The sequence below is a fragment of the Nocardiopsis sp. NPDC055879 genome (genome assembly GCF_053615935.1).
Window position 1 is genome coordinate 244,214 of record NZ_JBSHCT010000003.1, and the last position, 96,191, is coordinate 340,404.

A 96,191-nucleotide genomic window follows, 5' to 3' on the forward strand; every position below is an offset into this window, starting at 1 on the left:
AACGGTCACCCGGCCCCTCCATGTTGACGGGACACGGGCCTCACACGGGGGAGTCGGACCGGTGCAGGGAGGGAAGACGCCGGGAGATCAGCTCCTCGGCCTCGGCCACGATGCGGTCGACGACCTCTCCGACGGTCGGGATGTCCTCGATCAGGCCCTGGGCCAGACCCACGCTCCAGATCCCGGCCTCGACGTCACCGTCCTCGAACACCTTGCGCCCGCGGGCCCCGGAGACCAGGTCCCGGACGTCGGGGAAGGTGCCCCCATCGGCCAGGATCTCGACGACCTTCCGGCTGACCGAGTTGCTCGCCACCCGCGCCGTGTTGCGCAGGGAACGGAAGATCAGTTCGGTCTGCACCTCGCTGCCGGCGACGATCTGTTCCTTGACCCTCTGGTGCACCGGGGACTCGGCCGTGCACAGGAACCGGCTGCCCATGTTGACGCCGTCGGCGCCCAGGGCCAGGGCCGCGGTCAGCCCGGCACCGTCCACGAAACCGCCGGAGGCGATCATGGGGATCGACAACCTCCTCGCCGCGGCGGGGATGAGGACGAGCCCGGGGATGTCGTCCTCACCCGGGTGACCGGCGCACTCGAACCCGTCGACGCTCACCGCGTCGACGCCGATCCGCTCGGCCTTGATCGCGTGCCGCACGCTGGTGCACTTGTGCAGCACCTTGACCCCGGCCTCGCGGAATCGCGGCATGTGTTCGGCCGGGTTGAAACCGGCCGTCTCCACGATCTTGACGCCGCTCTCGATGATCGCCTGACGGTACTCGTCGTAGGGGGGAGGGTTGATGGAGGGGAGGATGGTGAGGTTGACGCCGAACGGCCTGTCGGTCATCTCCCGACAGCGCCGGATCTCCTGGGTCAGTGCCTCCGGGGTCGGTTGGGTCAGCGCGGTCAGGAACCCGAGCGCGCCGGATTCGGCCACGGCCGCGACGAGCCCGGCCCGTCCCACCCACTGCATGCCGCCCTGGGCGATCGGGTGCTCGATCCCGAAGGTCTCGGTGAATCGGGTTGTCAGCATCGGTGCGCCTCACAGCCCGTAGGTCTTGCCGATGATGTCCCGCTGGATCTCGCTCGTGCCCCCGTACACGGTGGAGACCACGGTCGAGCGCAGCAGCGACTCCATTCCGTACTCGGTGGCGTATCCGTAGCCGCCCAGCATCTGCATGCCCTCCAGGGTCACGTGCTTGGCCAGTTCGGTGCACTTGAGCTTGGCCATGGAGGCCTCGCGCGCGAAGACGCGGTCGGGTTCGGCGTCGATGGCGGCGGCGACGTCGTCCAGCAGGAGCCGGGCGCATTCGAGTTCGGTGGCCATGTCCGCGATGCGGTGTTTGAGCGCCTGGAAGGATCCGATCGGTCGACCGAACTGCTCGCGCCGACTCACGTAGTCCAGGGTGTCGTCGAAGGCCCGACGCGCGGTGCCGAGCATGAGGGCGGCCAGGATCATGCGCTCCAGGTTCAGTCCGGACATGAGCTGGGCCCAGGCCTGGCCCCGCGCGCCGACCACGGCCGAGTCCGGCACGAAGCAGTCGGTGAAGTAGAGGTCGTTGACCTCACGGCCGCCCATGGTGTCGATGCCGCTGATCTTCAGACCCTCGGTGTCGGTCGGCACCATGAACTGGGTCAGGCCCTGGTGCTTGGAGCCCTCGCCGGAGGTGCGGGCGACGAGCAGGATGTGGTCGGAGATGTGCGCGTTGGAGCACCAGGTCTTTTGACCGTTGACCACGTACCCGCCTTCGGTGCGCTCGGCCTTGCAGACCAGGGCGCCGACGTCGGAGCCGGCGCCGGGCTCCGACATGGAGATGGCCTCGACCCGGCCCCGCACGACGCCTTCGAGGACCTTGCGCTTCTGTTCCTCGGTGCCGAACTTCTCGTAGGTCGCGGCGGCGATGATGGTGGTGCCGAAACCGCTGATCGGGGCCCGGCCGTAGGCGGTCTCCTCAAGGAAGAGGCACAGGTCCGTCATACCGAGACCCGAGCCTCCGTACTCCTCGGGCAGGGAGATGCCCAACCAGCCCAGGTCGGCCATCTTGTCGTAGACGGCCTGGCTGTGCGGTTCCTGTCCGTGGTCGGTGAGCGCGTCGCGCTGGTCCTTGGTGCCGAATTCGTTCTGGCAGAACCGGTTGATCGACTCGACCAGGTCCTTTTGCTCGTCGGTCAGGACTCGTGGCATGCCGGGCCTTCCTTCTGCGTTGGATCCGAGAACTCCGATCATTGTCCTCAAGTTATTGTCGCTGTGTCAATAGTGCTGGAAGGTCATCCATGGAGGGCTGATCGGGTACGCTTCCAGCGTTCGTTACGGTTCAGATCAGTGAACTCCGGGTAGGGTCGGCCGGTGCTTCGGAGGCACTTTTGTGGCCGGTATTAGCACCCCGTCAACCCGGGGGAAGGGACGGAAGACCATGGGACCTCCCGTGCAACGGCGGCGGCTCGAACCGGATCAGAGGCGTTCGGAGATCCTCACCGTGGCCCGCAGGCTGTTCGGTGAGCGGACGTACTCGGCCGTCTCGGTCTCCGAGATCGCCCAGGAGGCGGGGGCCGCGCGGGGACTGGTCAACCACTACTTCGGTGGCAAACGACAGCTGTACCTCGAAGTCGTGCGGCAGATGCTGTTGGTGCCGCACTCGGTGGCGGAGAACCTGCCCCGGACCACGATCGAGGAACGGATCTCGATCTGCGTGGACCGCTGGTTGGACTTCGTCGAACGCAACGCGGAGATGTGGTTGTCGGCCATCGGCTCCGAGGCCATCGGGCAGGACCGCGACACCGAGGAGATCATGCTCGAAGCCGATGAGGTGGCCACCGACCACCTTCTCCAGGCCGCCATGATGACCGACGTGGTCGAGGGGCGGGAGAAGCTACGCGCGATGGTCCGCGCCTACGGGAGCATGCTCAAGGCCGCTTCCAGGGAGTGGTTGGTGCGGGACGCGCTCAGCCGTGCGGACCTGCACGTCATGCTGACCAAGACGATTCTCCACCTGTTGCGGAGCGTCTTTCCCGCCGTGCGCGAGGACGCGTCCGTTTGATGGGCCGACCGGCGGCCACGGCGGATCGACCGCGTGGCCGCCGGAATCGCGGGACCGGGTCAGCGCGTGGGCGCGCCCAGGTGTTCCGTGCTCATGCGAGGCGTCACCAGCCGGTCCGCCAGCTCGGTCAGGCGTTGTCCGGCCACCCGTGGCAGGAGGACCCCTTCGACCAGGTCGACGTGGTCTCGCCAGGTGTCGGGGACCGCGTCGTCGCCACCGGTCGCTCCGCACAGGGCTCCCACCATCGCGGGCAGGCTGTCGGACTGGCGTGGGAACAGGGCCGCGGTCTGTAGACCGGACGTGAGGTCACCTTCGACCAGGCGTGTGATGGCGAAGGCGAGCGGAAGGGTCTCGGGTGCCACGCCACCGTGGCTGTAACCGGGACGTCCGAAGGCGTCGATCAGGCTCGGGACCGTCGCGAACACGCCTTCCGCTCGGTCGGGAACGATGGCCGCGGCGCGTTCGATGCCGCGGCGCAGCCAGCTGTCGTCCGGAACGGTGCGCTCGGCCTCCGACAGGGCCGTGACGAGGTGCTCTCCGGCGGCCAGGGCGGCGATGGCGTGCGCCATCGCACCCGCCGCCCACACGCCGTCACGGTCGTGCGTGATGCGTGCGTACTCCGTTGCCGTCTCGGAGGCCTTCCGGGTGTCACCGGAGTGGAACAGACCGACGGACACCGCCGCCGGTACCGCCCCGTCGTCCCAGTAGACCGGGTTGTCGGTTCCCGTCACCGGCGGGACCCGGCCTTCGAGGGCGTGGAGGACCGCACCCCGCTCGGCGATCCCGCACCAGACGTCCTCGGTGTCCACGTAGTGCGTGCGCCACTCCTGGAACAGCGACCGCAGGTCGTGCGCACCGGCTTCCAACAGGACGAGCGCGGCGGTGGCGGCGGTCTCGGTGTCGTCGGTCCCGCACAGCGGGTTGAGCTCGGTGTGCCCCGGAACGAAGGGCAGGAGGGGGCGGGAGATCTGTTGACGGTCCAGGTCGACGTTCTTCTCCCACAGCACACCGCGACCCCAACCGGCGCGGGCGTGACGGTGGTACTCCGCGGGCAGGCCCAGGGCATCGCCCATCGCCAGGCCGAGCAGGGCGCCGCGAGCGTTCTCAGGTCGCATTCTCGTACTCCTCGTTCCCCTGGGAAACCTCGTACAGGGCGTCGGCCAGGTCCACCAGGTCGGTGCCGGCGGTCGCGGTCACACAGACTCCGGAGACCTGCCTGACCTTGGTCCGCCACTCTCGGGGGATGGCGGTCTCACCGTGCATTGCTCCGGCCATGGCCCCCGCCATGGCCGCGATCGTGTCCGAGTCCCGGCCGATGTTGACGGCGCTCACCACGCTGGGGACGAAGGCGCCCCGGGCCGCGGCGAAGAGCCCGAAGGCCAGGGCCACCGCCTCGGGGGCGCTGTCGGGCCAGGGGTAGTGGAAGAGCGGGATCCGACGGTAGAGTTCCCGCTCCGCTTCGGCCATGCTGGAAGCATGGGACGCCACGTCCAGGGCCTGCCGAAGGAGCCTGGCGGTCCAAGTGTCCTCGGCCACCGCGGCGAGGCCGGCGGCGATGACCTCGGTGTGGTCGTCGGTCACCAGAGCGCGCGCCACGGCCGCGGCGATGGCCTGTGCCCCGTAGATCCCGTCCGCGGCATGACTGACCTGGGCGTCCTCGCGGGCGAGTCGGGCCGCCTCCGCCGGATCACCGGCGCACAGGACACCGATGGGCGCCACCCTCATGGCCGCGCCATCGCTCCACGATTCGTGGTTGTCGTTGCCGCTCACAGGCGGGGCGACCCCGGCGCGGAGATTGGCGATGGCGCCCATCTCGCTGAAGCCGGCCCCGTGGAACCCCCCGTTCTGCGTCAGCACGGCCCGTGTCCATACGGCCGCGACGTCGTTCGAGGTCAACCGGCGACCGTGGGCGAGCAGCCCTTGGGCGCACAACACCGCGTACTCGGTGTCATCGGTTCCCGAGGCCTGGGTGTGGAGAAATCCCTCGACACGTCCGTGTGCGGCGTGGATGGCCTCCGGGGTCATGCCCTCGGTGGGCGCCCCCATGGCGTCGCCGACGGCCAACCCCAACAGTGCCCCTCGGCACCGGTCACGCGTGACCATCGGAGTCCTCTCACATCGTTTTGCATAAGCCGAACCAGGATGGCACGAGCTCAGAGCAGGAGCAAAAGGGAACATCGGTGGTTTGTTTGACAGCTTGGGGTGATTTCGACACCATGAGGCTCGGAAATTTGCAAGACGTTTTGCATGCGTCGAAGTGGGGACGATGAGCAAGGAACACCGCGTCGGCATCGCCGATGTCGCAGCCGCCGCCGCGGTGAGCGTCACGACCGTCTCCCACGTTCTGAGCGGTCGCAGGCCGGTGAGTGAACGCACCAAGGCCAAAGTGCTAAGGGTCATCGAGGAACTGGGGTACCGCCCCGACCCCTCGGCCCGGGGACTGCGCACCGGTCGTAGTCACGCGGTCGCCCTGGTCGTCTCCGACGTCACCAACCCGTTCTATCCGCTGATGGCGGCGGGGCTGCAGGAGGTTCTACAGCCCGAGGGGTTCCTGATCTCGGTCTGTGTGGCCCAGGGGACCACCCAGGACCTGGACTCGGTGATCGGTCACCTGCTGAACCGCAGGGTCGACGGTGTCGTCCTGGCGTCGTTGAACGCGCAGGACCGCCACTTCAACGACATCACCGCCGCAGGGACCGCGCTGGTGCGACTCAGCGGCGAACTGGACCCGCGCTTCGGTGACATCGTGCGCGCCGACGACACCGGTGGTATGGCCGATGTGGTCGCACACCTGCTGGAGCGCGGCTACCGCAGGATCGGGTTGGTCAACGGCGAACTCGACAGTGCGCCCGGGCGACTGCGCCTGGCCGGCTACCACCGGGCCCTTCGCGAGTTCGGCCTGGACGTGGACGAGGACCTCATCGTCACGGGGACCTTCACACGCACCGGGGGGGCGAGCGGTTCGCACGCGTTGTTGAACCTGGAGCCGAGGCCCGAGGCCCTGGTCTGCGGAAACGACCTGATGGCCGTCGGTGCCATGGACGCGATCCGCGAGAGGGGACTGACCGTCCCCGGCGACGTCGCCGTCACCGGCTACGACGACATCGAGGCCGCCTCACTGGTGACGCCGCGACTCACCACCGTGCACAACCCCGCCTTTGAGATAGGTCGGGCTTGTGCGCGTCTCCTCCTCGACCGCCTATCCGGCACCCCCAGTGAAGGCGTGCGCGAGGTCGTGCTCCCCCAAAAACTCATCGTCCGTGAATCGACCTGACGACCCCAAAAGGACCCCCGTGACCTACCAACTTCCCCGCCGTGACATGTTCAAGCTGGCGGGAGGAGCGTTCGCCGGCGCCTGGCTCCTGTCGGGCTGCGGAAACTCTGGGGGCGGTTCCTCTTCCGGTGTCGAGTACTGGGGTGCCTTCCCCACGCCCGAGACCGAGGAGTACTTCCGCTCCCAGTTCATCGATACCTTCAACGAGTCCAGCGGGCACTCGGTGAGCATGTCGACCAAGCAGCTCACCGACCTGGCCTCGCTCACCGACACCGCCGTCTCCTCCGGAAACGCCCCGGACATCATCTACTCGCCCGGCCCCTCCACCTCGGTCAACTACGCTCAGGGCCTCAAGACCCTCGAACTGGACGACTACGCGACCGAGTACGGGTGGGAGGACCGCCTGCTGCCCTGGGCCATGCAGCTGAGCCGGGTGGACGACCGCCTCCACTCCGTCCCCACCAGCTACGGCTCCATGGTCCTGTACTACAACCGGGCCGTCTTCGAGGACAACGGCTGGACGCCTCCCACGACCAAGGCCGAGTTCGAGGACCTCTGCGAGGACGCCGACTCCAAGGGCATGATCCCGGTCGGCGCGGGCAACAGCGGCTACCCCGCTCAGAGCGAGTGGTACCTGACCTGCCTGCTCAACGCCGGACTGGGACCGCGCTTCCTGTACGACGTGCTCACCGGTCACCGCGACTGGTCCGACCCGGTCGTGGTCGACCTCTTCAAGTCGATGAAGTCGCAGCTGGACAAGGGATGGTGGGGCGGCGGTGCCGACCGTTACTTCACCAACACCGACCCCGACATGTGCACCGGACTGGCCACCGGTGACGTGGCGATGTACATGAGCGGTACCTGGAGCTTCAGCTCCATGGGGAGTTTCTTCACCGACTCGGGCAACGACCCCGAGGACTGGGACTGGGCGCCGCTGCCCTCCCTGGCCGACGACGTCGACCCGGGTGTGTTCCCCCTCGCCATCGGAACCGCGCTGTCGATCGACTCCGCCAGTTCCGACCCCGACGCCGCGGCGGCGTTCCTGGACCACATCATGGGGGACACCACCCGTTCCCTGGAGTACCTGGCCGTGCAGGGGGAGAACCCGCCCCCGGTCGCCTACGAGGCCTCCGACTTCCCCGAGGACACCGACCCCAGGGTCCAGCGCCTGTACGAGGAGATCCCCGCGTCGACCAACATCGGCTACGCGAGCTGGACCTTCCTCCCGCCCGAGACCAACACCGCGCTGTACACCGAGTTCGACAAGGTCATCACCGGTGACCTGTCGCCCGAGGAGTACACGGAGATCCTGGACTCGACCTTCCACCAGGAACTCGGTTCGGGCGCCTCCCCCGCCCCGTTCACGCCCCAGTAGACAGGGAACGGAAACCACCCACCGGATGTCCACCACCACTCTCGTGGCCGGCGGGGGAACAGCCACATCGCGTCCCTCGCCGGCCCGCACCAACAGGCGTCGCCGCCTGACCGGGTTCCTGTTCCTGGCGCCTTTGTTGATCGTCAACGTCCTGGTGATCGCCGGACCGGCGTCGACCTCGGTGGCGTACTCGTTCACCGACTGGGACGGGATCAACACCCCGTCCTTCGTCGGGTGGGAGAACTACGCCGCGTTGGCCGGGGACGAAGCCTTCGTCAACGCGCTCGGCCACAACCTGTTGTGGACGTTGTTCTTCCTCACGGTGCCCATGAGCATGGGCCTGTTGGGCGCCTACCTGCTCAGCCGTATCCGCCGGGGGCGGCTCCTCTTCCAGACCCTGTTCTTCATTCCGTACGTGGTGGCCACGGTCGTCTCGGCGGCCGTCTGGCGGCAGATCCTCAGCCCGACGGCCGGGATCATCCCCGTCCTGGATTCCTTCGGGGTGCCGGGAATGAGCGACCTCAACCCGCTCGGTGACCCGGAACTGGCGCTGGGCGCCATCGCCCTCATCAACAACTGGCAGTGGTGGGGCTTCCTGGTCATGCTCTTCCTGGCCGCCATGCAGTCGGTCAACCCGGCCCTGTACGAGGCGGCCCGTCTGGACGGGGCGGGACGCTGGCGCGAGTTCTGGCACGTCACCCTGCCGGGCATCAGGCCGACCCTGGTCTTTCTGCTGCTGATGACCATCATCTGGTCGTTCCTGGTCTTCGACTACGTCTACATCCTCACCCAGGGCGGCCCCGCCGGTTCCACGGACATGCTGAGCACCCTGCTCTACCGAACGGCGTTCGGTGAGGGCCGCGCCGGTCACGCCTCCGCCGTAGGCGTCGTCATGGCCCTGATCAGTGCCACCACCATCGCCGGTTACCTCGTGCTCCGGCGCCGACTGCGCTGGGAGGTGTGATGACGTCCGTATCGGAACGGCGCGCGCCGCGAAGGCGACGCGTGACCTCCTCCCGGGGAGGTGGGCCGCTCGTCTACCTGGTTCTCGTACTACTGGCCCTGTACGCCATCGGCCCGATCCTGGTCCTGCTCTTCAGCTCGCTGAAGAACCCGGCCGAGATCAGCACCAACCCGATGGGGCCGCCCGCCGAGGCGATGTGGGACAACTTCCTCACCGCCTGGCAGAACGCGAACATGGCGGCGGGCCTGTCCAACAGCCTGGTCATCGTGCTCGCCACGGCGACCGGGGTGTGCCTGATCTCCGGAATGGCCGCCTACGCCATGGTCCGGTTGGACATCCCGGCCCCCGGCGCGCTCACGATGTACCTCCTGGTGGTGACGGCGCTGCCCATCCAGCTCTTCCTCGTTCCGCTGGTGAACTGGTGGACGCGGTTGGGCCTGTACGACACGCAGATCGGGCTCATCCTGATCTACTGGGCGATCTACAGCCCGTTCAGCACCCTGCTGCTCAGGTCGTACCTCATTGCCATCCCGCCCGACTACGAGGCGGCAGCCCGCATGGACGGGGCGGGGGAGGCGACGGTGTTCTTCCGCATCGTGCTGCCCCTCATCTGGCCCGGTGTGATCACCGCCGGCCTGGTCGCCGCGCTCCAGGCCTACAACGAGTTCCTCCTCGCGGTCACCTTCATCCAGGACAACGAGGCCCTCCCGGTGTCGATCTCGTTGTACTCCTTCCAGCAGGGCTTCACCGTCAACTACGCCCTGGTGAGCGCGGCCGGGATCATCATGATCCTGCCCGTACTGGTGTTGTTCCTGGTCCTGCAACGTCGTTTCGTGGAGGGCTACGCCTCCACCGGCATGGCGAACTGACCATCAGGGGCGGCCCTCGGGCCGTCCGATCCGCGGATCGAGAGGCGGCCACCGTCCTGGGCCGTCGTCTCGGCCGATTGGGGGATCCGGGGCCCGGATGGCGCACCATCCGGGCCCCGAACCCGTACACGATCGAGCACGGGACGGGGACCTCTTATACTCGGGCCGATGATGGGGCGGATGAGCGAGCGGACGGACCGGGTCAAGGCGCTGGCGCGGCGGAACGGGATGTGGTGGTGGAACCGTCGGTTGCGCATCGCCGACTGGTGTTTCGCCCTGTTCACGCTGCCCTTCAGCGGGGTGGCGATGCTGGTCGGGATCACCGGGGAACTGGGTCTGCTCTCCACACCGCTCACGGACTTCCTCTCCTCGTTCGCGGGAGAGCGCTGGTGGTTGCTGGGGCTGGGCGCGCTGTGCTTCGTGGTGCCCGGGGTCCTGGCCTCGCTGACGATGTTGTGGCGGCGCAGTGCCCCGAGGTGGCTACTGCTGGCCGGGCTGCTGATGTTGGCGCTGTACGGCAACCCGATCCCGCTGATGGTGGGTCTGTACTCCTACCCGGCCCACTTCGACGACCGCAGGGTTCTCGCCCTCTGGTTCACGCTGGGCTGTGTGGCCCACGGGGTCGTCTTCCACGCCACGGTGGCCCAATACGTGATGACCGGGGTCTTCGTCTTCGCCATGCCCACGGTCGCCGGTTTGTGGATCGGTACGCGGCGTGAGTTGGTGGAGCGGTTGCGTGAGCGTGCGGAGCGGTTGGAGCGTGAGCAGCACATGATGGCCGAGCAGGCGATCACGGCGGAGCGGACGCGGATCGCGCGGGAGATGCATGATGTGGTGGCGCATCGGGTGAGTTTGATGGTGTTGCACGCGGGTGGGTTGGAGGTGTCGTCCGTTGATGAGCGGACCGAGCGGGCGGCGGGGTTGATCCGTACCACGGGGCGTGAGGCGTTGACGGAGTTGCGTGGCATTTTGGGTGTGTTGCGTGAGGAGGAGGGGCAGGCGGCTCCCACGGCTCCGCAGCCGGTGTTGGCGGATGTGGCGGGGTTGGTGGCGCAGTGGCGTGGTGCGGGGATGGATGTGGAGTGCGAGCACGCGGGTGAGGGTGGTGAGTCGCCTTTGGCGGTGCAGCGTACGGCGTTTCGGGTGGTGCAGGAGGCGTTGACGAACGCGGCCAAGCACGCCACGGGTGCTCGGGTGCGGGTGTGGTTGCGCCACGGGGTGGATCGGTTGGAGGTGGAGGTGGCCAACGGTCCGGTTCCGGGTGTGGTGCACTCGTTGCCGCGTAGTGGGTACGGGTTGACGGGTCTGCGGGAGCGGGTGGCTCTGGCGGGTGGGGAGATCAGCGCGGGTCCCTGCCCCGACGGCGGATGGCGCCTGCGGGCCCTGCTGTCCACCGAGGAGGAAATGGAGGTCGAGGCTCACCACCAGCCGAAGACCGCCCAGACGATCAGCGGACCGACGGCGACGGACACCAGTCCGTACAGCAGCAGCTGACGGAACAGGGTCGGTCGTGTCTCCTCCGGGGCCGCGCCGAGGATCAGTCCGCCCGTGATGCCGAGCGGGTTGATGTCGACGATCACCGAGGACAACGCCACCGCCAGGATGGCGCCGATGGGGGAGGCCCCCGCTTCGACGACCGCGGGCAACAGGGGCATCGCCGTCACGAAGACCGCGATCGAGCTCGCGGCGAACGAGGTGATGCCGGCGATATAGCACAGCAGGAGCAGGGTCAGCATCGCCGAACCCTCGATCGTGAGCAGGTCGCTGATGCGCTCGAACGCGCCCAGGTCCTGCATCACACCGATGTAGGTCAGTAGACCACCGATCAGCAGCACGATGCCCCACGGCATGCGGGCCACGGCCGGCGCGGGCTCGATCCGCAGGATCAGGAGTTGAAGGCAGGCCGCGGTGACGCCCAGGTAGCCGATGTTCATGTCGAAACCCACCGATAGGACGAGAACGGCGGCCATGCCGCCGAGGGTGACCACGCGCACCGACAGGTCGGGCGCCTCGGCCCGGTCCGGCGCTCGCCCGGCGTCGGCCGGATCGCCGGTGGTCGACCCCGCCTGGCCGTCGGCCGGTACCAGGCTCCGGCTCGTGGGAAGTGCGCCGAGGAGGCGGGTCACGGTCAGTACCCCCACGCAGACGACGACGCCGGCGAGCAGGGAACCGGCCAGGAGGGTGAACGGTGCGTGATCGGGCATGCCGAGCCCCATCGAGACGCTCTGCTGGTGGGCCGTCACGCCGTACACGGCCAGGGGTGACAACAGGCCGCTGAGGATGCCCATGATGCCCAGGACGGCCATCGTCAACGGGGGGAGACCGTAGCGCGCCGACAACCCGAGGGCGATGGGCGCGACGATCGCGGTGGCCGCCGCGGGAAGTGTCCCGAAGGCCGCCAGGAGCGCCCCGGCGACGAACGGGACCAGGGCCACGAGCAGGGCTTTGCCCCTGACCAGCCGCAGCAGCCCGTCCAACATCCAGTCGAGTGTGCCGTTGATCTTGGCGACGGTGAACAGCGCGGTCACACCGACGATCAGGATGAAGAAGTCGGCGGGGAAGAACCCCGTGACCTCTTCGGAGGGGATCCCCGTGGCGGCGCCGATGAGGAACGCGGCGGCGAAGGCACCCAGCCCGAGGTTGAAACCGCGCAACGCGGTGGCGGCGAAGAGGAGGAGCAGGACGACGATGGAGAGGTCGGCGATGGTCACGGGGGAGGTCCCTTTCGCTCAGACGAGGCCGCGGTGGCGCAGGTCGTCGATCTCGTTCGCGGTCATACCGAGCAGGTCGCGCAGGACTTCGGTGGTGTGCTCGCCCAACCCCGGCGCCGGACGGCCGATGCGCCCCTCGAACCCGGAGAAGCGCCCGGCGGGCGCCTGGACCAGCCTGCCGCGCCCCTGGGCATCCCGGACCTCGACGATCGAGCCGCGCTCCCGGATGTGCGGGTCCGTGCACACCTGCTCGGCGGAGTTGACGGGTCCGGCGGCGATACCGGCCGCGTCCAGCCGGGCCAGGAGCTCGACGGCGTCGTGCTCGGCGACGAACGCGGCCACCCGCCCCTCGATCTCGTCCCGGTGTTCGACCCTGGCCGCCATCGTGGAGTGGACGGCCAGGTCCGGGGCCCGCATCAGCTCGACGAGCCGTTCCCACATGCGGTCGGTGGAGGCCGGCAGGGCGATCCAGCGCTCATCGCGGGTGCGGTACATGTCGTTGGGGCTGATGTGCGGGTTCCGGTTGCCTTGGCGCTGAACGCTGTGCCCGGTCACGCTGTAGTCCACGACGAAGTCCTCCATCATCCGGAGCAACGGCTCGTATAGCGGGATGTCGGCCAGCTGCGCCTCTCCCGTCTGGTCACGTTGGCGTAGGGCCAGCAGCGTGGCGAACGCGGCGTAGATCCCCGTGACACCGTCGGCCACCGGGTAGCCGGTGAAGGTCGGTGGACCGTCGGGGAACCCAGTTCGATGGGTCAGACCGGCGAACCCCTCGGCGACCCGGGCGAAACCGGGGCGGTCGGCGTACGGTCCCGTCCGCCCGAAGGCGCTGACGTGCACCATCACGAGGTCGCGGCGGTAGGCACGCAGGTCGTCGAAGTCGACACCGAACCGCCGCAGCGTCGCCGGACGGAAGTTGGTGACCACCACGTCGACCTCGCGAGCCAGACGCCCGACGATCTCGGCAGCTCCGGGGCGGTGCAGGTCCAGCGTGAGACTGCGCCTGCCGCGTCCGAGCAGGGTCCAGCCCGCCGAAGTGTCGCCGTCCAGCGGCGGGTAACGGCGGGCCGGGTCGCCGGTGCCGGGTTGTTCGACCTTGATCACCTCGGCTCCGAACTCGCCGAGCAGTGTCGCGGCCAGCGGACCGGCCAGGATGGTGGACAGGTCGAGCACGGTGATCCCGGCGAGCGGCTGGGAGGCCATGAGGGATTTCCTTCCACCTGGAGTGTGATCTGGTTCATGTGATGACGTGCGTCGATCATGACCCTCGGAGGTACCTGCGTGGAAGACGGGAGCACCTTCGACGGGTGATAGGGGAGTCCGTTATGGTGACGCGATGCGAGTCGAGCGTGCACGGTACTTTCTGGCGGCGGTCGAGACCGGTTCCCTGCGGGCGGCCGCCTCACGTTGTGGGGTCAGCCAGCCCACGCTCGGAGAGCAGGTCGCCCTCCTGGAGGAGGAACTCGACGTGGTGCTGCTGACCCGCAGCCACCAGGGCGTGCGCCCCACCGACGCCGGGCAGGCGATGATCGAACCCCTCACGCGTCTGGTGGCCGCCGAGGACGCCGCCCTGCGGGCCGCCGCGGAATCGGGTGGGTCCTACCAGGGGCGGGTGGCGATCGGGGCGATCTCCGTGGTCGCCGAGACCCTCATCGCGCCGGTGGTCGCTCGCCTGCGCGCCGAACACACCGACCTGCGCTTCGGTGTCACCGAGACCTCCTCTGGGGACATCGAGAGCCGTGTGCGGCACGGTGACCTGGACTTCGGGGTGATCTCGGCCCCGGCGGCACCGGCCGCCGCTGGACTTCGCCGCTCGCCGCTGTCGTGCGCGCCCCTGGGCGTCGTGGTGCGCACGGACCACCTGTTGGCCCGACGTGAGGAACTCGCCTGGCGCGACCTCGCCACGTGGCCCATCGTCACCATGCGCGCCGGGACCGTGATGTGGGATCGGTTGCACGACAACATCGCCGACCCCGACGTCGTCGTGCAGACGATGTCGGCCCGGTCGCTCAAGGTCATGGTGGGTCACGGGGCGGGCATCGGCCTGCTCGCGCGCTTCGACACCTCCGGTGATGTGCCCGGACTGCGCTGGATCCCGATCCGTGGCGCGGAGCCGGTGCGGATCTGTCTCGTGCAGCGCTCCCAGGGCCGGCCCTCACCGGCGGCGCTCATCGTCCGCGGTCTCGTGCGGGAGCGGGCCGCGGAGTTCACCGACGGCGAGGCCCTAGGACGTCGGTAGCGCGGTGGCGTGGACCCTGTTTCCACCGACCCGTGCTGTATAAACTCCGGTCGCGACCGAGAGTGACGACGGGGTGCCGAGGGACGGCGCCCGAGGAAGGGGCACGATGAGCGAGCACGCGAGTCCGAACGGCACGATCGACCTGAAAGCCCTGGCCGAGGACCTGCTGGGGAAGGCACGAGGGGCGCACGCCCACCGTGCCGCGACCACGGTGTACGGCGACCGGGACTCCCTGTTGCGCCAGACCGCGTTGGCCCTGCTCAAGGACACCGAACTGGCCGAGCACGAAAGCCCGCCGGAGGCGACGCTACAGGTGCTCACCGGCAGGATCCGGCTGAACGGACATGGACGCGAATGGGAGCTCACCGGCGGGGAGATCGTGCCGATCCCGCCCGAACGCCACTCCGTGACGGCCCTGGAGGACAGCGTCTTCCTGCTGAGCGTGCGCAGGGAGCCCGCGGGGGAGAAGTGACCCACGCACGAGGGGACCTTCCGATCCGGTGACGGGGACGGAGGGCCCCTCGTTCCCGGGGCCGGTGTGCTCGAAGCTGGTCGGACCACCCGCCCTCACCCACAGGAGTGTCCGCCATGCCCACCGGTTCCACCACCGGCGTACTACCCGCCGTCATCCAGGGCGGTATGGGGGTCGGGGTGTCCGGATGGCGGCTCGCCCGCGCCGTCGCGCGCACCGGCCAACTCGGCGTGGTCTCGGGGGTCGCCCTCGACGCCCAGCTCGCCCGCCGACTCCAACTCGGCGACCCGGCCGGGGACATGCGCCGAGCGCTGTCCCACTTCCCCGACCAGGGCATCGTCTCCCGGATCGTGGACCGGTACTTCGTGCCCGGTGGGATACCGGCCGGCCGCCCGTTCCGCCCGGTGCCCCGACTCGGCCTGCGCCCGAACCGGGCCCGTGACGAACTCACGGTCGCGGGCAACTTCGTCGAGGTGTGGCTGGCCAAGGAGGGCCACGACGGGCCAGTCGGCGTCAACTACATGGAGAAGATCCAACTCGCGACCCAACCCGCCGCCTACGGGGCGATGCTGGCGGGGGTCGACCACGTCCTGATGGGCGCGGGGATCCCCGGCGAGATCCCGGGGCTGCTCGACGCCCTGAGCACGCACTCGGCCACCGAACTCACGGTCGCGGTGGAGGGATCGCAGGAGCGGCACACCGTCGCCTTCGACCCGGCCGGCCTCGCCGGACCCGTGCCCCCAAGCCTGGCCCGACCGCGTTTCCTGGCGATCGTCGCCTCCACGGTGCTGGCTCAGTACCTGCACCGCTCCCCGGCCACCCGGCCCGACGGGTTCGTCCTGGAGACCCACCGGGCCGGCGGCCACAGCGCCCCGCCACGGCGCCGGAACGGGCTCAGCGAGGAGGGCGAGCCGGTGTACGGACCGCGCGACGCGATCGACGTCGCCAAGGTCGCCGCGCTCGGACTTCCCTTCTGGCTCGCGGGCGGTCAGGCGACACCGAGGGGACTGGCGGCGGCGAAGGACGAGGGCGCGGCAGGTGTGCAGGTCGGAACCGTCTTCGCGCTGGCCCGGGAATCGGGGCTGACCCCCGGTCTGCGGCAGGGGTTCCTGACCCGAGGGAAGGCCGGAACCCTTCAGGTGCGCAACGACCCCCTGGCCTCGCCCACCGGCTTCCCGTTCAAGGTGGCCCGGGTGCCGGACACCCTCTCTGACGAGGGGGAGTTCGCCCTGCGGCCCCGCCTGTGCGACCTCGGTTTCCTGCGTACCCCGTTCCGCAAGGACAACGGCACGATCGGCTACCGCTGCCCCGCCGAACCCGTCGACGCCTACGTCCGAAAGGGCGGGGCGAAGGAGGACACCGACGGGCGCCGCTGTCTGTGCAACGCCTTGACCGCCAACGTGGGCCTGCACCAGCACCGCCCCGGTGGCTACGTCGAACCACCGCTGCTCACCCTGGGACAGGACCTGGACTTCCTCCCCGAACTGCTGCGCCACGCCGGCCCGGACTTCTCCGCCGCCGACGTCGTCGACTACCTGCTGTCGAAGGAGGAGGGCCGCCCTCGAACACCCCTAGGATGAGCCGGACCAGACCCCCCGAAGAACGGTCCCCATGGCTTCCACACCCCCCATCGACACCTCACAGTCCCATTCCGCCCGGATCTGGAACTATTGGCTGGGCGGCAAGGACAACTACCCCGTCGACCGGGAGGCGGGCGACGGGATCGTCGCCGTCCTGCCCGAGATCGTCGACATCGCCGTCGCCACCAGGGCGGTCCTGGTCCGCATGGTCACCCACCTGGTGGAGGAGGCGAGCATCGACCAGTTCCTGGACATCGGGACCGGCCTGCCGACCGCGAACAACACCCACGAGGTCGCCCAGGCGGCGAACCCGGCCGCCCGGGTGGTCTACGTCGACAACGACCCGCTCGTGCTCGCGTACGCCCGCGCGCTGCTCGCCGGCACCCCGGAAGGGGCGACCGACTACGTCCACGCCGACCTGCGCGACCCGGCCGCGATCCTGGAGCAGGCGGCCCGGACCCTGGACCTGCAACGCCCGGTCGCGATCACGCTGTTCGGCGTACTGCCGTTCGTCGGCGAGGACACCGAGGCGAAGCGGATCATCGACCACCTCATGGAAGCGTTGCCCCCGGGCAGCCACCTGGCGATCGTGCACAGCACCAGCGCCGTGACCGGTGAGGGCATGGAGGAAGCGGTGCGCCGCTGGAACGAGGCGGGCTCGGCCGTCTACCACCTGCGCACCCCGGAGCGGATCACCGCCCTGTTCGACGGCCTGGAACTCGTCGAGCCCGGCGTGGTCTCGTGCCCCCTGTGGCACCCCGAACCCCCCGAAGTCGGACGGGCCCGAGAGATGGACGAGTTCTGCGGCCTCGCCCGCAAGCGGTAGGACCGAGAGAGCGCCCCGACGCGCGGCGAGGCGTGTCGGGGCGCTCACGAGGGCGGTATAGGCCCTATCCGGTGGGGCGGTGGTGGCGGATCCAGGCCGCCTGGCCGCCGTCCACCAGCAGGTCCGTCCCGGTGATGTACCGGGCGTCGGGCCCGGAGAGGAACGCGATGGCCTCGGCGATCTCACCGGGGGTGCCGCTGCGGCCGATGCCGCAGGCCCGCAACATCTCCATCATGTGGTCCCCCGTGGCGGACTCGGCCTCGGCCGCCGCCATGGGGGTGGCGATCACCCCCGGGCTGATGGTGTTCAGTCTCGCGCCCCGACGGTTCCACGCAAGGGCCGCCGCTTGGACACGAACCTGGTTGGCCCGTTTGGCGACGATGTAGGCGCTGACGCCGTCGTCGATGGACCTCACCGGGTCCAGGGACAGGAGCTCATCCGTGGGAACGGTGGCCAGGGCGTGCTCGTCCTCGGCGCTCAGCGAGGCGTGGTGACCCGCCATGCTGGCCACGCAGATCAGGGATGTTCCGCGCGAGGCCACGGTCTCGAACACGTCGATGACGTGCGCGGTGCCGACCAGGTCCACACGCAGGATCGCCTCCACCGTCGCGGTGGCCGCGGAGACACCGGCGGTGTGCACGACCGAGACGATCCCGCCCTCCCCCCGCGCCACGCGGGCGAGCTCTTCCACCGAGGACCGGTCGGAGACGTCCGTGAGGACGCCCAAGACGTCGTAACCCGTCTCCCGCAGGGAGGCCACGACCCGGTCCAGCCGGTCCTGTGAATGGTCGGCGAGCACCAACCGGCGACCGTTGCCCAGACGCCGCGCGACCGCCTCGCCCATGCCACCGATCCCGGTGACGATGACCACCTCGGGTTCGTCGGACAGCGCCATCTCAGGCCACCCCTCTCGTCGGTTCGGACGGGGTCGAGGGACTCTCGTCCCAGGCCGCGCCTCGTGCGATGGCTTGGCGCCACGACCGCAGGGTCCTGGGCGAAACCCCCGCGGCGATCACCCCGGACAGCCGGTCACCGGTGCGGTAGGCGACGATGAACCGGCGCTCGTCGAGGTTCCCCTCGACCAGGGCGGCCTCGTCGTGACCGCGTAGGTATCCGTACGCCTGGAGCCTCACGTCGTACTGGTCGGACCAGAAATAGGGCACCGGGGCGAACGGTCGCCCCTGGGAACCGCGGAGCAGGTTCCGGGCGGCGGCCATGCCCTGTTCGGCCGCGTGCGTGCGGTGTTCCACGCGCATGGAAACACCGAAGAGCGGGTTGTGCCAGCGGGCGACGTCGCCCGCCGCGTACACACCCGGTGTGGCCGAGCAGTACTCGTCGCACACCAGGCCGTCGTCCAAGCGCAGCCCGCTGTCCTCCAACCAGTCCGTGTTGGGCACCGAACCCACGCCGACCAGCACCTCGTCGGCCTCGATCACCTCGCCGCCCACCAGCCGCACCCCGTCGTCGGTCACCTCCGCCACGCCGGTCCCGGTGCGCAGCTCCACACCGTGCTCCAAGTGCAGCGTCGAGAGCATCCGTCCCACGTCCTCGCCCACGGCGTGGGCCAGGGGGACGGGCGCCGGTTCGACCAGGGTGACCCGGCAGCCGATACCCCGTGCCGAGGCGGCGGCCTCGGCACCGAGGAACCCCGCGCCGATCACCAGGAGGTGGCGTCCCGGTTCCAGCCGGGACCGCAGGTTCAGGGCGTCGTCGAGGGTGCGCAGGAGGTGGCCGCGCGCGGTGGGCAGCGCGCGCGGCCGGACCCCGGTGGCGACGATCAGCCCGTCGTAGGGGAGTGCCTCCCCGGAGGCGATCTTCACGGTGCGGGCGTGGGTGTCCAACCCGATCGCCTTGGTGCCGAGCCGCAGTTCCACGTTCAGGGCCGACAGGCCCTCGTCGGAACGGAGTGGGAGCCGATCCTCCCGCCACGTGCGCGACAGGATCTGCTTCGACAGGGGTGGCCTGTCGTAGGGCGCGTGGGGTTCGTCCCCGATGAGGGTGACGTCTCCTTCGAAGCCCTCCCGGCGCAGGGTCTCGGCGGCGGCCAGCCCCGCCGCCGAGGCCCCGACCACGACGACGCGGTTCATTCCCGTACCAGTCGCAGTGCCGCCGCCGGGCAGATCGCCACGGCCTCGCTCACCTGGTCGTACAGTTCCTCGGGCGGGTGGGGGTCGAGCACGACCGCGACCCCGTCCTCATCGCGTTGGTCGAAGACGTCGGGTGCTTCCACGACGCACTGCCCCGACGCCACGCACTTGGGTTCGTCCAGTTCCACTCGCATGGTGCTCTCGCTTTCTCGTTGTTCGGTGTGCTCGTGTGTCACCAGGTGACGGGCAGGGAGCGCAGGCCGTAGGCCACGCCCTCGAAGGCGAAGTCGACCTCCTCGAACGGCACCGCCAGGTTCAGGGTGGGGACACGCCGGAACAGGGTGCCGAACACGGCCTGGAGTTCGACCCGGGCCAGTGTCTGGCCCAGACACTGATGGGCCCCGTAACCGAAGGCATGGTGCTTGCGGGCCGGCCGGGAGAGGTCGAGGGTGTCGGGCTCCGGGAACGCCTCGGCGTCCCAGTCGGCGGTGGCCAGGTCGAAGATGACGCCGTCCCCGGCCGGAATGACCTGCCCGCCGACCTCGATGTCCTCCAGCGCGACCCGACGGATCCCCGTGTGCACGATCGTCAGGTACCGCAGCAGCTCCTCGACCGCGCCGGCCACGACCTTGGGGTCCTCGGTGGTGCGCAGCACCTCCAACTGTTCCGGGTTTCGCAGCAGCAGGAGCGTGCCCAGCGAGATCATGTTGGCGCTGGTCTCGTGTCCGGCGATGAGGATGGCCGATCCCATGATCACGGCCTCCTCGCGGGTCATCCGGCCCTCGTTGACGTGCCCGGCCATCTCCGAGAGCACGTCGTCCGCCGGGTCCGTCCTCTTTTCGTCCAACAGCTCGCCCAGGTATCCGGACAGCGCCGCGTTGGAGGCCCGCACCTCCTCGGGGGTGGAGGTGTGGCTGACCCCGACGGTGCTGTGGCGGTGGAAGAACTCGTGGTCGGCGTAGGGCACGCCCAGGAGCGCGGTGATGACCAGGGTCGGGACCGGAAGGCTGATCGCGGTGACCAGGTCGGCGGGCCTGGGGCCGGCCAACAGGTCGTCGATCAGTCCGTCGAGCAGCCGCTGGATGGTCGGGCGCAGCGCCTCGACACGCTTGACCGTGAAGGGCAGGTTGACCAGACGGCGCAGCCGGGTGTGCTCCGGGGCGTCGGTGTTGGTGATCAGCTCCGGCAGGTGCGGTGCGATCTCGGCCCGACCCCGGGTCATGTGGGGGTAGTTCGGCAGCTTCTCGTCGATGCTCAGCCTGGGATCGGTGAGCAGGGCTCGCTGGTCGGCGTGCCGGGTCACCAACCACGGGGTGCTCCCGTCCCAGATCCGAACCCTGGCCACCGGTTCCCGCTCGGTCAGCGCACGCAGCTGCGGAGCGGGGCTGAACGGACAACCCTCCTGCCTGGCCGCGGGGTACTCGGTCACCGATCGCGCGGATGCGTCGCCCCGCGGGGTGGCGGTGTCGGTCATACGTCTCCTCTGGTCGCTTTTCGATGAGGCAACCAAGGAGGCCTGACGTCGGGCGGACACGAACCTGACGGGAGGCTGACGTGAGGTGGATCACTGCCGGGCGCGAGCGCGCGGGGTGGGGCTCAGCGGTCCCGGCCTTCGAGCGCGTAGCCGAAGCCCCGGTGGGTGCGGATCAGGTTCGGCCCGTCCCCGTCCACCTTGCGGCGTAGCCGCGAGACGAGCCGTTCGATCGCGTTGTCCCCACGGAGTTCGCCCCAGAGGTGGTCGGCGATGTGCTCCTTGGACAGCACCCTGCCGGAGTTGACCATCAGGTAGCGCAGTAGTCGGTACTCGGCGGGGGTGAGGTCCAGTTCGCGCTCTCCTCGGTGGGCCCGACACGAGGTGTCGTCCAGGATCAGGTCGCCGTAACGGAGCAGGGGTTCGGAGCGGCCCGCGCTCCGCCCGCGGATCAGCAGCCACACCCGCGCGAGGAGTTCGGGGACCCGGACGGGATCGGCGATGTAGTCCTCCCCGCTCAGTCCGACCTCGGGCAGCACGGTGTCGAGGAACCTCTCGCTCACCATGAACAACACCGGTGGTCCACCGACGCCACGGCGTCGCCGCGGGATCTCCGGCAGGTCCGGAAGCGTCGTGTCCACGAGGACGAGGTCCAGGCCGCCACGCCCCATGCGATCGATGGCGGCGTCGCCGGTGTCGATGACGTCCACCCCGTATCCGGCCAGTTCGAGTGTCGGGCACAGGACGTCCACGACCTCAGGGTCGCGAGCGACCACAAGGATGTGCTCACCGTTGCCACGGCGCATGTACCGCCCCCGTGTGAGGAGATTCGGGAAGGAAGGATCACGCAAGACCATAGCGAGCGCCGAGTCCTCGTACGATCACTTACGGTCGCGGGAGCGCGGTCGGATGGTCATTCCGTGTCGTCCATCAGCGCGATCTGTTCGCTGACCGCACGGAACCCCTGTTCCAGGGCGCGCAGGTCCTCGACCCGGAGCCGGACGAGGATGTCGGAGCGGAAGGGGCGGGTCACCAGCAGGCGACGCACGACCGAGGTCCCCAGGGGGGTGGCGTGCACGCGGCGGACCCGGTGGTCGTCGGGGTCCAGGGTGCGCGCGGCCACGCCCTGGGAGACGAGCCGGTCGAGCATGGTGGACATCGACGCCATCGATACACCGAAGGAGGCGGCCAGGTCCCTTCCTGTCGCGCCCTTCCCCGAGGTGACCAGGAGCATCAGCACCCGAAGCTGCGGGATGGTCAGGCTCATCTTGATCAGGTACTGCAGGAGGTTGGCCAGTACGGCCTCCTCCATCTGCCCGTTCAGGCGCTCGATCTCGTGCAGGAGGTGCTCCCGCTCGTGTTCGTCCTGTTCAACACCCTCATGCGGCATGTCGCAATGATAGGGCGCCCGATGCGCGTGACGCTCGATACCAATAATGCTTAGCATCATGCTAACCTTCGTCGCGCACAGATTCTCCACACGTAGTGACGGTGAGTGACAAATCCCTGCGGCACATCCGCCATCGGCGACGTGTTCGCGCACCCACGGTGACACGTCGACCATCGAATGAGGACGGCCATGAGCGCACCCTCCGAAGCGACGCAGAGCCAGGAAACCCCTGACCAGGACGTCGATCTGGAATCCCTCCGCGAACGGTACGCACTGGAGCGGGAACGCCGGATCCGCCCCGACGGCACCGGCCAGTACCGGCCCACCACGGGCGAGTTCGGCTACTACGCCACCGACCCCTACACTCCCCGCGTCGAACGCGAACCCGTGAACGACACGGTGGAGGTGCTCGTGATCGGCGGCGGCTTCGGCGGGCTCACCACCGGGGCCCGGCTCCGGCAGGTCGGCGTCGAGTCGATCCGGATGATGGACGAGGCCGGTGACTTCGGCGGCACCTGGTACTGGAACCGTTACCCCGGTATCCACTGCGACATCGAGTCCTACTCCTACATGCCCTTGTTGGAGGAGGTCGGCTACGTCCCGAAGTGGCGTTACGCCCCCGGCGAGGAGATCCGCCGGCACGCCGTGGCCATCGCCGAGACCTTCGGCCTGTACCGGGACGCGCTGTTCCACACCCGCGCGACCTCGATGGACTGGAACGAGGACGAGGGCGTGTGGGAGGTGGCCACCGACCGGGGCGACCACATGCGCGCCCGCTACGTCATCACCTCCTCGGGCACCCTCAGCCGTCCCAAACTCCCCGGGATCCCGGGCATCGAGAACTTCCGGGGCCACACCTTCCACACCAGCCGCTGGGACTACGGCTACACCGCGGGAGACCCGGACGGTGGCCTCGTCGGCCTCGCCGACAAGAAGGTCGCGGTGGTGGGCACCGGGGCGACCGGGGTGCAGGTCATCCCGCACCTGGGCCGCGACGCGGAGCACCTGTACGTCTTCCAGCGCACCCCCTCCTCGGTGGACGTGCGCGACAACCGACCCACCGACGAGGAGTGGTCGGCCTCCCTGCGACCGGGCTGGCAGCGCGAGCGCATGGAGAACTTCCTGGCGGTCGTCTCCGGTGAACCGGTCGAGACCGACCTGACCAAGGACGGCTGGACCGCGACGGCCCGGCTCCAGCGCAAGATGATCTCCGGTGCGCTGGACACCGGCGTCTGCGCGCAAGAGCGCGAGCGCCTGGACGAGATCGCCGACGCCCGCACCATGAACCGGATTCGCGCCCGTGTGGACGAGGTCGTCCAGGACCCGGCCACGGCCGAGAGGCTCAAGCCCTGGTACCGGTACATGTGCAAGCGGCCCTGCTTCAGCGACCACTATCTCCAGACGTTCAACCGCCCCGACGTCACCCTCGTGGACACCGCCGACCACGGCGGCATCACCCGCATGACCGAGGACGCGATCGTGGTCGGCGAGACCGCCTACCCGGTCGACTGCGTCGTCTTCGCCACCGGGTTCGAGGTGGGTGTTTCGGGGGTGCTGTCCGGTGCCCTGCCGGTGCGCGGACGGAACGGCCAGGACCTCCTCGCCACGTGGAGTCGTGGCCCCAAGACCCTGCACGGCTTCTACAGTCCGGGGTTCCCGAACCTCTTCCACCTGGGGTCGTTGCAGAACGCCAACTCGGTCAACTTCGCGCACATCCTGCTGGAGCAGGCCGAGCACATCGCGGCCGTCATCGAAGGGGCGCGCAAGGTCGGGGCGGAGACGGTCGAACCCTCCTTGGAGGCGGCCGAGGAATGGGGGCGCGTGGTGAGGGAGAGCGCCCACGACAACTCCGATTTCCAGGCCGAGTGCACACCCGGTTACTACAACCGCGAGGGTGCCGGCACGGGCAGGAGCAACTCCTTCGGCCCGGGGCCGGTGGCCTTCCACCGGATCCTGCGCGAGTGGCGGAACACCCGCATGGACGAGGTCCTGGTCCCGGCGTCGCAGGTGAGCGACCGATGAGGGCGATCACGACCCGCGCGTTCGCCGCGCTCCTCCTGGTGGGAACGGTGGCAGGGTGCTCGGACCCGGAACCGGAGGCGACCGGACAGGAGACCGCGGGGGAGGGCGAACTCACGGCCGAACTCCTGACGCAGGTGACCTCGGTGCACGAGGAGACCGGCATGACACTCCTGGAAGGGCCCGTCTTCGCCCCCGACGGGGGCCTGCTCGTCGTCGACGTGCCCACGCCCGCGGGGGAACCCAAGGTGCTGCGGGTGGACACCGACACCGAGGAGGTGTCCACGGTCTTCACCGACGACACCGGCGCGTACACCTCCGCCCAGTTCGGCCCGCTCGACGACCGCCTGTACCTGACCGACTTCGCCGGGGGCGGGATCGTCTCCATGACCGCGGAGGGGGAGGACCTCGAGGTCTTCTTCTCCGGTGACGTCGATGGCGAACCGATGAACCCGGACGACCTCACCTTCGATGAGGCCGGGAACATGTACGTCAGTGACTCCGCCGGCTTCGACGCCCCCGCCTGGGAGGAACGGGGCAGGGTGGTCCGGATCGACGGGGAGACGGCCGAGGCGACCGTGCTGTCCGAGGACCTGCCCGCGCCCAACGGGATCGCCTTCACCCCGGACCACTCGGGCCTGTGGGTGGGGTTGTACGGGGCCAACCGGGTCGACCACTATGAGCTGAACGAGGACGGCACGCAGGTGCTGACCTCGCACGCGGCCATCCACTTCGACGGTGGTACCAGCCGGATCGATTCCATCGCGGTCGACGCCGACGGCAACCTCTACCAGGCCGTCCACGGCCAACCCCGGATCTTCGTGTACTCCTCGACCGGTGAGCATCTGGCCACGGTGAACGTGCCCGAGGAGGCGGCCTCCGGTCTGGACACGGCCACCAACGTGGCCATCGAACCCGGGACGACCGACGCCTACATGACGGTGAGCGGCGCGGACGGTGGGTTCGTCTACACCTTCGACGCGCTCGGCGAGGGTATCCGGCAGTCCAACGGCGGCTGATCCCCGCCCCTCGATCCGGTAACGCTCTTACGCTATTCCTGCGTTACCGGGTCGGGTCGGGCGTCAGTCCTGGGAGAGGGACTCGGCGCGGACCATGACGCAGTCGAACTCCAGCACGCGGCCGGTGCTCTCCTCACGGGTGACCGGGTACATGCCGGTCACCTCGAAACCGTCCGCCTCGTACACGGCGATGGCCTCGGCCATGCGGGGCATGCCCTCGTAGATCTGCATCAGGGCCACCTCGGACTGTAGACCCACGAATTCCCCGATCCGCTTGCCCGCGCCCGCGTAGGCCTCCAGGTCGAAGCCCTGGGTGTCCATCTTCAGGTAGGGACGCGGGTTGTCGATCCCGGCGAGTGCCTCGTCCATGAGGCCGTCCAGGCGGCGCAGGTCGATCTTCTGGGTGTGCGTCTTCTGAAAGCGCTTGTACCGGGTGTTGCCGAACTCGCTGGCGCCCAACAACGAACTCATCGACCCCGGCACGACGTTGATCTCGGCGGTGCCGTCCTCACGGCCCAAAGCCATCTCGTGAACCTGCCAGTCGGGGTCCTCGGCGGCCACGGCGCGCAGCTTCGCCACCATGTCGGGGACCGGTTCGAAGGAGACGATCCGACCCCGATAGCCGTGTGCGCGCAGGCTACGGCCGTACTGACCGATATTGGCGCCCACATCGAAGACGCAGTCGACCCGGTAGTGCCGCAGGACGGAGACCACGTGTCGGGTGCCCAGGTGGTTCTGTGCCCTCTTGTGCAGCGCGAGTTCGTCGGCGTCGCCCATGGACTCACGGGCGAGTAGTTCCGCGCCCGGTCCCAGGGGGGTTCGGGTCCAACCCTGGGGCGGAACGATGGGGCGGTGGCCGCTCTCACCTCGGGTGACCAGCCAGGAGCGTGGCCCGGCCGGGGTGACCCGGTAGTCGCCGCGGCGTTCGAGCACGGCGGCCCCCGGACCGAGGTCGTGCACGTTGACCCGGCGGCTCAACAGGTCGAGTAGTCGGCGGCGTAGCGTCGGCATGGTTTTCCCAGTGGTCACTGTGAGTGGTGGTCTCGGACATTACGCGTGGTCGAGGGTTCTGTCGAGCGGTTCGGGGATATTCGTTGCCGACAGTGTCTCCACCAAGGCCCGGGCGTAGTGGATCTTGCGGCCGGCGGTGGTTCCCAGGAAGCGACGCAGCTGTTGTTCGGGCGCGCGATCGCGTTGGGCGGGCTGGTTGCGGAAGGTGCGCAAGGTGCGCAGGTCGCCCTGGGCCGTCACGACCCGTTCCACCCCGGCGATCCCGTGCGCCCGGATCAGTTCGTCCTCCAGGTCGGCCACGCACACGTGGAAACCGTGCTCCGTCGGATCACCGCCCAGGCCGGCCTTCTCCAAAGCGCTTCGGAAGTGGCTCTCCTCGCCGACGTCGTAGAGCCCGGCCAAGCGCAGACCCGGCCCGGGTGGCCCCAACCGCTGTATGAACCGGCCGATGTTGGTGGCCCCGCCCATGGACAGGATGGTGGTGCCCCGCGCTGCCAGGTCCAGGCCGCGTCGCTCGGCGAGGGCGGCCAGGGCCGCCCGATCGCTGTCGCCCTCGACCAGGATCGCGGTCCGCGCTCGGTGGAGTGGTCCCATACCCGTCACCCTACGAAGGGTACGGCCGGCGTACTCGCTCAGGCCCGTTCGGTCGCCTCCGTGGGAAGGGCAGGGACAGGCCGACCTCGACCCCGCGCGGGTCAGGGCGGTGGGGACACGGTCTCCTTCGGATCGGTGCGACGCAGGCGATCGAAGACCAGATCGAAGGTGAAACCCGCGGCGAACCCCATCGGCACCACGAAGAACAGCAGCCGCCGCGCGTCCAGGTCCGCCAACAGCTCCGGCGCGGTCAGCAGCTGCGCCGCCACGTAGGTCAGGACGGTCACCACCCCCGCGCCCAATCCGCGCGCGCAGGCCCGCAGCACCGTGGGAGAGGCCCCGAACGAGTCGCGGATCAGCCCGCCGGAGACCGCCGCGCACATCGGTGCGCCGAGCAGCAGCGCCAGGGTGGCGGTCCCGGCCGGTCCGGGCCCGGGCACGAACACGATCGAGGCGAGCGCGGCCACCAGCAGCAGGATCGACGCGAGGAGCCCGCCCGACTCCGCCCACCGGTCCAGCCGTCGTGAACGCCGCTTCCGTCGCCGGCTCGCGGCCCGCCGCCCCACCTGCGCGCGCAGCACTCCCACGACGCGCTCCGCCGACCCGGTGGACCACGGCTCGCCGAGCACGTTCACGTCCGCTTCCAGGACGTGCTCCCCCGAACGGGGCAGGTCGGCCCACACCTGCCGGGCCCCGCCACCGAAGGCGGCCAAGGCGACGACCGGGATGTCCCGCGCCAACGCCAGGATCCCCGCCACCCTGGTCGTCCGTCCGCCGCCGACCAGGATCACCCCGTCCGTCTCCAACAGGGTCCGATAGAAGGGGACCTCCCACTCCTCACCGATGTCGCGCACCGTCGTGATCCGTACCGACACCCCCTCGGGCAGCTCCGGCGCGTACTCCTGGTGCCGTGCCTGGTGAGCCAGTACCCGGCCCCGCGGGGTGCCCGCCGCCGCGTATCCGCGCACCACGAGCGTCTCCGCGTAGTGGTCGCGGTCTGAGAACACCACCAGGTCGAAGGAGGCCAGGGCCAGCGCGCGCCCCAGCTCGTGGCAGGCCGCGCGTGCTCGGTCCAGGTCGCGCAGCGGCGGGTCGTACTCGCGCCGGGAGTCCAGGCTGCCGACCACGGCGATCCGGGGACGCCGGTCCGAGGAGGCGGCGGAATCGGGGGAGGGCGTGCTCAAGGTTCGAGGCTCCTTTCCGCTTCGGGGTCCGGACCGGGAACGGGGTCGGGGTCCAGGCTCGCCAAGGCGTCGGCCACGTGGTCGATCCCGGTGGTCTCGCGCACGGCCTGGGAGAGCCAGGCGATGGTGTCCTCGGAACGGTGTTGGTGCGAGAGGTGCTCCACGAGCCGGCTCACCCGATCGAACCTCGGTTCGGTGACCGGCCAATGGAGGGGGTTCTGGGCCCGGCCGCCGCGCAGCTCGCCGAGCCTGCTCAGGAAGGCCCGCCACAGGTGTTCCTCGTCCAGGCCGGGTACATGGGACAACACGTGCGCCACCCGGCGCCTCAACGGATCCCCCGGCTCGATTTCCTCAAGGACACACTCCTTCGTGCGGAGGCCGGGGTCGCCCCCCTTCTTCGCCCGCGCCCGCGCGTCCCACGCCGGGCGTACCGAGGCGGCCTCGTCCAACGGAAGGGGCGGCAGGGGAGTGGCCGCGGCCCGGGCCACCAACCCACCGACCCGAAAACACAGTGCCCGGTAGTCGTCCGGGGAGGTGTACATCAGGTCCAGCACACCTCGGTCGGCGTGCCCGACCGGCTCCACCCAGTCCAGTCGCTGTCGTCCTCGGACCGCGATCGGCAACGGGCCGATCAGCGGGGTCCACACCAACGGAAGCAGCGGCTGGGCCGCCTCCCCGTTCACCGAGCCGTTCGACCGGAAGCGGCGCAGACGTTCCTCGAACACACCCCACTCCCGCGCGCACCACTCACTGTCGAGTTGGGTCTCGCTCAACAGCACCACCATCGTGGCGGCGGTCGCGCAGTGCTTCAGCAGCTCCTCGCGCCATCTGCCGCCCTGTTCCAGGGAGGGGCCGCTGAGCCCCGTGGCGTGGTCGTCGGTGTGCAGCCGCACCGCCCGCTCCAGGTCGGCGTGGAAACGCAGCACCTCCGCCCGGTCCGCCTTACGGCCGCCGTAGCTGGTGAAGAAGGTGCCGGGACGTTCGGGGGCGCCCTTGCCCATGGCCTCGTGAGTACTCAGATCTCCGGTACCTCCAAATCGATGTGGGCACGTGCGCTGAACGGGTCACCGGTGTGCCGGGCGGAGCTGTTGAGGTAGTTGGCGAAGGCGATCTCGGAGTGCGGGTGCTGTGGGCCGAAGCGCTCGCGCAGGGTCTCCTGGGTTCGCACGTCCAGTGCGACCGCCTCGGTGATCTCACCGGTGGCCACCAGGGTGTTGGCCCGGTTGACGGCCGCGCCCAGGGTGAGGGGGTGCCGTGGCCCCACCTGGTCGTCCTGCGCCAGCCCTTCGTGGGCCAGCCGCGCCTGTTCGGCGGCGTGCTCGGCCTCGCCGGCCCGGCAGGCGTAGGCGGCCAGGTTGGATCGGGCCACGAGGGTGAACGGGTGCCGTTCGCCGAAGGTCCGTTCGTACCCGTCCACGCAGGACTCCGCCCGCCGCCAGGCCGGTTCGAAACGGTCGTCGGCGGCCAGGCAGGCGGCCAGTTCCAGACCCATCGCCAGACTCCGCGGGTGGTCCTCGCCGTACTCGTTCAGGTGCAGTTCCCTGGTCCGAAGGATCCGGCGCAACGCCTGATCGGATTCGCCGACCAGGCGTTCGGTGACCGCCAACTCCTTGCGGGCGTGCAGGGTGTGCGAGGACAACTCCCCGACGGTACGACGCAGCAGGTAGGCGGCCTGATGGATCTGGCGCTGGGCGATCACGTATTCGCCCATCCGGCGCCGGTAGGTCGCGGCGGCCGAGGACAGGATCCACGTGTGCGGATGTCCTTGGGGCAGCAGTTCCCGCGCGCCCCGGAACGCGTGGGCGGCGTTCTCCAGGGCGGGGCCGTACTCACCGGCCGCGGCCAGCGACAACGCCAGGTTGTGTTCGGCCAGCAGGGTGTGCTGGTGGTCGGGCCCGCGGTCGTCGAGGTAGGCGTCGTAGGTCTTGCGGTCGTGGAGCAGGGCCTCCTGGAAGCGGCCGAGGGCGCGCAGGTCCGAACCCATCCCGCGCCGGGTCAACAGGGTGAACGGATGCGCCTCGCCCAGCACCTCCAACTGCAGGGCGAGGGTCCTGCTGTTGAGCCGATCCGCCGCGCGGTGATCGCCACGCGACCGGTGGACGTTGGCCAACTGGGTGGCCAGCCGGAGCCGGAGCTGGTCGCTTTCGCCGAAGGAGTCGGTCCAGGTCTCCAACAACGGCGCGCCCAGGCGCAACGCGGCCCCGAACTCGCTGCGCCTGTAGTGGTAGCGCACCTGGTTGACCAACCACCGGCGCACGTCGTCGTGGGCGCTGCGGTCGGCGCCGGAGGGGACGATGTGCCAGCGCAGGTGTTCGTACCGGTGATCGTGCCGGGTGTCGTCGGCCTCCTCGTCGTGCGGCGCGTAGGCCGCCAACAGCAGACGGGCCGCCTCCCGGAACCGGTCGCGCTCGCCCTCGGGGACGCGGTCGCGGACCACCTCCTGCACGGCCGGGTGCACCGAGAACGTCTTCAGGTGCCGGTCGTGGTGGAGCAGCAGCACCCGGGTGAGCTGGTAGTGGATGTGGTTGAAGTTGATCAGTCCGCTGCGGTATCGGGGGTCGGCCTCGCCGTACTCGGCGGCGGCGTGCGGCGAACGCAGTAGGTCTTCGGGGATGCCGTCCGGGGACAGGTGCGAGACCAGTCGGATCAGGCACAGACTCGCCGGGTGGTAGCCCTCGATCTCGTCCAGGGCCAGCGAACCGCTCAACCGTTCCTCGAACGAGCCCTCGCCCCGGGTGACGGACGGTTCGCGCTCGTCGAGCAACCGCACGTACTCGGTCACCGCCCGGACCCCGTCGTCGCGCCGTTGGGCGGAGTTCAGCCACTCCAGGGCGCGGTGCAGCAGGGCGGGCAGGTGACCCAGGCGTCGGGAGAGGCCGAGCGCGGTGGAGGTGTCCACCTCCGGGTACCGGTCGTCGAAGAGCTCCACGACCTCCTTCTCGGTGAAGGGTCCCACTTGCAGGCAGCGCCGGTGCCCGTAGGTCTCCCAGTCCCGGTGGTAGGAGGTGACGATGACGTGCCCGTGGTCGTGCGGGATGAGCGCGTCCAGGTCGCCGGGCGGCCCGGCGTTGTCGTAGACCAGCAGCCAACGGTGCACCGGTCGGCCCCGGCGCAGTGCGTCCAGCACGTGCTCCGGGCCCTCGATCCGCCGGTCGGGGTCGCCCGGGTCGTCGGGGGCGCGCCGGTTCAGTTCGGGCGCCAGGTCGGTCAGGGAGGCCTCGACCTTCTCCGACCGGTCGGCGGAGATCCACCGGATGAGGTCGTAGTCGCTGCGGAAGCGTCGGACGAACTCGCGCACGATCTCCGACTTGCCACTGCCCTGCATGCCCACCAGCACCACCGGTGGTTTGTCCTCCATCCCCTGGCCGAGCAGGTCGCGGATCCGCTCCAGGTGCCCCTCGCGGCCGCTGAAGTTCGGGTTGCCACTGGGCGCGTTGTTGATCCGCTCGGGGTTGGGCTCGCCGGGGTAGCGCGGTCCGTGTTCGGGCCCCAGTGAACGGCGGCTGTCGAAGGCCGGATCGAACCGGGCCAGGAGTGCGCGGCGGGAGTCCCGTTCCTCGCGGATGCGCAGGTTGAGCCACTCCGCCTCGGGGAAGTCGTCGGGCGGGGCGCCCTCCCCGATGGTCACCCCGAGCACCCGGTGCGCGCCGTTGGCGCCGTGGTCCTGTTCTCGTTCCAGGAGCCGTGCCAGGACGTCCATGGCGGGGGATCCGCGCAGGTGGGCGGAGACCAGAACCGTGACGACGCTGTTGGCCGGCGCGTGCGGTGGCGCGTCCGGGTCGCTCCTGGGCCGGACCACCCGGATGCCGACCCACTCCAGTTGGGCGCCGACCCAGTCGACCCACACCCGGTCACGGGGGTCGGCCACCAGGACCACCGACGTGACCGTCCCGTGCCGGATCTGCTCGAAGACCAGCTGGACCTGTTCGGTCTGCTCCTGGGTCAGGTGGCGTCCTCGGGGGACGTCGCCGTCGGTGAGCAGGGAGGTCAGGCGCTCGTAGGAGTGGAACAGGGAGTTGGGCGTCCTGGTCCGTTCCAGGAAGGCAGCCAGGGTGCGACGTTCGGCGATGGCCGCCTTGTAGGGGATCTCGGCCCGCCCCCAGTACCGCCACGGGTCGTCCTCGGGTACCTCGACGTAGGGGGCGAACCGGGCGTAGGTGGAGTCCAGGTGGGCGGCCAACTCGGGCAGGTCCTGGTCGACCCTGGTCAGCACCGGGTGGACGGGAACGTGGGGTGCCTCGGCCCGTAGGTCGGCGGTGATCCCCACGGCCTTGGTGACGGCGTTCTGGTTCAGGGGAAGGCACAGCACGACCTGGTCGGCCAGGAGTGTGGCGCACTGGCGTCCGAAGAGGCCGTTGCCGGGGGCGGTGTCCACCAGCACGTAGTCGAAACCGCTGTGCAGCAGGCGGGTGCGCAGCGCGCGCAGGAAGTGTCGGGCCGACGGGCTGGTCGCGAAGCGCGCGTTGTGGATGTTCTGTAGCAGGATCCGTTGTTCGGGGTCGCGTCCGCCGGGACCCAGGTAACCGATCTCCCCCTCGGGGACCCCGGGGATCACCGTCCATCGGCTCAGGCGGTCGATGCGGTGGTGCAGCTCGGTGCCCTGGCGGCACACCTGGGCCGGGTCGGCGCCCGGAACCTGGGTCTGGGCCATGATCTCGGTGACCATGTCGACGATCCCGTGTTGGGGCTCGCCGCGCAGGGTGAACAGCGGCGCGAAGTACTCCCGCAGCTCCGGATCGCGCAGGTGAAAGTCCACGAGCAGGACGCTGCGTCCGGTACTGGCGATGTTCCAGGCGATATTGGCCAGGGACGTGGTGCAGCTGCTTCCGGACAGGGGGGAGTGGAACACGAGGATCCGACCACTGGAGTTCGTCTCCCCGTTTTCTTTACTGGTCAACGCGGCTCCGGGATTTCCCATATCCGTTTCTCGTCGGGCGGGCCAAGGGTGTTCGGTCACTTTCTCCTGGGTATTTCGGGCGGGGTAGGGGTGTTCCCATTTTCGCGACCGGAGAATCCAGTGTGTATCGGAACGAGATCTCGAAGAAGGGGAGGAAGAAAAGGATGGGAATCATGTGGCGTGTGGGATGTTTGTTGTCCCTATTTGTCCGGAGAAGAAAGGGAGAAGAAAAAAGTGGGCCCCCGGCGTCGTGCCAAGGGCCCACCCGTGTCCACTCACTCCCGGTCACTCCCGGAACGGGACGCGGTGCTCCGAGGCCCGATCCTCGGCGAAATCCACCAGCCGTTCCTGCCGGCGCGCCACCGCCGGCCGCTCCGGGTGCGCCACGTGGCGCAGTTCCCTGCCGCGCCCGCGTCGGTCGGCCAGGGCCATCGCGGCGGAACGGCGCATCCCCAGCTCCTCGCCCTCCTCGGCCAGGGCCCGACGGACCCGGGATCGGTAGGTGTGCCGCACGACGAAGTAGACGGTCACCGCCATCAGGAACACCAACAGGGACTTGAGCACGGTTCCGGTGACTCCTCCCAGGATCGGGGAGTCGAAGAGCCAGTGCACGCCCATCGCGGCCAAGAGCAGTAGGGCCGCCCGCGACCCGTGTCGTCGACCGGGTCGCCACGACGCCGCGACCATCAGGCCGACCGCGGTGCCCGCCACCGCCGACATGGCCCAGTGCGAACCCAGACCGGTGATCCCCACCCGCAGCAGGAGGGTCTGGAGCACCGCGGCGGGTCCGTCGATGCCGCCCGTCATGGGGATCACGTTCATCGTGTAGGTGAAGTCCTCCACCAGTTGGAAGCCCAGACCCACCAAGGCGCCGATCACGAAACCGTCCACGGGCCCGCGCAACACGCGCGGCGCCATGACGGCGATGAGGACGACCCCGGCGACCTTGATCAGTTCCTCGTTGACCGGGGCGCTCAACGCCGCGCCCCAGGCCTCACCGAACGACAGTCCGCCGAGGGTGTTCCAGATCGTCATCAGGTTGCTGTTGGCGATCAGCGCGAGTCCCACGGCGGCGGTCATGCCCCAGAGCAGGGCCAGGAGCGAGAAGGTCATCGACGGTGGCCGCACCGGACGGATACGGCGCAGCAACCAGAAACCGATGACGCCGACCACGGTGAGTGCCAGCGCCGACAGCACCGCCTCTCCGAAGAACACCAGTACGGCCCCGAGGAGGCCGTTGACCATGATCGCGAACCCGGCCAGGCACAACAGTCCGAACACGACCGCGGTGACCAGACGTGGGAGACTCCGGCGCCGAGAAGAATCCTCATGTGGGACGGGCAACCCTTCGACGCCCTCTCGACCTTGACCCGAATCGCGGGGAGGGGGCACGTGCGCGTCCTTCCTTTCCTTCCTTGACGGGATCTCGGGTTCGGGACGTGCGTGGCTCATGCCCCTCCTCCCGTTCGGTCGAACCTGATGGACTGGAGGAGCTTCTCCGCGTCGGCCAGATCGCCTCCGCTGCCCTCGCCGACGGCCACGGACTCCACGGCGAAGCCTCCGTTCGGGGAGGGGAAGAGGGTCGCGGTGCCGACGTCCTCGTTGCTGTGCAGGGTCCCGGTCAGGCCCTCGGCACCAGACTCGGCGGTCACCGGACGGGGATCGGTGAGGCTCGCGGAGGGGTCGCCCACCCGAACGACCTCGCGCATGCCCTCCCACAGCGCGGTCTCCGACGACCTCTCGGGCGGGGTGACCACGGTGACCCGTAGCCGTACCGGCCCATTGCCGAACTGGTACTGCTGCCCGGCGCTACTGGAACCCGGGTGCAGCTCCCACCCGTCGGCGAAGGTCAGTTTCGCCTGGTACCCGGAACCGGTGGCGATCACCATGCTGTGCCCGGACTTCACGGGCGTGGTGGCGGGCAGGACGGTGTTCACCGCGGCCCACCCGCCGACCAGGATCGCGATCGCGGCGACGGCGATCCCCAGGGGGAACCATCCGCCGCGCGGTCCGCGCGGCCTCGCGTGTCGAAGCGTCGCGCTCTCCTCCACCATCGTGCCCCCTCGCTGTGCGGTGTGTGTTCACCAGCGAAGCATCGAGCGGGGCCTCAACAGTGGAAGAAACCGGTGCTTGGCGTACGTTTGCGACGATTTCACCGAATCTCGGGCCGGGGAAGACCCGCACGTCGAGCCCGAGGGGAGTGGCCCGAGTGAGAATTCGTGGTGGCGACCCCGGGAACGCGCCGCACGCCCCCTTGGCATGTCGACGCGAACATGATGGGATGCCAACGCCCGAAAGCACCCCCGAAACCGAAGGCCAACGCGAGCCGATGTCGAAGAAGACCGACGCCCTCACCAGGGACCGTTCCTCCCTTGGTCACCGAATCCGTTACGCACTGCGCAACCCCGCCAAGGTGGGGCCGTACGTGCGTCGTTCCATGCGCGACCTGCGCCTGCGCCTGACCCACCGCGACCACGTCTCCTACTACCGCGCCGTCATGGCCTCCGACGCCGCCCGCGACCCCAAGGCCGCGGTCGGCAGTCGTAACGAGGAGCGGTGGCTGGCGCTGGGGCGGATGCAGTTCGAGTACCTGCTCGGACACGGGTTGGAGCCCGGCCACCGCATGCTCGACATCGGTTGTGGGAACCTGCGCGCCGGCTGGCGGTTCATCGGCCACCTGGACCCGGGCGGTTACTACGGAATCGACATCTCCCCGGACATCCTCATGTCCGCGAAGAAGGTCCTGGCCGAGCGCGGCCTGCAGCACAAGCTCCCGCACCTGACCATCACCCAGGACCTGACCTTCGACTTCCTGCCCTCCAAGCACTTCGACGTCGTCCACGCGCACAGCGTCTTCTCGCACTCGCCGCCGGAGGTCATCGACGAGGCCCTGGCCCACGTGGAACGGATCCTCGCGCCGGGCGGCTTCTTCGACTTCACCTTCGACCGCACCGAGGGCACCGAGCACCACGTGCTGCGCGAGGACTTCTACTACCGCACCGAGACCCTCGTCGCGTTGGCCGAGAAGCACGGGCTCCGCGCGCGTTTCATGGACGACTGGGAGAGGCTCCCGCACGGGCAGTCCAAGATCCGGGTGACCCGCCCCGACCTCCAGGAGTGAGCGGGGAGGGACATGGTCTTCGATGGCACTCGGTTCCATCATGATCACCACGGGTGAGAATCGGGTGCCCATTGTCGCGGTTCGGTCCCGAACCGGTCTTTAAACGACCTTGAGGTGTCCTGGTCGTCATCCGAAACCGGATTTCGCGAGTCAAAGGGATGAATCCCCCATATCCCCCGGTTCGACACTCTCAGTGACGAGCCACTCGCGAAAGGCCGTCCATGCTCGTGACAGCCCGCCTGAAGCGCGCTGCCGAACTCCTGATCCCCCACTCCGTCAGGGCCCGTCGAGAGGAGGAACGCCTCAGAGAACGGGCACGGGCCAAGGAGGAACGCCGTCTGGAGCGCGTCACCCGACGCCGCGCCGCCCTCCTGGACTCCGACCCGAACCTGCGCTCCTACACCGTCGAGGGCACCGAGCGCATCGGTCGCGTCGTGCGGGACTACACCGCCGCCGGAGCCGCCGACCGCAACCTGGACCTGGTCCTGCGCGCCCTGGAACACGCCGGGATCGACCACTTCGTCGTGCCCGGCCGTTCCCCACGACGCCACGTCCTGGGCGTACACCGCTCCCGGCGCAAGGACCTGCTGGAGGCCATGCGCGAACTCCACGACGACGGTCCTCTGTACGCCGTCGCGCCCGGCCCCGACGGTAAGGTCGCCAGAACCTCCGCCTACGTCGACGGCGCCCTGGACGCCGAGGTCAAGAGCGGCCTGGTGATCCGCTTCGCCGAACTCCTGCTGTCCGAACACGAGGATGAGTTCGGCGGGTTCGACCACGGCTGCGACGTCGAGTTCTGGCGCGACGCCACCAAGGTCCTGGCCGGGGAACGGGCCGAAGACGCCCTCGACCGGCTCCGCGTCAAGATCCCCGTGGGCGCGATGGACGGAGCGCTACTGGGCCCGCGCCCCAACCGGATCGCCGACGTATTGACCACCGACGCGCGAAGATCCGCCACGCTCACCGTCCGAGGGCGCGAACTGCCCACCTTGGAACCGTTCTCGCACCGACACCCCGAGGACGTCGGATTCCCGGTCGACGTCGTCTACACCTGGGTCGACGGCGCCGACCCCGTGCACGCCGCCAAGCGCGCCCGCCACAGCGGCGAGGTGGTCGACCTGGCCTCCCACGCCGCCAACTCCTCGCGCTACACCGACCACGAGGAACTGCGCTACTCGCTGCGCTCACTGCGCATGTACGCACCGTTCGTTCGCCACGTCTACCTGGTCACCGACGCGCAGGTGCCCTCCTGGCTCGACACCGACGCCCCGGGCCTCACCGTGGTCGACCACCGCGACATCTTCACCGTCCCCGACGCGCTGCCGGTGTTCAGCTCACGGGCCATCGAGACCCAACTGCACCACATCGAGGGCCTGTCGGAGCACTACCTCTACCTCAACGACGACGTCTTCTTCGCCAAGCAGGTCGGAGCCGAGTACTTCTTCCACTCCAACGGGATCGTCCGGCTGCCCTTCTCCGGACACCAGATCGGCGTGGGCGCCCCCATCCCCGAGGAGGTCGCCCCCAACTGGGCGGGCAAGAACGCCCGGGCACTGCTCATGGAGGACTTCGGCGCGACCATCGCCCAGAAGGTGCGCCACGCCCCCTTGCCACAGTCGCGTCGGATCCACCGGGAACTGGAGGAGCGTTACCGGGAGGACATCGAGCGCACGGCTCGCTCGCGCTTCCGGCACCCGAGCGACATCGCCCCGGCCACCACCCTGCACCAGTACTACGCCCTCTTCAGCGGGCAGGGGGTGCGCGGCAAGTACCGCACCCGCTACATCGACATCGGTACCGCGCAGGCGCGGGAGAACCTGGCGGAGCTGGGCCTGGACGCACCGTTCGACTTCCTGTGCCTGAACGACTTCGACACCCCGCCCGAACGCCAGGAGGAGGTGGCCGGGATGCTCCGCGACTACCTGGAGCGTCGCTTCCCGTTCCCGTCGCCGTTCGAGCGCGCCGACGTCCTCGTCGGTGAGGACGCCCCGTCGCGCACCGAGGCCGCGGCCTGATCGTTCCCGGGGCGCGGACGAGGGCCGCGCCCCGGGAATCGGGTTCGTTCCGTCCGTCACAGGGACGTGGACATCGGGCCGCCGTTCCACTCGACCGCGTCCTTCAGCGCCCGTCGCAGATCCATCGCCTCACCGGTCAGGTCGGCCTGGGCGCGGTGCAGATTCATCACGATGCGTTCGGCGTCGGCCCAGTCGGCGAACCCGCCCAGGTCGGCGGCGCGGGCGGCCTCCAACGGGGTGCGCCCCTCACGCACCGCGTCCTCGGCGGTGGCCAGCACGAACCGGTAGTAGTGCTCGTGCGCGGCCAGGACCTCGTCCAGGTCGCCGGCCTGGAACACCGGGCCGTGCCCGGGTACGACGTGTTCGGGGGAGAAGGAGCGCACCCACTCCAATGAGCGCAGCGCCCCGTCGAACGAACCCATGAACACCAGCGGGGTCAACCCGTGGAAGATGAGGTCCCCGGTGAACAGCACCCTCTCCTGTGGTAGCCAGGCCACCACGTCGCCGGGGGTGTGCGCGGTGTATCCGGGGTGGCGCAGGTCGACCCGGCGCCCGCCCGGGTGCAGGGTGAGTTCCCGGTCCAGGGTCACCGAGGGAACCCTGCGGGTGACGTCGCCCCAGTCGGGGACGGGGTTCCACACGGGCGGGAGGCTCTCGAACAGCGGGTCGTTCTCCAGGGCCTCGCGCATGGCGGCCTGCCCGATCAACACGGTCGAGTCGGGCAGCAGGCTGTTGCCGTAGGTGTGGTCGCCGTGCTGGTGGGTGTTGAGCGCCCAGCGCACGGGAGCGTCGTCGGTGGCGGTCGCGAGGGCGTCCAGGAAGCGGCGGGTGCGTGTGGCGGTGGCGCAGGTGTCGATCACCAACGTGCCCTCGGTCCCGGTGACGGCGCCGGCGTTGTTCACCCACCAGGTGCCGTCGGGTTGCACCCAGGCGTACACCCCGTCGACGACCTCGTGCAGTGCCCCGCTCTCCGGTCCGGTACCCGTCGCCTCGCCCACGTGCGTCCCTTCGTTGATGCCCGATCGTCGACCCGACAGCGTAACGCGCGGTCACGTTCCGTAGGCGGGGATCGCTTCAAGAACCTCGAACACACCGCCGTGGACCGCGCGAAGGATCTGGGCCGCCGACACCGGCCACGCCTGGACGGTCGACCACACCGGGGAACACCGGCGGGGGGGGGGGGGGGCCCCCCCCCCCCCCCCCCCGCCCCCCCCCCGGGGCCCCCCCCCCGGGGCCCCGGGGGGGGGGGGGGGCGCCGCGCCCCCCCCCCCCCCCGGCTGCTCGCCCTGTGGCGACGCACCGACACCGACGCCCTCAAGGTGGACGGGAACACGGAGGCCCTTCCACTACCGATCCAGGCCGCCGAGACCGAGTGAGCCTCAGCGACGCCGGTCTAGGAAACTCGCGACGGCGTCGCTGAAGAAGGCCGGATCGTCCAACCAGGGGAAGTGCCCACCACCGGGCTGCGTCACCGTGCGGGCGTCGTCGAACAACCGTGCCGCATCCACGGCGACGTGCGGCCGAGGCGCACCATCCAGCTCTCCGGCCAGGAGCAGGACCGGAACACCCCAGGACGCCACGACCGCGCGGCCCGCCTCCGGGCCGAAGGCGTCCGGTGGCGAGAACAGCCCGGCCGCGTGTTCGTTCGACTGCTCGACCCCGGTGGCCGCGTGTGCCCGGGCCCGTTCGTCCCAGCGCCCGTAGAAGAACGGCATGACCGCGTCCCAGTCCTCGCCGGAGGTGGAACCGTTCGCCAGGTTCGTGTAGCCCCGCAACGCCGCCTCGAACCAGGGTTCACCGGAACGAAGGGCGGCGGCCTCCTGGAGGTGCCCGTCGGTGAACTCGATCCCCAGGGAGCGCAGCCGAGCGGTCACCAGCACCAGGGAACGCACCCGGTCGGGGTGGGCGAGCGCGTACAGCAGCCCCAGATCCCCGGCCGCGGAGTGGGCGAGCACGTCCATCCGTTCCAGGCCCAGATGGACACGGAGCGCCTCCACGTCGGCGACCTGCCGATCACAGCGGTACCCGGAATCGTCCTCGGGGGCCTGTGAGTCACCGGTTCCGCGCAGGTCGAGCAGGACGAGCCGGCGATGGGCGGATAGTCCGCCCAGGTCACCGAGGTAGGCGGAGGCGCGCATGGGGCCGCCGGGCAGGCACAACAGCGGTTCGCCGTGTCCGTCGGATCGGTAGGACAGGCGCGCGCCGTCGGGAGCTTCGAAGGTGGGCATGATCGTCATCCTCGCGGCACGGACCCCCATGGGCAAGGGGTTTGTACCACCCGGACCAGGGGGCTGCTACGGTCCGCGGTATGCGAGACGAGCCCGCCGACCTCGACGAACATCGCCTCCTGCCCGCCCTGAACGCCTGGGGCGTGTCCGCCGTGGCGCTGACCCACGTGCCCCTGGGCTTCGGTGACCACCACTGGAGCGCCACCGACACCGCGGGGCGACGCTGGTTCCTCACCCTGGCCGACCTGGAGCACAAGACCTTCCTCGGTGAGGACCCGCACATGGTGCTCGACCGTTTGGAAGGGGCCATGGACACCGCGGCCCGACTGCACGACGACGCCGGGCTGGGTTTCGTGGTGGCACCACTGCGTTCGCTGTCCGGCGCCACCGTCCACACTGTCGGCGCGCGCTACGCCCTGAGCGTCTTCCCGCACGTGGAGGGCGCCTCCGGGGAATTCGGCCAGGTCCTGGAACCGGCCCGCCGCGACCGGGTCCTGGACACGCTCGCGGCGCTGCACCGGTGTCCGCCCCCGGGCACCGCGCGCACGCTCCCGGTCGCCCTGGAGGGCGCCGAACACCTGGCCGCCCTGGCCGAGGACCCTCGCGGGCTCGGCGACCACGGGCCCCTGTCGGGCGCCGTCGCCGACCTCCTCGACGAGTACGGCGCGGTCCTGCGCGCCCACCTGAGCGGGTTCGGGCACCGGGCCGCCTCGGTCGACCCGGCCCGGGCCGTCATCACCCACGGCGAACCACATCCGGGCAACCTGCTGTGGCGCGACGACCGGCCGCTGCTGGTCGACTGGGACACCGTCGGCGTCGCCGTGCCCGAGCGCGACCTATGGCCGGTCACCGACGACCCCGAGGCCCTGGCCCGCTACGCCGACGCCTCCGGGCACGTTCCCGACCCCGACCTGCTCGACCTGTACCGGTTGCGTTGGGACCTGCGGGACGTGGTGGAGTTCGTGGACCTGTTCGGCGCCGAGCACCGGAGCACCCCCGACACCGAACAGGCACTCGCGGAACTGGCAGGCGTACTCGCCCGCCTGGCCGCCTGAGAACCCTCAGCGTCCCTGCCCCGCGGGCACGAACACCCGCAGCGCCGCCGGACGCTTGCGGAACGACATCGTCGGCGAGCCCTCCATGACCTCGCCGTCCACCGCGATCAACCTCGGCCGGGAGGGGATGGCCAGGGTCAACGACTCGACCAGGCGTTCGCTGTAGCCCCGCCCCGACAACGGCCGCCCCAACAGGACGTCCATCAGGGCGCGCAACCGGGGGAACGGGTACCGGGCGCACAACACCCGCACGTCCAAACGTCCATCGTCCAGATGCTCGCGCAGCCCCGGCACCCGCGCGTGCGTCCGGTACCGGCAGTTGCCCACGAACGCCCACCACACCTTGGCCGGACGTCCGTCCACCAGGGCCGGGGTGGGCCGCACCTCCCGCAGGTCCCGCCACAGCGCCAACGCGAACGCCGGCCACTTGCCGATCCGCTGCTCCCACCGGTCCCGATGCTCCACCATGTGCGGATAGGACCCGAACGAGGAGGTGTTGAGGAAGACGTGCCCGTCGACCTCGCCCACGTCCACCCGCGCCAGACGGCGGTCGGCGAAGGCGCGCAACGAGATGTCCACCGAGGTCAGCCCCAGGGTGCGGGCGAAGTTGTTCAGGGTGCCGTCCGGTAGTACCAACAGGGGACGGTCGTGCGCCAGTGCGGCGGTCGCACCGGCGTTCACCGTGCCGTCGCCGCCCGCCACCGCCAGCACCTCGCAGTCGCGTGCGGCCTTGTCCATCACCTCCAGGATGTCGTCGTCGGCCGACATCGGCATGATCCGTGCTCGGGGCAGTTGCCGGGCCACCCGGGTGGTGGTGTCGGTCATGGAGAGACTGGGCAGGGCGCCTTCGGCCGAACGCGGATTGAGCACCAGCGTCACCCCGGCCCCTTCCGGGTCCACGTCGGCCTCGCCGGCGGGGACGGTGCTCGCGCCGTGCACGAGTTCGGGCCTGGGCGGGATGAGCGCCCGCGCGGCCAGGGCGGAGACGAACCCGACCGCCATCCCGCCGAGCACGTCGCCCGGGTAGTGCACGCCGCTGTGCACCCGTGAGAACCCCACCGCGCCGGCCAGCGCGATCACCAGCGCCGACAGGGGCCTGGGCGCGTCCGCGGCCACCCCACCGGCGAACCCGAACGCGGCGGCGGTGTGCCCGGAGGGGAAGGAGGAACTCAAGTAGGCCCGGTAGGGGAACCTCGCGGCGGGGATCGCCGAACTGTCCGGTCGGGGCCGCCGCGCCAGGTACTTGATCCCGGAGGCGGCGGCGTTGGCCAGGCCGGCCGCGGCGATGGCCCGCAGCGCGGTGCGCCGCAACCTGGGACCGCCGGTGACCGCGAGGGTGGCCGAGACCATCATCCAGGGGGCCATGTGGTCGGTGGCCTGAACGAACCGCGGCGTGTAGCCGTCCAGCCGTGGGGTGCCCACCCGGGTCACCCTGTCGTAGACGCTCTTGTCGATGCGTTGTAGGTGACGCAGGATTCGCATGCGCCCAGCCTGGTGGGAATCGGATGAGTTGTCCATTCCCTCGGCGGCGACGAAGGGCCCGGCGGGATCCGCCGCCGGACCGGTGACCGGAATCGGCCCTGTGGATCACGTTTCGGAGGGGTCCTGGGCGAGTAGGGTTCTGGGCGCGTTCCCCCAAGGAAAGGCGCCCATGACCACCAACGAGAGCCCCGAACAGACCCACGTCGTGGTCCTGCACTCCTCCGGTCCCCTCGACACCGACCTCGCACGGGCCTACCCCGAGCACCGGGTCACCGTCCTCACCGACGGCCTCCCGGTGGTGGTCGGGGAGGACGTCACCCCACCCGACACGGTGTCCATGCCGCGCGGCGAGTGGCACGACCAGCTCGCCCGATGGGCGCGGGGCGGACCGGTCGAGGTGGTGACCTTCGACGAGACCTGCGCGGCGGCCTGCGACGAGTTGCGTTCCGCCCTCGGACTCGGCCCGCGGCCCTCCGAGAAGGTCTGACGCCGAACCCCGAGTTCGCGCCGCCCACCGGGGCCGCGACCGTGCCCGCCCCGGACACCTTCGCCGGGCCCGGACGGGGCGTACCGGGAGAACACGCCGACTTCCTTCGCCCACCCGGACCCGACGCCCGGTGGGTGTTCGAGGCGCTGGGCGTGGACTCCCGGGGCCGTGTCCTCTCCCACCTCACCGCCGTCCACGCCCTCGTCCCCTGACCCACGCCTTGCCACGGGACCCATCCGCCCGGCCCTTGGCACCGAATACCTCGTGATGGTCGCACCACCCCACACGAGAGGGCGCATGAGCACACACCACAGACGGCGGGTCGCGGTGATCGGCGGCGGGATCTCCGGGCTCACCGCCGCCCACGTCCTGCACCGTCACGACGACGTCACGCTGTTCGAGGCCGACGACCGGCTCGGCGGACACGCCCACACCCACGACGTTCCCGGGCCCGACGGCGAACCACTGGGCGTGGACAGCGGCTTCATCGTCCACAACCGCCGCACCTACCCCCACCTGCTGCGCCTGTTCGACGAACTCGACGTCCCCACCCGCCCCACCGAGATGAGCCTGTCGGTGAGCTGCGCCGGTTGCGGACTGGAGTACGCGGGAGCCCGAGGACTCCGGGCCATGTGGCCCGACCGTTCCAGGGCGAGCGTCGACTACCTGCGCATGCTCGCCGACGTCCCCCGCTTCCACCGGGCCGCGAACCGCCTGCTCCGAACCGCCCGACGCCTGGACGAAGAGCGGGGCGCGGTCGGTCCCAGCCTCGGCGCCTTCGTCGAACGCCACCGCTTCACCCCCTACTTCACCGCCCACTTCCTGCTCCCGTTGGTCTCGGCGGTCTGGTCCTGCCCGGCGGGCACCGCCCTGGAGTACCCGGCCCGCCACCTGTTCACCTTCCTGGAACACCACGGCATGCTCGGGATCTGGGGGTCACCCCGCTGGCGCACGGTCGAGGGCGGCTCGCACACCTACGTCGAACGGGTGGCCAAGAACCTGCGCTCGGTCCGCACCGGCACCCCGGTGCGCGGGCTGGCCAGGAGCGAGGGCGGCGTACGGGTGCGCACCGACTCCGGAACGGCCGATTTCGACGCCGCCGTGGTCGCCACCCACGCGGACCAGGCCCTGGACCTGCTGGAGGAGCCCACGGACACCGAACGCGAGGTACTGGGCGCCTTCACCTACACGCGCAACCGCACCCTGCTGCACACCGACACCTCCGTACTACCCGACGACCGCGCCACCTGGGCGTCCTGGAACCACCGGTTGCCCGCCTGCGCCCCTGGCCGCGCCCCCGTTCGGGTCGGATACCACATGAACCGGCTTCAGGGGCTGCCGGAGGGGGACGACTACATCGTGACGCTCAACGACGACGCGGACGTGGACCCCGCGAAGGTGGTGGCCGCGATGGACTACGCCCACCCGGTCTTCACCCCCGAGTCGGTCGCGGCCCAGAGTCGTCTGCGCTCCCTGGACGGCCCCACCCTCGCCTACGCCGGCGCCCACTACGGCTGGGGCTTCCACGAGGACGGATGCCGGGCCGGCGCGGAAGCCGCCGCGGCCCTGGGCAGGGTCTGGTGAGGCGCACACCCGCCTTGTACGAGGCGACCGTCCGCCACGTGCGGTCGGCCCCGGTGCGGTACGCCTTCGCCCACCGCACCCTCTACTGGTTCGTCGACCTGGACCACCCGCCGCGACCGCCCCGGCTCCTGCGTCCGCTGGCCGGCTTCCACCCCGCCGACCACGGTTCCGGGCGGGCGGCCACGATCCGCGCCGATCTGGACTCCTACCTGCGCGACCGGGGCGTGGAACCGCCCGGCGGGCGCGTGTTCATGCTCGCCCACCCCCGCGTGTTCGGATACGTGTTCAATCCACTGACCGTGTACTGGTGCCATGACCCCCACGGTGTGTCGCGGGTGGTGGTCGCCGAGGTGCACAACACCTACGGCGACCGCCACCGCTACCTCCTGCGCCCCGACGAACGCGGCCGGGCCCGAGTGGACAAGGCCCTGTACGTGTCCCCGTTCAACGACGTCGACGGCCACTATCGGCTCTCCCTGCCCGAACCCGGCGAGCGGTTGGACCTGACCGTGACCCTGCACCGCGAGGGACATCCGCCCTTCACCGCCTCGGTACGCGGCCTGCGACGTCCCCTCACCCGGGCCACCCTGCTGTGGCTGAACCTGCGCTACCCGATGGCGCCACTGGTCGACGCGGCGCGTATCCGCCTCCACGGCATCCGGCTCTACCTGCGTGGCCTGCCCGTACGGGAGCGGCCCGTCCACCGCTCGGATCACGAACCGCGAGGAGCACGTCAATGACCACCGTCGAAGCCACCTCCCCGAACGCCGAACGCTGGCCCGACGTGGCCCGGGTGCCGCGCAGTGGGCTGCGCACCGCCGTGGCCCGCCTGGTGACGGCCCGGGCGGTCCCACTGGCCGGTATCCGTGTGCACACCGGCACCGTCGCATCGCCCGCCGATGGGAACACCCCCGTGCTGTGGCTGCGCGACCCCGAGGCCTTCCACGCCCGCCTGGCCCACGACGGCCTCATCGGGTTCGGTGAGTCGTACATGGCGGGGGAGTGGGACTCACCCGACCTCGTCGCCCTGCTCACCCGCCTGGCCGACCACTACGAACGACTCGTCCCCCGAGCCCTGCAACCACTGCGACACGTCACGCTGCCGCGCCGCCCCGACTCCGACCGCAACACGAGGGCGGGAGCGCGCCGCCACATCAGCCACCACTACGACCTGTCCAACGACCTGTTCGCGCTGTTCCTGGACCGCACCATGACCTACTCGTCGGCGCTGTTCACCGCCGACGACCCGCGCGATGCCCACGGACTGGCCCGAGCCCAGGAACGCAAGATCGACCGGCTCCTGGACTCCGCCCGGGTGGAGGAGGGCACCGAACTCCTGGAGATCGGCACCGGCTGGGGCGAACTGGCCGTTCGGGCCGCACGACGCGGCGCCCGCGTCACCTCCATCACCCTGTCCACCGAGCAACGCGACCTGGCCCGCGCCCGCGTCGCCGAAGCCGGGATGAGCGACCGCGTCGACGTGCGCCTGTGCGACTACCGCGACGCCACCGGTTCCTACGACGCCGTGGTCAGCTGCGAGATGATCGAGGCGGTGGGCGAGAAGTACTGGACCGCCTACGTCACCGCCCTGGACCGCCTCACCCGGCCCGGCGGCAGGGTGGCGCTCCAGTGCATCACCATGGAGCACGCCATGATGCGCGCCTCGCGCGGCTCCTACACCTGGATGCACAAGTACGTGTTCCCCGGCGGACTCATCCCCTCGATCACCGCCCTGCGCAGAGAGTTCTCCGCCCACACCCGACTGCGCGTCACCCACCGGCGCGCCTTCGGCCGGGACTACGCCGACACCCTGGCCGTGTGGCGCCGCACCTTCGTCGACGCGGCCGACCAGGTCCGCGAACTGGGCTTCGACCCCGTCTTCCACCGCATGTGGACCTTCTACCTGGCCTACTGCGAGGCCGGATTCCGGTCCGCGATCATCGACGTCGAACAGATCACCCTGGAGCGTCCCGCATGACCACCACCCGTGCCGCTACCGACGCCACCGCCCGACCCGGGGGAGACCCAGGCACACGAGGGGCGGCCCACCTGCTGGGCCCCCTGATCGCCGCCTTCTTCAACGGGGTACCACCGGTGCGGCTGCGCACCTGGGACGGCAGCGAGTACGGCCCCGCGAACGCGCCGCGCGTGACGGTACGCGACCGCGACGCCCTGCGCCACGTGCTGGCCCGCCCCGGAGAACTGGGCCTGGCCCGCGCCTACGTCACCGCAGGCCTGGAGGTCGAGGGCGACCTCACCGACGCCCTGCGCCGCGTATGGGCCTCGGTGCGCGAACACGGTACCTCGGTGCCGGGGCCGCTCGACTGGGCACGCGTGGCCCACGTCGCCCTGGTCCTGGGCCTGGTGGGACCACCACCCGCCGCGCCGTCCGTCGAGGCGTGCATGGGAGGGCGGCTCCACAGCCGCGAACGCGACGCCGCCGCCGTCGCCCACCACTACGACGCCGGCAACGACCTCTACGAACTCCTGCTCGACGAGACCATGGCCTACTCCTGCGCCTACTGGGACCCCGACCGGCCCGAGCAGACCCTGGCCCAGGCCCAACGCGCCAAACTCGAACTCATCTGCGCCGATCTCGGACTCCGCGCCGGCGACCGGCTGCTGGACGTGGGCTGCGGCTGGGGTTCGCTCACCCTGCACGCCGCCCGCGAGCACGGGACGCGGGTGCACGCGGTGACCCTGTCGGCCCGTCAACGCGACCACGTGGTCGAACGCGCCGCCGCGGAGGGGCTGGACCACCTGGTGGACGTGCGCCTGCTGCACTACCGCGACATCGCCGACGACACCTTCGACGAACCCGTCGGGCGCGGGTTCGACGCCGTGGCCACCGTGGAGATGGGCGAACACGTGGGCCGCGACGCCTACGGGCCCTTCACCCGCCGGCTCCACGACCTGCTGCGTCCGGGCGGCTCCCTGCTGGTACAGCAGATGTCCCGACGCGGATCCCACCCCGGTGGCGGCCCGTTCATCGAGCGCTACATCGCCCCCGACATGCACATGCGCCCGCTCGGTGAGACCGTCGCGCTCATCGAGGACGCCGGGTTGGAGGTGCGAGGCGTGCGGGCGCTGCGCGAGAACTACGTGCGTACCGCCCGCGCCTGGTCCGAGGAGCTGGAACGCCGATTCGACGAACTGGTGCGGATCGCCGGCCCGCAGACCGCGCGGGTGTGGCGGCTGTACCTGGCCGGGGGAGCGCTCGCCTTCGAGGAGGGGCGCATGGGCGTCGACCAGATCCTGGCCCACCGCCCCGAGGATCCCACGTGAGCGTGGGCGCCGCCCTGGCCCTCAACCTGGGGGTGACCGCGCTGGTCCTGGCCGCCGTCATGCTCACCACCTTCGCGATCGGGGTGCGGCTGGGCCGGCACAGCGTCGTCGACTCCGCCTGGGGCGCGGCCTTCGCGGCCACAGCGGTGACCACCGGGGTGGTGGTCACCGCCACCGGACACGGCGACCCGACCCGCGTCTGGCCGCTGGTCGCGCTGACCACCGTGTGGGGGCTGCGCCTGGCGGTGCACATCGGTCTGCGCGGCCGGGGCAAGGGCGAGGACCCGCGCTACGAGAGGTTCCTGTCCAACGCGCCCGGCGACCCGAACCTCTACGCGCTGCGCGTGGTCTACCTGCTCCAGGGAGCCTTGGTGTGGCTGATCTCCACGCCGATCCAGGTGGGCGCGTTCACCTCCCAGGCCTTCGGGTGGCCGGCCGCGCTCGGCGTGCTGTTGTGGCTGACCGGGTTCCTGTTCGAGTCCGTGGGAGACGCCCAGCTCTCCCGGTTCAAGGCCGACCCCGACAACAAGGGCCGGATCATGGACCGTGGCCTGTGGGCGTGGACCCGCCACCCCAACTACTTCGGCGACGCGTGCGTGTGGTGGGGCCTGTTCCTGGTCGCCGCGGGTTCGTGGTGGGTCCTGTTCACCCTGCCCGCCCCACTGGTGATGACCTACCTGCTCACCCGGGGATCGGGCCAACGGCTCATGGAGGAGCACATGGCCGGTCGTCCCGGCTGGGCCGAGTACACCGAACGCACCAGTGCCTTCTTCCCCCTACCGCCCAAGCGGGACCCCCACGCCTGAAGGGACGGGGCCGGGGCGTGCCGGGCCACGGGCACGCCCCGGACGGTGGCTCGGATCACCGGCTCAGGCCATGGACTCAGACCGACGGGACCTGACCACCGTCGACCCGGATGACCGAACCGTTCACGTACGCGGCCTGCCTGCTCGCCAGGAAGGCCGCCACCGCGCCGTACTCGGCCGGGTCGCCGTAACGGCCCGCGGGGATCGAGGCGCGGCCCTTCGCCTGGGCCTCCTCCACCGAAAGGCCCTCACGTTCGGCCCGGGCGCGGTCCAACGAGTCCACCCGTGGGGTGGCGATCCGGCCCGGCACGATGACGTTGGCGGTCACCCCGTCCGCGGCGACCTCCGTGGCCACCGTCTTGGACCAGGAGTGCAGTGAGGCCCGCAGCGTGTTGGACACGCCCAGGTTCGGGATGGGGGCGATCGGACCCGAGGAGGTGCTCGTGATGATCCGCCCCCAACCGCGTTCGCGCATCCCGCCCACGACCGCGTCGGTCAGTTCGATCACCGGCAGCACCATCGCCGCGTACATGTCCCGCCACAGGGCCGGCTCCTGACCCAGGGCCGGCGTGGGCGGTGGCCCACCGGTGTTGTTGACCAGGATGTCCACCGGACCCAGGTCGGCGGCGACCCGCTCGGCGACCTCTCGGGCGCGTCCGTGCTCGGCCAGGTCCCACTCGATGCCCACGGCTTCCACACCCGTGGCCCGGCAGGCGTCGACGGTGGCCCGGAGACGTTCGGAGTCACGGCCGGTCACGGCCACCTTAACCCCCTCCGCCGCCAGCGCGAGCGCCATGGCCCGGCCCAGCCCCGAACTGGCCGCGGTCACCAGCGCGACCCTGCCGGTGATTCCCAGATCCATCTCGTCTCCTCCACTGCGGTCCGGCGATGTTCTGGGAATCCTGGCAGATGCCGGAACCCCCGTGTCAGCTCGGGTTAGGGGTCACGACCGCTCGACCGTTGACCTCGCCCGCCTCCAGCTTCCGGTACGCCTCCAAGGCATCGTCCATGGAGAAGCGCTCCACGTCCGGGCGGATCTGCCCGGCCTTGTACATCTCCACCACCTCCCACAGCTCCGCGACCGAACCCCAGTAGGTGTTGGTCATGTGGGTCTCGTAGGGGTTGGTGAAGAACGAGAACTCGTGGGTGCCGCCCGCGATGCCCACGATGGTGCAACGACCGCCCTGCGCCATGGAGGCCGCGGCCGCGGACACCGTCGGGGCCGCACCCACGAAGTCGAAGGCCGCGTCCACACCGTGCCCACCGGTGAGCGCGCGGATCTTCTCCACCTGGTCCTCCCCGGCGCCGACGGTGATCGCGCCCTCCGCCTCGGCGCGGGCGCGCGCGTCCTCCTTGACGTCGGTGGCGATGACCGTGGCGCCGGTCAACGCCCGCAGGATCTGCACCCCGATCAGGCCGAGGCCGCCCAGCCCGATGGCCAGCGCGTACCGACCACCGCCGGCCAGGTACGGAAGCGCCTCCTTGATCGCGTGGTAGGGGGTCAGGCCCGCGTCGGCCAACGGGGCCGCGGCCACCGGGTCGGCGTCGCCCAGCGGGACCAGGTGCCGGGCGGGCACCGTCATGTACTCGGCCATGCCGCCGTCCCGGCCCAGCCCCACCGCCAGGTACGGCAGGGACGCGGCGTTCTCGCAGTAGGTCTCCACCCCCTGGGCGCACTGGCGACAGTGCCAACAACCGATCGGACCGTAGACCAGGTACGCGGCGCCCACCTGGATCCGCTCGCTCACGCCCGGGCCGAGCGCCTCGACCCATCCGGCGTTCTCGTGCCCCAGGACGAACGGCGGCTTCTGGGCGCCGGGCTGCCCTTTCTCGAACACCCGGTAGACGCTGATGTCGGAGTGACACGCCCCGGCGCCGGCCACCCGCAGGAGCACCTCTCCCGGCCCCGGCTCCGGTTTGGGCACCTCGGTGAGTGAAGGGAACTCCTTGTAGTTCTCGAACACCACTGCGCGCATGTGCGAACTCCCTCGAACAAGGTTCGGTGCCCTCTGTCGGACACCGGCGAACCGGGCCACGTGAGACGCCCTCTCGCCCACGCGAAAGTAACACCGGTGATCACGGTGCGTCACCCAAGGGGTACGCACGGAATCGTCCGCATTGTTTGACCCGCTCACGTCCACCGAGGCGATGAGTTCGGCCCACCACCCGGGTCCACACGGGTGAGACACCGACCTTCGATGAGACAGGGCCTTCGAGGAGGACCACATGTTCGACACCACCCGGGCCTTCGGCTCCTTCGCCGTCCCCGACCCCGACACCGCCCTGGAGTTCTACGGCACCACCCTGGGCCTGGACGTCCGGCCGGTACCGGGGATGGAAGGGCACGGCCTGCTCCAGATCGACCTGAGCAAGGACCACGGAGTGCTCGTCTACCCCAAACCCGACCACGCGCCCGCGGTGTTCACCGTCCTCAACCTTCCGGTCGACGACATCGACGTCGCCGTCGACGAACTCGTCCGCCGCGGGATCACCATGCTGCGCTACGAGGAGTTCCGGCACGACGCCAAGGGGATCGTCCGTGAGGGCGGCGGACCCCTGGTCGCCTGGTTCACCGATCCGGCGGGCAACGTCATCGGCCTCATCCAGGAGTGACACGTCCGCGATGAGTCCGCCGCCTCCGCCGAGTCGGATACGGGTGAACGAGCAGACCAACGACACCACAGGGAGAACCTCGTGAAGAACACCGTCCTCGACAGCATGCTCCTGGCCAGCACCGATCCCGACCGCCTGCGCGACTGGTACGCCGCCGTGCTCGACCCGGTCCAGAACGACACCATGGACGACTACCGGGTGCTCAGGTTCGGGAACTTCTACATGATGATCGACCGTCGCGACGACATCGGGCCCAGGGCCACCGACGCACCTCGGATGATCCTCAACTTCGACGTCGCCGACGCACGAGACGTCGTGGCCCGCATGGAGGAGCTGGGCACCCCGTGGGTCGCCCCGCTGGAAGACCGTGACGGGAGCCTGTTCGCCACCGCCCAGGACCCCGACGGCAACTACGTGCAGATCGTCCAGCTCAGCCCCGAACACCTGGCCGCCATGGAGGCCACGCCCCAGGAGGCCTGAGAACGGAGGAGGTCCACGCCACCGGTGGTCGGCGCCCGGCGGAGGGTGCCGGCCACCGGCCCATGGGCTCACCGGAAGAAATTCCGGCAAAGGAACGACCACGCCCGATCCGTTCTGTCTTAGGTGCGGCGTAGCGTGACGACCGTGGTTGAGCAAACGACGATCGACCAGGACTTCGCGCGGCTCATCGGCCCCTACCGCCGAGAGCTGTACGCGCACTGTTACCGCATGCTCGGTTCGGCGCACGACGCCGAGGACCTGGTCCAGGAAACCTGTCTACGCGCCTGGAAGGGGATCGACCGCTTCGAGGGGCGCTCCAGCCTGCGCACCTGGCTGCACCGCATCGCCACCACGGTGTGTCTGACCGCCCTGGACAAACGTGGGCGCAGGCCCCTGCCCACGGGCCTGGGCGGGCCGACCGAGCGCCCCGAGTCCCAGCTGGCCGACGGCTCGGAGGTCCCCTGGCTGGAACCGATGCCGGACCGCCTCGGGGTGGGCGTCGACGATCCTGGAACCGTGGTGGTCGACCGCGAGAGCGTCCGCCTCGCCCTGGTCGCCGCCCTGCAATACCTTCCCGCCAAACAGCGCGCCGTGCTGATCCTGCGCGAGGTACTGCGGTTCAGCGCCGCCGAGGTCGCCCAGATCCTGGACACCTCCGTCCCGGCGGTCAACAGCCTGTTGCAGCGGGCCCGTGCCCAGCTGGCCAAGGAACTTCCACAGGAGGATCGGGTTCCCGCGCCCAGGGCCGACCAGCGTGAGCTCTTGGAGCGGTACGTCACCGCGTTCGAGAGCTACGACATCGGCGCGCTCACCGAGCTGTTCACCGCCGAGGCGGCCTTCGAGATGCCACCGTTCGCCACCTGGGTACGCGGACCCGAGAACATCGTGCGGCTCGTCCACGCCCAGTGCCCGGCCCAGGCGCCCGGTGACCTGGCTCTGGTGCCCACCGCCGCCAACGGACAGCCCGCCTTCGCCATGTACCTGCGCGACGAGGACGGCGTATACCGGGCCTTCGGCATCCACGTGCTCGCCATGACGGGGGAGGGGATCGGACACTGCTCGGTCTTCTTCGACACCACCCTCTTCCCGCTCTTCGGCCTGGACCCGGTACTGCACCGCTGACCTGGACGCGGTCTTTCGGGTGGTGCGCCGAGCGCCGGGTTCGGCGGGCACCCGTGGCTGTACGATGACCGCGTCGACTTCGAACCGGCCCTCACCCGGGGGGCGAGCCCGCACACCGCCCAGAGCGCCCGCCCGTTCCCCTCCACGAACCCGTGAACCGAACCCGGCGGACGCCCGTCCCAGTAGTTCGGGCACCCGGGTGATTCAAGCCGGATCCGCCCCGATACCAGGCCTCGGTGGCCCCCTGGTCCGGCTAACGTGCTCAGGGGCCGACCGACCATGGCCCTACCACCTCATCACCCACCCGGATGGGAACCGCGTGAACAGCACCCCTGACCACCGAGACCTGCGCCTGATCGTCACCGGCGGCGGCACGGGCGGACACACCTACCCCGCGCTGACCGCGATCAACGCCCTGCGCAAGCGCCTGGAGACGACCGGCAACTCTCTCGAAGTGCTGTGGGTGGGCGCCGCGGGCAGCCTGGAGAAGAGGGTGGCGACCGCCAACGGGATCGCGTTCGAAGCGGTGGCCACCGGCAAGATCCGCCGGTCCAAGAACCCCCTCAAACTGGCTTCTCCCGCCAACATCAAGGACATGACCAACGTGCCCCGGGGCGTGGCCCAGGCCTGCAAGCTCGTGTCCGACTTCGAACCCGACGTCGTGCTGGCCACCGGTGGATACGTCGCCGTGCCCGTCGGCCTGGCCGCCCGCATGTGCCGCAAGCCCCTCGTCGTCCACGAACAGACTGTCCGTCTGGGGCTGGCCAACAAGGTCCTGGCCCGCGCCGGTGCCCAGATCGCGGTGTCCGCCGAGTCCTCCGTGGAGTTGCTGCCCGACTCCTCCCAGGGCGACGCCGTCGTCACCGGCAACCCCGTCCGCCCCGAGGTCCTCACCGGCCGGGCCGAACTCGGTGCCAAGGGCCTGGGCTTCGAGGGCTACGACGCCCAGTTGCCCACCATCTACGTCACCGGTGGCGCGCAGGGGTCGGCCCAGATCAACGACAACGTCCGGGCCATCCTGCCCTGGCTGCTCGCGCGGGCGAACGTGGTCCACCAGTGCGGAGCGGCCAACGTCGCGGGTCTCCGGGAGAGCGCTCAGCAGCTCCCGCCCGGTTTGGCCGAGCGCTACCACCTGACCGACTTCGTCGGCCCCGAGCTGCCCGACGTGCTCGCGATGGCGGACGTGGTGATCTCCCGCAGCGGTGCGGGGACCATCGCCGAACTCACCGCCCTGGGCAAGGCCGCGGTGTTCATCCCGCTGGCTTCCTCGGCCGGTAACGAGCAGGCCCACAACGCCCGCCACTTGCAGGAGTCCAACGCGGCGGTGGCGCTGCTGGGTGAGGTCACCCCCGAGAGCCTTCAGGGCGCGGTGGAGCCGTTGCTGAAGGACTCCGCCCGACGCGAGGAGATCGCCACCAACGCCCGCGCCCACGGGCGTCCGGACGCGGCGGAGCGTCTGGTGGACGTGTTGCTGACCGCCGCAGGTTAATTCGCTCGACAAGCATCAGGCCCCACCCGCAGACGAGAGGGTGGGGCCTGAGCGCTGTATTTGGGAAATGGTGTCTTAACGAAGGTCTGCCTTGGTGGTATCGAGGAAGGTCCGCCACTCGCCGGCACCGAAGAAGAGCGCACCGAGTTCACGGTGCTTGGTGTCGCGCATGGCTCTTTCCTGGCCCAGGTCGGCCACCTCGACACAATGGCTCTCGGTGGCGCTGTAGGAAGACTTGTGAAACTCCACGTCAGACTTCTTTCATAAGGTTTTTTAGTGCCTTTAGGGATTCGTTCTCGCTCAGGGCCGACCGCATCAAAGAGGTGAGTACCTGACGATAGTCATCGACTTCCTCTTTTTTCTCCAGGAACGTGCCCCCAGTGCGCCCTTCCAGATACACGAGCGAGGGGTCGGACTCGTCGGCGTAGTCCAGGATGACAAAGCCGGATCCCATGGAAGCGTGTAGCCCAGCGCTGAGCGGTAGCACTTGCAGGGTGACTCTGTTGACGCCTTCGCTCAGATCGATGAGGTGCGAGATCTGCTCTTTGGCTACCTCGGGGGAGTGAGACAGCCGCAGGAGTGCACTTTCATCCACGATGGCCAAGAGGTTGAGGTCGTCGCGAAGAAGTTTCTTGCGTTCTAGACGTGCTGCGATGACCTGATCGATGTCGTCTTCGGTGACCGCGCCACTCGCCCGTGCGGAAAGCGCAGCGTACCCGGCGGTTTGAAATAGTCCAGGGATGACGGACGGCTGGTAGACGCTAACGGTGGAGGCCTCCGCTTCGAATCCCAGATAGTCGGCGTCGAGGACACTGCTGTAGCTGTGCCACCAACCTTTCTCCCGAGCCTGGCGGCCTAATGCGAGGACGGCATCGACCTTTTTGGTGTCCTCGATTCGATACAGGCGCATGAGGTCTCTGAGCGCGCTGGGGTCGGTCCTGTGCCTGCCGTTCTCAAGATGATTGATTCGCCCAGCGGCCCAGCCAAGCTCTCGCGTGACCTGTGTGGTCGACAGCTCCGCAGCTTCTCGGAGTCTACGAAGCTCGCGAGCCAGGCGGCGGCGACGCACGGTCGGTGAAGGCCTCTTGCTCATGGGGGAGATGCTAGCGGTCGACGAAGCAGACATACTCATCAATATAGGAGATCTACTTGATCTTATCAATTGATAAGTCCATCCTGGTGTCAGCAGGGAAGAGGATGACGCAGCTCTTGGGGCTGCTCAGGTCCGCACACGAGCCCGAATGCTGTGGATGTGGGACGAACCGGAAGCGTCAGAGCCTGTCCTTGCCACCGGGAGAGCGCCAGCTCATGACCGGAACAGCTTCCCTACGGGTGGCTGACACGAAAGTGGGCTCTGGGGGCGATTGCGGCGCCTCCAGAGCCCAACGACAACACAGGACTCTCTCCATAAGGAGTTGTGCGTCATGCCCATTGTGCCGCGTTCCCGCGCGCCTTTCCACACCCCCACCCCGCCCTTCGCCGGGCGACGGTGGGCCGGTCGCGTCTACCCCGGTGACTTGGCTCAAGCCGCTTGGGTTCGAGAAGACCTGCGCGCCGACCTGCACCGCCTCGAAGGTCTCTGCTCGGACCAGTCCGAGACCATCGTTCTCTGCGCCAGCGAGATGTTCGCCAATGCTTGCGATCACTCCCGCTCCGGCCAACACGACGGTCGGGTGCTGCGCACCTTGTCCATGCCCACCGCACACACCCTGTGCGTGTCCACCATTGACGACGGTGCCCGCGAAGAAGCTCCCACCCTCCCGCGCATCCCGCACCAGCGCACCGCCACCGAATGGGAGGAGGCCGAACGCGGCCGTGGACTGTTGCTCATCGAACATCTGGCCACCCGCTGGGGGAGTCGACCGGTGGTGGACTTTCCGTTCTGCGCCGGGCTGGGCACCCTCGTATGGGCTGAATTCACCCTCACCACCACGGAGGCCGACCGGTGAGCGCCGACCCGATCTCCTCCGAGATGCGCGCGGTGCTGGAGGCACCCCGAGGCCGCCGATTCTCCCGCACCCACCCGGCACCGCCACGTCGCGAACAGCGCCGGGTGGCCCTCCTCGACGGATGGAGTGCTTGGGCGCCCCAACGTCCACACGAACCCACGCCCACACCCGGCCGGCCGCCGAAACCCCTGGTCCCGCACCCCCGACCGGCCCCTGACGACGGCCCGTGGGTGCCTCGCCCACGCCCAGAACGCCCGCCGCTCCCGCGTCGCCCCCGGCGTCCGCACAGCCACCGCAAGCCCCGCCGACGCCGCCGCATCGCCTGGCCCCTGTTCGGCTACACCCTGGCAGCCTTAGCCGGTGCCTTCGCCCACCACCTCACCGCCGGATTGCTGTAACGCCACGGCTGTCCCTCAAAGCTGGGGCTCCTCCGATACCGTTGACAACAGCGTGAGGAGCCCCGAAGGCTCGATTAGTCCCCTTTGTGAAGAAAAGGTCCTGGTGTCCAACTCTCAACAAGTTGCAGATTCGAGCATGTTCGCCGGGTAAAGATGCAGGTCAGCGAGACTGCTCCCCGCGCACGCGGGGATGGACCCTGTCGTTCACTTCGCTGCCGGAGTCGGCTTTTCTGCTCCCCGCGCACGCGGGGATGGACCCACCACCCGGGACGTCCACGACGGCGGGCGGGCCTGCTCCCCGCGCACGCGGGGATGGACCCTGGGAACGGGGCCTATGTGTGCCCTCGCTGGACTGCTCCCCGCGCACGCGGGGATGGACCCGACTCGGGCCATAGCAGCCCCGCGGTTTGCAGCTGCTCCCCGCGCACGCGGGGATGGACCCTTGCAGAGGTCTACCGTGCCGCCCCGGGGCAGCTGCTCCCCGCGCACGCGGGGATGGACCCCCCATCACGTGGCCGACCACCCCGGCCGAAGCCTGCTCCCCGCGCACGCGGGGATGGACCCCGCAGAAGGCCGCACTCGCACAGATCGGCATCGCTGCTCCCCGCGCACGCGGGGATGGACCCGCATCACCCATGCCGGACAACCCGACCGCCAACTGCTCCCCGCGCACGCGGGGATGGACCCGCCGGCCCCGCCGCGCGCGCCGTGTGAGGACCCTGCTCCCCGCGCACGCGGGGATGGACCCCCTGAGGGCTACAGGCAGGAAACCGAGGGCAACTGCTCCCCGCGCACGCGGGGATGGACCCCGGTGGGCCCTCCTGACCCGGTCCCCCGACCGCTGCTCCCCGCGCACGCGGGGATGGACCCACGTCCACACTGTCGCCGCTGCGTGCGACCTCCTGCTCCCCGCGCACGCGGGGATGGACCCATGAATGGCCGTGGCCCGGATCAGGCTCCGATCTGCTCCCCGCGCACGCGGGGATGGACCCTGAACGAGTTCTGGGTGACGTGCTGCGGCACTCTGCTCCCCGCGCACGCGGGGATGGACCCGGGATGAGCGGGGTGTGTCTCATTGGGGGGTGCTGCTCCCCGCGCACGCGGGGATGGACCCATTCCCACCCGGATCGACACCAAGAAGGTCGCCTGCTCCCCGCGCACGCGGGGATGGACCCTACCGGCTGCCCAAGCACAACACCTCGGGGCGCTGCTCCCCGCGCACGCGGGGATGGACCCACGTCGACGTTTCCGCCGTCGCCCTGGATTCGCTGCTCCCCGCGCACGCGGGGATGGACCTCCCCTTGGGGTCGACGCGGGGGTTAGGACCACGGCCCGAACTTTGCCAGGGACATCTACACCGTGTCGCGGTCGTAGTTCCAGGACTTGCCGGTTCCCCGGTATTCCTCCACCGGGATGGGGGAGGTCCCTTCAACCATCCGGTCCTTGTACGTCATACCGTGTAGGTGGTCCACCTCATGTGCCACGAGGCGGGCCAGAGCATTGGTAAACACCGCGATGGCGGTGGACCCGTCCGACCTCGTGTGCTCGACCTCGATACGGCGCGGACGGGGAACCAGCCCGCGTACGTCGAAGAAGCTCAGGCACCCCTCGTACTGGGAATCGGTGGCGCCGGACTCGCTGATGATCGTCGGGTTGAGTAGGACCATCGCTGAAGCATCGGGATCTGGAGGCAGGACGATGGCCGCCGCACGGTCGATGTCGATCTGCGGCGCCGCCAACCCCATGCCCTTACCGAAGTGATGATGGTCGCGTACCCGTTGGACGGCGCGATGCAGTTGGTCGACGACCTCTTCTGCTTCCTCTGCCTCCGCAGGCAGACGGAAAGGTCGAGAAACCCGCGTGAGTAGTTCCGCGCCCTCCTGCACGATCCCGGCCGCTCGCATACGATCGCTGGCCGTGCGGAGCAAGGGACGGGCCTCGACGCCCTGCTCAGGGCTGTTTCGCCACTGCCACTCCAACCGGTAGCGGGCGCCGATCGGAGGGTCGTTCGTGTGCCAGATGAACGAGACTTCGCCGTCTTCTTCTCGGCGCTGTATGGCCGATCGCAGTGGTACGGCGGCGGCCGTGCTGGAAGTCTCGGTGCCCCACACCCTGGGGTTCATCGAATCGGGGAAGCGCAGTTCCACACTGACCGCCCTGGTCGGTAGTCGGATGGCGCGCTGGAACCACCGTCCCCATTGGTCGGATCCGACGACGTAGGAGTATTCGAGTACGGCGGCCTGCCCCGGGTAGAGGGAGAACATCGAGTCCTGGTTCTCGAAGCTCAACCAGACCTCCTTGAAGGAATCCCGGTCGTGCTTGGGCACCCATGCCATGGGTTCGCCGTCGCATGAGGCGGTCAGGCGCAGCTGTTCCCACGTGAGCGGATGGTTGCGGTAGAGCTCATTCGACAGTTCTGGGCGGCCCGGGTAGCGGTCGACGCTGATACGCACCAAGTAGCGGGTGACCGGTTCGTTGCCGCCGTTGACCACACGTCGCCGCATGGAAGCGGTGTAGGTGCCCTCGTAATAGCGCAATTCCGCGTGATCGAGGTCGACGAACAACTCTCCGTTCCCGGCGGACGTGGGTTGTACGCCGGGGGCCATCTGCCAGGATCGCCAGAGCTCACCACCGGTGGACAGCTTCTGCTCGGCCAGGCGGGCGAACTCCTCACTCGGGGGATAGCGACCGGACTCGACGTGACTGACGTAGGAGGGGTCGAAACCCATCGCCTCGGCGAGGGCCTTCTTCGTCATGCGGCGCTGCTTGCGCCAGTGGGCGAGGGCCGTTCGGAAACCGTCGGGGGAAGGGGAGGTCATACAGCCGATTATCGCGCACACGCAGCGTGATCATCTGAATGAATCGTGACTGAATCCGTCTCATTCTGGCTTCACCCAGCGGCCCTCGGCTCTCCTTGAAACATCATCACCGCCGTGCCCCGTCCGGTTGTCGGGCCCAGCGCGTTTCCCCGATCGAGGAGGTGTCCATTGGCCGTGTTCGCCACCGAACACAAGTCCGCCCCCAACTACCTGGATGTCGCAGCGAACACCCATGGCGAAGAGAAGGCCTCCTTCGTGCTGCGCGCACTGGGACAAGTGGACTCCCGACGCCCCCACGTGGTGGAGGTCGGCCCCGGAGGCGGGGCAGCCGTGAACTTCCTGGCCGCCCGCCTGCGCGAGCGTCGTTGGGAAGGGCGCCCCGTGGACTTGACCCTGATCGAGGTTCCCGGCGTCGAATCACATGCTCTGTCGCACGCCATCAACGAGTTCAACGCAGTCGGCACATGCGAACTCACCCACGGCTTCGTCCAAGACCTGGAATTGCTCCTGCCACGCCCCGCCGATGTGGTCAGCGCCTCGGCACTGGTGCACGAGGTCTACTCCTACGGGGGTGGCTACAGCGGGCTGCACTCGCTCATCCGTGTGCTCGGCTCGGTGATCGAACCTTACGGATATTTCGTCTACAGGGACCTGTTCTCCGTTCGGGACCGGAGCCTGCACGAACGGGTCACACACGTCTACGACGAGCCTTCCTGGCTGCACTTCCTACGTATGTTCACCCCGCATTACCTGGAGCACGGAAAGCACCCCTACCACCACGTTCAGGACCAGTCCGTGGCTCGGCAGGATTCGAGGATCGTGGAGATCGCGGACCTGGATGTGAATACCTGCGCCGTGATCAACGCGCCCATCGGTTTGTTCCGCGAGATCCAGCGCCACTACATCACCTTCCGGGACCACGTGTGGCGCTCCGGAGTATTGGGCTTCGTCCCAGTGCTGGACGGACCGCTGTCGGCGGAATGGTTGGACGCACACACCGGACACAAGCTCGTGCACTACACCCTCACCGAACCCGAGTGGCTGCCCCGAACCCATCGAGACATGCTGGATGTGCTCAGCGAACCCTACGCCGACCATCGCACCGTCGACGGGGACATCTTCGACACCTGTACAGACGTGGCCCTGAACGGCTTCCTCACAGCCGTGGAGGAGGGTGACGTCACATGCTTACAGGTCTGGAACGAATGGAGCGTCCGTGAGGGGCGCGAGACCTACGCGTATCTCACGACCGACGAACTGCTCACCGAGTTCGCGGTCAACTCCGCGCGGGCCAACTCTGCTCATCCGACCGTACTGTTGCCCGTCGGCATGGAGGACATCGTGGTCCGGCAGCGTCACTACTACAACCGTTACCTGGCCAAACGACTCGCCAACCCGTTGTGGGACGCCAAGCAACTCGTGCTCTTCCGCAACATCCCCATGGGGGATTCTGCGATGCTGACCAAGGCGCTGACCGGTGTACGAGAGTCGTTCAGTAAACACAATCTCGCCCGCGTGTACGCGGGCCTCACCCCTGGAAGGGAATGACCTCCGGTGTCCCTGGTCGAGATCGAACGCAAGCGGGTTTTGGCGAACCCTGAGGCGCTGGAGCGGCGATTGGAAGAGTCGGGGTTTGTCGCCACAGGGCCGATAGTGGAGGTCGACACCTACTACAGTCGGCCCGATGTTGACTTCCTCAAAACGGTGGAGTGCTTACGGGTCCGTGAGACGAAAGACAGCTGCGAGGTCACTTACAAGCCCGCATCCGACGCCACCACCCACAGCGCCGATGGTGTCGTGGCCAAGAAGGAGACCAACGTGGCCTTGGCGGACATCAGCCAGGCTGAGCATGCCCATCGTCTTTTGGAAGCCTTGGGCATGATCACGCTGGCCCGTGTCGAAAAAGCACGTATCTGCCACCGAATCCCTCACCGGCCGGGGCTATCGGTGGTGGTGGACACGATCACGGGACTGGGATCGTTCGTGGAGACCGAGATCGTCTCCGAAGACACTCGTGAAGATGTTGTTCTCCGGTTAGAGAGGACCGAGCAACTCTTGGGGCTGCAGTCCTGTTCGGTGGTGACTCTGCCGTATCGAGACTTGGTGCTGGAGGCCCAGGCGAACCCGCATCCCTTTCTCGATGCTGCCCGTTGAACCAGTATGTTCCCTTTGTGAAGAAGGTGGCTTGGTGTCCAAGTTCCAACAAGTTGCAGATTTGGCCATGGTCACCGGGTAAACTCGCAGGTCAACGAGACTGCTCCCCGCGCACGCGGGGATGACCCCGACGTCGAGGTCAAGCGCCGTGACGGGTCGGCCTGCTCCCCGCGCACGCGGGGATGACCCCCGATGCCGACGCAACTTCCCCGCACCGCATGCCTGCTCCCCGCGCACGCGGGGATGACCCCGAAAGACATCTCCATGCTACCCAACCCTGTCGACTGCTCCCCGCGCACGCGGGGATGACCCCGAGACTGAGACTCGGATCGGTCCCGCGCCCGGCTGCTCCCCGCGCACGCGGGGATGACCCCCACCCGTCAACGTCCTGCCACCACCACATACACTGCTCCCCGCGCACGCGGGGATGACCCCAAGCGCGTGTGGGCCATGGGTTCCTCCCTGCCCTGCTCCCCGCGCACGCGGGGATGACCCCCCGTAGGTGTGGGCCTGGACCCGGTAAGCGGCCTGCTCCCCGCGCACGCGGGGATGACCCCCACGACGTGATGGCGTTGCGGTTCGACCCGGACTGCTCCCCGCGCACGCGGGGATGACCCCTGGGTGTAGCCCCGGCGACGATCCGCCGGCGCCTGCTCCCCGCGCACGCGGGGATGACCCCTGTCGGGGTTGGGCCGGGAACCGGGGAGCGGCCTGCTCCCCGCGCACGCGGGGATGACCCCAGCGCGTGGGTGTGCAGGTCCATCACCAAGACCTGCTCCCCGCGCACGCGGGGATGACCCCTCCTTCCCGCGTGTGGTTGAACCCCCGAGTTCCTGCTCCCCGCGCACGCGGGGATGACCCCCCGACTTCGGTATCCATGCGCGGCAGTTCCAGCTGCTCCCCGCGCACGCGGGGATGACCCCTGGTAGCGCTCCCGCAGCGGTTCGTGGCCGGCCTGCTCCCCGCGCACGCGGGGATGACCCCTGGACACAGGTGGTGGCCGACTCCCCGGTGGACTGCTCCCCGCGCACGCGGGGATGACCCCGTCTCGTCGGTGAGCCCGGTTGGGAGGTCGAACTGCTCCCCGCGCACGCGGGGATGACCCCAGCTCTATGAAGTCGGTGGGGACGGGCGCGGGCTGCTCCCCGCGCACGCGGGGATGACCCCGCCACGAAAGCGAGGAACGCATGAGCGATCACCTGCTCCCCGCGCACGCGGGGATGACCCCCTTCGCCGGCCTGCGATGGCCGACCGTACCGGCTGCTCCCCGCGCACGCGGGGATGACCCCAGTCCTTCGTCTCAGTTCTTCCGTCTCCGGTCCTGCTCCCCGCGCACGCGGGGATGACCCCCTCACCAGCATCGTCGTGTCCGGGCGACGTGGCTGCTCCCCGCGCACGCGGGGATGACCCCCACCCACGCCTGATCTTGACGACCTAGCTGCGCTGCTCCCCGCGCACGCGGGGATGACCCCCTGACGCCTCAAAACAGAATCGGACATGGTCACTGCTCCCCGCGCACGCGGGGATGACCCCATGGCGAAAAGGGTTAACCACCCCGGGGCGCCCTGCTCCCCGCGCACGCGGGGATGACCCCCGGACCCGGCGAAGGGGTCGAGGACCAGCTCGCTGCTCCCCGCGCACGCGGGGATGACCCCCAGATCTCGGACGCCGGTATCCCGATCTATGACTGCTCCCCGCGCACGCGGGGATGACCCCCGGTCCACCAATCCCCAAGGAGCCCCCGATGCCTGCTCCCCGCGCACGCGGGGATGACCCCGGCGCGGTCGTGTCCGCGGATGGTCAGTGGTACTGCTCCCCGCGCACGCGGGGATGACCCCGCCACCCGCGCGCGCGTGCGCGTGCTCCATGCCTGCTCCCCGCGCACGCGGGGATGACCCCAGCTCAACATCCCGCCCGGGACCGGCGACGGTCTGCTCCCCGCGCACGCGGGGATGACCCCGACTGACCTCGTCCAGGTTGGTGTCGATGATGGCTGCTCCCCGCGCACGCGGGGATGACCCCACGCTGAAAAAGACGCCGTCACCCGCTAGGGTCTGCTCCCCGCGCACGCGGGGATGACCCCCTCGTTCACCACCTGGGCCGGCTCTTGGATTGCTGCTCCCCGCGCACGCGGGGATGACCCCCGCCCCACCGAAGCGCGGGACGCCTGGGTGCGCTGCTCCCCGCGCACGCGGGGATGACCCCTACCCCGACGGGGAGTGCCGGCCGGACTGTGCCTGCTCCCCACGCACGCGGGGATGACCCCCTGGACGAGGAAGGGAACTGGCAGGCTCCGGGCTGCTCCCCGCGCACGCGGGGATCCGCCAACTACTCGGATGGGAGGGAGTACCACACCTCCGTCCGAAATGCCCGGAAAACCGGTGAGTAGCCACCTGGCCGTTTTCGGCCACTGGAAGGTGTTAGAACCAGTCCCGAACAGTCGTCCACTGCCGCTTAGATGTCTCCCATGAACCCCCGTCCCCCTGCCCAGCCCTGGAAGGACTCCCTCTCCAGGGCCGCCCGTAGCGCCTGGGCCAAGCACGACTTCGACTCCGACGGCTGGCTCCCGCTCTACCGCCACATGGCCGACAGCGCCTCCATCGCGGGCAGACTCTGGGACGAGTGGGTTCCGCGACAGGCCCGCGCGCTCATCACCTCCGCGCTCTCCGGAGACGAGTCCTCGGCTCGCTCCCTGGTGGTGTGGCTCGCCGCCACCCACGACATCGGCAAGGCCACGCCCGCCTTCGCCTGCCAGGTCGAACACCTGGCCGACGACATGCGTGCCCAGGGCCTGGACATGCCCCTCCAAAAGCAGATGGCCGACCGGAATCTCGCCCCGCACGGTCTCGCCGGCCACCTCCTCCTTCGTGACTGGCTGGTCGACGAGCACGATTGGCGCCCCCGGGACACCCACCAGTTCACCGTCATCGCCGGCGGCCACCACGGGATCCCGCCGACCAACAGCGCCATCGCCGCGCTCGACGACCACCCCGAACTTCTGCGTACACCCAAGGCGGCCGAGATCTGGCACCGGGTCCAGACCGAACTCCTGGACACGGCTGCCGAAGTCACCGGGGCCGGCGCCCACCTGTCCTCCTGGCGTACGGCCAAGCTCCCCCAACCCGCCCAGGTCCTGCTCACCGCCCTGGTCATCACCGCCGACTGGATCGCCAGCAACTCCGACTACTTCCCCTACTTCCCGGGCGAACGCGGCACCGACCCCGAGCGCACCGAAGCGGCCTGGCGCCTGCTCGACCTTCCCCGCCAGTGGAACCCCCAGCACCCCACGGGGACCACGGCCGAACTCCTGGCCGCGCGCTTCGACCTGCCCGAGGGAGCCCGCCCACGCCCGGTGCAGGAACAGGCAGTCCAGGCCGCCCGGCACATGGCCGGCGCCGGACTGATGATCATCGAAGCCCCCATGGGCGAGGGCAAGACCGAGGCGGCCCTGCTCGCGGCGGAGATCCTCGCCGCTTCCACCGGGGCCGGCGGCTGTTTCGTCGCGCTCCCCACGATGGCCACCAGCAACGCCATGTTCGCCCGCTTCACCCACTGGCTGGACCACCTCCCGGGCATGCCCGAGGAAGCCACCTCCATCTTCCTCGCCCACTCCAAGGCTCACCTCAACGAGGAGTTCGCCGGCTACCTCGGAGGCGGCCCCCGTCTGGCCACCGACACCGACCGCGAGGACGAATCCGGCTCCGCCGCCCTCATAGCCCACCGGTGGTTGCGCGGTCGCAAGAAGGGCATGCTCTCCTCCTTCGCCGTGGGTACCATCGACCAGCTGCTCTTCGCCGGTCTCAAGAGCAAGCACCTGGCCCTGCGCCACCTGGCGCTCGCGGGCAAGGTTGTGGTGATCGATGAGGCGCACGCCTACGACACCTACATGAACACCTACCTCGACCGGGCCCTGGCCTGGCTGGGCCGGTACGGGGTGCCGGTCATCGTCCTGTCCGCCACCCTGCCCTCGGACCGGCGCCGTGAACTGGCCCAGGCCTACACGGGCGAAGGCCCACGCCCCAAGGTCGAAGGCTACGAAGAGGTCGCCCAGGCCGCTTCCTACCCGCTCATCACCACCGCGGCCCCCGGCACGCCGCCGCGCCTGTACCCCGCCGAGTTCTCCGGACGATCCACCGACGTGCTCATCGAGCCCCTGGACGACGAACTCGCCACCCTCACCGAACGCCTGGACCGAGAACTCCACGAGGGTGGCTGCGCCCTGGTCATCCGCAACACCGTCGCCCGGGTCCACGAGACCGCCGCCCACCTGCGCGGACACTTCGGCGAAGATGCGGTCACCGTCGCCCACTCGCGCTTCCTCGACCTGGACCGGGCCGCCCGGGACGAACAACTCCTGCGTGAGTACGGGCCACCCGCCAAGGTCGTGGCACTCGGGGGCGAGCGCCCCGAGCGGCGCATCGTGGTCGCCAGTCAGGTCGTCGAGCAGTCCCTTGACGTCGACTTCGACCTGATGGTCACCGACCTGGCCCCCGTCGACCTCCTTCTGCAACGCATGGGCCGTATGCACCGTCACCCCCGGGGCGAGGACCAGTCCGAACGTCCACCCCGCCTGCGCGCCGCCCGCTGCCTGGTCACCGGGGTCGACTGGACCCAGTCCCCGCCACGGCCGGTGAAGGGCTCACGCACCGTCTACGGCCAATACCCGCTCCTGCGCGCCCTCGCGGTCCTGCGTCCCCACCTGCCGGCCGACCCCGGCCAGGCGAGCACGCTCAAACTGCCCTACTACATCAGCCCGTTGGTCCAGTTCGCCTACGAGGAGGTCGACGACCACGTCGGTATCGCCCCGGTGGAGTGGCACGAGGCCATGGACCAGGCCCTGTGCGCGGAACGGACCAAGCAGGTGGACCGCGCCGTCCGAGCCCGCACCTTCCTGCTGGACCCGGCCGCGCGCGATGGCCGAGCGATCATCGGCTGGGTGGACGCCGGGGTGGGAGAGGCCGACGACACCCAGAGCGGCAAGGCCCAGGTCCGAGACACCGGGGAGAGCCTGGAGGTCCTGGTCGCCCGACGTCACAGCGATGGCTCGCTCACCACCGTCCCCTGGCTGAGTGGCGGACGCGGCGGTCTGCCACTGCCCACCGACTCCGTCCCGGCTCCCAAGGCGGCTCGTGCCCTGGCCGCCAGCGGGCTGCGCCTGCCCTACCAGTTCACCCTCTCCGGTCAGATGATCGACCGTGCCATCACCGAACTGGAAGCCGACCTGGTCGAGGCGTGGCAGGCCAAGGAGGCCCACTGGATCGCCGGAGAGCTGGTCCTTTTCCTGGACGAGGACGACCGTGCCGAACTGGCCGGCCACCGACTCCACTACACCGAATCCGACGGCTTGGAGGTCACCCGTGCCGACTGAGGCACCCCCCGCTGTATCCACGGCCACCCCGCCGCCCGCCGACACGACCACCTTCGACCTCACCCGCCGGCCATGGATCCCGGTCCTGCGCACCGACGGAGTCGAAACCGAGCTTTCCCTGGTCGAGGTCTTCGAGCAGGCCGAACACGTGCGCCGACTGGTGGGGGACGTCCCCACCCAGGACTTCGCCCTGCTGCGGCTGCTCTTGGCCATCCTGCACGACGCCATCGACGGCCCCCAGGAGATCGAGGACTGGGCCGACCTGTGGGAGGAGGACCTCCCACTGGACCGTGTGCGCGCCTACCTCGACGAACACGCCGAGCGCTTCGACCTGCTGCACCCGCGTACCCCCTTCCTCCAGGTCGCGGACCTGCGCACGAGCAAGGGCGAGTACGCGCCCCTGGACAAGATGGTCGCCGACGTTCCCAACGGCACTCGGTTCTTCACCATGCGGTTCCACGGAGCCCAACGCCTGGGTTATGCCGAGGCCGCGCGCTGGGTGGTGCACGCCCACGCCTACGATTCCTCCGGTATCAAGACGGGAGTCGAGGGCGATCCCCGCGCCAAGGGTGGCAGAGGTTACCCGCTGGGAGTGGGTTGGGCGGGCAACCTCGGCGGGGTCCACGTCGAGGGTGATGACCTGCGCCAGACCCTGCTGCTCAACCTCATCGCCTTCGACACTCCCAACCTGCACACGGATTCCGAACGCGACCGGCCGGCCTGGGCACACCCACCCGTCACCGCCGCACCACTGGAAGCGGCGGAGGCCGCCGCCCGACCGCATGGTCTGCGCGACCTCTACACCTGGCAGACGCGCCGGTTGCGTCTGCACCACGACGGCCAAGGGGCGCACGGTGTCCTGCTCTCCTACGGCGACCCGCTGAGCCCACGCAACATGCAGCCGCGCGAACCCATGTCCGCCTGGCGCCGCAGCCCCGCCCAGGAGAAGAAGCTCCGCGAGCCCACCGTCTACCTGCCACGTGAACACGACCCGGCCCGCGCCGCCTGGCGCGGCCTGGGAGCACTGGTCACCGGCAGGGTCAGGGGAGCCGACCAGCGCCAGGAGGCCGCCGACCAGGTGCGCCCCCGCGTCCTGGAATGGATCGCGAAACTCACCGTCGATAGGTACCTGCCCAAGGGATACCTCGTCCGCGCCCGTCTGGTCGGGGCGGTCTACGGCACCCAACAGTCCGTCATCGACGAGATCGTCGACGACGTGGTCGCCATGCCCGTGGTCCTCCTCCACCAGGACAACGGGGAGCTGGCGCGGACGGCCGTCGACGCCGTCACCGACGCCGAGGAGGCCGTCACCGCCCTGGGCGACCTGGCTACCGGTCTGGCACAAGCGGCCGGAGCCGACGGGGAGGGGCCACGCGCCACCGCCCGTGACCGGGGCTTCGGCGAATTGGACGGGCTCTTCCGTGGCTGGCTGCGCGACCTTGCCACCCCCCAGGACGGGGAGGCCGACCTGGACTCCCTCCTGAACGACCCCGAGTACCCCGACCGGCGACGGGGAAGGTGGCAACGCACCGTTCGCGAAACCGTGTCGCGCCTGGGCGACGAACTCATCGAGTCCGCCGGTGAGGCGTCCTGGGAAGGACGCGTGCTCGACACCAAGAACGGTGCCTTCTGGCTCAACACCTCCAGCGTCGACCTGCGTTTCCGCAAGGCCCTGCGCAAGTGTCTGACGCTGGCCGCCCCCGAGCCGGACACCACCCCCGACACCGACTCCGAGAGCAGCACGGAGGAAGAACAGTGACCACAGCGAGCCGCACCGCCCACGTCCCCGAGCTCAAGGCCGTGGGCAAGGCGGTGGACGAGCGGATCCGCCGACTCCAGGGCGGATACCTCCGCGATGAGTCCGCAGCGGTGGCGACCTTGGCCAAGATCCGCCGAGGCGCGGGCAAGACCATCGAAGAGGTTCCCGAACTCGTGGGACTCACCATCGACCACGACTTCTACGAAACCTTCGACGTCCACGATCCGCGTACCCCTCACGCGGAGGCCGCCGTGCACGAGGCGCTCACCCTCTACGCCCTGCACCAGCAGTCCAAGCGAGAGTCGGGCATGCACAGGCGCGGTCGCGGGTTCGGGGCGGCGGTTCGTCGGCTCATGCCGGCCGGTGACATCGACGAACCCCTGCGCAAACGGTTCGTGCAGGCCCAGACGGCGAGCAGCCGGAGCACGCGCCTGGATCGACTGCGGGGGATCGTCCAACTGCTACGGACCGAGGACGTCCCGCTCGACTACGGCCTTTTGGCCGACCAACTCTTCGACACCCGCACCGCCGCCGGGGCCGAACGCGTGCGCCGCACCTGGGGGCGCGACTTCCAGGCGTACCGGCCACAACGCTCCGCCGGCGATTCACCGAAGGAGACGGTGGCGGCCCGAGGCTGACCCCCAGACACCCCCCACCGAAGCGCTCCCCGCCGCGCACACCGCAGATTCGGTACCGACAGGACGAGGAACACCATGAGCCGTACCATTCTCGACGTGCACGTGTTGCAGACCGTGCCGCCCAGCAACCTCAACCGGGACGACACCGGTGCCCCCAAGACCGCCGTCTACGGCGGCGCCCGCCGCTCCCGGGTCTCCAGCCAGGCCTGGAAGCGCGCCACCCGCCTGGCCTTCGACGCCCTGCTCGACCCCCAGGAGCTCGGGACCCGCACCAAACGGGTCGCCGAACTCATCGCCGCGCGCATCCGCGAACTCGAACCCTCCATCGAGGAGACCGAGGCGCTCGCCCTGGCCGCCGAGACCGTCCAGACCGCCACCGGCTCCAAGATCGAGCCGCCCAAGCGCAAGGCCGACGCCGCCAAGAAGAGCGGGGAGCCGGCCCCCGCACCCGAGTCCGCCTACCTGATGTTCCTGAGCGCCCGACAGCGTGACGGGCTCGCCGAACTCGCCGTCGAGGGTCGTGAGGACATCAAGGCCTTCCTCAAGGACAAGGACAACAAGGCCCGCGCCAAGTCCATCGCCGACACCCACCACTCCGTCGACATCGCCCTGTTCGGCCGCATGGTCGCCGACGGCGCCGACATCAACGTGGACGCCGCCGCCCAGGTCGCGCACGCCATCAGCGTGCACGAGGTGGAGAACGAGTCGGACTACTACACCGCGGTCGACGACAAGAACCCCGAGGAGGAGACCGGCGCCGGCATGATCGGCACCGTGGAGTTCAACTCCGCCACCCTGTACCGGTACGCGGCCGTCGACGTGGACCTGCTGCGCAGGAACCTGGGGGAGGGGCTGCGCGAGGACGAACCCGTCACCGAACCGCTGCGCCGTGCCGTGGAGGCGTTCGTGCGCGGGTTCGTGGAGTCGCTGCCCACCGGCAAGATCAACACCTTCGGCCACCACACCCTGCCCGACGTGGTCATCGTGAAGCTGCGCAGCGCACGGCCCATCAGCTTCGTCGGCGCCTTCGAGGAGCCCGTCACGGCCGATGCCGGGCACGTCGCGCAGGCCGGCGCCCGCCTGGCCGAGTACGTGCCGGAGGTGGAACGCGCGTTCGGGGCCGCCGACGACGTCGAGACCTGGGTGGTCCGGGTGGGGGAGCGTACCGCCAAGCTCTCCGGTCTGGGAACCGAGGTGAGCCTGCCCGAACTGGTCGAGCAGGTCGGCGCCGCCGTCGCCCGGCGTCAGGCGCCCACGGCATGAGCGGGCCCGCCACGCACACCCTGCCCCTGGTTCTGGCGGGGCCACTCCAGGCGTGGGGTTCCTCCTCCCGATTCGCCCGACGTGGCACGGAGAACGCGCCCACCAAGAGCGGGGTGGTCGGGCTGCTCGCCGCCGCCCTGGGACGGGAGCGCACCGCCGAGGTGTCCGACCTGGCGGCGCTGCGCTTCGGTGTGCGGGTGGACCAGCCCGGCACCCGGGTGCGCGACTACCAGACCGCACACCACATGGTCACCGGCGTCTCCATGCCGATCTCGGAGCGTTTCTACCTGTCCGACGCCGTGTTCGTGGCCGTGGTCGAGGGAGACCCCGAGTTGGTCGAACGGCTGTACCGGGCGGTGCGCGCGCCGGTCTATCTGCCCTACCTGGGGCGACGCTCCTGCCCTCCCTCACGACCCCTCGACCTCGGGACGCCCGAGCCGGGCACGGTCGAGGAGGCGTTGCGTGGACAGCCTTGGCGGGCGAGTCACTGGTACCAGCGCCGCCGAGGATGGCGCGAGGGGGCCAAGATCGAGCTGACCACCCTGGTCGACGCCTCTCCGAGGGACGGTGGAGCCGACTCGTTGCGCGACCGTCCGCTCAGTTTCGACCCCCGACACCGACGATACGGTCTGCGCGCCGTCCGGTCCGGTTCGGTCACGGTGCCCAACCCGTACGAGCGCCGCACCTCACCCCCCGACCACGATCCCGTCTCCGCGCTGGGAGGCCGCTGATGTACCTGACCCGATTCCGTTTCAACACCCACCGGTCCGGCACCCGCAAGTTGTTGTCCTCTCCTCAGGCGATGCACGCCGCCGTCCTGGGCGGGTTTCCCGAACTCCTCCCGGGAGCTCCGGCCGGGGAGCCGGGTGGCCCCCGGGTGCTGTGGCGGGTGGATCGCAACGCCAAGGCCGAGGTGTTCCTGTACGTGGTGAGCCCCGAGCGTCCCGAGCTGACCCACCTGGTGGAACAGGCCGGGTGGCCCAAGGCCGACCCCGGCACCTGGTGGCGGACCCACGACTACGCGGGGTTCCTGTCCAGGCTGGAAGAGGGGCAGACCTGGGCCTTCCGTCTGACCGCCAACCCGGTGCACAGCATCCGGCGCAAGGACGGGGAACCGACCAAGCTCACCGCGCACGTCACCCCCCGCCACCAGGCGGGGTGGTTGCTCAAGAAGCAGGAGCGGCGCGGGTTCGAGGTGGTGCGCCGCAAGGATCCGGACCCCGCCCTGCCCGAGATCGACGGCTACGAGTTGATGGTGCACGACCGTGACAGCGCCGGTTTCGACAAACCCGACCCCCGGCCGGAGCGGAAGGGCAAGCGGATGCGGGTTCCGGTGGTCACGGCGACCTTCGACGGGAGGCTGACCGTCACCGATCCCGAGGCGTTGCGCCAGGCGTTGACTTCGGGCATCGGCCGGGCCAAGGCCTACGGCTGTGGACTCATGACCCTGGCGCCGGTGGACTGATGTCCACCGCCGGTAAACGGAGGGCGTCGAGCCCCGCCGAGCTGACCCGGGTGGGTGATCGGAGCTCCTTCGTCTACCTCGAACGGTGCGTGATCCACCGTGAGGACAACGCGATCACCGCCGAGGACGGGGAGGGTGTGACCTACCTGCCCTCGGCGACCATCGGGGTGCTGCTTCTGGGGCCCGGTACCCGGGTCACCCACCAGGCGATGGCCCTGCTCGGAGACAGCGGGGCCGGTGTGGTGTGGGTCGGGGAACAGGGGGTGCGGTACTACTCCGGAGGCCGCGCCCTCACCCGGTCCTCCGCGCTGGTCGAGGCACAGGCCACCGCGTGGGCCAACCGTCGAACTCGCCTCGAAGTGGCCCGGTCCATGTACCTGAAACGGTTCCCCGGTGAGGACGTCGAAGGACGCAGCCGACGGGAGCTGTTGGGGCTCGAAGGCGACCGGGTGAAGGCGGCCTACCGGGCCAACGCCGCCCGCACCGGTGTCGAGTGGCACGGGCGGAAGTACGTGCCCGGGCGGTTCGACGAGGGGGACGCGCCCAACCAGGCGGTCACCGCCGCCGCGCAGTGCTTCTACGGAATCGCGCAGTCCGTGGTCGCCGCGTTGGGCTGTACGCCGGGGCTTGGGTTCGTGCATTCGGGGCATGAGCAGTCCTTCGTGCTCGACGTGGCCGACCTGTACAAGGTGGACGTGGCGATCCCGGTGGCCTTCGACGTGGCGGCCGAAGGTGAGGAAGAGGTGGGTGCCAGGACTCGGCGTGCTCTACGCGACCGCATCCATCAGGACCAGCTGCTCGACCGGTGCGTCGGGGACATCAAGAAGCTGTTACTGCCCACCGGGGTGGATGTGGAGGACGCCGATCGGGTCGGGCTCCAGGTCGATCGAGGCGCGGACATCGAGTCCGGGCGGAATCTCGGGGTGATCTGGTGATGGTGCTGATCCTCACGAACTGTCCTGTCGGGCTGCGTGGGTTGCTCACGAGGTGGTTGTTACAGATCGCGCCGGGGGTGTTCATCGGTAAGCCGTCGGCGCGTGTTCGTCAGGTGTTGTGGGACGAGGTGCAGCAGTACGCGGGCAATGGACGGGCGTTGTTGGTGTATTCAACCGACACCGAGCAGGGTTTCGCCTTCGAGACCTTCGAGCACCAGTGGCGGCCGGTGGACCATGAGGGGATGACGCTGATCCAGCGCCCAAGGAAGCCGGAGGAACCGGTGAAGAGGAGCGTCGGGCCACCGAAGAAGGGTTGGAGCAAAGCGTCGAAACGACGCCGCTTCGGGAGGTAATTCGCTTATGCGTGTTTTGTTCCGAGTGTCCAACTCGCAACTAGTTGCAAATTTGAGCATGTTCGCTTGGTAAACGCGCAGGTCAGCGAGACTGCTCCCCGCGCACGCGGGGATGGACCCAGAAGGTCCTGTGGCTGTGGTTCCTGTTCGGTCTGCTCCCCGCGCACGCGGGGATGGACCCACCCACACCGGCACCGAAGCACGGGAAGCACTCTGCTCCCCGCGCACGCGGGGATGGACCCACAGCGGCGGCACGGTCGTACTCGAGCGACCACTGCTCCCCGCGCACGCGGGGATGGACCCACGATCCGGTCGAACCCGTCGGACAGGTACAGCTGCTCCCCGCGCACGCGGGGATGGACCCGAGACCAGCACGACGACGCAGCGGATCAGTGGCTGCTCCCCGCGCACGCGGGGATGGACCCGTGGCTTCGCCGGACAGGCGCCCCGAGGTGGCCTGCTCCCCGCGCACGCGGGGATGGACCCTCGGCGATGGCCACCATGTCGTTGGGGTCCCCCTGCTCCCCGCGCACGCGGGGATGGACCCGCCCGGTCCCCGACCCTGTTCATGCCGGTGATCTGCTCCCCGCGCACGCGGGGATGGACCCGTGACGTCGACTTCCCGGTGACCGTCATCGCCCTGCTCCCCGCGCACGCGGGGATGGACCCGTCGCCCTGGACCTCGTTGAACTGCACACCGGCTGCTCCCCGCGCACGCGGGGATGGACCCGCCACCACGACCCAGACGTGGGCGTTCTCCGACTGCTCCCCGCGCACGCGGGGATGGACCCAAGTTGCTGAAGCTCCTCGGCGGAAACCTCATCTGCTCCCCGCGCACGCGGGGATGGACCCCGCTCGGGGGTGGTCACTTGGGCGGCGATGGCCTGCTCCCCGCGCACGCGGGGATGGACCCGCCGGAAGCCTCGAGGCGCCGATCACCGTCACCTGCTCCCCGCGCACGCGGGGATGGACCCGGCTCGGCGTGCCCGCCTACGTCCCTTCGTGACTGCTCCCCGCGCACGCGGGGATGGACCCCGTCGTCGCGCCCACGTTCGAGGTCGACGTCGCTGCTCCCCGCGCACGCGGGGATGGACCCGCTCACCCTCGGCGACCGCCGCGCCGAGGTTGCTGCTCCCCGCGCACGCGGGGATGGACCCCGCTGGGTTCGGATGTGGGGGATGTTGGCGGCCTGCTCCCCGCGCACGCGGGGATGGACCCACCTCGGTGGAGCAGCTCGGTGGCGGCTTCCACTGCTCCCCGCGCACGCGGGGATGGACCCCAGGCCGGCGGGAACGTCGTCGGCACGTTGGACTGCTCCCCGCGCACGCGGGGATGGACCCCCCCACCAGCACACACCCGACAGACACACGAACTGCTCCCCGCGCACGCGGGGATGGACCCAGTTCCCCATCACCCCCCTCGAAGAGAACACCCTGCTCCCCGCGCACGCGGGGATGGACCCGCCGCAGCGGCGGCCTGGACCTGGTGGGCGGGCTGCTCCCCGCGCACGCGGGGATGGACCCATGGCCAAGCGCACGGTGCGCATGGTCCACGACTGCTCCCCGCGCACGCGGGGATGGACCCTACGGGCGATGCTCCGGTCGATCGCCGACGGCCTGCTCCCCGCGCACGCGGGGATGGACCCGCCTCGGCGTAGGACTGCGGGACCGCGGGGACCTGCTCCCCGCGCACGCGGGGATGGACCCGCTCACCCTCGGCGACCGCCGCGCCGAGGTTGCTGCTCCCCGCGCACGCGGGGATGGATCCAACATCTCCGGAACTCAGACGCTCAGCGCGACCTGCTCCCCGCGCACGCGGGGATGGACCCGGAGTACTGGCCGAAGGGCAGAGGCTCCCCACCTGCTCCCCGCGCACGCGGGGATGGACCCGTCTTGCCCATACGGGGCTTGGCTCCGATGAGCTGCTCCCCGCGCACGCGGGGATGGACCCCTCGGAGCGCTCCGAGGGCGGTGCGGTGTGCTCTGCTCCCCGCGCACGCGGGGATGGACCCCGGCTCCACACGTTCAGGTACAAGGTCGTGTCCCTGCTCCCCGCGCACGCGGGGATGGACCCGCGAAGGTGGGCGGCACTATCAGCGCGTGGCACTGCTCCCCGCGCACGCGGGGATGGACCCCCACGTAGCAATGGGCAGGGCCCCGGGTCTCCCTGCTCCCCGCGCACGCGGGGATGGACCCTCGGCGTACTCGGCGGGGGTCATGCCGAGCTCGGTGGCCCTGCTCCCCGCGCACGCGGGGATGGACCCAAGGAGGCGCCGGACCGGCGCGGGGACTCTGCCTGCTCCCCGCGCACGCGGGGATGGACCCGGTTCCCTGGTGCGGCTGGTGCCGCTGGCGGTCTGCTCCCCGCGCACGCGGGAATGGACCCGATCCCTGCGTCGAGGTCGCCATCAGGCGCATCTGCTCCCTGCACACGCGGGGATGGGGGTGCGACCGAAGTGGTTCAGGGGTGGTGGGATGCTTTTTGATTGAGCGGTTGGCGCTCGGTTGGAGGGGCCGTTTTGGGGCGTTGGTGCGGGGGTTTTGTTCTGGTGGGGCTGATGCTCCTTCTCGCGGGCTGCGCACCGGAGGTACCGGAAGGCCTTCCCCGGGAAGGCGGCTTCGACTACCAACTCGGCGGGGCCTACCCACCCCCACCGGGGGTCGACATCGTGGTGCGTGACTCCTCCACCGACCCCGAACCCGACCTGTACTCGGTCTGCTACGTCAACGGGTTCCAGACACAGCCGGGTGACCTGGACTCCTGGCAAGAAACCCCCGACCTCCTCCTCCGAGACGAGGACGGTGAACCGGTGGCGGATCCGGGTTGGCCGGACGAGTTCCTCCTGGACACCTCGACCTCGGACCGACGTGAGCGCATCGCGGAGGTGCTCACCGACACCATCGAGCGGTGTGCCGAAGCGGGGTTCGACGCCGTCGAGTTCGACAACCTCGACTCCTACCTGCGCTCCGATGAGGCCCTGAGCAGCGACGACAATCTCGCTCTCGCGGTGGACCTCGTGGCCCTGACCCATGAGCGGGGTATGGAAGCAGCGCAGAAGAACACGGTGGAGGAAGCCGACCGGGGTAAGGAGGAGGTCGGTTTCGACTTCGCCATCACCGAGTCCTGCGGAGCTTGGTCGGAATGTGACGGCTACACGCGGGTTTACGGCGAGGAGAAGGTGCTCGCCATCGAGTACCCGGAGGACCTGGAGGAAGCAGGAACCTCCTTCGTCGAAGTGTGCGACTCCGGTCCGCCCACGCGAACGATCCTGCGCGACCTCGACCTGGTGCCGGAGTCCGAACCCGGTCACGTGTTCGACGCCTGCTGACCCCTCGGAACGGCACGAGGTTCGGCCGAAGCGACCCGGGTAGTTTCGGGGCTACCGAATGCATACCCGGGGAAGCGAGAACATGGCCCGCAAGATCGCCACCAACACCAAGGTCGACCGCGACGAACTCCTGGACTTCGTTCGTCCTCGACACCACGCGCTGCTCATCACCCGGAAGGCCGATGGCTCGCCCCAGGCCTCGCCGGTGACCTGCGGGGTCGACGTCGAAGGCCGCATCGTCGTCTCCACCTACCCCGAGCGCGCCAAGGCCCGTAATGCCCGGAAGGACCCTCACGTCAGCGTGGTCGTCCTCTCCGACGACTTCGACGGGCCCTGGGTTCAGGTGGACGGCACCGCCGAGCTCCTCGATGGGGAGGACGCCGTCGAACCCCTCGTCGAGTACTTCCGGGTGATCGCCGGTGAACACCCCGATTGGGACGAGTACCGGCAGGCCATGCGGCAGCAGGGCAAGGCCCTGGTCCGGGTCACTGCCGAACGATGGGGCCCGATCGCCACCGGAGGGTTCCCTGCCGACAAGGCCTGATCAGCTCCTATACGGTGAGTGCGAATCGGAAGGGACACCTATGAGCTTCCCCGGAACCCTCGACCACCTGGTCTACGCCGTCCCGGACCTGGCGGCGGCGGTATCCGCCTTCGCGGAACGCACCGGTGTCGCTCCGTCCCAGGGCGGCCGGCACCCGGTCGGTTCGGCCAACGCCCTGGTCGCTCTCACGGTGAACGGTGAGCGCGCGCCCCACTACCTGGAGATCGTGGGTCCGGACCCCGAACGCGCCGACCCCGGTCCGGTGCGGGTGTTCGGTCTGGCCGACCTGGAACGCCCCCACCTGGCGACCTTCGCGGCCCGGGTCGACGAGGACCTGACCACGGTGGTGGAGCGGGCCCGCGCCGTGGGGCACGATCCCGGTGACGTCGAACCCTGGTCCCGGGCCACCCCCGAGGGCGATGTCCTTCGCTGGCACCTGGCCAAACGGGAACCCGAGGCCTACCCCGAGCCGGTGCCCTTCCTCATCGACTGGGGGAGTACGCCGCAGCCCGGCCTGGGGGACCTGCCCACCCTGGAACTTGTGTCCCTGCGCGCCGAACACCCCGAGCCGGCCGCGCTCGCCCCAGCCCTGTCCGCGTTCGGCGTCGACTTGGACCTCACCGAAGGCTCCAGTCCGTTGCTTGAGGCGGTCCTGCGTGGACCGAAGGGCGAGTTCGTCCTGCGCTGAGTCGAACCATAGGCTGCTCCCTGCGTACGAACGGTGACAAGCAGGGCACAAGTGGACAGGGAGTGGGGCGTGGGCGGGCGGAACGCAGGCGTGCTCGGATGGGCCGGGATAGCGACCATGGCCGGGGGTGTGGTCTTGACCGTGGTCCGCTTGGCCGGGATCGATTCCGAGGCGGCGGAGGACTTCACCATCCCTGTGGTCCTGCTGCTCTTCATGGCGTTCATGGTGCCGGTGGTGCGGATCAACATCCGACGCGACCGAGGCTCCGCACCGGCCGATGACGAAGACCAAGGATCCGCCGCCGGCCTCGTGCTCCGATTTTTGGTCGCCGCCACGGCCATGGGGTTGGCCTGGTGGGCTTTCCCGACCCACTACGTAGCATCGTCCGTGTCCGAAGGTGGCCTGTACCTGACTGAGGCGTTCCAGGTGTAGGGCGGTATCGGCGCGGTCGTGCTGGGGATCGTGCTGCTGGTCTTCGCTCCCATAACGGTAACCGGTGGTGGTTGGAAGGCCCTGCTCGGTGGCCTGGTCGCCGGTGCGACGGCCCTGCTCATGGTCACTGCCCTGACCCCGGTGCTCACCACCTGGGTGGAAGTCGAACACCGGGTCGCGGCTGCGGGCGAACCCGAACCGTTCCCCACCGACGTCGCCCGGGTGGGGTGGTCCTGGGAGCCGGAACAGCCGATCCAGGATGTGGGACGCGGCCTCCGGGGCCCGGTCGTTCGGTACGGGGACGGTTTCGTCGGGTTGGACGGGGCCACCGGAGAAGAGTTGTGGACCTACCGGCGTTCCTACTCCGAGATCCTCGGGTTCGGGTTCGTCCGGGGGGACGAGTCGCACGCCTATTTCATGCACCGGGAGGGCCGCGCGGCACCAGGCACCATCCTCGTGTTGGACACCGCCACCGGCGAGATCGTCCGGGAGGCGACGCTGCCCGAACACGAGGACGCTGACTCCCGGCGGCACGTGAACGCCGATCGGATGATGGAGGTCAAGGAAGACGACGGAGGCGGCTCCGTGGTGGGGTACGACCTCGACTCCGCGGAACCCGAGTGGGAGTACCCCCTGACCCGGGAAACCGGCCGCGTTTGCCTGCCCGGGGAAAGCGTGCGGACGCGACTGTACGGCGACCGTCTATTGGTCTCCAGGACCTGCCTGGACGAGGAACATTTCGACGATGGTGATCTGGAGAGTGGAGACATCGGGTTGACGCTGGCCCTCGACCGAGTGGGGCGGCCCGAGGACGCGAAGCGGACCTTGGTCGTCCTGGACACCACGACCGGTGATGAGCTCTGGCATGCGGAAGTGGAGCCGTCCCGACGTTTGGAGTGGGACGACGCCGACATCGTTCGGCCCAGGACGTGGAGCGACGGGGACCCCGTGGTCGCGGCCGGGGAAAGTCTGTTCGGCCTGAACACCGGAGAGCCGGTCGATGTCGTCCCAGACCATCCTGAGCAGGAGTACCACCAGTACGAGATGGCCCCCGGCACCCTGGCCGCCGACACCGAGGGTGCCGTGGTCGCCCAGAACGAGCCGGAGGCGCTCGGTCCTCGACGGCTGAAGAAGTCCGACTCCGACGGCGAGGTCGTCTCCAGCGTCGAGGTCGAGTGGAACATCGGCCACTACCTCGATGGCCCCACCGCCGTGCTGGAAGGTGCGCTGGTCTCCGCCGTCAACGAGCGGAGGACGAGCGAGGTCGAAGAGGCGGGGATCGAAGAGGGCGATCGCGCCGTGCTGGCCGTCCCGACGGAGGACACCGACACCGAACGCGCGGGCACACCGCGCTGGATCCGGTTCGACGGCGAACGTCTCTTCGACCCCGACCTAGGGCAGGGGAGCAACCGCCAGAGCCTCGTCGCGGTCCCCGGAGCGGTCGTCACCTACGTCGCCGCCGGGTACCAGGACGACGGCCTGCCCCCGGTCCACGGTCTGGTGCCCTGAAGTCCGGTCGAGGCGCGTTCCCGGGTTCGTCCAACTCTCGCCGGCCACGGTTTTCCCACCGAGGCCGCCGGGTACCGCAGCACCCACAACCTCCTCCCACGAACCCGATCGAACAGGGGAACACATGTCGCACACCCGCCGCCACTCTCCTGTGGAACGGGGGCGCCCATGAGCCGCCTGAAGGGAGCCCTGGCACTGGCCGGTGTCCGATGGGCGTGGGGCCGCTACCGTCGCCGCCACGAACCGCCGCCGTCGCCGATCCGACAGAACGCCGAACTCCTCGCCTGGGGCGCCACGGGGGCCGCCCTGGGGGTGGGGGTCTCGGCCCTGTCCGAACGTCGCCGCGCCCGAAGCATGCGCGGCAAGGTCGCGCTCGTCACCGGTGGCTCGCGCGGTCTGGGGCTGCAGATGGCCCGTGAGTTCGGTGCCTCCGGTGCCTCGGTGGTGATCTGCGCCCGGGGGCGTGAGGGACTGGACCGTGCCGTCGCCGAACTCACCGGACGGGGCGTGGAGGCCCACGGTGTGGTCTGCGACATCGGCGACCCGAAGGCGGTCGACGCCCTGTTGGACGCGGCCGTCGAACGCTTCGGCCGGCTGGACGTGGTGGTCAACAGCGCCGGCGTCATGCGGGTGGGCCCGCAGGAGACGATCGCCGACGAGGACTTCGCGCAGGCCATGGACATCATGTTCTGGGGCCCGTTCCACCTGTCCCGCGCCGCCGTCGAACGTATGCGCGGCACCGGCGGCACCGTCGTCAACGTCACCTCGATCGGCGCCTACCTGTCGGTGCCGCACATGCTGCCGTACTCGGTGGCCAAACGCGCCTGGGCGGCGCTGTCGGAGGGGTTGGCCGCCGAGACCGGCGGCACGGGCGTGCGGGTGCTGACCGTGGTGCCGGGTCTGATGCGCACCGGTTCGCACAAGGGCGTGCTCTTCTCCGGCGATCCCGAACGCGAGTACGCCTGGTTCGCGTTGGCGGCCGGGCTCCCGTTGCTCAGCGTGAGCGCCGAACGTGCGGCCCGCGGCATCGTGCGGGCCGCCGCGAGCGGGCGCGGGTTCCTCATCCTCACACCGGCGACCCGGATCGGGTTGGCGGTGCACGGGGTGGCCCCCGGGCTCACCCAACGGGCCCTGCGCGTGGTCGGTCGGCTGCTGCCGAGGGCACCGGGGATAGCGATGGAGCGCCATGGTTCGGAGGCCGCCCACTCCCGGATCGGTCGCCTGATCGACACCGTCGGCGTGCTCAACGACCGGGCGGGACACCTATTGAACCAGCCCTCGCGCGGGGAGAGGGGCAGGCCCCGCGACCCCGACCCCGACGCCCGATCCTGACACGGAACTCACCTCGGTCGGGCAGGACCGAGCACGAACCACCGAGACGGCCGGAGGAGAGGAGGAAGTCGGATGAGCGTGAACCTGGCGGAACGGGCCCTACGACAGCCCGACCCGATGCCACCGGACCCGTTCCCACCGGCGCCGATGCCGCCCGAACCGGTCCCGCCGGAACCGAGCCCTGACCCGGTGCCGGAGCCCCAACCGGTCCCGGAACCACCGGGGCCCGAACCCGAACCGGAACCCGCCTGAGGCGGGGTTCCACCGCTCTCATCGTGGGGCGTACCCGACCGGGTGCGCCCCACGGGGACGTCGGGGCCGATGCGAATACCCTCGGTCACCCCCCTTGACGGCCGCGCCACCACTACCTAGCTTCAATGGGAAACCTTCCTTCCGGATCCGCGTCGCCCCCACCGCGTCCGATCCGCTCCCCGCTGGAGGACAACCTTGGCGCGTCACCGTCCCACCCCCAGGCACCCCTACCGCACCCTGTCCCTGGCCGCACTGGGAGCGATTCTGCTCGGTGCCACCCTGCTCGGCAACGGTGCGTTGGAAGAGGCCGAACCCGTCGCCTCCACCACACCCGAGACCACCGCCATCGACGAGCATGGACGGCTTCAGGTCTGCGGTATCAAGCTCTGCGACGAGAACGGTGAGGCCGTCCAGCTCACCGGGATGAGCTCGCACGGTCTGCAGTGGTTCGACCACTGCCTCACCGACGCCTCCCTGGACGCCCTTTCCGACGACTGGAACGCGGACGTCCTACGCGTGTCCATGTACATCCAGGAGGGCGGTTACGAGACCGACCCGCGCGGTTTCACCGACCGGGTGCACGAACTCATCGAAGAGGGCACCGAGCGCGGCCTGTACGTCATCGTGGACTGGCACATGCTCACCCCCGGCGACCCGAACGTCAACACCGACCTCGCACGCGACTTCTTCGCCGAGATCGCCTCGACCCACGCAGACAAGGACAACCTGCTCTACGAGATCGCCAACGAGCCCAACGGTGTCTCCTGGGACGCGATCAAGGGCTACTCCGAGCAGGTCATCCCGGTGATCCGGGACGCCGATCCCGAGGCGCTCGTGCTCGTCGGAACCCGCGCGTGGTCGTCGCTGGGCGTGTCCGAGGGCTCGGACCACACCGAGATCCTCGATGACCCGGTGGACGCCGACAACATCATGTACGTCTACCACTTCTACGCCGCCTCGCACGGGGGCGGGCACTACGACACCTTCGAGCGGGCCACCCAGGAGCTGCCACTGTTCGTCACCGAGTTCGGCACCCAGGAGCACACCGGTGACGGCGGCGACGACTTCGACTCCGCCCAGCGCTACCTCGACCTCATGGACCGGGAACAGATCAGCTGGGTGAACTGGAACTACTCGGACGACGTCCGCTCCGGCGCGGTCTTCGAGCCCGGCACCTGCGACGCGGGCGGCCCCTTCACCGGCACGGACTCGCTCAAGCCGGCGGGGGAGTGGATCCGCGACCAGATCCGCACCAGCGGCCTGTCCGCCTGATCCCACGCGACGTCGGGCCCCGAGGACCTGAAGCGGTCCTCGGGGCCCGTTGCCTATTCGGTGGCGATGGTCAGTTCGCCCACGGGATCCACGTCCACGATGATCCGGTCACCCGCTCCGACCTGCTGATCCAGCACCATGCGCGAGAGCCGGTTGCCGATGTTGCGCTGGATGGTCCGGGCCAGCGGCCGCGCGCCGAACTCGGGCTGGTAGCCCTTCTCCGCCAGCCACCGCACCGCCGCGTCGGTGAAGCGGATCGACATCTCCTGCGCCGCCAACCGCTCCTCGGTCCGCTTGAGCATCAGGCGGGTGATCTGCGCGATCTCGTCCTCGCCCAACTGCTGGAACACGATGACCTCGTCGATCCGGTTGACGAACTCGGGCCGGAACTCCTCCTTGAGCCGGCGCATCACCCGGCGCTCGGTGTCGGCGTCCATCTGCCCGCCGTCGGTGAACCCCATCGGCCCACCGCCGGTGATGACCTCCGACCCCAGGTTGCTCGTCATGATCACCACGGTGTTGCGGAAGTCCACGGTCCGGCCCTGACCGTCGGTGAGCCGACCGTCGTCCAACAGCTGTAGCAGCAGGTTGAACACGTCCGGGTGGGCCTTTTCCACCTCGTCCAGCAACAGGACCGAGTAGGGGTGGCGACGTACCGCCTCGGTCAGCTGACCGGCCTCCTCGTACCCCACGAACCCGGGAGGGGCGCCGGTGAGCCGGCTGGCGGTGTGCCGCTCCTGGAACTCGCTCATGTCGATCCGGACCATGGCCTCCTCGGAGCCGAACAGCGCCTCCGCCAGGGCCCGGGCCAGCTCCGTCTTGCCCACACCGGTCGGCCCCAGGAACAGGAAGCTGCCCACCGGACGATCCGGGTCGCCGAGCCCGGCCCGGTTGCGGCGGATCGCCTCCGACACCGCGGTGACCGCCTCGTCCTGACCGATCACCCGGTCGTGCAGCACCTCCTCCAGGTTGACCAGCCGCTCCCGTTCCTCCTGGGTCAGCTGTGACACCGGGATGCCGGTACTGCGCGAGACCACCTCGGCGATGTCGGCCGGTTCCACCTCGGGGACGGCCGACCCGGTTCCGCGCGCCTGGTGCATGTCGCTCCTGGCGGAGTGGATTTCGTCGCGCAGCCGGGACGCCTTCTCGTAGTCCTCGTCCTGGACCGCGCTCTCCTTTTGCTCCTCCAACTCCTTGAGCCGGGTCTCCAACTCGCGCAGCCCCGTACTGGAGGTCTTCAACCGCAACCGGACCCGCGCACCGGCCTGGTCGACGAGGTCGATCGCCTTGTCGGGCAGGAACCGGTCGGTGACGTAGCGGTCGGACAGCTCGGCGGCCGCCACCAGGCTCTCGTCGCTGAACCGCACCTGGTGGTGCGCCTCGTAGCGGTCGCGCAGCCCGCGCAGGATGTCGACGGTGTCCTCCACCGACGGTTCGGGCACCAGGATGGGCTGGAAGCGACGCTCCAACGCCGCGTCCTTCTCCACGTTCTTGCGGTACTCGTCCACCGTCGTGGCACCGATGATGTGCAACTCACCGCGGGCCAGCGCGGGTTTGAGCATGTTCCCGGCGCTGGTCGAACCCTCCGAGGCGCCCGCACCGACGATCGTGTGGATCTCGTCGATGAAGATGAGCAGTTCCTCGGAGTGGGCGCGGATCTCCTCGACGATGCCGTTGAGCCGCTCCTCGAAGTCGCCCCGGTAGCGGGTGCCCGCCACGATCCCGGACAGGTCCAGTTGCACCAGGCGTCGACCGCGCAGGACGTCGGGGACGTCGTCGTCGAAGATGCGCTGGGCGATGCCCTCCACGATCGCGGTCTTGCCCACGCCGGGGTCACCGATGAGCACGGGGTTGTTCTTGCGCCGCCGGGCCAGCACCTCGATGCACTGGTCGACCTCGTCGTCGCGGCCGACCACGGGGTCCAGACGCCCCTCGCGGGCAAGCGCGGTCATGTCGGTGCCGAACTCGTCCAGCGTCGGCGTCCGCGACGGCTCGGCTTCGGGTTGTTCGGCGGAAGGCGCCGGCCCGGCCGCGTTCTGTAGCGACTCGGGGTTCACCCCTTGGTCGCGCAGTAGCTGACCGACCGGGTGATCGGGGTTGACCGCCAACGCGAACAGGATGTGCTCGGGCACGATGGCGGGGCTCCGGGTGGCCCGGGAGATCTGCAGGGAGTCGAGCAGGGCCCGCTTGGCAGACGGGGTCAGCCGGGCCGACCCGCGCACCGCGCGCGGGGCCTGGGCGACCGCCTGTTCGATGACGTCCTCCAGTGGCTTGGCGTCCGCTCCGGCGCGCTCCACGAGCTTGCGGGTGGGCGGGTAGTGCAGTAGCGCCCACAACAGGTGGACCGAGTCGACGTCGGCGCCGCCGTTCTCCAGCGCGCGCCGGGCGGCGGCGTCGGCGACCTGGCGGGCCTCGGGGCTCATCAGCTTGGAAAGGTCGACGCGGCGGACGGGTCCGCGGGCGCCGAGGAACCTGGCCAGGAACTCGTCGAAGGACCCGGGTTCTCCACCCGGGCCGTCCGGAAAGTCGTTCGTCATCAGATCGTCTCGTCCCTCGTGCATGTGGTGACAGGCCGCGGTGGTGGCGTGCTCGCCCTGGCGAGCAAGTGCTTGTCGGGCGGTGGCGGAGGCCCGGCGAGGCCGTCCGCCATCCCTGTCTCCACACTCCCCAGGACCCCCACGGCCCACACGTGCAAGGCGGGGTGGTTCGGGTAACCCACCGGTAAGGGGGTCACCATGGAACGCGTCGACCATCTCCCCGACGTAGGGGGTCAACCGACCCGTTCCACGGCCTCCTCCGGTTCGTTCGCACGGTGTCCGCGCAGCACCGCCATCATCACCACGGCCGCGACCGCCAACAGGACACCGCCGGCCCCGGCCGTCACCTGAAGGCCCAGCCCGAACGCCGACGCGGCGGCCTCCCGCAGGGCGGCCCCGGCCGTTGAGCCCAGGTCGTCGGCGGTCGCCAGGGCACCGCCGATACTTCCCCGAGCCGCCTCGGGAACGTCACCGGTGAACGCCCCCGACAGACTCGTGCGGTACACGAGCAGGCCCAGACTGCCCATCAACGCCAACCCCAGGGTCTGTCCCAGGCCCGCGGCCACGTCGGTGACGGCCGAGGCCGAACCGGTGCGTTCCATCGGCACGGAGGACAACGCCAACTGGCTGCCGAGCGTCATCGCCGGAGCGCCGCCGATCGAGGTCACCGTGGTGCCCAGGATCAGCGGCCAGGCGCTGCCCGTGCCGGCTCCCCACAGGATCGTCGCCAACCCGGACACGGCCACCAACATTCCGCCGCCGACCACCACGCCGGTGGTCAGGAAGCGGATCAACACCGGGGTGAGCATCGTGCCCACGAAACCGGCCACCGCGGGCACGATGAGCAGCGCTCCCACCAGGCCGGGGGAGATCCCCAACACCGACTGTAGGTACTGCACCAGGAACAGGTCCGTGCCGGCGGCGGCCAGCAGCATGAGGAAGCACATCGTCACCGCCAGCACGAAGATCGGGCGGGCGAACATGCCCGGGTCCATCAACGGGTCCTTCAAGCGTCGCTGCCGTCGCACGAACCACCACAGCAACGCCGAACCCACCACGACGGCGGCGAGCAGCGACGGCCGCGATCCCTGCGCGGCGAGTTCCTGGAGCCCGTACACCAGCAACACCAACGCCACCGTGGACGACAGCACGCTGGGCACGTCCATGCGCCCCGGATTCGGGTCGCGGTACTCCGGTAGCAGGAACGGCAGGGTGACCAGCGCCAACAGTGCCACCGGCACGTTGACCAGGAACAGCGAACCCCACCAGAAGAACTCCAGCAGCAGCCCGCCCAGGGGCGGCCCCAACGCCATGCCCACGGAGAACGCGCTCAGGTTCAGTGCCACCGCCGTGGCGAACTGCCCGGGGTCGGGGAACATCGACCGCAACAGCGACAGTGTCGACGGGGAGATGGTCGCCACCGACGCGCCGATCAGCGCCCGCGCCACGATCAACGTGACCGGGTCGGGGGAGAACGCCGCCAGGGTGGAGGACGCCGCGTAGGCCGCCAATCCGATCAGTAGCAGGCGTCTGCGTCCCACCCGGTCACCGAGCCGGCCCATGGTCAGGACCAACCCGGCGCCCAGGAGCTCTCCCACGTGCAGGATCCACAGGGACTGGGTGGCCTGTGGTTGCAGGTCCGCGCCGATCGCCGGCAGTGCCAGGAACAGCACGGACACGTCGTTGGCCATCATGAAGATGGGCAGGGTCAATACGGCCAGACCGACCCAGGCGGCCCGGCCGGCGCGGAGTGGATTCTCTCTCACGGAACTCATGGTTCGCCTTCCGGGTCAGGCGGGATGCGGGGTGAGGGAACGACGATCGCGCAGCGCGTGCGCCCACCAGGTGAGCTGGTCGAGCATGCCGTGGGCGGCCTGCGCCGCCCCCTTGCTCCGCTCATCGTCCGCGGGCCAGCCACCGTCGGCGTCGAACAGTTCCCAGAAGTCGGCGACGTGGACGCAGTCGCGCACCGGGACCGCGCACAGCTCCCCGAAGACCGGACGCAGTTGCTGCACCGCGTGGGCACCGCCGGAGATCCCGCCATAGGAAACGAAACCCACCGGTTTGGCCGCCCACTCGTCGTGGAACCAGTCGATGGCGTTCTTCACCGAGGCGGGAAAACTCCGGTTGTACTCGGGTGTGACGAGGACGAACGCGTCGGCCGCCGCCAGACGTGGACCCAGCGCCGCGACGTCCGGGGGGAGCGGGGACTCCTCCACCATGCGCAGCGGCAGGTCCACGTCGGCCAGGTCGACCACCTCCACCTCCATGTCCGGGCGGGCGCGGGCCAGCCGCACGAACCACCGGGCGGGTGTGGGCCCGAACCGGCCCTCGCGCACACTGCCGACGATGACGACCATCCTGAGCGGTCCCATGTTCACCACATTCCTTCTCGGGCTCTCGATCGATCGCCCCCACCCTCGTCCGAGCCGCACTCGGAACACCCTCGCCTCGCACTCGGTACGGTGAGTGCATGCGTTTCGGTGTGCTTGGACCACTCATCGTCCGGACCGATGACGGTGCCTCCGTCGACGTCCCCGAACGCAAGGTGCGCGTCCTGCTGGGGGCTCTCCTCCTGGCCCGCGGACGCCTGGTTCCCGTGGACACCCTGGTCGACCACCTGTGGGGGTTCGGCGACGCGCCGCTGCGACCCGATCGGGCCCTGCAACGCAAGGTGTGGGCTTTGCGCAGCGCCTTGTCGGCCGCCGAACCCGACGCGGGGGAGCGGGTCCGCTTCCGCTCGGCCGGCTACCTGCTCCACACGGCGGAGGAAGCGGTGGACGCCGAACGGTTCCAGGTGCTGGTCGCCCGGGCCCGCGCCGCCGAGGACCCGGGTTCACGCGCCGGACTGTTCGCCCGGGCCCTGGAGCTGTGGCGCGGTCCGGCTCTGGCCGACCTCGCGGACGAGACGTTCACCGAACCCGCCCGGGCGCGCCTTGAACAGGAATGGCTCACCGCCACCGAGGAGTACGCCCTGGCCCGCCTCGACCTGGGTGAACACCGGCAGGTCGCGCGGGACCTGAGCGAACCGCTGGCGGAGAATCCCCTGCGCGAGCGCCTGGTCGCCGCACGGATGCGTGCCCTGAACGAGGACGGACGTCGGGCCGAGTCCCTGCGCCTCTTCGCGGACCTGGCGCGCGGGCTTCGTGAGGAGTTGGGCGTGGACCCCGGCCCCGAGGTCACCGACCTGCACACACGTATCCTCCGCCAGGAATCCGGCGGTGGTGGGATCCCTCGGCGACGCCTGCCCAGGCCCCTCACCGAGATGCTGGGGCGAGAGGACGACCTGAGCCGGATCCGGTCCCTGCTGGCCCACGAACGACTGGTCACCCTCACCGGGTTCGGCGGGGTCGGCAAGACCCGTTTGGCCACCGCCCTGGCCCACGAACTCGACGGTGACACCCACATGGTCGAGTACGCCGCGCACGCGAGGGGAGCCGATCCGGCCGAGGTCCTCGCCCGTACCCTCGGTCTCCGGGACGAGGGCGAGGGCGGGACCCGTGAACGCCTCGTACGCGGACTGACCGGCCAGGACACCCTCCTGGTGCTCGACAACTGCGAACACCTCCTGGAACCGATCGGTGACCTGGCCGCCCACCTGCTCGCCCGCCTGCCCGACCTGCGCGTCCTCGCCACCAGCCGCGAACCCCTCGGGGTGCCCGGCGAACACCTGCACCCGGTCGGCCCGCTGCCCGTCCCCCCGTCCGTCTCCGACCCCGCCGAAGCGCACGAGTACGCCGCCGTGCGACTCTTCGTGGCGCGCGCCCGCGCGGCCGGCCCCGGGTTCGAGCTCACCGAGACCAACGCCCCCGACGTCGCCCGACTCACCCGCCGACTCGACGGCATCCCCCTCGCCCTGGAGTTGGCCGCCACTCGGATCCGGGCCCTGGGCGTGCACGGGGTGCTGTGCCGCCTGGACGATCGTTTCCGGCTCCTGGCCACCGCCCAGCGCCACCTTCCCCCGCGCCAGCGCACCCTGCGCGCCATGATCGACTGGAGTTGGGACCTCCTCGACGAGCGGGAACGGGTCCTGTTGCGCCGCGTGTCGGTGTTCACCGGCGGCTGGCACCCCGAGGACGCCGAGGCGGTCTGCGCCGACCCCGACCACGAGGTACTCGACCCCCTCACCCGTCTGGTCGACCGCTCCCTGGTGGCCGCCACCGTCGACCCATGCACCGGCGAAATCCGCCACCACCTGCTGGAGTCCATCGCCGACTACGCCCGCGCGCGTCTGGCGGAGGCGGGGGAGACCCGAGCGCTCAGGGACCGGCACGCCCGCCACTTCTCCCACCTGGCCGAGGAACAGCACGCCACCCTCTTCGGTCCGGACCAAGGGCGGGGTATCCGGCGTCTGGACGCCGAGGCGGCGAACCTGTACGCGGCCGTGGACCACGCGGTCGCCGTCGGCGACGCGAAGACCGCCCTGGAGACGGCGGGCGGTCTGACCTGGTACTGGTACCTGCGCGGCCGCTATCGGGAGGGGTTGCGCGTGCTCACCCTGGCCCGCGTCGTCGACGGCGCCGACGCCCACCCGGGACTCCACGCGACGGTCGAGGCCACCACCACCGTGTTCGAGATCCTCAACGACATCGGCCACGACCACGCCCAACGGGTCCGCGCCGCCCTGGAGGCGGGCCCGGAAACACCCCTGATCCGGGCCCGACTGGCGTTGATGCTCGGGCTCGCCCTGCAGAGCCGGGGCGATCAGGACGTCAGCGAGGAACTCGTCGGCCTGGCGCCGGCCACCTTCCGCGAACACGGTGACGATTGGGGCCTGGCCGCCGCGCTGGTCGCCCAGGCCTCCCACACCCTGGGGCGCGGCGACCTCGCCCGCGCCGAACGGCAGGGCCGTGAGGCGCTCGACCTGTTCGAGCGACTCGGCGACTCCTGGGGTGGGATGAACGCCCGTGGGGTCCTGGCGGTCCTCGCCGAGATCCGGGGCGAGTACGGGCGTTCCCGTCGTCTGCACGAGGCCGCCCTGGCGGACGCCGAGGAACTGGACCTGACGGTGGAGGTCGCCGGATCGCTGTCCGGGCTGGGACGTCTGGCCCTGTTGGAAGGCGACCTGGACCGCGCCGACGCGCTCCATCGCCGCTCGGCCGACCTGGTCCGGGGCCAAGGCGGTATCGCCGAACGTCAACACGCCCAGATGGGACTGGCGCTGTCCGCCCGCCGCAGGGGCCGGCTCGACGAGGCGGAGGCCTATCTGACCGAACTGGTCGACTGGTCGCGGCGGGTGCGGTGGTGGCCCGGCACCGCGCTGACCCTGTGCGAACTGGGGTTCGTCGCGGAGTTGCGCGGGGACGCCGATGAGGCGCTGCGCCTGCACACCGAGGGGTTGGTCACGGCACGCGGCACCGATGACACGCGAGCCATCGCCCTGGCCCTGGAGGGGATCGCCGGGGCGTACACGCTCACCGGACGCCTCGAAGAGTCCGCACGTCTGCTGGGCGTCGCGACCCGGGCACGCGAGTCCTCCGGGGCGCCCATGCCCGCCGCCGAACGCGGCGACGTCGACCGCGTCGAAACGCTGTTGCGCGCCGACCTGGATGAGGTGGCCTTCGAAAAGGCATTGCGGGAGGGCCGTGGGAGTGCCCTGCCACAGGTGGTCGCCGAGTTGATCGGCGATGCCGGCCGGTGATCCCGAAGGCCCACCTGCGAGGATGGGTCCCATGAACAGCGTGGGCGCGCGGCCTCAGGACGCCTGTTCCCGGCGATCCCCTCTCTGGTCGTCAGTGCCGACCGAATCTGAATGATCACTGTCACAGGAGGAGAACACTGCGGACTTTGTGTGATTACTGGCCACCTGACCGGTGTCGATGCTAGCCTCGCGGTGATTCCCTACCCATTCGGTCTGTTTTTGTAGGAGTCCGTTCTTGAGCACCGACAGCACCAACGAGCAGTCCTGGTCCTTCGAGACCCAGCAGATCCACTCCGGGGCCGAGCCCGACCCCGCCACCAACGCGCGGGCGACGCCCATCTACCAGACGACCTCCTACGTCTTCCGGGACACCCAGCACGGTGCGGACCTGTTCAGTCTGGCCGAGCCGGGCAACATCTACACCCGGATCATGAACCCCACCCAGGACGTTCTGGAGCAGCGTTTGGCCGCCCTGGAGGGCGGTGTCGGAGCGGTCGCCTTCGCCTCCGGCTCGGCGGGGATCACCGCCGCGATCCTCAACCTCGTCAGCGCCGGCGACCACATCGTCTCCAGCCCCCTGCTCTACGGCGGGACCCACAACCTCTTCCAACACACACTGCCCAAGCTCGGCGTGCAGGTGTCCTTCGTCGAGGACCAGAACGACCCCGAGGCGTGGCGCGCCGTCACCCGCCCCGAGACCAAGCTCTACTTCGCCGAGAGCCTGGCCAACCCCGGCGGTAACGTCCTGGAGGTGCGCGCGGTCGCCGACACCGCCCACGAGGTGGGTGTCCCGCTGATGGTGGACAACACCGTTCCCACGCCCTACCTCCTGCGGCCCATCGAGCACGGCGCCGACATCGTCGTGCACTCGGCCACCAAGTTCCTCGGCGGCCACGGCACCACCGTCGCCGGTGTGGTCGTGGACGCCGGCACCTTCGACTTCGGCGCCCACGGCGACCGCTTCCCCGGTTTCGTCGAGCCCGACCCCAGCTACCACGGCCTCAAGTACTGGGAGGCCCTCGGCCCCGGTGCCTTCGCCGCCAAACTGCGGGTCCAGGTGCTGCGCGACACCGGCGCGGCCATCGCCCCGCTCAACTCCTTCCTCATCCTGCAGGGCATCGAGACCCTTTCCCTGCGCATGGAACGGCACGTCGCCAACACCAAGGCGCTCGCCGAATGGCTGGAGTCCCGCGACGAGGTCGAGCGCGTCCACTACGCCGGCCTGCCCTCCAGCCCCTTCTACGAGCAGGCGCAGAAGTACCTGCCCAAGGGTGCCGGAGCCGTGCTCTCCTTCGAGCTGCGCGGCGGAGTGGAGGCCGGGCGCGCCTTCGTCGACGGCACCGAGCTGTTCAGCCAGCTGGTGAACATCGGCGACGTGCGCAGCCTCATCGTGCACCCGGCCAGTACCACGCACAGCCAGCTCTCTCCTGAGGCGCAGGCCGCCGCCGGGGCCACCCCCGGACTGGTCCGTCTCTCCGTCGGGCTGGAGCACATCGACGACCTGCGAGCCGACCTCGAACTCGGTTTCCGGGCGGCCAAGGCTCACCAGTGACCGAGCGATCCGATGCTTTCGCCTCCCGTCCCCACCACGGTGGGTGGCGGGAGGGCGATCCGGTGGGCGAACGCCGCTGGGTCCACATCGAGGAACCCTTGGAGCTGGAGTCGGGCGAGCGGCTACCGGACGTACGTCTGGCCTACCAGACCTGGGGGCGCCCGAACACCTCGGGCACCAACGCCGTCCTGGTGCTGCACGCCCTGACCGGCGACGCCCACGTGACGGGTTCCGTCGGGCCGGGGCAGCTCAGCCCCGGCTGGTGGGAGGGGGTGGTCGGCCCCGGGCTCGCCCTGGACACCGACCGCTACTACGTGGTCGCCCCCAACGTCCTGGGCGGTTGCCAGGGAAGCACCGGACCCTCCTCGATCGCCCCCGACGGGCGGCCTTGGGGGAGTCGTTTCCCACGCATCACCCTGCGCGACACCGTACGGGCCGAAGAGCACCTGGCCGCCGAACTGGGCATCGACACCTGGGCGGCGGTCATCGGCGGATCCATGGGCGGCATGCGTGCCCTGGAGTGGGCGACCACCCACCCCGACCGGGTGCGTGGCGCCCTGATCCTGGCCTGCCCGGCGGCCACCACCGCCTGGCAGATCGCCTGGGCCGCGCCACAACTGCGCGCGATCCAGACCGACCCGAATTGGGCCGGAGGCGACTACCACGACACCGACCGGGGCCCGGTGGACGGACTCGGTGTGGCCCGCCGCATCGCGCACGTCACCTACCGGGGTGCCGAGGAGATCGACACACGTTTCGGCCGCGACGCCCAAGGCGACGAGAACCCCGCCGAGGGCGGCCGGTACGCCGTGGAGTCCTACCTGGACCACCAGGCGGGCAAGCTCGTCGGTCGCTTCGACGCCGCGAGCTACGTGCTGCTCACCCAGGCGATGAACGGTCACGATGTCGGGCGTGGGCGTGGTGGCGTTCCCGTCGCGCTCGCCCGTATGCCCGAACGGACCATCGTCGCGGGCGTGACCAGCGACCACCTGTACCCGCTCGCCCAACAGGACGAGATCGCCCGCATGCTCCCGGTCCCCGGCCGGGCGCGAGTGATCGATTCACCTTACGGGCACGACGGTTTCCTCATCGAGGCCGCTCAGGTATCAGGCCTGGTCAAAGAGCTTTTGGAGGGTTAAGCCGGGGCGGTGGGCCGGGGCCATCTGGCCTCGCCTGTCGTCGTCGGGTGTGTGGGTGGGGCGCCTGGGGTCGGGGCTCTTCCGGTGGTCTGGCGGGGTGGGGGTGGGTTCTCCCTCCTTCCCCGCCGCGTGATTGTTGCCGCCCGCACCGCACGCGTCAAGGCGATGTCGGGTTCTGTGACGATGGGGTTAGTGGCCTTGACCCGTGCGGTGCGGGCGGCGGTTTGGCGGCTATCGGGGAAGGGGGGGGAGAGTGGTTGAGGTCCCAACGGCCCCGGGCTTCGCCCGGTCCGGCCGTGGCCGGCCGGATCCCTTCCCCACCGCCTCGCTGCATCGTTGAGCGCGTCGCCACTACGTGACGGGTCCGGTCACGAAGGGCCCGCTACAGGCCAGGCACGGGGCGGGCCGCGTCCCCGCGGTAGCCGGCTCTGGTCTTCACAGCGATGATCTTGCTCCTAGCGCCATGTTGGGCGCCCAAATGGGCGCTACGGACAAGATCAAAAACAGGAGCCCATTCGATTCCGGGATGTGGATAACCCAGAATAACCACCCCGCCTATGGTAGGCGCATTCACCGACCTGGAAATAGGTTGAATATACCCGCCGGTAAGCCTGTCATTCTCTGATGCATTCGCATATAATCAGAGTATGAGCTTTCCTCCCCACGCACCGCGCCCGACCGGGAACACCCCGGTCGATAAGGCGATGGCGGGTGCGCGGGAGATGGCGGTGGAATTCTCCGGCCGGGATATCCCGTTCGGGTGTGAAACCGAGACGCTCGCCCAGTTTCGCCGGCTCAATGGGGAAGTCGACCGGATCCGCTACGGGATGTTGCCCGCCCTGGCCCGGATGGAGGCCACCGGCGCCTTGTTGGAAGAGGGTGGCCAGCGCAGTATCCAGGCGTGGATCACCCACCAGTGGGGGACCTCTCCGGCCGAGGCCAAGAGCCTTGCCACCCTCGCCCGAGCGTTGTACCAGCAGCAGCTGCCCCTGGTGGAAGAAGCGTTCGGGAAGCAGACTCTGTCTTTGGGTGAGGCGTGCGCGATCGCGACCTCCACCGAAAAGGCCACCACCGAATGGGCGAAGGTCCTGGAAACGGCGGATGAGGAATTCCGTGCCCAGCGTCCTTCGGTGGAGGGGTTTCGGGCCCGGTTGGAATACGGGCTGATCGCCTATAAGCAGGAGTGCCCGCAGGCTTCGGTGCGCCAGTTGCGGGACGCGGCGAAATGGTTCGTCGCCCGCCTGGACCCGGAAAAGGCCGACCGGGACTACGATGAAACGTTCGAGAACCGGGGCGCCCAGTTCTCGCCCACGTTCGAGTCCGGGTTTTTGCTGCGGATGTGGGGGCCGGGGGCCGATAACGAACTGATCCAGGCCGCCCTGGAGGCTTACACGCAGCCGTATGGGCCGGAGAACGCCGCCGTGGCGAAGCATCAGCGCACTTATGACGCGATGATGCGGATCTTCGAGACCGCTCTGACCCACCGGGGTTGCTCCAGCCTGAGCCGCCAGCCGTTGGCGACCCTCAACATCACCGTCCCGCTGAAGCGCTTCCTCGGAGACGGCACCGCAGAGCCGGCCACCACCGAGGATGGTGTGGTGTTGCCCGATCAGATGGTGGCCCGCCTGACCCCCCACAGTTGGCTGCGCCGGTTCGTGACCGACGCCCAGGGCCGGACTCTGTTGGATGTGGGGCGTAAGCAGCGGTGCGCTCCGGACCCGGTCCGCCAAGCGGCCGGGTTCAAGAAGCCCTACTGCGAGTGGCACGAGGGCTGTGATGTGCCGCGTAGCTGGTCGCAGTACGACCACATCGTCCCCTTCTCCCACGGCGGGGCCACCAGCGCCGACAACATGCAGATCCTGTGCTCGACCCACAACAGGCTCAAGCACCGGTTACAGGCCAAGGTGAACCGGCAGATCTGGGAACACCACCACGCCCAGAACCGCCAAGAAGCAGGAAAGGAAGCCGGGTCCGGGGATGGGGAAGGAGAGCCAGCCCCAGCCACCGCCCCCTAACCACCGCGTACTTCCGCCAGGTGGAACACCACCCCGACGAGACCACCCCCGGTTGGGTGTCAGACCCC

General features: G+C 69.7%; 80 protein-coding genes and 3 CRISPR repeat arrays. Of the genes, 50 read left to right on the forward strand and 30 right to left on the reverse strand.

Features of this window, described 5'->3' with window-relative positions; translation table 11 throughout:
* Positions 1-40 precede the first annotated feature (40 nt).
* Positions 41-1,027: an NAD(P)H-dependent flavin oxidoreductase gene (locus ACWGKS_RS05135; protein ID WP_358514243.1), complete on the reverse strand. Its 987-nt coding sequence runs from the start codon at positions 1,025-1,027 to the stop codon at positions 41-43.
* A gap of 9 nt (positions 1,028-1,036) precedes the next feature.
* Positions 1,037-2,179, reverse strand: a complete 1,143-nt coding sequence (locus ACWGKS_RS05140) for an acyl-CoA dehydrogenase family protein (protein ID WP_452521781.1) — start codon at positions 2,177-2,179, stop codon at positions 1,037-1,039.
* A gap of 229 nt (positions 2,180-2,408) precedes the next feature.
* On the opposite strand from ACWGKS_RS05140, the gene ACWGKS_RS05145 reads away from it, so the two are divergent.
* A complete protein-coding gene (locus ACWGKS_RS05145) occupies positions 2,409-3,032 on the forward strand; it encodes a TetR/AcrR family transcriptional regulator (protein ID WP_452521783.1) in 624 nt (207 codons plus the stop codon).
* A 59-nt stretch (positions 3,033-3,091) separates the two neighbouring features.
* On the opposite strand, the gene ACWGKS_RS05150 is transcribed toward ACWGKS_RS05145, so the two are convergent.
* Positions 3,092-4,147: an ADP-ribosylglycohydrolase family protein gene (locus ACWGKS_RS05150; protein WP_452521785.1), complete on the reverse strand. Its 1,056-nt coding sequence runs from the start codon at positions 4,145-4,147 to the stop codon at positions 3,092-3,094.
* A complete protein-coding gene (locus tag ACWGKS_RS05155; RefSeq protein WP_358514235.1) occupies positions 4,137-5,135 on the reverse strand; it encodes an ADP-ribosylglycohydrolase family protein in 999 nt (332 codons plus the stop codon). Before ACWGKS_RS05155 ends, ACWGKS_RS05150 begins: the two co-directional genes overlap by 11 nt.
* A gap of 163 nt (positions 5,136-5,298) precedes the next feature.
* On the opposite strand from ACWGKS_RS05155, the gene ACWGKS_RS05160 reads away from it, so the two are divergent.
* From ACWGKS_RS05160 to ACWGKS_RS05180, 5 genes are all read left to right on the forward strand, one after another.
* Complete coding sequence (locus ACWGKS_RS05160) at positions 5,299-6,306, forward strand: LacI family DNA-binding transcriptional regulator (RefSeq protein ID WP_452521787.1); 1,008 nt, start codon at positions 5,299-5,301, stop codon at positions 6,304-6,306.
* Between the two features lie 19 nt (positions 6,307-6,325).
* Positions 6,326-7,681, forward strand: coding sequence for an ABC transporter substrate-binding protein (locus ACWGKS_RS05165; protein ID WP_452521789.1), 1,356 nt, complete (start codon positions 6,326-6,328; stop codon positions 7,679-7,681).
* A 25-nt stretch (positions 7,682-7,706) separates the two neighbouring features.
* Positions 7,707-8,645, forward strand: coding sequence for a carbohydrate ABC transporter permease (locus ACWGKS_RS05170; RefSeq protein ID WP_452521791.1), 939 nt, complete (start codon positions 7,707-7,709; stop codon positions 8,643-8,645).
* Positions 8,646-8,686: 41 nt separating this feature from the next.
* Positions 8,687-9,514 (forward strand): carbohydrate ABC transporter permease, encoded by an 828-nt coding sequence (locus ACWGKS_RS05175; RefSeq protein WP_358514227.1) that lies wholly within the window; start codon positions 8,687-8,689, stop codon positions 9,512-9,514.
* Positions 9,515-9,694: 180 nt separating this feature from the next.
* Positions 9,695-11,008, forward strand: coding sequence for a sensor histidine kinase (locus tag ACWGKS_RS05180; RefSeq protein WP_452521793.1), 1,314 nt, complete (start codon positions 9,695-9,697; stop codon positions 11,006-11,008).
* Here the strand turns inward: ACWGKS_RS05180 and ACWGKS_RS05185 are convergent.
* Together ACWGKS_RS05185 and ACWGKS_RS05190 are read right to left on the reverse strand one after the other, a co-directional pair.
* Positions 10,933-12,225 carry an SLC13 family permease gene (locus ACWGKS_RS05185; RefSeq protein WP_358515044.1) on the reverse strand — a complete coding sequence of 431 codons (1,293 nt, stop codon included), beginning with the start codon at positions 12,223-12,225 and terminating at the stop codon, positions 10,933-10,935. The two genes, ACWGKS_RS05180 and ACWGKS_RS05185, sit on opposite strands and share 76 nt — an antisense overlap.
* A gap of 18 nt (positions 12,226-12,243) precedes the next feature.
* Positions 12,244-13,428, reverse strand: coding sequence for a CaiB/BaiF CoA transferase family protein (locus ACWGKS_RS05190; protein WP_358515042.1), 1,185 nt, complete (start codon positions 13,426-13,428; stop codon positions 12,244-12,246).
* 133 nt (positions 13,429-13,561) lie between these two features.
* On the opposite strand from ACWGKS_RS05190, the gene ACWGKS_RS05195 reads away from it, so the two are divergent.
* The 4 genes from ACWGKS_RS05195 to ACWGKS_RS05210 all read left to right on the forward strand — a co-directional run bounded on the left by ACWGKS_RS05195 (position 13,562) and on the right by ACWGKS_RS05210 (position 17,342).
* On the forward strand, positions 13,562-14,464 hold the full coding sequence (locus tag ACWGKS_RS05195) for a LysR family transcriptional regulator (RefSeq protein WP_358515039.1): 903 nt from the start codon (positions 13,562-13,564) through the stop codon (positions 14,462-14,464).
* Between the two features lie 106 nt (positions 14,465-14,570).
* Positions 14,571-14,936 carry a cupin domain-containing protein gene (locus tag ACWGKS_RS05200; protein ID WP_358515037.1) on the forward strand — a complete coding sequence of 122 codons (366 nt, stop codon included), beginning with the start codon at positions 14,571-14,573 and terminating at the stop codon, positions 14,934-14,936.
* Positions 14,937-15,052: 116 nt separating this feature from the next.
* A complete protein-coding gene (locus tag ACWGKS_RS05205; protein WP_452521796.1) occupies positions 15,053-16,516 on the forward strand; it encodes a nitronate monooxygenase in 1,464 nt (487 codons plus the stop codon).
* 31 nt (positions 16,517-16,547) lie between these two features.
* A complete protein-coding gene (locus tag ACWGKS_RS05210) occupies positions 16,548-17,342 on the forward strand; it encodes an SAM-dependent methyltransferase (protein ID WP_452521798.1) in 795 nt (264 codons plus the stop codon).
* 64 nt (positions 17,343-17,406) lie between these two features.
* Here the strand turns inward: ACWGKS_RS05210 and ACWGKS_RS05215 are convergent, their stop codons facing one another.
* The 6 genes from ACWGKS_RS05215 to ACWGKS_RS05240 form a co-directional block, all read right to left on the reverse strand.
* Positions 17,407-18,237 carry an SDR family oxidoreductase gene (locus ACWGKS_RS05215; protein ID WP_452521799.1) on the reverse strand — a complete coding sequence of 277 codons (831 nt, stop codon included), beginning with the start codon at positions 18,235-18,237 and terminating at the stop codon, positions 17,407-17,409.
* A 1-nt stretch (position 18,238) separates the two neighbouring features.
* A complete protein-coding gene (locus ACWGKS_RS05220) occupies positions 18,239-19,429 on the reverse strand; it encodes an NAD(P)/FAD-dependent oxidoreductase (RefSeq protein ID WP_452521801.1) in 1,191 nt (396 codons plus the stop codon).
* The gene (locus ACWGKS_RS05225) at positions 19,426-19,665 is read right to left on the reverse strand and encodes a ferredoxin (protein ID WP_452456889.1); all 240 of its coding nucleotides are present in this window, start codon (positions 19,663-19,665) and stop codon (positions 19,426-19,428) included. The genes ACWGKS_RS05220 and ACWGKS_RS05225 overlap by 4 nt, the downstream gene beginning before the upstream one ends.
* Complete coding sequence (locus tag ACWGKS_RS05230; protein ID WP_452521804.1) at positions 19,662-20,903, reverse strand: cytochrome P450; 1,242 nt, start codon at positions 20,901-20,903, stop codon at positions 19,662-19,664. The genes ACWGKS_RS05225 and ACWGKS_RS05230 overlap by 4 nt, the downstream gene beginning before the upstream one ends.
* A gap of 122 nt (positions 20,904-21,025) precedes the next feature.
* Positions 21,026-21,706, reverse strand: coding sequence for a response regulator transcription factor (locus tag ACWGKS_RS05235; RefSeq protein WP_358515017.1), 681 nt, complete (start codon positions 21,704-21,706; stop codon positions 21,026-21,028).
* Between the two features lie 107 nt (positions 21,707-21,813).
* Positions 21,814-22,290 carry a MarR family winged helix-turn-helix transcriptional regulator gene (locus ACWGKS_RS05240; RefSeq protein ID WP_358515014.1) on the reverse strand — a complete coding sequence of 159 codons (477 nt, stop codon included), beginning with the start codon at positions 22,288-22,290 and terminating at the stop codon, positions 21,814-21,816.
* A gap of 189 nt (positions 22,291-22,479) precedes the next feature.
* On the opposite strand from ACWGKS_RS05240, the gene ACWGKS_RS05245 reads away from it, so the two are divergent.
* Both ACWGKS_RS05245 and ACWGKS_RS05250 read left to right on the forward strand, forming a co-directional pair.
* A complete protein-coding gene (locus tag ACWGKS_RS05245; protein ID WP_358515011.1) occupies positions 22,480-24,312 on the forward strand; it encodes a flavin-containing monooxygenase in 1,833 nt (610 codons plus the stop codon).
* On the forward strand, positions 24,309-25,328 hold the full coding sequence (locus tag ACWGKS_RS05250) for an SMP-30/gluconolactonase/LRE family protein (protein WP_358515009.1): 1,020 nt from the start codon (positions 24,309-24,311) through the stop codon (positions 25,326-25,328). The genes ACWGKS_RS05245 and ACWGKS_RS05250 overlap by 4 nt, the downstream gene beginning before the upstream one ends.
* A 63-nt stretch (positions 25,329-25,391) precedes the next feature.
* On the opposite strand, the gene ACWGKS_RS05255 is transcribed toward ACWGKS_RS05250, so the two are convergent.
* From ACWGKS_RS05255 to ACWGKS_RS05285, 7 genes are all read right to left on the reverse strand, one after another.
* Positions 25,392-26,339: an FkbM family methyltransferase gene (locus ACWGKS_RS05255; protein WP_358515006.1), complete on the reverse strand. Its 948-nt coding sequence runs from the start codon at positions 26,337-26,339 to the stop codon at positions 25,392-25,394.
* Positions 26,340-26,378: 39 nt separating this feature from the next.
* Complete coding sequence (locus tag ACWGKS_RS05260; protein ID WP_358515003.1) at positions 26,379-26,933, reverse strand: TOPRIM nucleotidyl transferase/hydrolase domain-containing protein; 555 nt, start codon at positions 26,931-26,933, stop codon at positions 26,379-26,381.
* 101 nt (positions 26,934-27,034) lie between these two features.
* Positions 27,035-28,117, reverse strand: coding sequence for a hypothetical protein (locus tag ACWGKS_RS05265; RefSeq protein WP_358515000.1), 1,083 nt, complete (start codon positions 28,115-28,117; stop codon positions 27,035-27,037).
* Positions 28,114-29,118 carry a TIR domain-containing protein gene (locus ACWGKS_RS05270; protein WP_358514997.1) on the reverse strand — a complete coding sequence of 335 codons (1,005 nt, stop codon included), beginning with the start codon at positions 29,116-29,118 and terminating at the stop codon, positions 28,114-28,116. Before ACWGKS_RS05270 ends, ACWGKS_RS05265 begins: the two co-directional genes overlap by 4 nt.
* Before the next feature lie 14 nt (positions 29,119-29,132).
* Complete coding sequence (fxsT, locus tag ACWGKS_RS05275; protein ID WP_452521808.1) at positions 29,133-33,014, reverse strand: FxSxx-COOH system tetratricopeptide repeat protein; 3,882 nt, start codon at positions 33,012-33,014, stop codon at positions 29,133-29,135.
* Positions 33,015-33,299: 285 nt separating this feature from the next.
* Entirely contained in the window at positions 33,300-34,466 is a 1,167-nt protein-coding gene (locus ACWGKS_RS05280) for a PrsW family intramembrane metalloprotease (protein ID WP_358516338.1), read from the reverse strand.
* A complete protein-coding gene (locus tag ACWGKS_RS05285) occupies positions 34,463-35,068 on the reverse strand; it encodes a hypothetical protein (protein ID WP_452521810.1) in 606 nt (201 codons plus the stop codon). The genes ACWGKS_RS05280 and ACWGKS_RS05285 overlap by 4 nt, the downstream gene beginning before the upstream one ends.
* A gap of 275 nt (positions 35,069-35,343) precedes the next feature.
* On the opposite strand from ACWGKS_RS05285, the gene ACWGKS_RS05290 reads away from it, so the two are divergent.
* Complete coding sequence (locus ACWGKS_RS05290; protein WP_358516282.1) at positions 35,344-36,135, forward strand: class I SAM-dependent methyltransferase; 792 nt, start codon at positions 35,344-35,346, stop codon at positions 36,133-36,135.
* A gap of 221 nt (positions 36,136-36,356) precedes the next feature.
* On the forward strand, positions 36,357-38,150 hold the full coding sequence (locus tag ACWGKS_RS05295) for a stealth family protein (RefSeq protein WP_358516279.1): 1,794 nt from the start codon (positions 36,357-36,359) through the stop codon (positions 38,148-38,150).
* Positions 38,151-38,206: 56 nt separating this feature from the next.
* Here the strand turns inward: ACWGKS_RS05295 and ACWGKS_RS05300 are convergent, their stop codons facing one another.
* Both ACWGKS_RS05300 and ACWGKS_RS05305 read right to left on the reverse strand, forming a co-directional pair.
* A complete protein-coding gene (locus tag ACWGKS_RS05300) occupies positions 38,207-39,148 on the reverse strand; it encodes an MBL fold metallo-hydrolase (RefSeq protein ID WP_358516276.1) in 942 nt (313 codons plus the stop codon).
* A gap of 381 nt (positions 39,149-39,529) precedes the next feature.
* Positions 39,530-40,378 carry an alpha/beta fold hydrolase gene (locus tag ACWGKS_RS05305; protein WP_358515854.1) on the reverse strand — a complete coding sequence of 283 codons (849 nt, stop codon included), beginning with the start codon at positions 40,376-40,378 and terminating at the stop codon, positions 39,530-39,532.
* A gap of 80 nt (positions 40,379-40,458) precedes the next feature.
* Between ACWGKS_RS05305 and ACWGKS_RS05310 the strand changes: the two genes are divergently transcribed.
* Positions 40,459-41,433, forward strand: a complete 975-nt coding sequence (locus ACWGKS_RS05310; protein ID WP_358515851.1) for a phosphotransferase — start codon at positions 40,459-40,461, stop codon at positions 41,431-41,433.
* Positions 41,434-41,439: 6 nt separating this feature from the next.
* On the opposite strand, the gene ACWGKS_RS05315 is transcribed toward ACWGKS_RS05310, so the two are convergent.
* Positions 41,440-42,915, reverse strand: a complete 1,476-nt coding sequence (locus ACWGKS_RS05315) for a bifunctional phosphatase PAP2/diacylglycerol kinase family protein (protein WP_358515848.1) — start codon at positions 42,913-42,915, stop codon at positions 41,440-41,442.
* Positions 42,916-43,084: 169 nt separating this feature from the next.
* Between ACWGKS_RS05315 and ACWGKS_RS05320 the strand changes: the two genes are divergently transcribed.
* The 7 genes from ACWGKS_RS05320 (at position 43,085) to ACWGKS_RS05350 (ending at position 49,077) form a co-directional block, all read left to right on the forward strand.
* Positions 43,085-43,402: a hypothetical protein gene (locus tag ACWGKS_RS05320; protein WP_358515845.1), complete on the forward strand. Its 318-nt coding sequence runs from the start codon at positions 43,085-43,087 to the stop codon at positions 43,400-43,402.
* Between the two features lie 41 nt (positions 43,403-43,443).
* Positions 43,444-43,614, forward strand: a complete 171-nt coding sequence (locus tag ACWGKS_RS05325; RefSeq protein WP_452521814.1) for a hypothetical protein — start codon at positions 43,444-43,446, stop codon at positions 43,612-43,614.
* 85 nt (positions 43,615-43,699) lie between these two features.
* Positions 43,700-44,986 carry an NAD(P)/FAD-dependent oxidoreductase gene (locus ACWGKS_RS05330; protein WP_452521815.1) on the forward strand — a complete coding sequence of 429 codons (1,287 nt, stop codon included), beginning with the start codon at positions 43,700-43,702 and terminating at the stop codon, positions 44,984-44,986.
* Positions 44,938-45,726 carry a DUF1365 domain-containing protein gene (locus tag ACWGKS_RS05335; RefSeq protein ID WP_358515836.1) on the forward strand — a complete coding sequence of 263 codons (789 nt, stop codon included), beginning with the start codon at positions 44,938-44,940 and terminating at the stop codon, positions 45,724-45,726. Before ACWGKS_RS05330 ends, ACWGKS_RS05335 begins: the two co-directional genes overlap by 49 nt.
* Entirely contained in the window at positions 45,723-46,964 is a 1,242-nt protein-coding gene (locus tag ACWGKS_RS05340; protein WP_358515833.1) for a cyclopropane-fatty-acyl-phospholipid synthase family protein, read from the forward strand. The genes ACWGKS_RS05335 and ACWGKS_RS05340 overlap by 4 nt, the downstream gene beginning before the upstream one ends.
* Positions 46,961-48,271 (forward strand): cyclopropane-fatty-acyl-phospholipid synthase family protein, encoded by a 1,311-nt coding sequence (locus ACWGKS_RS05345; protein ID WP_358515830.1) that lies wholly within the window; start codon positions 46,961-46,963, stop codon positions 48,269-48,271. Before ACWGKS_RS05340 ends, ACWGKS_RS05345 begins: the two co-directional genes overlap by 4 nt.
* A 59-nt stretch (positions 48,272-48,330) precedes the next feature.
* Positions 48,331-49,077 carry a DUF1295 domain-containing protein gene (locus ACWGKS_RS05350; RefSeq protein ID WP_452521858.1) on the forward strand — a complete coding sequence of 249 codons (747 nt, stop codon included), beginning with the start codon at positions 48,331-48,333 and terminating at the stop codon, positions 49,075-49,077.
* A gap of 76 nt (positions 49,078-49,153) precedes the next feature.
* Here ACWGKS_RS05350 and ACWGKS_RS05355 read toward each other — a convergent pair whose 3' ends face one another.
* Together ACWGKS_RS05355 and ACWGKS_RS05360 are read right to left on the reverse strand one after the other, a co-directional pair.
* Positions 49,154-49,939 carry an SDR family oxidoreductase gene (locus ACWGKS_RS05355; protein WP_452521817.1) on the reverse strand — a complete coding sequence of 262 codons (786 nt, stop codon included), beginning with the start codon at positions 49,937-49,939 and terminating at the stop codon, positions 49,154-49,156.
* Positions 49,940-50,003: 64 nt separating this feature from the next.
* Positions 50,004-51,053: an NAD(P)-dependent alcohol dehydrogenase gene (locus ACWGKS_RS05360; RefSeq protein ID WP_452521819.1), complete on the reverse strand. Its 1,050-nt coding sequence runs from the start codon at positions 51,051-51,053 to the stop codon at positions 50,004-50,006.
* Between the two features lie 250 nt (positions 51,054-51,303).
* Here ACWGKS_RS05360 and ACWGKS_RS05365 point away from each other — a divergent pair, with 250 nt between their 5' ends.
* From ACWGKS_RS05365 to ACWGKS_RS05380, 4 genes are all read left to right on the forward strand, one after another.
* A complete protein-coding gene (locus tag ACWGKS_RS05365; protein ID WP_358516135.1) occupies positions 51,304-51,690 on the forward strand; it encodes a VOC family protein in 387 nt (128 codons plus the stop codon).
* An 81-nt stretch (positions 51,691-51,771) separates the two neighbouring features.
* Positions 51,772-52,170 (forward strand): VOC family protein, encoded by a 399-nt coding sequence (locus tag ACWGKS_RS05370; RefSeq protein ID WP_358516132.1) that lies wholly within the window; start codon positions 51,772-51,774, stop codon positions 52,168-52,170.
* 135 nt (positions 52,171-52,305) lie between these two features.
* A complete protein-coding gene (locus ACWGKS_RS05375) occupies positions 52,306-53,292 on the forward strand; it encodes a sigma-70 family RNA polymerase sigma factor (RefSeq protein WP_358516130.1) in 987 nt (328 codons plus the stop codon).
* Between the two features lie 319 nt (positions 53,293-53,611).
* Positions 53,612-54,781, forward strand: coding sequence for a UDP-N-acetylglucosamine--N-acetylmuramyl-(pentapeptide) pyrophosphoryl-undecaprenol N-acetylglucosamine transferase (locus ACWGKS_RS05380; RefSeq protein ID WP_358516127.1), 1,170 nt, complete (start codon positions 53,612-53,614; stop codon positions 54,779-54,781).
* 75 nt (positions 54,782-54,856) lie between these two features.
* Here the strand turns inward: ACWGKS_RS05380 and ACWGKS_RS05385 are convergent, their stop codons facing one another.
* Positions 54,857-55,030 (reverse strand): DUF397 domain-containing protein, encoded by a 174-nt coding sequence (locus ACWGKS_RS05385; RefSeq protein WP_358516124.1) that lies wholly within the window; start codon positions 55,028-55,030, stop codon positions 54,857-54,859.
* Position 55,031: 1 nt separating this feature from the next.
* Positions 55,032-55,874, reverse strand: a complete 843-nt coding sequence (locus ACWGKS_RS05390) for a DUF5753 domain-containing protein (protein ID WP_358516121.1) — start codon at positions 55,872-55,874, stop codon at positions 55,032-55,034.
* Between the two features lie 331 nt (positions 55,875-56,205).
* Here ACWGKS_RS05390 and ACWGKS_RS05395 point away from each other — a divergent pair, with 331 nt between their 5' ends.
* Together ACWGKS_RS05395 and ACWGKS_RS05400 are read left to right on the forward strand one after the other, a co-directional pair.
* The gene (locus ACWGKS_RS05395) at positions 56,206-56,730 is read left to right on the forward strand and encodes an ATP-binding protein (protein WP_358516118.1); all 525 of its coding nucleotides are present in this window, start codon (positions 56,206-56,208) and stop codon (positions 56,728-56,730) included.
* The gene (locus ACWGKS_RS05400; RefSeq protein ID WP_358516116.1) at positions 56,727-57,128 is read left to right on the forward strand and encodes a hypothetical protein; all 402 of its coding nucleotides are present in this window, start codon (positions 56,727-56,729) and stop codon (positions 57,126-57,128) included. The genes ACWGKS_RS05395 and ACWGKS_RS05400 overlap by 4 nt, the downstream gene beginning before the upstream one ends.
* A 169-nt stretch (positions 57,129-57,297) precedes the next feature.
* A CRISPR array of direct repeats spans positions 57,298-58,425; the repeat unit is 29 nt; unit sequence CTGCTCCCCGCGCACGCGGGGATGGACCC.
* A gap of 55 nt (positions 58,426-58,480) precedes the next feature.
* On the opposite strand, the gene ACWGKS_RS05405 is transcribed toward ACWGKS_RS05400, so the two are convergent.
* Positions 58,481-59,947 carry a peptide deformylase gene (locus ACWGKS_RS05405; RefSeq protein WP_452521823.1) on the reverse strand — a complete coding sequence of 489 codons (1,467 nt, stop codon included), beginning with the start codon at positions 59,945-59,947 and terminating at the stop codon, positions 58,481-58,483.
* A gap of 168 nt (positions 59,948-60,115) precedes the next feature.
* Between ACWGKS_RS05405 and ACWGKS_RS05410 the strand changes: the two genes are divergently transcribed.
* The 18 genes from ACWGKS_RS05410 (at position 60,116) to ACWGKS_RS05495 (ending at position 83,239) form a co-directional block, all read left to right on the forward strand.
* Complete coding sequence (locus ACWGKS_RS05410; RefSeq protein ID WP_358513881.1) at positions 60,116-61,495, forward strand: hypothetical protein; 1,380 nt, start codon at positions 60,116-60,118, stop codon at positions 61,493-61,495.
* Between the two features lie 6 nt (positions 61,496-61,501).
* Complete coding sequence (cyaB, locus tag ACWGKS_RS05415; RefSeq protein ID WP_358513879.1) at positions 61,502-62,101, forward strand: class IV adenylate cyclase; 600 nt, start codon at positions 61,502-61,504, stop codon at positions 62,099-62,101.
* Positions 62,102-62,201: 100 nt separating this feature from the next.
* Positions 62,202-64,428: direct repeats of the CRISPR family, unit length 29 nt; unit sequence CTGCTCCCCGCGCACGCGGGGATGACCCC.
* Between the two features lie 131 nt (positions 64,429-64,559).
* A complete protein-coding gene (gene cas3 / locus ACWGKS_RS05420; RefSeq protein WP_452521826.1) occupies positions 64,560-67,469 on the forward strand; it encodes a CRISPR-associated helicase Cas3' in 2,910 nt (969 codons plus the stop codon).
* Positions 67,459-69,228 carry a type I-E CRISPR-associated protein Cse1/CasA gene (gene casA / locus ACWGKS_RS05425; protein ID WP_358513875.1) on the forward strand — a complete coding sequence of 590 codons (1,770 nt, stop codon included), beginning with the start codon at positions 67,459-67,461 and terminating at the stop codon, positions 69,226-69,228. Before cas3 ends, casA begins: the two co-directional genes overlap by 11 nt.
* Entirely contained in the window at positions 69,225-69,866 is a 642-nt protein-coding gene (gene casB, locus ACWGKS_RS05430) for a type I-E CRISPR-associated protein Cse2/CasB (protein ID WP_358513873.1), read from the forward strand. Before casA ends, casB begins: the two co-directional genes overlap by 4 nt.
* Before the next feature lie 75 nt (positions 69,867-69,941).
* Positions 69,942-71,129, forward strand: a complete 1,188-nt coding sequence (cas7e, locus tag ACWGKS_RS05435) for a type I-E CRISPR-associated protein Cas7/Cse4/CasC (RefSeq protein ID WP_358513871.1) — start codon at positions 69,942-69,944, stop codon at positions 71,127-71,129.
* Positions 71,126-71,860: a type I-E CRISPR-associated protein Cas5/CasD gene (gene cas5e, locus ACWGKS_RS05440; RefSeq protein WP_358513869.1), complete on the forward strand. Its 735-nt coding sequence runs from the start codon at positions 71,126-71,128 to the stop codon at positions 71,858-71,860. The genes cas7e and cas5e overlap by 4 nt, the downstream gene beginning before the upstream one ends.
* On the forward strand, positions 71,860-72,594 hold the full coding sequence (gene cas6e, locus ACWGKS_RS05445; RefSeq protein WP_358513867.1) for a type I-E CRISPR-associated protein Cas6/Cse3/CasE: 735 nt from the start codon (positions 71,860-71,862) through the stop codon (positions 72,592-72,594). The genes cas5e and cas6e overlap by 1 nt, the downstream gene beginning before the upstream one ends.
* The gene (cas1e, locus tag ACWGKS_RS05450; RefSeq protein WP_452521827.1) at positions 72,594-73,529 is read left to right on the forward strand and encodes a type I-E CRISPR-associated endonuclease Cas1e; all 936 of its coding nucleotides are present in this window, start codon (positions 72,594-72,596) and stop codon (positions 73,527-73,529) included. Before cas6e ends, cas1e begins: the two co-directional genes overlap by 1 nt.
* Positions 73,526-73,882 carry a type I-E CRISPR-associated endoribonuclease Cas2e gene (cas2e, locus tag ACWGKS_RS05455; protein WP_452521828.1) on the forward strand — a complete coding sequence of 119 codons (357 nt, stop codon included), beginning with the start codon at positions 73,526-73,528 and terminating at the stop codon, positions 73,880-73,882. Before cas1e ends, cas2e begins: the two co-directional genes overlap by 4 nt.
* A 91-nt stretch (positions 73,883-73,973) precedes the next feature.
* A CRISPR array of direct repeats spans positions 73,974-76,267; the repeat unit is 29 nt; unit sequence CTGCTCCCCGCGCACGCGGGGATGGACCC.
* Between the two features lie 172 nt (positions 76,268-76,439).
* A complete protein-coding gene (locus ACWGKS_RS05460; RefSeq protein ID WP_452521829.1) occupies positions 76,440-77,210 on the forward strand; it encodes an endo alpha-1,4 polygalactosaminidase in 771 nt (256 codons plus the stop codon).
* Positions 77,211-77,292: 82 nt separating this feature from the next.
* The gene (locus ACWGKS_RS05465) at positions 77,293-77,754 is read left to right on the forward strand and encodes a PPOX class F420-dependent oxidoreductase (protein WP_452521830.1); all 462 of its coding nucleotides are present in this window, start codon (positions 77,293-77,295) and stop codon (positions 77,752-77,754) included.
* 40 nt (positions 77,755-77,794) lie between these two features.
* Positions 77,795-78,442, forward strand: coding sequence for a VOC family protein (locus ACWGKS_RS05470; protein ID WP_452521832.1), 648 nt, complete (start codon positions 77,795-77,797; stop codon positions 78,440-78,442).
* A 69-nt stretch (positions 78,443-78,511) separates the two neighbouring features.
* Positions 78,512-78,874 (forward strand): hypothetical protein, encoded by a 363-nt coding sequence (locus tag ACWGKS_RS05475; RefSeq protein WP_452521834.1) that lies wholly within the window; start codon positions 78,512-78,514, stop codon positions 78,872-78,874.
* An 18-nt stretch (positions 78,875-78,892) separates the two neighbouring features.
* Complete coding sequence (locus ACWGKS_RS05480; protein ID WP_452521836.1) at positions 78,893-80,383, forward strand: outer membrane protein assembly factor BamB family protein; 1,491 nt, start codon at positions 78,893-78,895, stop codon at positions 80,381-80,383.
* A gap of 168 nt (positions 80,384-80,551) precedes the next feature.
* Entirely contained in the window at positions 80,552-81,715 is a 1,164-nt protein-coding gene (locus tag ACWGKS_RS05485; protein WP_452521838.1) for an SDR family NAD(P)-dependent oxidoreductase, read from the forward strand.
* A gap of 72 nt (positions 81,716-81,787) precedes the next feature.
* Positions 81,788-81,967 (forward strand): hypothetical protein, encoded by a 180-nt coding sequence (locus ACWGKS_RS05490; RefSeq protein ID WP_358513853.1) that lies wholly within the window; start codon positions 81,788-81,790, stop codon positions 81,965-81,967.
* Positions 81,968-82,162: 195 nt separating this feature from the next.
* Complete coding sequence (locus ACWGKS_RS05495) at positions 82,163-83,239, forward strand: glycoside hydrolase family 5 protein (protein ID WP_452521840.1); 1,077 nt, start codon at positions 82,163-82,165, stop codon at positions 83,237-83,239.
* Between the two features lie 53 nt (positions 83,240-83,292).
* Here the strand turns inward: ACWGKS_RS05495 and ACWGKS_RS05500 are convergent, their stop codons facing one another.
* The 3 genes from ACWGKS_RS05500 to ACWGKS_RS05510 all read right to left on the reverse strand — a co-directional run bounded on the left by ACWGKS_RS05500 (position 83,293) and on the right by ACWGKS_RS05510 (position 88,151).
* Positions 83,293-85,776, reverse strand: a complete 2,484-nt coding sequence (locus tag ACWGKS_RS05500) for an ATP-dependent Clp protease ATP-binding subunit (RefSeq protein ID WP_452521842.1) — start codon at positions 85,774-85,776, stop codon at positions 83,293-83,295.
* Positions 85,777-86,009: 233 nt separating this feature from the next.
* The gene (locus ACWGKS_RS05505) at positions 86,010-87,542 is read right to left on the reverse strand and encodes an MFS transporter (RefSeq protein ID WP_452521844.1); all 1,533 of its coding nucleotides are present in this window, start codon (positions 87,540-87,542) and stop codon (positions 86,010-86,012) included.
* A gap of 24 nt (positions 87,543-87,566) precedes the next feature.
* The gene (locus ACWGKS_RS05510) at positions 87,567-88,151 is read right to left on the reverse strand and encodes an NADPH-dependent FMN reductase (RefSeq protein WP_358513845.1); all 585 of its coding nucleotides are present in this window, start codon (positions 88,149-88,151) and stop codon (positions 87,567-87,569) included.
* Between the two features lie 98 nt (positions 88,152-88,249).
* Between ACWGKS_RS05510 and ACWGKS_RS05515 the strand changes: the two genes are divergently transcribed.
* From ACWGKS_RS05515 to ACWGKS_RS05530, 4 genes are all read left to right on the forward strand, one after another.
* Complete coding sequence (locus tag ACWGKS_RS05515; RefSeq protein WP_452521847.1) at positions 88,250-91,417, forward strand: ATP-binding protein; 3,168 nt, start codon at positions 88,250-88,252, stop codon at positions 91,415-91,417.
* Between the two features lie 235 nt (positions 91,418-91,652).
* A complete protein-coding gene (locus ACWGKS_RS05520; protein WP_358513841.1) occupies positions 91,653-92,969 on the forward strand; it encodes a bifunctional o-acetylhomoserine/o-acetylserine sulfhydrylase in 1,317 nt (438 codons plus the stop codon).
* Complete coding sequence (gene metX / locus ACWGKS_RS05525) at positions 92,966-94,108, forward strand: homoserine O-acetyltransferase MetX (RefSeq protein WP_358513839.1); 1,143 nt, start codon at positions 92,966-92,968, stop codon at positions 94,106-94,108. Before ACWGKS_RS05520 ends, metX begins: the two co-directional genes overlap by 4 nt.
* Positions 94,109-94,755: 647 nt before the next feature.
* Positions 94,756-96,123 carry an HNH endonuclease signature motif containing protein gene (locus tag ACWGKS_RS05530; protein ID WP_358506286.1) on the forward strand — a complete coding sequence of 456 codons (1,368 nt, stop codon included), beginning with the start codon at positions 94,756-94,758 and terminating at the stop codon, positions 96,121-96,123.
* Positions 96,124-96,191 lie beyond the last annotated feature (68 nt).

Coding starts and splice junctions, on each gene's coding strand:
- ACWGKS_RS05135 (WP_358514243.1), bottom strand. CDS start 1,027: ATGCTGACAACCCGATTCACCGAGACCTTCGGGATCGAGCACCCGATC.
- ACWGKS_RS05140 (WP_452521781.1), bottom strand. CDS start 2,179: ATGCCACGAGTCCTGACCGACGAGCAAAAGGACCTGGTCGAGTCGATC.
- ACWGKS_RS05145 (WP_452521783.1), top strand. CDS start 2,409: ATGGGACCTCCCGTGCAACGGCGGCGGCTCGAACCGGATCAGAGGCGT.
- ACWGKS_RS05150 (WP_452521785.1), bottom strand. CDS start 4,147: ATGCGACCTGAGAACGCTCGCGGCGCCCTGCTCGGCCTGGCGATGGGC.
- ACWGKS_RS05155 (WP_358514235.1), bottom strand. CDS start 5,135: ATGGTCACGCGTGACCGGTGCCGAGGGGCACTGTTGGGGTTGGCCGTC.
- ACWGKS_RS05160 (WP_452521787.1), top strand. CDS start 5,299: ATGAGCAAGGAACACCGCGTCGGCATCGCCGATGTCGCAGCCGCCGCC.
- ACWGKS_RS05170 (WP_452521791.1), top strand. CDS start 7,707: ATGTCCACCACCACTCTCGTGGCCGGCGGGGGAACAGCCACATCGCGT.
- ACWGKS_RS05180 (WP_452521793.1), top strand. CDS start 9,695: ATGAGCGAGCGGACGGACCGGGTCAAGGCGCTGGCGCGGCGGAACGGG.
- ACWGKS_RS05190 (WP_358515042.1), bottom strand. CDS start 13,428: ATGGCCTCCCAGCCGCTCGCCGGGATCACCGTGCTCGACCTGTCCACC.
- ACWGKS_RS05195 (WP_358515039.1), top strand. CDS start 13,562: ATGCGAGTCGAGCGTGCACGGTACTTTCTGGCGGCGGTCGAGACCGGT.
- ACWGKS_RS05200 (WP_358515037.1), top strand. CDS start 14,571: ATGAGCGAGCACGCGAGTCCGAACGGCACGATCGACCTGAAAGCCCTG.
- ACWGKS_RS05205 (WP_452521796.1), top strand. CDS start 15,053: ATGCCCACCGGTTCCACCACCGGCGTACTACCCGCCGTCATCCAGGGC.
- ACWGKS_RS05210 (WP_452521798.1), top strand. CDS start 16,548: ATGGCTTCCACACCCCCCATCGACACCTCACAGTCCCATTCCGCCCGG.
- ACWGKS_RS05215 (WP_452521799.1), bottom strand. CDS start 18,237: ATGGCGCTGTCCGACGAACCCGAGGTGGTCATCGTCACCGGGATCGGT.
- ACWGKS_RS05220 (WP_452521801.1), bottom strand. CDS start 19,429: ATGAACCGCGTCGTCGTGGTCGGGGCCTCGGCGGCGGGGCTGGCCGCC.
- ACWGKS_RS05230 (WP_452521804.1), bottom strand. CDS start 20,903: ATGACCGACACCGCCACCCCGCGGGGCGACGCATCCGCGCGATCGGTG.
- ACWGKS_RS05235 (WP_358515017.1), bottom strand. CDS start 21,706: ATGCGCCGTGGCAACGGTGAGCACATCCTTGTGGTCGCTCGCGACCCT.
- ACWGKS_RS05240 (WP_358515014.1), bottom strand. CDS start 22,290: ATGCCGCATGAGGGTGTTGAACAGGACGAACACGAGCGGGAGCACCTC.
- ACWGKS_RS05245 (WP_358515011.1), top strand. CDS start 22,480: ATGAGCGCACCCTCCGAAGCGACGCAGAGCCAGGAAACCCCTGACCAG.
- ACWGKS_RS05250 (WP_358515009.1), top strand. CDS start 24,309: ATGAGGGCGATCACGACCCGCGCGTTCGCCGCGCTCCTCCTGGTGGGA.
- ACWGKS_RS05255 (WP_358515006.1), bottom strand. CDS start 26,339: ATGCCGACGCTACGCCGCCGACTACTCGACCTGTTGAGCCGCCGGGTC.
- ACWGKS_RS05260 (WP_358515003.1), bottom strand. CDS start 26,933: ATGGGACCACTCCACCGAGCGCGGACCGCGATCCTGGTCGAGGGCGAC.
- ACWGKS_RS05270 (WP_358514997.1), bottom strand. CDS start 29,118: ATGGGCAAGGGCGCCCCCGAACGTCCCGGCACCTTCTTCACCAGCTAC.
- ACWGKS_RS05280 (WP_358516338.1), bottom strand. CDS start 34,466: ATGAGCCACGCACGTCCCGAACCCGAGATCCCGTCAAGGAAGGAAAGG.
- ACWGKS_RS05285 (WP_452521810.1), bottom strand. CDS start 35,068: ATGGTGGAGGAGAGCGCGACGCTTCGACACGCGAGGCCGCGCGGACCG.
- ACWGKS_RS05290 (WP_358516282.1), top strand. CDS start 35,344: ATGTCGAAGAAGACCGACGCCCTCACCAGGGACCGTTCCTCCCTTGGT.
- ACWGKS_RS05295 (WP_358516279.1), top strand. CDS start 36,357: ATGCTCGTGACAGCCCGCCTGAAGCGCGCTGCCGAACTCCTGATCCCC.
- ACWGKS_RS05305 (WP_358515854.1), bottom strand. CDS start 40,378: ATGCCCACCTTCGAAGCTCCCGACGGCGCGCGCCTGTCCTACCGATCC.
- ACWGKS_RS05310 (WP_358515851.1), top strand. CDS start 40,459: ATGCGAGACGAGCCCGCCGACCTCGACGAACATCGCCTCCTGCCCGCC.
- ACWGKS_RS05315 (WP_358515848.1), bottom strand. CDS start 42,915: ATGCGAATCCTGCGTCACCTACAACGCATCGACAAGAGCGTCTACGAC.
- ACWGKS_RS05320 (WP_358515845.1), top strand. CDS start 43,085: ATGACCACCAACGAGAGCCCCGAACAGACCCACGTCGTGGTCCTGCAC.
- ACWGKS_RS05330 (WP_452521815.1), top strand. CDS start 43,700: ATGAGCACACACCACAGACGGCGGGTCGCGGTGATCGGCGGCGGGATC.
- ACWGKS_RS05335 (WP_358515836.1), top strand. CDS start 44,938: ATGCCGGGCCGGCGCGGAAGCCGCCGCGGCCCTGGGCAGGGTCTGGTG.
- ACWGKS_RS05340 (WP_358515833.1), top strand. CDS start 45,723: ATGACCACCGTCGAAGCCACCTCCCCGAACGCCGAACGCTGGCCCGAC.
- ACWGKS_RS05345 (WP_358515830.1), top strand. CDS start 46,961: ATGACCACCACCCGTGCCGCTACCGACGCCACCGCCCGACCCGGGGGA.
- ACWGKS_RS05350 (WP_452521858.1), top strand. CDS start 48,331: ATGCTCACCACCTTCGCGATCGGGGTGCGGCTGGGCCGGCACAGCGTC.
- ACWGKS_RS05355 (WP_452521817.1), bottom strand. CDS start 49,939: ATGGATCTGGGAATCACCGGCAGGGTCGCGCTGGTGACCGCGGCCAGT.
- ACWGKS_RS05360 (WP_452521819.1), bottom strand. CDS start 51,053: ATGCGCGCAGTGGTGTTCGAGAACTACAAGGAGTTCCCTTCACTCACC.
- ACWGKS_RS05365 (WP_358516135.1), top strand. CDS start 51,304: ATGTTCGACACCACCCGGGCCTTCGGCTCCTTCGCCGTCCCCGACCCC.
- ACWGKS_RS05390 (WP_358516121.1), bottom strand. CDS start 55,874: ATGAGCAAGAGGCCTTCACCGACCGTGCGTCGCCGCCGCCTGGCTCGC.
- ACWGKS_RS05395 (WP_358516118.1), top strand. CDS start 56,206: ATGCCCATTGTGCCGCGTTCCCGCGCGCCTTTCCACACCCCCACCCCG.
- ACWGKS_RS05405 (WP_452521823.1), bottom strand. CDS start 59,947: ATGACCTCCCCTTCCCCCGACGGTTTCCGAACGGCCCTCGCCCACTGG.
- cas3 (WP_452521826.1), top strand. CDS start 64,560: ATGTCTCCCATGAACCCCCGTCCCCCTGCCCAGCCCTGGAAGGACTCC.
- cas7e (WP_358513871.1), top strand. CDS start 69,942: ATGAGCCGTACCATTCTCGACGTGCACGTGTTGCAGACCGTGCCGCCC.
- cas5e (WP_358513869.1), top strand. CDS start 71,126: ATGAGCGGGCCCGCCACGCACACCCTGCCCCTGGTTCTGGCGGGGCCA.
- cas6e (WP_358513867.1), top strand. CDS start 71,860: ATGTACCTGACCCGATTCCGTTTCAACACCCACCGGTCCGGCACCCGC.
- cas1e (WP_452521827.1), top strand. CDS start 72,594: ATGTCCACCGCCGGTAAACGGAGGGCGTCGAGCCCCGCCGAGCTGACC.
- ACWGKS_RS05460 (WP_452521829.1), top strand. CDS start 76,440: ATGCTCCTTCTCGCGGGCTGCGCACCGGAGGTACCGGAAGGCCTTCCC.
- ACWGKS_RS05465 (WP_452521830.1), top strand. CDS start 77,293: ATGGCCCGCAAGATCGCCACCAACACCAAGGTCGACCGCGACGAACTC.
- ACWGKS_RS05470 (WP_452521832.1), top strand. CDS start 77,795: ATGAGCTTCCCCGGAACCCTCGACCACCTGGTCTACGCCGTCCCGGAC.
- ACWGKS_RS05485 (WP_452521838.1), top strand. CDS start 80,552: ATGAGCCGCCTGAAGGGAGCCCTGGCACTGGCCGGTGTCCGATGGGCG.
- ACWGKS_RS05490 (WP_358513853.1), top strand. CDS start 81,788: ATGAGCGTGAACCTGGCGGAACGGGCCCTACGACAGCCCGACCCGATG.
- ACWGKS_RS05500 (WP_452521842.1), bottom strand. CDS start 85,776: ATGACGAACGACTTTCCGGACGGCCCGGGTGGAGAACCCGGGTCCTTC.
- ACWGKS_RS05510 (WP_358513845.1), bottom strand. CDS start 88,151: ATGGGACCGCTCAGGATGGTCGTCATCGTCGGCAGTGTGCGCGAGGGC.
- ACWGKS_RS05515 (WP_452521847.1), top strand. CDS start 88,250: ATGCGTTTCGGTGTGCTTGGACCACTCATCGTCCGGACCGATGACGGT.
- ACWGKS_RS05530 (WP_358506286.1), top strand. CDS start 94,756: ATGAGCTTTCCTCCCCACGCACCGCGCCCGACCGGGAACACCCCGGTC.